General features: G+C 60.7%; 95 protein-coding genes, 8 tRNA genes and 2 pseudogenes (1 of these 105 running past the window's edge). 24 read left to right on the top strand and 81 right to left on the bottom strand.

Annotation, left to right across the window (positions count from 1 at the left end; all coding sequences use genetic code 11):
• The 4 genes from ligA to moaA all read right to left on the bottom strand — a co-directional run.
• Positions 1 to 824 carry the beginning of an NAD-dependent DNA ligase LigA gene (ligA, locus tag ACFOJE_RS04580; RefSeq protein WP_377813089.1) on the bottom strand. Its footprint begins 1,522 nt before the window's first position, so 824 of the gene's 2,346 nt are visible here — the first part of the coding sequence; the start codon lies at positions 822 to 824; its stop codon lies off the left edge, out of view.
• A gap of 168 nt (positions 825 to 992) precedes the next feature.
• The gene (gene zipA / locus ACFOJE_RS04575) at positions 993 to 1,814 is read right to left on the bottom strand and encodes a cell division protein ZipA (protein ID WP_377813088.1); all 822 of its coding nucleotides are present in this window, start codon (positions 1,812 to 1,814) and stop codon (positions 993 to 995) included.
• A 248-nt stretch (positions 1,815 to 2,062) separates the two neighbouring features.
• A complete protein-coding gene (smc, locus tag ACFOJE_RS04570; protein WP_377813087.1) occupies positions 2,063 to 5,551 on the bottom strand; it encodes a chromosome segregation protein SMC in 3,489 nt (1,162 codons plus the stop codon).
• A gap of 188 nt (positions 5,552 to 5,739) precedes the next feature.
• On the bottom strand, positions 5,740 to 6,735 hold the full coding sequence (gene moaA, locus ACFOJE_RS04565; RefSeq protein ID WP_377813086.1) for a GTP 3',8-cyclase MoaA: 996 nt from the start codon (positions 6,733 to 6,735) through the stop codon (positions 5,740 to 5,742).
• A 206-nt stretch (positions 6,736 to 6,941) separates the two neighbouring features.
• On the opposite strand from moaA, the gene ACFOJE_RS04560 reads away from it, so the two are divergent.
• The gene (locus ACFOJE_RS04560) at positions 6,942 to 7,796 is read left to right on the top strand and encodes an ion transporter (RefSeq protein ID WP_377813085.1); all 855 of its coding nucleotides are present in this window, start codon (positions 6,942 to 6,944) and stop codon (positions 7,794 to 7,796) included.
• Between the two features lie 35 nt (positions 7,797 to 7,831).
• Here ACFOJE_RS04560 and ACFOJE_RS04555 read toward each other — a convergent pair whose 3' ends face one another.
• From ACFOJE_RS04555 to ACFOJE_RS04505, 11 genes are all read right to left on the bottom strand, one after another.
• Positions 7,832 to 8,227 (bottom strand): hypothetical protein, encoded by a 396-nt coding sequence (locus tag ACFOJE_RS04555; RefSeq protein WP_377813186.1) that lies wholly within the window; start codon positions 8,225 to 8,227, stop codon positions 7,832 to 7,834.
• Positions 8,228 to 8,300: 73 nt separating this feature from the next.
• Positions 8,301 to 9,530, bottom strand: a complete 1,230-nt coding sequence (gene ccmI, locus ACFOJE_RS04550; RefSeq protein ID WP_377813084.1) for a c-type cytochrome biogenesis protein CcmI — start codon at positions 9,528 to 9,530, stop codon at positions 8,301 to 8,303.
• Complete coding sequence (locus ACFOJE_RS04545; protein WP_377813083.1) at positions 9,527 to 10,000, bottom strand: cytochrome c-type biogenesis protein; 474 nt, start codon at positions 9,998 to 10,000, stop codon at positions 9,527 to 9,529. Before ACFOJE_RS04545 ends, ccmI begins: the two co-directional genes overlap by 4 nt.
• Positions 9,997 to 10,527, bottom strand: coding sequence for a DsbE family thiol:disulfide interchange protein (locus tag ACFOJE_RS04540; protein ID WP_377813082.1), 531 nt, complete (start codon positions 10,525 to 10,527; stop codon positions 9,997 to 9,999). The genes ACFOJE_RS04545 and ACFOJE_RS04540 overlap by 4 nt, the downstream gene beginning before the upstream one ends.
• 3 nt (positions 10,528 to 10,530) lie before the next feature.
• Positions 10,531 to 12,504 carry a heme lyase CcmF/NrfE family subunit gene (locus tag ACFOJE_RS04535; RefSeq protein ID WP_377813081.1) on the bottom strand — a complete coding sequence of 658 codons (1,974 nt, stop codon included), beginning with the start codon at positions 12,502 to 12,504 and terminating at the stop codon, positions 10,531 to 10,533.
• The gene (gene ccmE / locus ACFOJE_RS04530) at positions 12,501 to 12,968 is read right to left on the bottom strand and encodes a cytochrome c maturation protein CcmE (RefSeq protein ID WP_377813080.1); all 468 of its coding nucleotides are present in this window, start codon (positions 12,966 to 12,968) and stop codon (positions 12,501 to 12,503) included. Before ccmE ends, ACFOJE_RS04535 begins: the two co-directional genes overlap by 4 nt.
• A complete protein-coding gene (gene ccmD, locus ACFOJE_RS04525; RefSeq protein ID WP_377813079.1) occupies positions 12,965 to 13,141 on the bottom strand; it encodes a heme exporter protein CcmD in 177 nt (58 codons plus the stop codon). Before ccmD ends, ccmE begins: the two co-directional genes overlap by 4 nt.
• Complete coding sequence (locus ACFOJE_RS04520) at positions 13,141 to 13,899, bottom strand: heme ABC transporter permease (protein ID WP_377813078.1); 759 nt, start codon at positions 13,897 to 13,899, stop codon at positions 13,141 to 13,143. The genes ccmD and ACFOJE_RS04520 overlap by 1 nt, the downstream gene beginning before the upstream one ends.
• An 83-nt stretch (positions 13,900 to 13,982) precedes the next feature.
• Positions 13,983 to 14,654: a heme exporter protein CcmB gene (ccmB, locus tag ACFOJE_RS04515; protein ID WP_377813077.1), complete on the bottom strand. Its 672-nt coding sequence runs from the start codon at positions 14,652 to 14,654 to the stop codon at positions 13,983 to 13,985.
• Positions 14,651 to 15,310 carry a cytochrome c biogenesis heme-transporting ATPase CcmA gene (ccmA, locus tag ACFOJE_RS04510; RefSeq protein WP_377813076.1) on the bottom strand — a complete coding sequence of 220 codons (660 nt, stop codon included), beginning with the start codon at positions 15,308 to 15,310 and terminating at the stop codon, positions 14,651 to 14,653. The genes ccmB and ccmA overlap by 4 nt, the downstream gene beginning before the upstream one ends.
• A 101-nt stretch (positions 15,311 to 15,411) precedes the next feature.
• On the bottom strand, positions 15,412 to 16,245 hold the full coding sequence (locus tag ACFOJE_RS04505) for a MinD/ParA family protein (RefSeq protein ID WP_377813075.1): 834 nt from the start codon (positions 16,243 to 16,245) through the stop codon (positions 15,412 to 15,414).
• 234 nt (positions 16,246 to 16,479) lie between these two features.
• Here ACFOJE_RS04505 and sodC point away from each other — a divergent pair, with 234 nt between their 5' ends.
• Positions 16,480 to 17,001, top strand: a complete 522-nt coding sequence (gene sodC / locus ACFOJE_RS04500) for a superoxide dismutase [Cu-Zn] SodC (protein ID WP_377813074.1) — start codon at positions 16,480 to 16,482, stop codon at positions 16,999 to 17,001.
• A 155-nt stretch (positions 17,002 to 17,156) separates the two neighbouring features.
• On the opposite strand, the gene ACFOJE_RS04495 is transcribed toward sodC, so the two are convergent.
• The 6 genes from ACFOJE_RS04495 to uvrB form a co-directional block, all read right to left on the bottom strand.
• Positions 17,157 to 17,232 (bottom strand) — tRNA-Glu (locus ACFOJE_RS04495).
• Positions 17,233 to 17,275: 43 nt separating this feature from the next.
• Positions 17,276 to 17,351 (bottom strand) — tRNA-Ala (locus ACFOJE_RS04490).
• 49 nt (positions 17,352 to 17,400) lie between these two features.
• Positions 17,401 to 17,476: transfer RNA gene (locus ACFOJE_RS04485), tRNA-Glu, on the bottom strand.
• A gap of 43 nt (positions 17,477 to 17,519) precedes the next feature.
• Positions 17,520 to 17,595: transfer RNA gene (locus ACFOJE_RS04480), tRNA-Ala, on the bottom strand.
• Between the two features lie 276 nt (positions 17,596 to 17,871).
• The gene (gltX, locus tag ACFOJE_RS04475; RefSeq protein ID WP_377813073.1) at positions 17,872 to 19,353 is read right to left on the bottom strand and encodes a glutamate--tRNA ligase; all 1,482 of its coding nucleotides are present in this window, start codon (positions 19,351 to 19,353) and stop codon (positions 17,872 to 17,874) included.
• A 135-nt stretch (positions 19,354 to 19,488) separates the two neighbouring features.
• Positions 19,489 to 21,504 carry an excinuclease ABC subunit UvrB gene (gene uvrB / locus ACFOJE_RS04470; protein ID WP_377813072.1) on the bottom strand — a complete coding sequence of 672 codons (2,016 nt, stop codon included), beginning with the start codon at positions 21,502 to 21,504 and terminating at the stop codon, positions 19,489 to 19,491.
• 293 nt (positions 21,505 to 21,797) lie between these two features.
• Here uvrB and ACFOJE_RS04465 point away from each other — a divergent pair, with 293 nt between their 5' ends.
• A complete protein-coding gene (locus tag ACFOJE_RS04465) occupies positions 21,798 to 22,994 on the top strand; it encodes an amino acid aminotransferase (RefSeq protein WP_377813070.1) in 1,197 nt (398 codons plus the stop codon).
• Positions 22,995 to 23,141: 147 nt separating this feature from the next.
• Here the strand turns inward: ACFOJE_RS04465 and ACFOJE_RS04460 are convergent.
• The 37 genes from ACFOJE_RS04460 to mtnA all read right to left on the bottom strand — a co-directional run bounded on the left by ACFOJE_RS04460 (position 23,142) and on the right by mtnA (position 73,049).
• Positions 23,142 to 23,217 (bottom strand) — tRNA-Asn (locus tag ACFOJE_RS04460).
• Positions 23,218 to 23,540: 323 nt separating this feature from the next.
• On the bottom strand, positions 23,541 to 23,870 hold the full coding sequence (locus tag ACFOJE_RS04455) for a ComEA family DNA-binding protein (protein WP_377813068.1): 330 nt from the start codon (positions 23,868 to 23,870) through the stop codon (positions 23,541 to 23,543).
• A gap of 132 nt (positions 23,871 to 24,002) precedes the next feature.
• A complete protein-coding gene (locus tag ACFOJE_RS04450; RefSeq protein WP_377813185.1) occupies positions 24,003 to 25,994 on the bottom strand; it encodes a polysaccharide biosynthesis protein in 1,992 nt (663 codons plus the stop codon).
• A gap of 55 nt (positions 25,995 to 26,049) precedes the next feature.
• Complete coding sequence (locus ACFOJE_RS04445; protein WP_377813067.1) at positions 26,050 to 27,102, bottom strand: MraY family glycosyltransferase; 1,053 nt, start codon at positions 27,100 to 27,102, stop codon at positions 26,050 to 26,052.
• Positions 27,099 to 28,058, bottom strand: coding sequence for a UDP-glucose 4-epimerase family protein (locus tag ACFOJE_RS04440; RefSeq protein ID WP_377813066.1), 960 nt, complete (start codon positions 28,056 to 28,058; stop codon positions 27,099 to 27,101). Before ACFOJE_RS04440 ends, ACFOJE_RS04445 begins: the two co-directional genes overlap by 4 nt.
• Positions 28,055 to 29,176 (bottom strand): glycosyltransferase family 4 protein, encoded by a 1,122-nt coding sequence (locus ACFOJE_RS04435; RefSeq protein ID WP_377813184.1) that lies wholly within the window; start codon positions 29,174 to 29,176, stop codon positions 28,055 to 28,057. Before ACFOJE_RS04435 ends, ACFOJE_RS04440 begins: the two co-directional genes overlap by 4 nt.
• The gene (locus ACFOJE_RS04430) at positions 29,176 to 30,321 is read right to left on the bottom strand and encodes a glycosyltransferase family 4 protein (protein ID WP_377813065.1); all 1,146 of its coding nucleotides are present in this window, start codon (positions 30,319 to 30,321) and stop codon (positions 29,176 to 29,178) included. The genes ACFOJE_RS04435 and ACFOJE_RS04430 overlap by 1 nt, the downstream gene beginning before the upstream one ends.
• A gap of 1 nt (position 30,322) precedes the next feature.
• Positions 30,323 to 31,219: a GDP-mannose 4,6-dehydratase gene (locus tag ACFOJE_RS04425; RefSeq protein ID WP_377813064.1), complete on the bottom strand. Its 897-nt coding sequence runs from the start codon at positions 31,217 to 31,219 to the stop codon at positions 30,323 to 30,325.
• Positions 31,219 to 32,250, bottom strand: a complete 1,032-nt coding sequence (gene gmd, locus ACFOJE_RS04420) for a GDP-mannose 4,6-dehydratase (protein WP_377813183.1) — start codon at positions 32,248 to 32,250, stop codon at positions 31,219 to 31,221. The genes ACFOJE_RS04425 and gmd overlap by 1 nt, the downstream gene beginning before the upstream one ends.
• A 208-nt stretch (positions 32,251 to 32,458) precedes the next feature.
• Complete coding sequence (locus ACFOJE_RS04415) at positions 32,459 to 36,220, bottom strand: glycosyltransferase (RefSeq protein ID WP_377813063.1); 3,762 nt, start codon at positions 36,218 to 36,220, stop codon at positions 32,459 to 32,461.
• Positions 36,220 to 37,731, bottom strand: a complete 1,512-nt coding sequence (locus ACFOJE_RS04410) for a class I SAM-dependent methyltransferase (protein WP_377813062.1) — start codon at positions 37,729 to 37,731, stop codon at positions 36,220 to 36,222. Before ACFOJE_RS04410 ends, ACFOJE_RS04415 begins: the two co-directional genes overlap by 1 nt.
• Positions 37,732 to 37,842: 111 nt before the next feature.
• Positions 37,843 to 40,332 carry a glycosyltransferase family 4 protein gene (locus ACFOJE_RS04405; RefSeq protein ID WP_377813061.1) on the bottom strand — a complete coding sequence of 830 codons (2,490 nt, stop codon included), beginning with the start codon at positions 40,330 to 40,332 and terminating at the stop codon, positions 37,843 to 37,845.
• A 120-nt stretch (positions 40,333 to 40,452) separates the two neighbouring features.
• Positions 40,453 to 41,670, bottom strand: a complete 1,218-nt coding sequence (locus tag ACFOJE_RS04400; RefSeq protein ID WP_377813060.1) for an ABC transporter ATP-binding protein — start codon at positions 41,668 to 41,670, stop codon at positions 40,453 to 40,455.
• Positions 41,667 to 42,461, bottom strand: coding sequence for an ABC transporter permease (locus ACFOJE_RS04395; protein WP_377813059.1), 795 nt, complete (start codon positions 42,459 to 42,461; stop codon positions 41,667 to 41,669). The genes ACFOJE_RS04400 and ACFOJE_RS04395 overlap by 4 nt, the downstream gene beginning before the upstream one ends.
• A gap of 630 nt (positions 42,462 to 43,091) precedes the next feature.
• Positions 43,092 to 44,105, bottom strand: a complete 1,014-nt coding sequence (locus tag ACFOJE_RS04390) for an acyltransferase family protein (protein ID WP_377813058.1) — start codon at positions 44,103 to 44,105, stop codon at positions 43,092 to 43,094.
• A gap of 351 nt (positions 44,106 to 44,456) precedes the next feature.
• The gene (locus ACFOJE_RS04385; protein ID WP_377813056.1) at positions 44,457 to 45,188 is read right to left on the bottom strand and encodes a hypothetical protein; all 732 of its coding nucleotides are present in this window, start codon (positions 45,186 to 45,188) and stop codon (positions 44,457 to 44,459) included.
• A 43-nt stretch (positions 45,189 to 45,231) separates the two neighbouring features.
• The gene (locus ACFOJE_RS04380; protein WP_377813055.1) at positions 45,232 to 46,284 is read right to left on the bottom strand and encodes an HAD family hydrolase; all 1,053 of its coding nucleotides are present in this window, start codon (positions 46,282 to 46,284) and stop codon (positions 45,232 to 45,234) included.
• 8 nt (positions 46,285 to 46,292) lie between these two features.
• Complete coding sequence (locus ACFOJE_RS04375) at positions 46,293 to 46,652, bottom strand: glycosyltransferase family 2 protein (RefSeq protein ID WP_377813054.1); 360 nt, start codon at positions 46,650 to 46,652, stop codon at positions 46,293 to 46,295.
• Between the two features lie 303 nt (positions 46,653 to 46,955).
• A complete protein-coding gene (locus ACFOJE_RS04370; RefSeq protein WP_377813053.1) occupies positions 46,956 to 49,793 on the bottom strand; it encodes a glycosyltransferase in 2,838 nt (945 codons plus the stop codon).
• 11 nt (positions 49,794 to 49,804) lie between these two features.
• Positions 49,805 to 51,160: an ABC transporter ATP-binding protein gene (locus ACFOJE_RS04365; protein WP_377813052.1), complete on the bottom strand. Its 1,356-nt coding sequence runs from the start codon at positions 51,158 to 51,160 to the stop codon at positions 49,805 to 49,807.
• On the bottom strand, positions 51,150 to 51,989 hold the full coding sequence (locus ACFOJE_RS04360; protein ID WP_377813051.1) for an ABC transporter permease: 840 nt from the start codon (positions 51,987 to 51,989) through the stop codon (positions 51,150 to 51,152). Before ACFOJE_RS04360 ends, ACFOJE_RS04365 begins: the two co-directional genes overlap by 11 nt.
• Complete coding sequence (locus ACFOJE_RS04355; RefSeq protein ID WP_377813049.1) at positions 51,986 to 52,183, bottom strand: hypothetical protein; 198 nt, start codon at positions 52,181 to 52,183, stop codon at positions 51,986 to 51,988. The genes ACFOJE_RS04360 and ACFOJE_RS04355 overlap by 4 nt, the downstream gene beginning before the upstream one ends.
• Before the next feature lie 5 nt (positions 52,184 to 52,188).
• On the bottom strand, positions 52,189 to 53,181 hold the full coding sequence (locus tag ACFOJE_RS04350; protein ID WP_377813182.1) for a glycosyltransferase family 2 protein: 993 nt from the start codon (positions 53,179 to 53,181) through the stop codon (positions 52,189 to 52,191).
• An 872-nt stretch (positions 53,182 to 54,053) separates the two neighbouring features.
• A complete protein-coding gene (locus tag ACFOJE_RS04345) occupies positions 54,054 to 55,412 on the bottom strand; it encodes a TolC family outer membrane protein (RefSeq protein ID WP_377813181.1) in 1,359 nt (452 codons plus the stop codon).
• A 24-nt stretch (positions 55,413 to 55,436) separates the two neighbouring features.
• Positions 55,437 to 56,759, bottom strand: coding sequence for an HlyD family type I secretion periplasmic adaptor subunit (locus tag ACFOJE_RS04340; RefSeq protein ID WP_377813048.1), 1,323 nt, complete (start codon positions 56,757 to 56,759; stop codon positions 55,437 to 55,439).
• A gap of 21 nt (positions 56,760 to 56,780) precedes the next feature.
• On the bottom strand, positions 56,781 to 58,529 hold the full coding sequence (locus tag ACFOJE_RS04335; RefSeq protein ID WP_377813047.1) for a type I secretion system permease/ATPase: 1,749 nt from the start codon (positions 58,527 to 58,529) through the stop codon (positions 56,781 to 56,783).
• 311 nt (positions 58,530 to 58,840) lie between these two features.
• Positions 58,841 to 59,362 (bottom strand): transcription/translation regulatory transformer protein RfaH, encoded by a 522-nt coding sequence (gene rfaH / locus ACFOJE_RS04330; RefSeq protein ID WP_377813046.1) that lies wholly within the window; start codon positions 59,360 to 59,362, stop codon positions 58,841 to 58,843.
• A gap of 321 nt (positions 59,363 to 59,683) precedes the next feature.
• The gene (locus tag ACFOJE_RS04325) at positions 59,684 to 59,992 is read right to left on the bottom strand and encodes a lipopolysaccharide assembly protein LapA domain-containing protein (RefSeq protein ID WP_377813045.1); all 309 of its coding nucleotides are present in this window, start codon (positions 59,990 to 59,992) and stop codon (positions 59,684 to 59,686) included.
• Positions 59,993 to 60,004: 12 nt separating this feature from the next.
• A complete protein-coding gene (ihfB, locus tag ACFOJE_RS04320; RefSeq protein ID WP_377813044.1) occupies positions 60,005 to 60,298 on the bottom strand; it encodes an integration host factor subunit beta in 294 nt (97 codons plus the stop codon).
• Between the two features lie 319 nt (positions 60,299 to 60,617).
• Complete coding sequence (rpsA, locus tag ACFOJE_RS04315) at positions 60,618 to 62,300, bottom strand: 30S ribosomal protein S1 (protein WP_377813043.1); 1,683 nt, start codon at positions 62,298 to 62,300, stop codon at positions 60,618 to 60,620.
• 121 nt (positions 62,301 to 62,421) lie between these two features.
• Entirely contained in the window at positions 62,422 to 63,111 is a 690-nt protein-coding gene (gene cmk / locus ACFOJE_RS04310; protein WP_377813042.1) for a (d)CMP kinase, read from the bottom strand.
• A complete protein-coding gene (locus ACFOJE_RS04305; RefSeq protein WP_377813041.1) occupies positions 63,108 to 65,312 on the bottom strand; it encodes a bifunctional prephenate dehydrogenase/3-phosphoshikimate 1-carboxyvinyltransferase in 2,205 nt (734 codons plus the stop codon). The genes cmk and ACFOJE_RS04305 overlap by 4 nt, the downstream gene beginning before the upstream one ends.
• Positions 65,313 to 65,355: 43 nt before the next feature.
• Positions 65,356 to 66,468, bottom strand: coding sequence for a histidinol-phosphate transaminase (gene hisC / locus ACFOJE_RS04300; RefSeq protein ID WP_377813040.1), 1,113 nt, complete (start codon positions 66,466 to 66,468; stop codon positions 65,356 to 65,358).
• A gap of 161 nt (positions 66,469 to 66,629) precedes the next feature.
• Positions 66,630 to 67,724 (bottom strand): prephenate dehydratase, encoded by a 1,095-nt coding sequence (gene pheA / locus ACFOJE_RS04295; RefSeq protein WP_377813039.1) that lies wholly within the window; start codon positions 67,722 to 67,724, stop codon positions 66,630 to 66,632.
• Positions 67,724 to 68,809, bottom strand: coding sequence for a 3-phosphoserine/phosphohydroxythreonine transaminase (serC, locus tag ACFOJE_RS04290; RefSeq protein ID WP_377813038.1), 1,086 nt, complete (start codon positions 68,807 to 68,809; stop codon positions 67,724 to 67,726). Before serC ends, pheA begins: the two co-directional genes overlap by 1 nt.
• Before the next feature lie 165 nt (positions 68,810 to 68,974).
• On the bottom strand, positions 68,975 to 71,788 hold the full coding sequence (gyrA, locus tag ACFOJE_RS04285; RefSeq protein ID WP_377813037.1) for a DNA gyrase subunit A: 2,814 nt from the start codon (positions 71,786 to 71,788) through the stop codon (positions 68,975 to 68,977).
• A gap of 184 nt (positions 71,789 to 71,972) precedes the next feature.
• The gene (gene mtnA / locus ACFOJE_RS04280; RefSeq protein ID WP_377813036.1) at positions 71,973 to 73,049 is read right to left on the bottom strand and encodes an S-methyl-5-thioribose-1-phosphate isomerase; all 1,077 of its coding nucleotides are present in this window, start codon (positions 73,047 to 73,049) and stop codon (positions 71,973 to 71,975) included.
• Between the two features lie 119 nt (positions 73,050 to 73,168).
• Between mtnA and ACFOJE_RS04275 the strand changes: the two genes are divergently transcribed.
• The 4 genes from ACFOJE_RS04275 to ACFOJE_RS04260 all read left to right on the top strand — a co-directional run bounded on the left by ACFOJE_RS04275 (position 73,169) and on the right by ACFOJE_RS04260 (position 76,811).
• Positions 73,169 to 74,506, top strand: coding sequence for a TRZ/ATZ family hydrolase (locus ACFOJE_RS04275; RefSeq protein ID WP_377813035.1), 1,338 nt, complete (start codon positions 73,169 to 73,171; stop codon positions 74,504 to 74,506).
• A gap of 105 nt (positions 74,507 to 74,611) precedes the next feature.
• Complete coding sequence (gene ubiG / locus ACFOJE_RS04270; RefSeq protein WP_377813034.1) at positions 74,612 to 75,310, top strand: bifunctional 2-polyprenyl-6-hydroxyphenol methylase/3-demethylubiquinol 3-O-methyltransferase UbiG; 699 nt, start codon at positions 74,612 to 74,614, stop codon at positions 75,308 to 75,310.
• 6 nt (positions 75,311 to 75,316) lie between these two features.
• Positions 75,317 to 75,988, top strand: coding sequence for an N-acetylmuramic acid 6-phosphate phosphatase MupP (gene mupP / locus ACFOJE_RS04265; protein ID WP_377813033.1), 672 nt, complete (start codon positions 75,317 to 75,319; stop codon positions 75,986 to 75,988).
• An 82-nt stretch (positions 75,989 to 76,070) separates the two neighbouring features.
• Positions 76,071 to 76,811: a YciK family oxidoreductase gene (locus tag ACFOJE_RS04260; protein ID WP_377813032.1), complete on the top strand. Its 741-nt coding sequence runs from the start codon at positions 76,071 to 76,073 to the stop codon at positions 76,809 to 76,811.
• A gap of 43 nt (positions 76,812 to 76,854) precedes the next feature.
• Here the strand turns inward: ACFOJE_RS04260 and rluB are convergent, their stop codons facing one another.
• Entirely contained in the window at positions 76,855 to 78,084 is a 1,230-nt protein-coding gene (gene rluB / locus ACFOJE_RS04255; protein ID WP_377813031.1) for a 23S rRNA pseudouridine(2605) synthase RluB, read from the bottom strand.
• Between the two features lie 145 nt (positions 78,085 to 78,229).
• Positions 78,230 to 78,946: a 6-phosphogluconolactonase gene (pgl, locus tag ACFOJE_RS04250; protein WP_377813030.1), complete on the bottom strand. Its 717-nt coding sequence runs from the start codon at positions 78,944 to 78,946 to the stop codon at positions 78,230 to 78,232.
• 174 nt (positions 78,947 to 79,120) lie between these two features.
• Between pgl and ACFOJE_RS04245 the strand changes: the two genes are divergently transcribed.
• The gene (locus ACFOJE_RS04245; protein ID WP_377813029.1) at positions 79,121 to 79,996 is read left to right on the top strand and encodes a MurR/RpiR family transcriptional regulator; all 876 of its coding nucleotides are present in this window, start codon (positions 79,121 to 79,123) and stop codon (positions 79,994 to 79,996) included.
• Positions 79,997 to 80,003: 7 nt separating this feature from the next.
• Here ACFOJE_RS04245 and ACFOJE_RS04240 read toward each other — a convergent pair whose 3' ends face one another.
• From ACFOJE_RS04240 to ACFOJE_RS04215, 6 genes are all read right to left on the bottom strand, one after another.
• A complete protein-coding gene (locus ACFOJE_RS04240) occupies positions 80,004 to 80,960 on the bottom strand; it encodes a glucokinase (protein WP_377813028.1) in 957 nt (318 codons plus the stop codon).
• Positions 80,957 to 82,783, bottom strand: a complete 1,827-nt coding sequence (gene edd / locus ACFOJE_RS04235; RefSeq protein ID WP_377813027.1) for a phosphogluconate dehydratase — start codon at positions 82,781 to 82,783, stop codon at positions 80,957 to 80,959. Before edd ends, ACFOJE_RS04240 begins: the two co-directional genes overlap by 4 nt.
• Before the next feature lie 136 nt (positions 82,784 to 82,919).
• Complete coding sequence (gene scpB / locus ACFOJE_RS04230) at positions 82,920 to 83,699, bottom strand: SMC-Scp complex subunit ScpB (RefSeq protein ID WP_377813026.1); 780 nt, start codon at positions 83,697 to 83,699, stop codon at positions 82,920 to 82,922.
• Positions 83,696 to 84,541, bottom strand: a complete 846-nt coding sequence (locus ACFOJE_RS04225) for a segregation and condensation protein A (RefSeq protein ID WP_377813025.1) — start codon at positions 84,539 to 84,541, stop codon at positions 83,696 to 83,698. Before ACFOJE_RS04225 ends, scpB begins: the two co-directional genes overlap by 4 nt.
• A 47-nt stretch (positions 84,542 to 84,588) precedes the next feature.
• A complete protein-coding gene (locus ACFOJE_RS04220; protein ID WP_377813024.1) occupies positions 84,589 to 85,218 on the bottom strand; it encodes an L-threonylcarbamoyladenylate synthase in 630 nt (209 codons plus the stop codon).
• 13 nt (positions 85,219 to 85,231) lie between these two features.
• Entirely contained in the window at positions 85,232 to 86,098 is an 867-nt protein-coding gene (locus ACFOJE_RS04215) for a PHP domain-containing protein (RefSeq protein ID WP_377813023.1), read from the bottom strand.
• Between the two features lie 66 nt (positions 86,099 to 86,164).
• Here ACFOJE_RS04215 and ACFOJE_RS04210 point away from each other — a divergent pair, with 66 nt between their 5' ends.
• The 5 genes from ACFOJE_RS04210 (at position 86,165) to ACFOJE_RS04190 (ending at position 89,761) form a co-directional block, all read left to right on the top strand.
• Positions 86,165 to 86,767 (top strand): septation protein A, encoded by a 603-nt coding sequence (locus ACFOJE_RS04210; RefSeq protein ID WP_377813022.1) that lies wholly within the window; start codon positions 86,165 to 86,167, stop codon positions 86,765 to 86,767.
• A 1-nt stretch (position 86,768) separates the two neighbouring features.
• Positions 86,769 to 87,068, top strand: coding sequence for a YciI family protein (locus ACFOJE_RS04205; RefSeq protein ID WP_377813021.1), 300 nt, complete (start codon positions 86,769 to 86,771; stop codon positions 87,066 to 87,068).
• Positions 87,069 to 87,074: 6 nt separating this feature from the next.
• Positions 87,075 to 87,752 carry a response regulator transcription factor gene (locus ACFOJE_RS04200; protein WP_377813020.1) on the top strand — a complete coding sequence of 226 codons (678 nt, stop codon included), beginning with the start codon at positions 87,075 to 87,077 and terminating at the stop codon, positions 87,750 to 87,752.
• A gap of 117 nt (positions 87,753 to 87,869) precedes the next feature.
• A complete protein-coding gene (locus tag ACFOJE_RS04195; RefSeq protein WP_377813019.1) occupies positions 87,870 to 88,304 on the top strand; it encodes a hypothetical protein in 435 nt (144 codons plus the stop codon).
• A gap of 116 nt (positions 88,305 to 88,420) precedes the next feature.
• Complete coding sequence (locus ACFOJE_RS04190; RefSeq protein ID WP_377813018.1) at positions 88,421 to 89,761, top strand: sensor histidine kinase; 1,341 nt, start codon at positions 88,421 to 88,423, stop codon at positions 89,759 to 89,761.
• Between the two features lie 12 nt (positions 89,762 to 89,773).
• Here the strand turns inward: ACFOJE_RS04190 and ACFOJE_RS04185 are convergent, their stop codons facing one another.
• Both ACFOJE_RS04185 and ACFOJE_RS04180 read right to left on the bottom strand, forming a co-directional pair.
• Positions 89,774 to 90,334 carry a nitroreductase family protein gene (locus ACFOJE_RS04185; RefSeq protein ID WP_377813017.1) on the bottom strand — a complete coding sequence of 187 codons (561 nt, stop codon included), beginning with the start codon at positions 90,332 to 90,334 and terminating at the stop codon, positions 89,774 to 89,776.
• 100 nt (positions 90,335 to 90,434) lie between these two features.
• Positions 90,435 to 90,807: pseudogene (locus ACFOJE_RS04180) on the bottom strand (YkgJ family cysteine cluster protein).
• Between the two features lie 257 nt (positions 90,808 to 91,064).
• Here ACFOJE_RS04180 and ACFOJE_RS04175 point away from each other — a divergent pair.
• On the top strand, positions 91,065 to 92,516 hold the full coding sequence (locus ACFOJE_RS04175) for a TrkH family potassium uptake protein (RefSeq protein ID WP_377813016.1): 1,452 nt from the start codon (positions 91,065 to 91,067) through the stop codon (positions 92,514 to 92,516).
• Positions 92,517 to 92,555: 39 nt separating this feature from the next.
• Here ACFOJE_RS04175 and queF read toward each other — a convergent pair whose 3' ends face one another.
• The 3 genes from queF to ACFOJE_RS04160 form a co-directional block, all read right to left on the bottom strand.
• On the bottom strand, positions 92,556 to 93,386 hold the full coding sequence (gene queF, locus ACFOJE_RS04170; protein ID WP_377813015.1) for an NADPH-dependent 7-cyano-7-deazaguanine reductase QueF: 831 nt from the start codon (positions 93,384 to 93,386) through the stop codon (positions 92,556 to 92,558).
• 95 nt (positions 93,387 to 93,481) lie between these two features.
• A complete protein-coding gene (locus ACFOJE_RS04165) occupies positions 93,482 to 94,261 on the bottom strand; it encodes an ABC transporter permease (protein WP_377813014.1) in 780 nt (259 codons plus the stop codon).
• The gene (locus tag ACFOJE_RS04160; RefSeq protein WP_377813013.1) at positions 94,258 to 95,190 is read right to left on the bottom strand and encodes an ABC transporter ATP-binding protein; all 933 of its coding nucleotides are present in this window, start codon (positions 95,188 to 95,190) and stop codon (positions 94,258 to 94,260) included. Before ACFOJE_RS04160 ends, ACFOJE_RS04165 begins: the two co-directional genes overlap by 4 nt.
• Before the next feature lie 176 nt (positions 95,191 to 95,366).
• Between ACFOJE_RS04160 and ACFOJE_RS04155 the strand changes: the two genes are divergently transcribed.
• Both ACFOJE_RS04155 and ACFOJE_RS04150 read left to right on the top strand, forming a co-directional pair.
• Entirely contained in the window at positions 95,367 to 97,814 is a 2,448-nt protein-coding gene (locus ACFOJE_RS04155) for an acyl-CoA dehydrogenase (RefSeq protein WP_377813012.1), read from the top strand.
• 101 nt (positions 97,815 to 97,915) lie between these two features.
• A complete protein-coding gene (locus tag ACFOJE_RS04150) occupies positions 97,916 to 98,323 on the top strand; it encodes a PA2817 family protein (protein WP_377813011.1) in 408 nt (135 codons plus the stop codon).
• A 128-nt stretch (positions 98,324 to 98,451) separates the two neighbouring features.
• Here the strand turns inward: ACFOJE_RS04150 and ACFOJE_RS04145 are convergent.
• The 4 genes from ACFOJE_RS04145 to ACFOJE_RS04130 all read right to left on the bottom strand — a co-directional run bounded on the left by ACFOJE_RS04145 (position 98,452) and on the right by ACFOJE_RS04130 (position 99,897).
• A tRNA-Gly gene (locus ACFOJE_RS04145) sits at positions 98,452 to 98,527 on the bottom strand.
• A gap of 103 nt (positions 98,528 to 98,630) precedes the next feature.
• Positions 98,631 to 98,706, bottom strand: a tRNA-Gly gene (locus ACFOJE_RS04140).
• 2 nt (positions 98,707 to 98,708) lie between these two features.
• Positions 98,709 to 98,784: transfer RNA gene (locus ACFOJE_RS04135), tRNA-Glu, on the bottom strand.
• Positions 98,785 to 99,000: 216 nt separating this feature from the next.
• Complete coding sequence (locus tag ACFOJE_RS04130) at positions 99,001 to 99,897, bottom strand: ATP-binding protein (RefSeq protein ID WP_377813009.1); 897 nt, start codon at positions 99,895 to 99,897, stop codon at positions 99,001 to 99,003.
• Between the two features lie 110 nt (positions 99,898 to 100,007).
• On the opposite strand from ACFOJE_RS04130, the gene ACFOJE_RS04125 reads away from it, so the two are divergent.
• A complete protein-coding gene (locus ACFOJE_RS04125) occupies positions 100,008 to 102,326 on the top strand; it encodes a hybrid sensor histidine kinase/response regulator (RefSeq protein ID WP_377813008.1) in 2,319 nt (772 codons plus the stop codon).
• 89 nt (positions 102,327 to 102,415) lie between these two features.
• On the opposite strand, the gene ACFOJE_RS04120 is transcribed toward ACFOJE_RS04125, so the two are convergent.
• Positions 102,416 to 102,901, bottom strand: a complete 486-nt coding sequence (locus tag ACFOJE_RS04120; protein WP_377813006.1) for a glutathione peroxidase — start codon at positions 102,899 to 102,901, stop codon at positions 102,416 to 102,418.
• A gap of 76 nt (positions 102,902 to 102,977) precedes the next feature.
• A complete protein-coding gene (gene msrB, locus ACFOJE_RS04115; RefSeq protein ID WP_377813004.1) occupies positions 102,978 to 103,376 on the bottom strand; it encodes a peptide-methionine (R)-S-oxide reductase MsrB in 399 nt (132 codons plus the stop codon).
• Between the two features lie 319 nt (positions 103,377 to 103,695).
• Between msrB and ACFOJE_RS04110 the strand changes: the two genes are divergently transcribed.
• From ACFOJE_RS04110 to ACFOJE_RS04095, 4 genes are all read left to right on the top strand, one after another.
• The gene (locus ACFOJE_RS04110) at positions 103,696 to 104,907 is read left to right on the top strand and encodes a pyridoxal phosphate-dependent aminotransferase (RefSeq protein WP_377813003.1); all 1,212 of its coding nucleotides are present in this window, start codon (positions 103,696 to 103,698) and stop codon (positions 104,905 to 104,907) included.
• Positions 104,908 to 104,914: 7 nt separating this feature from the next.
• Positions 104,915 to 105,358, top strand: coding sequence for a hypothetical protein (locus tag ACFOJE_RS04105; RefSeq protein ID WP_377813002.1), 444 nt, complete (start codon positions 104,915 to 104,917; stop codon positions 105,356 to 105,358).
• A 104-nt stretch (positions 105,359 to 105,462) separates the two neighbouring features.
• Complete coding sequence (htpX, locus tag ACFOJE_RS04100) at positions 105,463 to 106,335, top strand: protease HtpX (protein WP_377813001.1); 873 nt, start codon at positions 105,463 to 105,465, stop codon at positions 106,333 to 106,335.
• Between the two features lie 77 nt (positions 106,336 to 106,412).
• A complete protein-coding gene (locus tag ACFOJE_RS04095) occupies positions 106,413 to 107,060 on the top strand; it encodes a DUF2959 domain-containing protein (protein ID WP_377813000.1) in 648 nt (215 codons plus the stop codon).
• 4 nt (positions 107,061 to 107,064) lie between these two features.
• Here the strand turns inward: ACFOJE_RS04095 and ACFOJE_RS04090 are convergent, their stop codons facing one another.
• The 3 genes from ACFOJE_RS04090 to ACFOJE_RS04080 all read right to left on the bottom strand — a co-directional run bounded on the left by ACFOJE_RS04090 (position 107,065) and on the right by ACFOJE_RS04080 (position 110,626).
• Complete coding sequence (locus ACFOJE_RS04090) at positions 107,065 to 107,718, bottom strand: thiopurine S-methyltransferase (protein WP_377812999.1); 654 nt, start codon at positions 107,716 to 107,718, stop codon at positions 107,065 to 107,067.
• A gap of 172 nt (positions 107,719 to 107,890) precedes the next feature.
• On the bottom strand, positions 107,891 to 109,564 hold the full coding sequence (locus tag ACFOJE_RS04085) for a DEAD/DEAH box helicase (RefSeq protein ID WP_377812998.1): 1,674 nt from the start codon (positions 109,562 to 109,564) through the stop codon (positions 107,891 to 107,893).
• 312 nt (positions 109,565 to 109,876) lie between these two features.
• Complete coding sequence (locus ACFOJE_RS04080; RefSeq protein WP_377812997.1) at positions 109,877 to 110,626, bottom strand: spermidine synthase; 750 nt, start codon at positions 110,624 to 110,626, stop codon at positions 109,877 to 109,879.
• A 114-nt stretch (positions 110,627 to 110,740) separates the two neighbouring features.
• Between ACFOJE_RS04080 and ACFOJE_RS04075 the strand changes: the two genes are divergently transcribed.
• The 3 genes from ACFOJE_RS04075 (at position 110,741) to ACFOJE_RS04065 (ending at position 114,792) form a co-directional block, all read left to right on the top strand.
• A complete protein-coding gene (locus tag ACFOJE_RS04075) occupies positions 110,741 to 112,087 on the top strand; it encodes a class II 3-deoxy-7-phosphoheptulonate synthase (protein ID WP_377812996.1) in 1,347 nt (448 codons plus the stop codon).
• Between the two features lie 248 nt (positions 112,088 to 112,335).
• Positions 112,336 to 112,590, top strand: coding sequence for a DUF2790 domain-containing protein (locus tag ACFOJE_RS04070; RefSeq protein WP_377812995.1), 255 nt, complete (start codon positions 112,336 to 112,338; stop codon positions 112,588 to 112,590).
• Between the two features lie 669 nt (positions 112,591 to 113,259).
• Positions 113,260 to 114,792 carry a J domain-containing protein gene (locus ACFOJE_RS04065; protein WP_377812994.1) on the top strand — a complete coding sequence of 511 codons (1,533 nt, stop codon included), beginning with the start codon at positions 113,260 to 113,262 and terminating at the stop codon, positions 114,790 to 114,792.
• Positions 114,793 to 115,095: 303 nt separating this feature from the next.
• Here ACFOJE_RS04065 and ACFOJE_RS04060 read toward each other — a convergent pair.
• Positions 115,096 to 115,343, bottom strand: a pseudogene (locus ACFOJE_RS04060) (hypothetical protein); the annotation flags it as partial.

The raw sequence follows: 115,343 nt of genomic DNA, 5'->3' as shown, positions 1-115,343 counted from the left end.
TCCTGGTAGTAGGCCCGGCACTCTTCCACGCCGCGAGCCGGCTTCAGCTCGCGACTGATCGGCAGGCCCCAACCTTTGAACGCCTCCAGAATGCCAATATGGGTATCCGGCAGCACGCCATCGGTCTTACCTATACCGTAGGCACAGAGCTCCAGCGGGCGACTGGCGGTGATCCTCGGATCCAGCTGGCGCAGACTCCCGGCAGCGGCGTTGCGCGGATTGGCGAAGGTCTTGCCGCCCTGCTCCAGCGCCTTGGCGTTGAGCGCCTCGAAGCCTGCCTTGGGCATATAGATCTCGCCGCGCACCTCCAGTAGCGCCGGCCAGCCATGACCATGCAGACGCAACGGGATGTTGCGCACGGTGCGCACGTTGGCAGTGATGTTCTCGCCGGTCGTACCGTCGCCGCGGGTAGCACCGCGCACCAGCTGACCGTTCTCGTACAGCAGGCTGACGGCGAGGCCATCCAACTTGGGCTCGCAGCTGTACTCGACGACTCCGCCATCCAGCCCCAGTCCGTCGCGCACCCGCCGGTCGAAGTCCGTCAGATCCTGCTCCTCGAAGGCATTGCCAAGGCTCAGCATGGGCACTTCATGGCGCACTTGGCCGAAGGCGGTCAGCGCCTCGCCACCGACGCGCTGGGTCGGCGACTCGGGAGTGACCAGCTCCGGATGCTCAGCCTCGAGCGCCTTGAGCTCGCGGAACAGGCGGTCGTATTCGGCGTCCGGCACGCTGGGCTCATCGAGCACGTAGTAGCGGTAATTGTGTTCGTCGATCTCGCTGCGCAGCTGGGCGATGCGTTCGACGGCGGTCTGGGCGTCGGTCATGGCGATGGGGTTCCGAAAAACGAAAAAAGCAGCCAGGGCTGCTCGTAGACGTGATCAAAAGAGGTTGGGAGAAAAATGGGCGGGAAACGGCCTTGGCAGTGCCCGGGGTCGAGGGAGATGGCTATTGCGCCCCCACATGCAACGGCCATCCCCGATCCTGGCGGCAGCTCAGCGCTTGTGCGTCAGCTGTCGGCGCTCGAACTCCACGATACGCTGGCGATAATGCTCGATGGTCTGCGCGGTCATCACGCTGCGCTGATCGTCCTTCAGCTCGCCGTTGAGCTCCTGGGCCAGCTTGCGTGCCGCCGCCACCATGATGTCGAAGGCCTGCTTCGGATGGCGCGGCCCGGGCAGGCTGAGGAAGAAGCTCACGGCACGGGTACTGAAATGGTCGATGTCATCCAGATCGAAGGTACCGGGCTTGACGGCATTGGCCATGGAGAACAGGACTTCGCCGTTGCCGGCCATGCTCTCGTGCCGGTGGAAGATATCCATTTCGCCGAAGCGCAGCCCGCTCTCGAGGATGCTCTGCAGCAACGCCGGCCCCTTGAAGCCGTCGGCCTCGCGGGCGACCACGTTGATGATGAGTACTTCCTCGACGGGCGGCAGATCCCGGCTGATGTTTTTCTCCTCAGACTTGCTCCCCTTGGTCTCGGCCTTGCGCTTCTTCGGCGCAGCAGGCGTCTCGTCGAGATTCAGGTCCAGGTCGTCCTCCATCTGCTCGGCGCGGCGACGGCTATTCAGCTCGCGGGCACTGAGGGAAGGCAGATCCTCTTCGTCCAGCGTCGTTTCCGGTTCACGAGGGGCGACTCGGGCGGGCCCGAGCAGTTCGTTGTTTTCGTCGGCATCCGGCACGCTGGCGTAACTGTGATCGAGCTTGAACTTGAGCTTGCCCTTGCTGCCACGCATACGCCGCCATCCATCGAAAAGGATGCCGCCGATGACGATGATACCGATGACGATCAGCCACTCACGCAGACCGATTTCCATGAAATCCATAACCCCTGAAACAGATTGAAAAAAGGGCTTCCCAGCCTCAAAAAGCGGCAACTGTATGTTTTTACAGGTGTTTCCGCATCTATAGAAAAATTGTGCACTAAGCTAGCACGACGATAGGCCAGTTTGAACTGCCGAATAGGGCATTACATGGGCCAGAAACCCCATATTTGTAACCCTGGTGTGGTTGTACCGCCTTCACCGCCCCGTACAGGCGCGACCCGGACACAGCACCGGCCCGGTCAGGCTTCGGCCAGAGCTACCGCCTCTTCCACGTCCACTGCCACCAGACGGGAACAGCCCGGCTCGTGCATCGTCACCCCCATCAACTGGTCGGCCATCTCCATGGCGATCTTGTTGTGGGTGATGTAAATGAACTGCACCTTTTCCGACATTTCCTTCACCAGCCGCGCATAGCGCCCCACGTTGGCGTCGTCCAGCGGCGCATCGACCTCGTCCAGCATGCAGAACGGCGCCGGGTTGAGCTGGAAGATGGCGAATACCAGCGCCAGTGCGGTCAGCGCCTTCTCGCCGCCGGAGAGCAGATGGATGGTGCTGTTCTTCTTGCCCGGCGGTCGCGCCATGATGGCCACCCCGGTATCGAGTAGATCTTCGCCGGTTAGTTCCAAATAGGCATGGCCGCCGCCGAAAACTTTCGGGAATAGGGCCTGCAAGCCGTCGTTGATCTGGTCGAAGGTTTCCTTGAAGCGATTGCGGGTTTCCCGGTCGATCTTGCGGATGACGTTCTCCAACGTATCCAGGGCCTCCACCAGGTCGTCGTTCTGCGCATCCAGATAGCGCTTGCGTTCGGACTGCTGGCGGTATTCGTCGATGGCCGCCAGGTTGATCGCACCGAGTCGCTGGATGCGTCCGGCAAGACGCTCGAGCTCAGCGTCCCACTCGGCCTCGCCGGCCTCGGCCGGCAAGCTGGCGAGCACACCGTGCAACTCGTAACCGTCCTCCTGCAGCTGATCCTGCAGGGCCTTGCGTCGTACGCTGAGTGCCTGCCAGTCCAGGCGCTGCTGTTCCAGCTGGGTGCGCAGCAGCTGCGCCTGCTGTTCGGCCTGGCTGCGGCGCCGCTCCGCCTCGCGCAGTTCGCGGTCGGCCTCCTCCAAGGCCAGGCCGGCCTGTCTGAGCTCCTCCTCGACGCCCAGACGCCGCTCGAGCAATTCCTCGAGCTTCATGCGCAACTCTTCCAGCGGTGCGGCGCCCTCTTCCAGATTGAGACTGAGCTGCTCCCGTCGCTCCACGCTGCGCTCGAACTGCCGCTCCAGACGTTCGAGGGACTGGCGGGTGGACTCATGCTGAGCCCTGAGGGAGCCGATGCGGACCGCCAATTGGTGGGCCCGGTCTTTATGCATCCGGGCCTCCTGACGCATGAGCTCCAGACGCTCGCGCAGGGACTCGCGCCCGGCCAGCAGTTGCTCGCGGCGCTCGCTGTCGGTGGCCATGGCATCCAGCGCCTCCTGCAGTTCGAGACGCGACTCGCCCAGCTGCTCGGTTTCCAGCGCACGCTGCTCATCGAGTTCGGCCAGCTCCTCATCGAGGCGGCGCCGGCGCAGGGTCAACTGTTCGCCTCTGGCCTGACGTGCCGACAGCTGGGCCTTCAGCTCGCCCTGCTGACGAGCGTGTTCCTGCAGGCGTCGGCGCAGCTCTTCCCGGGCCTGCTCCTGGCGCTGCTGCTCCTCGCGCAGCTGCAACAGGCGCTCCTCGTGCCCTTCCACCGTGGCCTCGCCTGCAGCCCGCTCGGCTTGCAGATGCTCCAGCTCCAACCCGCGGGCGAGCAACCCGGACTCGGCCTCGCTGGCCCGACGCACGCGCAGGAAGTGGCGGCCGACCCAATAGCCGTCGCGGCTGACCAGACTCTCCCCCTCGTGCAGGGCGCCGCGCCGGGCCAAAGCATCGTCCAGGCTGTCGACCGGCAGCACCCGGCCCAGCCAGGGAGCCAGATCGGCGGCGCTTTCCACCTTGTCGAGCAGGCTGCCGGCACTGCGCCCGGCGCCCGGTGCCGAAACCAGCAGATTCAATTCGCCCTGGGAGAACCCCGCCAAGTCGAGCCCGGCGAAATCATCCAGCAGCACCGCCTGCAGATCGGCGCCCAGCACGGTTTCCACCGCCAGCTCCCAGCCCGGCTCGACTCGCAGCCCTTCGGCCAGGCGCGGACGCTGCTCCAGCCGCTGTTCGCGCAGCCAGTCGGCAACGCTGGCGCCCGGATCCAGCGCGGCCTGCTGCAGGGCCTCCAGCGAAGCGATACGACCACTCAGGCGCTGCAATTCGCCTTGGGCCTGCTGTTGGGCCTGGGTCGCCTGTTGCAGCTCGCCGCGCAACTGATCCAGGCGCTCGGAAAGACCGAGCTCGGAGCCCTGCAGCTCCTCCAGGTTCAGCTCGCCGACCGCCAGTTGTTCCTCCAGCTCGGCGATGGCGGCGTCTTCCGGGTCGGCAGCCAACTGCGTGCGCTCCTCGTCGAGACGCCGCTGACGCTCGCGCAGCCGCTCGAGGCTCTGCTCCAGCTGCTGGATGCGTGCCTGCCGGACCTCGGCGCGACGACGGGGCTCGGCAGAGTGCTGGTTGAAGAGGTCCCACTGCTCCTGCCAGGCGTGCATGGCGCCCTCCGCTTCCTCCAGCCGCACGGCAGCTTCCTCCGCAGCCGCGACGCTGACTTCCTGCTCCGGTTCGAGCATGGTCAGCTCTTCGTCCAGGCCGGCCAGGAGGGTACGGTCGTGGCCGAGGTGGGACTCGGTCTCCTGGCGGGCCCTCTCCGCCTCGCGCAGGTCTTCCTGCAACTGGCGCAGACGCTGCTGGCCATGCTGGATGCTCTGCTCGACCCGGCCGATGTCCGCGCCCTGGGAGTAGAAGCGCCCCTGCACCTGATGGAAGCGCTCGGAGAGCTCGTGGTGGCCGTCGCGCAGGCGCTCGATGCTGGCGTCGGCATTGCGTTGCTCGGCGATCAGAGCCTCCAGAGCGACTTCCTGATCGCCGATGACCTGCTCGCGCTGACCGACCTGCGCATTCAGCGCCTGCCAGCGCAGAGCGGCGAGCTGGGCCTTGAGCTGGCGCTCCTCGGCCTTGTATTCCTGATACTTCTCCGCCGCCTGGGCCTGGCGCTGCAGGCGCTCCAGCTGGCGATCCAGTTCCTCGCGCAGGTCGGAGAGGCGGGCCAGGTTCTCCTGGGTGCGGCGAATGCGGTTTTCCGTCTCGCGGCGGCGCTCCTTGTACTTGGAGATGCCCGCCGCCTCCTCGATGAAATTGCGCAGGTCCTCGGGCCGCGCCTCGATCAGCTTGGAAATCATGCCCTGCTCGATGATCGAGTAGCTGCGCGGCCCGAGGCCGGTGCCGAGGAAGATATCGGTGATATCGCGGCGCCGGCACTTAACCCCGTTGAGGAAATAGGCGTTCTGCCCGTCGCGGGTGACCCGGCGGCGGATGGAGATTTCTGCGTAGTGCCCGTATTCGCCGGTGAGACTACCGTCGGAGTTGTCGAAGATCAGCTCGATGGCAGCCTGGGTCACCGGCTTGCGGCTGTTCGAACCGTTGAAGATGACGTCGGTCATCGACTCGCCGCGTAGGTTCTTCGCCGAGCTCTCGCCCATCACCCAGCGCACGGCATCGATGATGTTGGACTTGCCGCAACCGTTCGGCCCGACCACCGCGGCCATGTTGCTGGGGAAGTGGACGGTGGTCGGATCGACGAAGGACTTGAAGCCGGCCAGCTTGATGCACTTAAGACGCATGGCGACGCTCGGTCGGCATCGGCTGGCCGGGAAGCTGCGCGGCGATTAGGCTGGCGGGAGCCTGGAACGTCATGATTGGCCCTGAATGTCGTCGATCCTGCGGACGGCGCAGTCTAGCACAGGGGCTCGGCAGGCCAATGGGAGGGCTGGCACGCTGCCTGCCGGGACTGCTCCATGCCCCGAATCGGTCAACCGCCCGTGACGCTCATGAAGCGGACCACCTGGACCTGGGCGTCGGCCTCGAACCGATGCCGCTCGGGCTTCAGGCGCAGCGCCTCCGCCAGCTCCGCGCGGAGCCGCTCGCCATCGCCGGGGTGGCGGCGCATCAGGGTCTTCAGATCCAGCGCCCCCTCATGGCCCAGGCATAGAATCAGCTTACCCTCGGCGGTGACCCGCACGCGGTTGCAGCTGGAGCAGAAATTGTGGCTGTGTGGCGAGATGAAGCCCACTTGGGTCCGACTGCCGACCACTTGCCAGTATCGGGAAGGCCCGCCGGTGACGTGGCTGCTGCGCACCAAGGCGAAGCGCTCCTCGATGCGCTGGCGCACCTCGTCGCTGGAGCAGAGGGTTTCCTCGCGGCGATGGCTGGAGATGCTGCCGAGCGGCATCTCTTCGATGAAACTGATATCCAGGCCTCGCTCGACGGCGAACTCGACCAGCTCCAGCACTTCGTCGTCGTTGCGCCCTTTCTGGATCACGCTGTTCAGCTTGACCCTGGCGAAGCCGGCCGCACGGGCCGCCTCGATGCCGGCCAGGACCTGCTCGAGCAGGTCGCGGCGGGTGAAGGCGGCGAAGCGCTCTCGCCGCAGCGAGTCCAGACTGATGTTCAGGCGCTTGACGCCGGCAGCACGCAGCTGCTCGGCCATGACCGGCAACTGGGAGCCGTTGGTGGTCATGGCCAGGTCTTCGAGCTCGCCGCGCTCGCCCAGTCGCTCCAGTAGGCCGAGCAGCCCCTTGCGCACCAGCGGCTCGCCGCCGGTGATGCGGATACGCTTGCCCCCCAGACCGATGAAGGCATCGGCGACGGCGTACAACTCCTCCAGACTGAGGATCTGCTCCCGGGGGGCGAAGACCATGTGCTCGCTCATGCAGTAGGTGCAGCGAAAATCGCATCGATCGGTCACCGACAGCCGCAGGTAGGTGATGCGGCGACCGAAAGGATCTACCAGTTCAGTGCTGGACATGGTGCTGACGACTCCTGATAGCCTTTCGTTGGGGCGAAGTTACGATCGATCCTCGGGAAAGAATAGGCTTTCCCGAGGATCGGCTTGACGGTTGGTGGACATCGGACATCTGTACAAGCAGGATCTGCGCCATATCCACCATCCATTCATCAGGCAGGCTCCGCCTTGGGCTGCTCCTAGGCGCCGGATCGAGGCAGAACGCAATCATGGACAAACCGGGCTGGCGCGAGCGCCTCTACATCGTCGTCTTCTTCGCCAGCACACCGGCTGGCAGGCGTTTCGACGCCTGGCTGCTGTTGATCATCTTCGCCAGCCTGGTGGTGGTGATGCTGGACAGCGTGCAGCTCTACCACATCCGCCATGGTGAACTCCTCGCCCTGCTGGAGTGGTGCTTCACGGCGATCTTCGCCGCAGAGTACCTGCTGCGGATCTGCATTCATCCGAAGCCCACGGAATACGTCTTCAGTTTCTACGGCGCAATCGACCTGCTGGCCATACTGCCGGCCTTCCTCGCCCTGTTGTTTCCCGCGGCCCAGTATCTGCTGGTGATCCGGGTCACTCGCATGCTGCGGGTGTTCCGGGTGCTGAAACTCATGCCCTATCTCAGCCAGGCCAACTTCCTCCTGATCGCGCTGCGCGGCAGTCGTCAGAAGATCATCGTCTTCCTGCTCAGCATCACGACCATGGTGATCGTCTTCGGCACCCTGCTCTACGTGATCGAAGGGCCGCAGCACGGCTTCACCAGCATTCCGACCAGCATCTACTGGGCGGTGGTGACCATGACCACGGTCGGCTACGGGGATATCGCGCCGAAGACCCCGCTCGGCCAGGCAGTCGCCACCTTGGTGATGATCGCCGGCTATTCGGTCATCGCCGTACCGACCGGCATCTTCACCGCCGAACTGGCGACCGCCATGCAGCCACGGCGCCTGCATCGGACCTGCCCGACCTGCCGGAAAAGCCTCCATGAACCGGATGCCGCCTATTGCAGCCGCTGCGGCAACGCCCTGTTCCCCCACCAGCCTCCAACGGGCAAGGACGAAGAAAAACGGCAGGACTGAGAGTCCGCCGTGCGGCCCATCCAGGGGTTGGCGACTCAGGGATGAAGGTTACGCAACCCCGGGGGCACGCTCGTGCCATCCAGAGGCTCCCAGGGGCCGCTCGGACGGCCCGAGCCGTACCAGCCGTCGCTCCAGCGGTAGTACAGGCGCTCGCGGTAATAGAGCGGCTGCCCTTCGACCACGTAGACGCCCAAGCGGTTGTCCCAGTGCGCCGCCACATCAGGGGGCGGCGCATAGCGAGGATGGGTCTTGGACGTGGCCTGCCGCTGCGGGGACTTGATCGGCTGCGCCTGGATGGCCGGCCGCCGCACGGGAGGCGATACCTTGGCCGGGGCCGTCTTCGCCGGCGCCCGTTCAGGTTGCGGCTGGGGATGCTGCACGGCGCAGGCATTGAGCAGAAGAGCCATGCCCAACGGGCCGAACAGCCGCATCTGGCGCAGCAGCCCGACGGACAGTGACGGCGTCAGGCGTGACAGGAAAAGCGCATTCATCCTCACCTCCGGCTCAGGGCATCGGTCTGACCTTCGCGGTATCCGGCCGATCGATGGTCACCTCGTACGCACCGGACGCCGCCGTCTTCACCGCCGGCAGGCTGCCCAGCCAATCGCCGGAAACGGCATTGCCGGCACGGGAAATCCGGGCGACCAGCTCGACTTCCGGGAAATTGGTCAGCTTGAGCTGGGGCATCATCGCATCCGCATCGCTGAGCGCCACCTGGGCCGGCAGGTCCGCCACGCGCAGGCGCTCGACCGCCAACGGCATCGGCGGGCCGGAAGCCGCGCGAGCGAAGACGAACACCGTATCGTCCGGCTGCACCTTGTCGCGCAGAGACGGATCGAGGGCCACGGTCACCTTCAGCTCGACCTCGCCCTGCGCCGCAACGGCATCGGCCGACGGAGCCGGCGCGGGCGGCAAGCCGCCTTGGGCGCGGGCACGGGCGATACCGCCCTCGATCGCCGCACGGGATGGTTCGTCCTTGGGCAGCAATGCCACCAGACGCTCCCAGTAGCGGACGGCATCGGCGTAGCGCTTTTCCTCGAAGGCCGCGATGCCGAGCAGCCCGAGGCTGGTGACATCGCTCGGATCGGACTTGAGCGCTTCGTCGGTGAGAGCCTGCAGTTGCGGGCTCCACTGCTTGTTGCCGGCGAAATAGAGGGCCTGGGCCCACTGCCCGAGGATTTCCGCCGGGCGTCCGGCGAGATTGGCGGCCTGCTCGAAGGCGCCTGCGGCGTCGGCCGGGCGCGATTGGGCCATGTAGGCGCGACCGAGGAAATACCAGCCTTCGGCCGAGTCCGGCTGGACCTTGACGGCCTGCTCCAGGCGCGCGGTCATCTCTTCCAGTGTCTTCGGCTCCTGGGCGAACCGGCGAGCCACCTCCAGCTTGTCGCTGGCGCCCCAGCTCAGATACAGGCCGTAGCCGAGCAACGGCACCAGCAACGCGACGATCAGTGGCACCGCCCTGCCCAGGGTGGTGCGACGGCTTTCCTCGCCACCCGAGGTATCGGCCAGCAGCTCGCGCGCCGCTTCGGCTCGCCCGGCCTCCAACTGTTCGGCAGTCAGGGTGCCAGCGGCGCACTGGGCGTCCAGCTCGGCCAGACGTTCTTCATAGAGGGCGACGTTGAGCGCCGTGCGGTCCTCCTCGGCCTGGGCACGGCGGCCGCGTAGGATGGGAACCAGCAGGAAAGCCAGTGCCGCCAGCAGCAGCAGGCCGGCGGCGATCCAGAAATCGATCATGAGTCTTTTTTATCCAACAGCGTGGCGAGGCGTTCGCGCTCGGCGGGAGAAAGGGTGTTCGCGGCCGGACCGGCGGCGCTGCGCCGGCGACGGACCAGGACGACTGCCAGCACGCCGAAGCCCACCACCAGCAGGGTGGCCGGGCCGAACCAGAGCAGTGCGGTGCGGGCATCGACCGGCGGCTTGTAGCGGACGAAATCGCCATAGCGCGACACCAGAAAGTCGACGATCTGCTCGTTGCTCCGCCCCTCGCCGAGCATGCGGTAGATCTCGCGGCGCAGGTCCATGGCGATGGGCGCGTCGGAGTCGGCGATGTTCTGGTTCTGGCACTTGGGACAACGCAGCTCCTCGGTCAGGCTGCGATAGCGCTCGCGCTCGGCATCGCTCTTGAAGTCGTAGGTGTCGATGGCGGCATGCGCCGTCGTGCTCAGCGCGAGACCGAGCAGCGCCGCGCGGATCAGTTTTTTCATTCGTCCACCAACTCCTGGTAGCGCGCGGCGAGCTGCTCGCGCCAGACCCGCTCGTCGATCACGCCAACGAACTTGTGGCGGATGATCCCGTGCTTGTCGATGAGGAAGGTTTCAGGCGCGCCGTAGACGCCGAGATCCAGGCCGAGCGTGCCCTGCTCGTCGCGAATGTCGAGCTGGTAAGGATTGTGGAACTCGCTCAGCCACTTCTGGGCGGCGGCATTGTCGTCCTTGTAGTTGATCCCGTGGATCAGCACACCCTGTTCGGCCAGCTGGTTGAGAACCGGATGCTCAGCCTTGCAGGACACGCACCAGGTGGCCCAGACGTTGACCAACGCCGGCTTGCCCTTGAGGTCGGCTTCGCTGATCAGCTTCTGAGCATCCACCACCGACTGCAACGAGAAGGACGGGAACGGCTTGTCGATCAGCGCCGAAGGCAGCTCGGCGGGGTTGAGGAACAACCCCCGGTAGAGGAACACCGCGACGCCCAGGAAGATCAGCAGCGGCAGCAGCAGGATGGCTCTTTTCATCGATCAGGCTCCTTGTCCGGCCAGGCCCAGGGCCTCGCGCACGCGGGTCTTCACCTTGACCCGATAACGACGGTCGCTCGCCGCCAGTACCCCGCCGAGGGCGGTCAGCAGGCCGCCCAGCCAGATCCAGCGGACGAACGGCTTGATATGCAACCGCACAGCCCAGGCGCCGTTCTCCAGCGGCTCGCCCAGGGCGACGTAGATGTCACGGGTGAATCCGGCGTCGATTCCGGCCTCGGTCATGGGCATGCCGCGCACGGTGTAGATGCGCTTCTCCGGATGCAGCACGGCGACCTCGTCGCCGTCCTCGAAGACCCGAATGGTGCCCCGGTCACCCTCGTAGTTGGGTCCGCGGTGATGCCGGGTTCCCTCGAAGACGAAGCGGTAGCCGCTCAGCTCCAGGGTATCGTTCGGCGCCATGCGCAGGTCGCGTTCGACGCTCTCCTGGCTGGTCAGCACGATACCCAGGGCACACACGGCGAGCCCGGCATGGGCCAGTTGCATGCCCCAGTAGCTCGGCGACAGACTCAGCATGCCCTTGAGCAGCCCCTTGTGGCGGGTCTTGTCGAGCAGATCGCGAACGCCGGTGAGGACCACCCAGGCCGCCAGGAAACAGGTGGCCAGCACTGCCCAGGCGAAATCGCCGAGCAGGAAAGAGGCAGCCGCGGCGAGCACCACGCTGGCCAGCAGAACCGGGGTGAGCATGCCGATCAGCCATTTCTGCGGCGTATCCTTCCAGCGCACCAGAACGCCCACTCCGAGGGTCAGCATCAGCAAGCCCATCAGCGGCAGGAACAGAGCATTGAAGTACGGCGGGCCGACCGACAACTTGGCGCCGGACAGCGCGTCCAGCAGCAGCGGATAGAGGGTGCCGAGCAGAATGGTCGAGGCCGCCACCATCAGCACCAGGTTGTTCACCAGCAGCAGCATCTCCCGCGACCACAGGGCGAAGCCCACCTGGCTCTTGACCACCGGGGCGCGGATGGCGAACAGGGTCAGCGAGCTGCCCACCACCACCAGCAGGAAGCCAAGGACGAAGATGCCGCGCTCGGGATCGTTGGCGAAGGCATGCACGGAGGTCAGCACGCCGGAACGGACCAGGAAGGTACCGAGCAGACTCAGGGAGAAGGCAGCGATGGCCAGCAGCACCGTCCAGCTCTTGAACACCCCGCGCTTCTCCGTCACCGCCAGCGAGTGCAGCAGCGCCGTACCCAGCAGCCAGGGCATGAAGGAGGCGTTCTCCACCGGGTCCCAGAACCACCAGCCGCCCCAGCCCAATTCGTAGTAGGCCCACCAGGAACCGAGCACGATGCCGAAGCCGAGGAAGGACCAGGCGACCAGGGTCCAGGGCCGCGACCAGCGGGCCCAGGCGGCATCCAGACGTCCGCCCAGCAGTGCGGCGATGGCGAAGGCGAAGGCCACCGAGAAGCCCACGTAGCCCATGTAGAGCATCGGCGGATGGACGATGAGGCCGAAGTCCTGCAGCAGCGGGTTGAGATCTCGCCCATCGGTCGGCATCTGCGGCAACAGGCGCCCGAAGGGGTTGGAGGTGATCAGCAGGAACAGCAGGAAACCGCAGCTGATGATGCCCATCACGCCGAGCACGCGGGCCAGCATCTCCTCCGGCAGCTGACGGGAGAAGACCGACACGGCGAAAGTCCAGCCGCCGAGGATCAGCGCCCAAAGCAGCAGCGACCCCTCATGGGCGCCCCACACGGCGCTGAGCTTGTAGTACCAGGGCAAGGCACTGTTGGAGTTGCTGGCGACATAGGCGACCGAGAAGTCGTCGACCAGGAAGGCATGGGCCAGGCAGGCAAACGAGAACAGCAGGAAGGCGAACTGTCCCCAGGCAGCCGGCTGGGCCAGGCTCATCCACTGCCGATCGCCACGCCAGGCGCCGATCATCGGCAGCGTGGCCTGTACCAGCGCCAGGCACAGAGCGAGAATCAGCGCCAGATGACCAAGCTCCGGAATCATTGCTTGACCTCCTGCTTGGCGCCTTCGTAGTGCTTCAGCTTGCCGCTCTGCTCCAGGGCCTGGGTGACCTCCGGCGGCATGTAGTTCTCGTCGTGCTTGGCCAGCACTTCATCGGCGACCAGCACCCCATCGCCATTGACCTTGCCCAGGGCGACGATGCCCTGCCCTTCACGGAACAGGTCGGGCAGGATGCCCTGGTAGCGGATGGTCACGGTTTCCTTGCCGTCGGTGACGCGGAAGGTCACGGTCAGCGAGTCCTCACTGCGCTGCAGCGAGCCCACCTCCACCAGGCCGCCAGCGCGGATGCGTGCACCCTCGGGCGCCTCGCCGTTGACGATCTGGGTCGGCGTATAGAACAGGTTGATGTTCTGCTGCAGCGCGGACAAGGCCAGGGCCACGGCTATCCCTACGCCAGCGAGGAGTCCCAGGATGATGAACAGGCGTTTCTTGCGAACCGGATTCACTTGGCTTCCTCCCGGCGCAAACGACGCGCCGTGTCTTGCAGATAACGTCGACGTGCCACGATGGGCAGCACGACATTGAGAACCAGCACCGCCAGGCCGATGCCATAGGCGGACCACACGTAGACGCCATGCTTGCCCATGGCGAGCAGATCGGCGAAGGACTCGAAATACATCAGCACACCTCCCCTGCCTGGCGCAGCACCTCGGCCCGGACCCAGCTGCTGCGGGCTTCGCGCCGGAGCACTTCGAGGCGCATGCGCATCAGCAGCACGACGCCGAAGAAACAGTAAAAAGCGATGACCATGATCAGCAGCGGCAGCCACATCTCGGACGGCATGGAGGCCTTCCCGGCAATCGTGAAGCTGGCCGGCTGGTGCAGGCTGGTCCACCACTCCACCGAGTACTTGATGATGGGGATGTTCACCACGCCAACGATGGCCAGCACCGCACAGGCCTTGGCCGAACTCTCGCGGTTGGTGATGGCATGCCCCAGGGCGATGACGCCGAAATAGAGGAACAGCAGGATCAGCATTGAGGTCAAGCGGGCATCCCACACCCACCAGGAACCCCAGGTCGGCTTACCCCAGATGGCACCGGTGATCAGCGCTATCACCGTCATCCAGGCACCGACGGGGGCTGCCTGCTGCAGGGCGATATCGGCCACCTTCATCTTCCAGACCAGGCTCACCAAGCCGGCGACGGCCAGCATCAGATAGCAGCTCTGGGCCAGGAAGGCAGCCGGCACATGGATGAAGATGATCCGGTAGCTGTTGCCCTGATAGCGCTCCGGCGGAGCGAAGGCCAGCCCCCAGACGCTGCCGACAACCAGCAGCAACACGGCAGCCGCGGCCAACCAGGGCAGCCAGCGCCCGCTGATTTCGTAGAACCATTTGGGCGAGCCCAGTTTGTGAAACCAAGTCCAGTTCATCAAGACATCCACACTCTCTCGAAACCAGTCAAACCCGCCCCGGGGCCAGGCCTTTTCCGGAGCACAGCCTTGCGGATGAGCACCCGTCACTCACCGACGCTGATGGTCAGACCGGCGGCAATCGCGAAGGGACTCAAGGTGGCCGCCAAAGCGGTCAGGCTGGCCATCCACAACAGATAGCCGGCTGTCGGCAGTCCTTGCAGGGCCGCCTGCAGAGTTCCGGTGCCCAGAATCAGCACCGGGATATACAGTGGCAGGATCAACAGCGCGAACAACAGGCCACCGCGCTTCAACCCGACGGTGAGCGCGGCGCCGACGGCTCCCAGCAGACTCAGCACGGGAGTGCCCAGCAGCAGCGAGAGCAGCAACTCGGGCAGGCAATCGGCCGGCAAGCCGAGCATCAACGCCAACAGGGGCGACAGCAGAACCAGGGCCAGCCCACTGAACAGCCAGTGCGCCAGCACCTTGGCCAGCACCAGAAGCGGCAACGGATGCGGCGAAACGACCCACTGCTCCAGCGAGCCGTCCTCGAAATCGCTGCGGAACAGGCCGTCCAACGACAAGAGTACCGCCAACAGGGCCGCTACCCACAGCAAACCGGGCGACAGATTCCTCAGTTGCTCGCTTTCCGGACCGACGGCCAGAGGAAACAGCGCGATGACGATCGCGAAGAAGACCAGCGGATTGGCCAGTTCGGCCGGGCGCCGGCACAACAAGCGCGCCTCGCGGGACAGCAATAAGGTGAATACGTTACTCATGCGGCGCGTTGCCCCAGATCCAGCTCGCGGAACGTGTCGGGCTTGTCGAGCAAGTGGTGGTGGGTGGTCAGAACCACCATTCCACCCCGTTCGCAATGCTCGCGCAGGTGTCTTTCCAGTTGTGCCACGCCGGACTTGTCGAGGGCCGTGAACGGCTCGTCGAGGATCCACAGAGGCGCCGGATCCAAATAGAGGCGCGCAAGGGCTACGCGGCGCTGCTGGCCTGCGGAGAGGGTATGACAGGGGACGTCTTCGAAACCACGCAGCCCAACCGACGCCAGGGACTGCCAGATCTCATCCCGTCCGGCAGGACGATGTAGAGCGCAGAGCCAGGTCAGGTTCTCTTCGGCGGTGAGCAGTCCCTTGATTCCGGCGGCATGGCCGATCCACAACAGGTGACGCGCCAGTTCGCCGCGCTGACGCTCGAGACTCCGCCCCTTGAGGCGCACCTCGCCGGCGGTCGGCTGCATCAGCCCGGCCAGCAAACGTAGCAGGCTGGTTTTACCGCTGCCGTTGGGACCGACCACCTGGAGCATGTCGCCGGGCGATAGACTGAAGTCCAGGCCGTCGAAGAGCATGCGCCAATCCCGCTCACAGGCGAGCGCCACGGCTTCGAGGAAGGGATTGGTCACGATAAGGCTATCCATCGGCTGCATAATTCGGCAGAACCCGCCCCGATGAATCAGGCACCGGTCAGAACGGGCCAGCCATTATACATACCGGACAGCCGACCGAAGCAGGCAATTTCGACAGGGCATTACCCGGCAGCAGCAGCCCTTGTCGACCGAATCAGCCGCTCCACGAAGAACTCGAGATGCCCCCTCGGATTGGCCGGCAACGGCCACTCATCGATCCGGGCAGCGAGTGCACGAAACGCCTGAGCGCTTTTCGCACGAGGAAAGGCTTCGTACACGGCACGCTGCTTCTGCACGGCCTTGCGCAGACTTTCGTCGTAAGGTACTGCCCCCGCGTACTGGAGCGTCACGGCGAGAAAGTGGTCCGTCAGCCCCACCAGCCTGGCAAAAAGATTGCGCCCCTCCTGCGATCCCGCAACCATGTTCGCCAAGACACGGAAGCGACTCACACCATAGTCTCGCCCCAGCAGCTTGATCAACTCATAAGCATCCATGATCGACGTCGGCTCGTCGCACAGAACGACTAGCACCTCCTGAGCCGCCCGGGCGAAGCAGACCATGTCCTCGCCGAGCCCGGAGGCAGTATCCACCACCAGCACGTCGACATCCTCGCCAATATCGCTGAAGGCCTGGATCAGCCCGGCATATTCACCCACCGTAAAACGTCGAATCCCCTGCACACCCAAGGCAGACGGAACGATCCGCACCCCCCCGGGACCGACCAGCAGCACGTCCTTCAACTCGCAACGCCCCACAAGGACATCGGCCAGAGTCCGCTCGACCGTCAACCCGAGAAGCAGATCCACATTGGCCATTTCCAGAGCCGCATCGAACAGTACCACACGCCGCCTGAGGTCGTTCAGGGCCAAGGCCAAATTCACGGCCACCGTGCTTTTGCCGACCCCGCCCTTTCCGCTGGTGACAGCGACCACCTGTACTGGATGGATGCTTTGCATGGACTTTACCTGTCTCGCCCGCAGCACTCCCCGGATTGGAAAAGCACCGCTCGTCGCAACCGGAGGCGCCGACCGCTATGCTAACGCGGCCGACCGGGCAACTCGGATCCCGGTCAACCGCACCTGATGTCGCCACACCACAAACCATCAGGCTAGCGGACGAGGGCAGCCTCGGGCTTGGCAACCCAGCCAAACAGCCCATATGGCGAAATATCCCGACCAAAGGAGATTTGCATGAAGAAATGGCTGATCGCAGCGCTTACCAGCAGCTGCGCTTTTTCCCTCCAGGCCGCGCCGCTCAGCGTCCCGATGAATGCCGTGACCAGCGAAGGTATCGGCAAGCAACTCGGCACCGTGAGCATCGAAAAGAGCGAGTACGGCCTGGTCTTCACCCCCGAACTCAGCGGACTGCAACCCGGCGTCCACGGTTTCCACTTGCACGCCCAAGGTAGCTGCGAGCCCGCCGAGAAGGATGGCAAGAAAGTTGCCGCAGGGGCAGCCGGCGGCCATTGGGACCCTCAAAACAGCGGCAAGCACGACCACCCCTGGGGCAATGGCCATATGGGCGACCTGCCGGCGATTTACGTCAACACCGAAGGTAAGGCCAACCAGCCTGTCCTAGCACCACGCCTGAAAAATTTGGATGAGATCAAAGGCCACGCCTTAATGATTCACGCCGGCGGCGACAATCATGCTGACAGTCCAGCCCCCTTGGGCGGCGGCGGGGAGCGAGTGGCCTGCGGGGTAATCAAGTAACCGGATAGTCGGCGACATCACCCGCGAAGGAGGAGTTCATTCAGGCTTGTTTGGCGAGTGAACTCCGCCACACTACCTAGCGGAGTTTTTCCGGCGCAAAAACAAAAGGGTTATCTCAATTGAGATAACCCTGGAACCCCATTTAGGGTAAAAATTGGCGTCCCCTAGGGGACTCGAACCCCTGTTACCGCCGTGAAAGGGCGGTGTCCTAGGCCACTAGACGAAGGGGACTTAACCTTCGTACAAACCGCCCATACGGCGGATTGCTGGAAATTGGTGGAGCTAGACGGGATCGAACCGTCGACCTCTTGCATGCCATGCAAGCGCTCTCCCAGCTGAGCTATAGCCCCAAAAACACTCTAGGCCGCATCAATTATAAAAACCGATGCACTGGAATAGTGGCGTCCCCTAGGGGACTCGAACCCCTGTTACCGCCGTGAAAGGGCGGTGTCCTAGGCCACTAGACGAAGGGGACGTAACCTTCGCACAAACCGCCCATACGGCGGGCTGCTGGAAATTGGTGGAGCTAGACGGGATCGAACCGTCGACCTCTTGCATGCCATGCAAGCGCTCTCCCAGCTGAGCTATAGCCCCAAACTATCGATTATCCACACACCCGATCAGGTCGTCGTGAAGACGGGGCGCATATTATGGATGACTCGAACGCCTGTCAACACTATTTTTCCTTACCCCTTAATTTTTTTTGCCTTAAGAACAAACACTTAGTGGAAGGACTGAAAATTGGACGGCAAATCCACGCCATCATTGGGCAGAAAACCAGCAAGCCCAGCAGATAAACCTGAGCCGACCACCAGCCCATGAAGGCGAAAGCCCCGACCTCACAACGGAATCGGGGCTTTATCGACAGCGTCAGCCAATCGCCGTCAGTAGCTTCTCCCACTCCTTGGTTTCCTTCTTCGACACGCCGCCGAGCAATTCAACGGCCTGACGCATACGGAATCGAGTCAAATCCGGCCCGAGGATTTCCATGGCATCCAGCACCGACACAGAGCTGGCCTGCCCGGTGACAGCCGGAAAGATCAGAGGCATGGCGTCGCGCAGCTTGAGACCGAGGTGCTCGGCGACCCTCTGGATGATCGCCGTGATGTTCTCTTTGTTCCAGTGGCGTAAAGCCTCGAGCTTCCAGAGGATCAGCTGCAGCAGTTGGCGAACCTGTTCCGGCGATAGTTTCTTGTGCTCGAACAGCTTGGCATCTGGTGCCACGCCACCCATGAAGAAGAAACTGGCTAGCGGGGCGATCTGACTGAAAGTTTCCACCCTACCCTGCACGTGCGGCGCGATCTTCATGAGGTAGTCGGGATTGAGCGCCCATTTCTGCACTTCGGCAGCGAAGGCCTCCACGGAAAGCTCGCGCAGCCACTGGCCGTTCAGCCAGGAGAGCTTCTCCAGATCGAAGATCGGACCACCCAGGGAGATACGATTGATATCGAAATGCTCAATCATTTCGGGCAACGAGAACTTCTCGCGCTCGTCCGGCATCGACCACCCCATACGCCCTAGGTAGTTCAGCATCGCCTCGGGTAGGAAGCCCATGCGCCGATAGAAGGTGATGGAGGTCGGATTCTTGCGCTTTGACAGCTTGCTCTTGTCCGGATTGCGCAATAGCGGCATGTAGCACAGCACCGGCTGCTTCCAGCCGAAATACTCGTAAAGCTTTATCAACTTCGGCGCCGAGGGCAGCCACTCCTCGCCCCGCAGAACGTGGGTAATCCCCATCAGGTGATCATCGACGACGTTGGCGAGGAAATAGGTGGGCAGACCATCGGCCTTCATCAGCACCTGCATGTCCATGCGGTCCCAGGGGATTTCCACGGTCCCGCGCAGCATATCCGGCACTTCGCAGACCCCCTCGCTCGGCACCTTCATCCGAATGACATGGGATTCACCTTCGGCGATACGCCGCTGCGCTTCCTCGGGCGCGACGTGCATGCAGTAGCCGTCATAACGCGGGGTTTCCTTGTTGGCCATCTGCTCGGCGCGGACCTGATCCAGACGCTCTGCGGAGCAGAAACAGGGAAACGCATGCCCCTTGGCGACCAGCTCGTCCGAATACTTCTTGTAGATCTCGCCACGCTCGCTCTGCCGGTACGGCCCGTGCGGACCACCGACGTCAGGCCCCTCATCCCATTCGATACCCAGCCAGCGCAGGGCATCGTAGATCTGCTGCTCGGATTCGCGAGTCGAGCGCAGCTGGTCGGTATCCTCGATGCGCAGGATGAACTGGCCGCCGTGCTGGCGAGCGAAGCAGAGGTTGAACAGGGCGATATAGGCGGTGCCGACGTGCGGATCGCCGGTCGGCGACGGCGCGATGCGGGTACGGACGGTGGTCATGGAGACTCCCGGACAATGGGACGAACGAAAGAATGAAAGGCGCGAATGTTAGCAGGCGCAGCGTCGGGGGCTCCAGCCAAAGCAGGCTCGGCCGGAAGATACTGCCGCCCCCAACATGACGGCACCACCACCGAGTCAAACCTGCAGCAGCTTGTCCCGCAGCGATTGGATCTCGTCTCGCACCTGCGCTGCGGCCTCGAACTCCAGGTCGCGGGCCAGCGCGTACATCTTTTCCTCCAACTGCCGGATCCGCTTGTTGATCTCGCTGGGTGAACGCAACTCGCTCTCGTAGCGCCCCCCCTCCTCCGCCGCCTTCGCCAAACCACGGCGCTTACCACTGCGCGCACCGGGCACGACAGCCCCCTCGAGGATGTCCTTGACGTCCTTCTTCACTCCGCGCGGGACGATGCCATGAGCCTCGTTAAAAGCGATCTGCTTGGCCCGGCGCCGCTCGGTCTCGTCGATCGCACGCTGCATCGAGCCGGTAACGGTATCGGCATAGAGGATCGCCTTGCCATGCAGGTTACGGGCCGCTCGACCGATGGTCTGGATCAGCGAACGCTCGGAGCGCAGAAAGCCCTCCTTATCCGCATCCAGGATCGCCACCAGAGAAACCTCTGGCATATCCAGCCCCTCGCGCAACAGGTTGATGCCGACCAACACATCGAAAGCGCCCGTTCGCAAATCGCGAATGATCTCGACCCGCTCCACCGTATCGATATCCGAATGCAGGTAACGCACCCGAACATTGTGGTCGGCCAGGTAATCGGTGAGATCCTCCGCCATACGCTTGGTCAGGGTAGTGACCAGCACCCGCTCCTCGACCGCGACGCGCTTGTTGATCTCCGAGAGCAAATCATCGACCTGCGTAATGGCCGGGCGCACCTCCAGCTCGGGGTCGACCAAACCGGTAGGCCGCACCACCTGCTCGATCACCCGCCCGGCATGTTCGGCCTCGTAGGGGCCGGGCGTGGCCGAGACGAAGATCGTCTGCGGCGCGATACGCTCCCACTCGTCGAAACGCATCGGCCGGTTATCCAGTGCCGAAGGCAGACGAAAGCCGTATTCGACCAGGGTTTCCTTGCGCGAGCGGTCGCCCTTGTACATGGCACCGACCTGCGGCACCGAGACATGGGACTCGTCGATGACCATCAGCGCATTGGCCGGCAGGTAGTCGTACAGGGTCGGAGGCGCCTCACCCGGTGCGCGACCAGAGAGGTAGCGCGAGTAGTTCTCGATGCCGTTGCAGTAACCCAGCTCCAGGATCATTTCCAGATCGAAGCGGGTGCGCTGCTCCAGGCGCTGGGCCTCCACCAGCTTGCCCTGCTCACGCAGGTATTCCAGGCGATCCTTGAGCTCGACCTTGATCTGCTCCACCGCCTTCAGCAGGGTTTCCCGCGGCGTGACGTAGTGACTCTTCGGGTAGAAGGTGAAGCGCGGCAACTTGCGGATCACCTCACCGGTCAAGGGATCGAAAGCGGCCAGGCTCTCCACCTCGTCATCGAACAGTTCGACACGTATGGCCTCCAGCTCGGACTCGGCGGGAAAGATGTCGATCACGTCACCCCGCACACGGAAGGTGGCGCGAGCGAAGTCCAAGTCGTTGCGGGTGTACTGCAAGTCCGCCAAGCGGCGCAGCAGGGAGCGCTGATCGATTTTGTCGCCACGATCGATGTGCAACACCATCTTCAGGTAGCTGGCCGGATCGCCCAGACCGTAGATCGACGACACGGTGGCGACGATGATCGCGTCAGGTCGCTCCAGCAGCGCCTTGGTCGCCGACAGTCGCATCTGCTCGATATGGTCGTTGATCGAGGCATCCTTCTCGATATACGTATCTGAGGAAGGAACATAAGCTTCCGGCTGATAGTAGTCGTAGTAGGAAACGAAATACTCCACCGCGTTATTCGGGAAAAAGCTCTTGAATTCGCCATAGAGTTGCGCTGCAAGGGTCTTGTTCGGCGCCAGCACGAGGGTCGGTCGCTGCACCTTCGCGATCACATTGGCGATGCTGAAGGTCTTGCCCGAACCGGTCACACCGAGCAGGGTCTGGTGAGCCAATCCCGCCTCCAACCCCTCCACCATCTGGCGAATGGCTTCCGGTTGATCGCCGGCAGGCTCGAAGCGGGTGACCAGTTGGAAATGGGACATAGATACCTCCTTCAACGAATGGCGCCGAGAGTCTCAGCCGAGCAAAGCCAATTCACCCAGACAGCGCAAGGAGGCTGAGAAACCCGCCCCGGCACAAAAAGAAGATGGACTGACATGAATGGCGAAACCCTTGACAGCATATCGCAGCCAGCCAGCATGCTCGCTATACTACTACCCCGTTTGCGCGCCCCTTTGGCAATCCGCTGGAAATCCTCATTTCCTCATACGGACTGCTACGCCAACGTAGGGGTGTCGCCTGGACCTCCACCCTCTTCTTTCGAGCTTCCCCGCCCATGAGTTTGTTCTCTGCCGTAGAAATGGCACCGCGCGACCCGATCCTTGGCCTCAACGAGGCGTTCAATGCCGACACCCGCCCGACCAAGGTCAATCTCGGCGTTGGGGTCTACTACAACGAAGAAGGCCGGATTCCATTGCTGCGCGCCGTCCAGGAGGCTGAAAAAGCCCGCCTCGCAGCCAACTCGCCGCGCGGCTATCTGCCGATCGAAGGCATCGCCGCCTATGACACCGCTGTACAGAAGATGCTGTTCGGGGACGGCTCCGCGCTGATCGCCGAGGGCCGTGTGGTGACGACTCAGGCACTGGGCGGCACCGGTGCACTCAAGATCGGCGCCGACTTCCTCAAGCGTCTGCTACCGGACGCAGTGGTCGCCATCAGCGACCCGAGCTGGGAGAACCACCGCGCCCTGTTTCAGTCCGCCGGCTTCCCGGTACAGAACTATCGCTACTATGAGGCAGCGAGCCATGGCGTCAACCGTGCAGGCATGCTGGAAGACCTAAGGGCCCTGCCTCCCCGCTCCATCGTCGTTCTACATGCTTGCTGCCACAACCCGACCGGGGTCGATCTGGACATCGTCGACTGGAAAGCCATCTTGGAAGTCCTGCGCGAGCGCGAACACGTACCCTTCCTCGACATCGCCTACCAAGGCTTCGGTGATGGCATCGAGCAGGATGCCGAAGCGGTGCGTCTATTCGCCGAGTCGGGCCTTGAATTCTTCGTTTCCAGCTCCTTCTCCAAGTCCTTCTCCCTATACGGTGAACGCGTTGGCGCACTGTCCATTGTCACCTCCTCGAAGGACGAGGCTGCCCGGGTTCTTTCCCAGGTCAAACGGGTCATTCGCACCAACTACTCCAACCCGCCCACTCATGGCGCCAGCATCGTCTCCAGCGTTCTCAACAGCCCAGAACTGCGTGCCATGTGGGAAACCGAGCTGGGAGAAATGCGCGAGCGCATCCGCAGCATGCGCTTGGCCATGGTCGAGCAGTTGGCCACCCTGGGGGCCAAACGCGACTTCGGTTTCGTCGCCCGTCAGCGCGGCATGTTCTCTTATTCGGGCCTTTCCGCCGACCAAGTGGAACGCCTGAGAAACGAGTTCGGTATCTACGCCGTCAGTACTGGTCGGATCTGCGTAGCCGCACTGAACAACCACAACATCGGCAGCGTCACCCAGGCCATCGCCCAGGTACTCTAAGAAGCCACCCGTGACGAGGCTCGCCACCACAAGGGCGCGCAGCCTCGTCAGCCCCTCTGAAAATCGACTGCTCCGCGACTATCGGCGCCCAGTCAGAAACCCTGAAATGCAAAAAGGCCTGATCTCTCGATCAGGCCTTTTTCGATCTGGCTCCGCGACCTGGACTCGAACCAGGGACCCAATGATTAACAGTCATTTGCTCTACCGACTGAGCTATCGCGGAACAACGAAACGTATCTTACTGATTCAAAAAGGGAAGTCAAGCTCGCTAAAGTCCGATCCAACGAGGAGCTAGCGTCATAGCCTCACCCGTTTACAGAAAACGATACGAAGCGTCCGATCTGTTGTTTATCTAATATAGCCTGCTTATCGAACATGAAGGATGTGGCTAACAAACCAGTCACAGTTCCCTCACAAACAGTAGCAGCAATGCCGAACGGGTGATCCCATCTATTGTTAGCGGCGCTAAGTGCCAGTCCTGCACTTGGCTCTTTTAAAGAGAAAAGAAAAGGCCGGTCATGTGACCGGCCCAGTACAGCAATCGAGTCAGTCGATGCTCAACTTATCCCGATTCTTTTCCAATGTCGCATTTCCGATACCTTTGACCTCCAGCAGCTCATCTACCGAAGCGAACGGGCCGTTGGCTTCACGGTAATCAACAATAGCCTTGGCCTTGACGGCCCCGATTCCCAGCAGTTCCCGCTCGAGCGTTGCCGCATCGGCGGTATTGAGGTTGACCTTGGCCATCTCTGCCTTGGCAACCTGTACTACGACTGGCGATGTAACTTCGGCCTTCGGTGCTTCTACCGCGGAAACGGCAACAGAGGCACTGGTGAGAAGGGCAAACAGGAGGGAAGAAAACGGATTCTTACGCATGGGATGCACTCCTTGTGTCGTTAGGCGCGAGTTCCATGACCGCGCGACACAAGAATAACCACACAGACCAAATGGGCAATTTGCGTAGACCGGAAATTGTAAGCCGCTCACATATTTGGAAGCCATAAGGCTTTATTGCAGAGAACGGGCGAATGAATTGGCTTCTGTGCGCTGCACATGCAACCAGTCGACAATATCACCCTGCGGAGCATAGCCATCCACCGTGGTGCGAAGGATCTTGCGCACTCGCTGCAGATCTTCACTGTCTAGCGCTTCCTTCAGTCCGCTCAACACCCGCTTGAATTGCTCCCAGCCCAGATGACTCTCGTTTGCTCGCATGATCATTGGATGCTCGGTCGGACTCACATTGTCGCCGATCAGCAACTCCTCGTAGAGCTTCTCGCCGGGACGCAAGCCGGTGAACTCAATGGGGATGTCGCCATTGGGGTTCTTCTCGCTGCGCACCGAAAGGCCGGAAAGATTGATCATTTTCTCAGCCAGCGCCGCGATTCGCACCGGCTCCCCCATATCCAGAACGAACACATCGCCGCCCTGCCCCATTGCCCCGGCCTGTATAACCAGTTGCGCAGCCTCCGGAATGGTCATGAAGTAACGCGTAATGTTCGGATGGGTCACGGTAACAGGACCGCCCCGACGGATCTGCTCGCGAAACAACGGAATAACCGATCCCGACGAGCCGAGCACATTGCCGAAGCGAACCATGGTAAAGCGAGTCTTGTTGACCTGATGGACCCCGCCTTGATCATCGAACAGCAACGGCGCGGGCTCTTGGCTGAGCGCTTGCAGGACCATTTCAGCAAGACGTTTGGTGCACCCCATCACATTGGTAGGCCGCACCGCCTTATCGGTCGAGATCAACACGAAATGCTCGACCCCCGTCTGGATCGCCGCCTGTGCCGTATTGAGGGTGCCCAGCACGTTGTTCAGCACCCCCTCAGCCACATTGTGCTCGACCAACGGCACATGCTTGTAGGCAGCCGCATGATAAACGGTGTCGACCTCCCAGGCGCGCAATACATCGAGCAATCGCTCCGAATCACGCACTGAACCAAGGATGGGCACTAACCGAAGGCTCAGGGATTCACGCTTGGTCCGGCGCTCGAGTTCCTGGTGGATGCTGTACAGATTGAACTCGGAATGATCGAACAGGATGAGCATGCTCGGCGACTGGGTGAGAATCTGCCTGCACAACTCCGAACCGATCGAGCCGCCCGCTCCAGTCACCATCACCGTTTTGCCGCGGATACAGCGTTCGAAGAGCTCGCGTCGGGGCGCAACGGCATCCCGCCCGAGCAGGTCGGCAATATCGACCTCCTGAATATCTTCGACCCGGACACGTCCGCTGGCCAGATCGATGAATCCCGGGACGCTGCGCACATGCAGCGCATAAGGCTCCAGCGCCGCCAGGATCTCGCGCCGCCGACTGCGGGAGGCCGATGGAATCGCCAGCAGTATCTCGGTGGCCTTGGTTTCCTCCAGCATCTGGGGAATATGCTTTGGCTTAAATACCTTCAAGCCGGCAATCACTCGGTTGGCAATATTACCATCGTCATCGATGAAGGCCACGGGCTGCATCGCCCGCCCTGCGCGCAAAGCGGCGACCAATTGGTTGCCCGCCGATCCTGCTCCATAGACCGCCACTCGGGGCAAGCCCTCAGCCTGATGGAGCCGCCAAGTGAACTCCGACGAATACCATCCACCCACGAAGAATTGACGCATCGCGAGGCGCAACCCGCCGATGAGAAATAGGCTCAACCACCAATAGTTGAAGATCATCGAGCGTGGAATGAACGCCGCAACCTCTCGGCGCCAATACACCGCCAGGGCTAGCAGCAGCGTGGAAAGGGTGACGGCCTTGAAGATCGCGATCAGCGCATCGTTGCCGAGGTACCGCATGACGGCACGATACATGCCGATACGAACGAAGAGAGGAATGGCGATAACCGGTGCAAGAAGGAACAGCCAGGCATGACCACCGAAGGGATAAATATCTTCCACCCCCCCCAGGCGCACCACGAAAGCCAGCCATAACGCCAGCCAAACCAGCAAAATATCGATAACAACCTGTAGCAACCGCTTGGCACGCCTGGGCATGGCGACCATCAGTTCACGAAGCCTCTCGGCAATCCCTAGCATTCTCACAACTCCTGACAGTCGGCTAAACGCCCTGACCTTCCGCAGCAGGATAGGATGAGTCGGAGACCTCCTGCTTCCCTGCCTTGTATTTCACCGCCAAGATGAGCAGAGGTAGATATGCCAATATCAGACCTAAAACTCCATCCAGATCACCGAGCCCCACCCAGAGCGCGATCGGCATCAACCAGGCCAGATTCATTACCAGCACAGCGACGGTAACCGGCCAATGGCGACCCAAATGCCGCGATGCGTACTGATAGGCATGGCTACGATGAGCCTCATATATTTTCTCGCCGCGAAAAAAACGACGCAGTAAGGTCCAGGTGGCATCCACGATGAAAACCCCAAGCAGGATCATCCAGCTCCACAACAGCTTCGGGTTGGACCAGGCCGCCTGAAGAAGAAGTAAACCCAAGGCCATGCCCAGAAAGCCGCTGCCAGCATCGCCCATGAAGATTCTCGCGAAGGGAAAATTCCAGGCCACGAACCCCAACACAGCAGCCACCAGCAACAGGGGTAGGACCGCTCTCTCCATCTGGCCAAGCAGGAGATATAGCAGTGCGCCACCCAGGCAGACGCAGATGGCCTCGACACTGGCGATCCCATCGATGCCATCCATGAAGTTGTACAGATTGAGCAGCCAGACCAAAAAGAAAGCGGCCAGCACATGACCGAACCAGCCAAGCTCCAGAGAGAAACCGAGTACCTCAAGTCCAGGGAGCCCCTTCAGCCAGTACAAACCCCAGAAGGCCCCAGAAAAATGCCCCAGCAGGCGCCAACGGGCCGCGATATGAGAGTGGTCATCGATGAACCCTATCAGCGCCACACCGCCGCAGGCTCCCAACACCCCCCACATCATTGACCAGCCAATCCCACCCTCGGCGACCAGTAGAGGCATTGCAGCGAGAAAGCTTAGAACGATGGCCACTCCGCCTCCCCGGGGAGTGGGAAGCGAGTGAGAGCTTCGAGCGTTGGGAATATCCATCAGACTGCGAGCCAAGGCATAACGGCGTAATTGCCAAGTCAACAGAAAGGAAAATCCTGCTACAGCCGCCAGTAACCAGAGCACCGTCATAGATTTGTATGTTTCAGATAATGTCGGGCAGTTTGCGCCAGCGCTTCGCTAACCGCAACGGGCGGCGACCAGCCCAACAGAGCCCGGGTCTTGGCGATATCCACCTGCAAGGACCCACATAGCCGCTGGGCAAATCCCGAACGACCGATCAAGGCAGCCCCCCGTTCAAGCCACGTACTAGGTATCGGTAGCAATCGAGCTGGTTTGCCAAGTGCCATGCCCATACGAAGCAACAGCTCAGTTGTGGAAAGATCCTCGCCGTCGCTGGCGAGAAATACCTGATTGGCCGCAACCGGATGGGAGATGCAGGTAACGATCAGATCCACCAGATTATCTAATGCCACCAGGCTGCGGAGATTGTCGATTGCTCCTAATGGCAACGGAATACCACGATCCAACCAGCGCATCATGCTCAAAAAGTTGGCTTTGACTCCTGGGCCGTACACCAGAGGAGGACGGATAATCACGACCTCCATGCCGGTTTCAGCGGCCAGGGCCTGGAGACCTTGCTCGGCCTCCAGTTTGGACATGCCGTAAGCATCTCTTGGGGCAGGTTCGGAGTCAGCTCGAAACGGGGCGCCAGCACCTGTTTGCTCACCATTTACCTTGATCGAACTGATGAATATCAGACGCCTCACGCCAGCCTCTGCAGCCTGGCGAGCGAGCCGCAGAGAACCATCGACATTCACCTTTCGATATTCTTTCAAGGGTTCGACGCTGACGTCCTGCATGATGTGCGCACGCGCAGCAGCATGGACGACCGTATCGATATTATCCAATGCCGCACGCCAGTCCGTACCTGCTTCAATGTCAGTAATCGGACAACAGCGCACCTTGTCTGGCAGATTATTTGTTTGTCGGCGCACGGCAGCAATCGCCTCATAACCTCGCACCTGCAACATCCGCACGGAAGCACTGCCGATAAATCCGGATGCCCCCGTCACTAACACTCTCATTGATCAGCTCCAAAGCAGCAATTGCGGTACAGCTTCGTATAAGAAGTGATCATTGCTTCTGCAGTAAATAGTGCTTCGAAGCGGGATGCTGCCTCATGCCCCATACGCTCTGCCAGTTGAGGCTGCTCCCAAAGGGTTTGCATCGCGTACCGGAGGGCTAATGAGTCACTCGGCGGCACAACCAAACCGGTCTTCCCGGCAATATTGATATAAGTTGTACCCGTGCCGATCTCACACGAGATCATGGGCCTGCCGTACATTGCCGCTTCCAACAAAGATATACCAAACGCCTCGGAGCGCAGATGGGAAGGAAAAACAAAAGCATAACAAAGGGTTAGCAGCGCAGCCTTATCTTCATCCGGAAGAATTCCGAGAAAATGGATATTACTCAACCCCAGATCATTAGCCAGGGCATGTAATTCCGCCTTGAGTGGACCGCAACCAACAATGGCAACCGGCATCTCGCCCCCCCGAGCAGCCTGCAGCAGGAATGTCAGCCCCTTGTAATAGCGAAGAGCGCCTACGAACAGAAAAAAACGCTCTCCCAAACGCGCACGCCAATAGGCCAAACGTTCCGGAGAAGGTATCGGATAAGTCTTTTTATCCAGTCCAAAAGGAATAATGCTGACCTTGTCCCGAAAGAGCCCGAGTACGGGGCTAGTCGCCACATAATTGGGCGAAGCAGCAACGATATGGTCGACGGTGCCGAGAAAACGGTGCATCAAGGGCTGGTACAGTTTGAGAAGACGCTTCTGCTTGATGATATCGGAGTGATAGCTCAAGACAGTCGGCTTGCGTAGACGAGTCGCAAAATGCACCAGATCCATGTATGGCCAGGGGAAGTGGTAGTGAATCAGATCCGCTTCGCTGGCCAGTTCGGTAAAGTCGCGAAATGCAGAAAGTGAAAATCCGGTAGATGCCACATGCAAACTCAGCTTGGAGCGATGACTGAGATGATGGGCTACCCGTTCACTTCGGGCTGAACCTCGACGGCTCAGATAAAGAACTTCCGACTGGATACCAAGAGGGATGCCTCCTTCGGCCAACTGAAAGATGACCTGCTCAATCCCTCCCATGGTTTCCGGATAATAGGTTTTGAAGAAATGAAGAACCTTTATCAAGTCGCCCCCAAAACCGAACGATAGACTTGTAAGGTACGACTTGCGCAAAGATCCCACGAGAACTCACTCGCTTGCCGTAGTCCTGCTTGGCGAGCACGAGCTCGCCAAGTGTCATCCTGCAAGCCCCGCTGGATCAGGAGACTCAATGCATCCACATCGAGCGCCTCGCACACCAAGGCCGCATTGCCGGCCACTTCTGGCAAGGAGGAGGAATTGGAGCAGATCACGGGTACCCCTGAAGCCATTGCCTCGAGCACTGGCAGCCCGAACCCCTCGTAGAGCGACGGGAACGCAAACAAACGGGCACCGGAAAATAACCTTGGCAGATGTCCGGCAGGTACGAATCCGAGATATCGCGCCCACCCCTCGGCTTGCGCCTGAGCGATTCGCCTATGAATCGCCTCATTACGCCAGCCTCGATATCCGATAAGAACCAGCGGCCACTTCAGGCGCACCGGCAACGGCAAACGACTGTAGGCATCGAGCAAGGTCCCGATGTTCTTGCGCGGCTCGACAGTACCAACGAACAGGCTGTAACCGCCTGCCACCAGTCCGTAGCAGGCCAGAAGGCCCCGCAGTTCATCCTCATGCCGGGGATGGAACTCAGCAGAGCTGGCCAACGGAACGGTATGGATACGCTCAAGCGGCCAGGCGAAATACTTAGCCAGTTCACGTCGAGTAAACTCCGAATCCGTGATCAGGGCATCCGCTCTCTCAAGGGCTTTTCTCATCTCTTTCTGCCAGTAGCGAATGCGCTGCGGTGTGTGGCATTGCGTCCAGATGAAGGGAGAAAGGTCATGGAAGGTAGCGACACAGCGCCCAGGGAAGGGAGGAATGAAGAAATTCGGACCGTGATACAGATAATCATCCAAGCCCTTTAGAGTCCGGCGCCGAAGCAGGGGCATCAACAAGCGAAAAGCCTCCATTGCCAGAGCGCTCTTTTGCACTGTCCGCTTCAGACCATAAACGCCATCCGATTGGTCGGATGCGACCGGCAGAGCAGGTAAAAACCGCGAACCGGCAAAGAAGCGCAGCTCGCTGAGCTCCCTATGGACCTGCAGCCTTAACGCCAACTCGTAGGTATAACGACCGATTCCCGTTAGTGGAAAACGGACCGGATCGACTGAAATGATGAGTTTCATTTCAATCCGCCATCAACATCCAGCGGAGCGTTTCCTCCAGCGGCGGAGTATCCCAGGTCCCGAGCAATGCACGAAGGTGGGAATTATCCCCACATAAGGTCTTGACCTCGTTGGCCCGTACGAAAGCGGAATTCACCTCGATTTGCAGCTCATACCCCGTTATGGCCTGGCATATAGCCAAGATTTCCCGTAACGAATAGCTCTTCCCAGAGCAGACATTCACCGTCTGACCGAGCGGTCGAATATCGAGCAGCGCACGATAAGCCTGCACCACTGAACGCACATCGCTAAAGTCGCGCCATACATCCAGATTGCCCAGCTCGACCTTATCCGCCCTGCGTCGGAAATGCGACACGATTTTCGGTAACAGGAAGCTTTCCGACTGTCCGACCCCCGTGTAGTTGAATGGCCGAGCGATCACTATCGGCAAACGGTCGTGCCATAGACTAGCCATACACTCCATCGCCAGCTTGCTCACGGCATAATCATTGGCAGGTGCGGGAGTCGTGGCCTCATCCAGAATCCCCACCGAAGCATTGCCATATACATTGGCGCTACTGGTGAGCAAAACGCACTCCGGCGATTTATCGGAGGCAGCGATCGCCTCCAGCAAATTGCGCGTTCCGATCAGGTTGACCTCGTAAAAAGCATTGGCATTCCCGTGCCCGACAAAAGCCAAGGCAGCCAGATGAACCACCACATCTGGCTGGATCTCGGCAAGCAAAGCACGTAGAGCCTCTGAATCGAGGAGGTCGGCCTGTCTATAGCCTGGTTTGCTCCCTGGCCGACTCCCCAAACCAGTTACCTGGTAGCCATAAGCCTCAAGCTCGGCCGCCATGTAGCGGCCTGTAAAGCCATGGATCCCCGTAATCAAAGCGCGCTTGCCGGCCGTATTCATCAGAAAGAGAATCCCTGTTCGTTACGATGCAGATCTGCTTCGACCATCATCCGGCACAGCTCTTCCAGCTTGGTTTTGGGCTCCCAACCTAGCGTTTCCCGGGCCTTAGCGGCATTACCGATCAACAGATCGACTTCCGCGGGACGATAGAATTTCGGATTGACCGCCACGATCACCTTGCCAGTCGCACTGTCGATCCCCTGCTCCTCCTCTCCTGCCCCTTTCCATTTCAAGTCGATATCCACTGCCTTGCAGGCCAAAGAGACGAAATCGCGGACGGTCTCGGTACGATTGGTGGCTAGAACGAAGGTATCCGGCTCGTCAGCCTGCAGCATGCGCCACATGCCCTCGACGTACTCCTTGGCAAAGCCCCAGTCACGCTTGGCATCCAAATTGCCCAACTCCAACCGGTCCAATCTACCAAGTTTGATTTTGGCAATGGAATCAGTGATCTTGCGGGTTACGAACTCACGCCCACGAAGCGGCGACTCATGATTGAAGAGAATGCCACTGGCACCGAAGATGCCATAAGACTCTCGATAGTTGATGGTCATCCAGTGGGCGTAGAGCTTGGCCACCCCATAAGGACTGCGCGGATAGAAAGACGTAGTCTCAGTTTGCGGAATCGCCTGTACCTTCCCGAACATTTCGGAGGTCGATGCTTGATAAAAACGCACCTTCGGGTTGACGATACGAATCGCCTCCAGAAGGTTCACTGCCCCAAGCCCCGTAATCTCAGCCGTAGTCAAAGGCTGCTCGAAAGACACCCCCACAAAACTCTGTGCCGCCAAGTTATAAACTTCGCTGGCCTCCGTGCTCTGCAAAAGGCGAATACTCGCAGAAAGATCGGTCAGGTCATACTCGACCAGATGAAGATCCGGATGCCGATCAATCCCTAACTCCTGAATCCGCCAGAAGTTCACCGAACTGGTACGGCGAAAAGTGCCGTAGACGGTGTACCCCTTGCTGAGCAACAACTGAGCCAGATAAGCACCATCTTGGCCAGTGATGCCGGTAACTATAGCTTTCATATTCATTCCCTGAATGCTTCGCCATCAATGCCACCGATTATCGGCAGTCTACAAATCGCTCCACGATGGGACTGCCATATAATCAGGCCTTGATCTATTGGAGGGCTAAAGACCTTTAAAACCATTCCGCTCGACAGATGACAACCTAATCAGCCTCAAGTTCGGTGGATAAGCACTTAAAAAGCCGCTGACTCTTGGCCTCCAGCACCTATACACATTGAAAGCTCTCTCCTACCTGCTCAGGTACCGTATGATTTATCAATAGCACACGCTCGAGCTGTTCTGCACTCTCCCTCCAAGTCAACCAAGGCATGAAATCCGAGACAGGATGTCGCCCCTCTTGGTAAAGCTGAAGCCATTCCTGGATAGAAAGTGCGAGGTCATCTGCATTTAGACCTTGGAAGTAATAAGCATGCTTGCCGGCGATCTCTCGAAAAACTTGTAAGTCTCTGGCGATAATAGGCAACTTGTACTGGGCCGCCTCGATCAGGGGCAAACCGAAGCCCTCTCCTTCGGAGGCAGCAATCAAGCAGTTCGAAGCTGCATAAACATTCTCCAAGTATTCGTCACTGATGCCTTCAAGCCAAAAAAGGCGCTTGCTATGCTCAGGGTGGCTACGCAATTTATCGATCAACGCCTCCACCATCCAACCCTGCTTGCCTACGATAGCCAGATTCACATTCGCACCTTGCGCCCACAAAAGCTCAAAAGCCGCCAGAGCCTGGCCGTATCCCTTGCGCGGTTCGATAGTACCGACCATCAGAAAAGTCGGCTTGCCATGCAAAGCCTCAAGCACCATAGAGGCCTCACTAAGCAAACCTGTCGTCGGCACAGAATGTTCAATATCTGCACCTAGGTGAAACCAGCTCAGCCTGAAGCCCCGGTCATTTGTTCTATCGTTATCTTTCAACCAAATTGCAAGCTCTTCCATTACAGCTTTCGAGATACAAATAGCACCATCCGCCTCTGCAACTATCTCTAGCCAATATTGCAAAAACTGGGAAACCCCCTCTGGGAAACAATTCGGAAGTTGAAGCGGAAGCAAGTCGTATACGATGAACTGTACTTTCACCCCTTTACGGCGCATAGCCTGATATGTATCCCGCTGAGAGCTAATTTCAGGCTGCAAGTCGAGACCAAGGAACACATCTCCAGCATAGAAAATCACCGGCTCGTCATCCAGGACGCTATCAGGACATTGCAGAAAGCGCAGGGTGAACTGACGGGCGTAGCGATAACCCGGCCGTTCCCTATTGGCATATACCGGCTCGACTCTGTAGCCCTCGGGGGGGGTCAGCAGCCATTGTTGCAAAATGCTCCGCACAACACGCTGGATGCCGCTCTTCGCGTCGCATTGCACCAATACGGAAACATCAACCAGCAATTGTCGCAATCGGATTCGCGGGGCAATAGAGTTGTCAATCGCTTCGGCCAAGAGCTGACATTTCTGCGGATCACTGGATGCATCTGCAAGTTTGGCTAATTCACCAGCTAGTCCATGAATGCTAGTGGCCGCCTTGCTCTGAAAGTGCTCAATTACTTCAAAATATCTATCAGCACAAACACGGGGCGCATGCTGAGAACGGATAATACTCCTCGCCTGCCCACCAAGTCGCCGCCGAGCCTCGCTGTCCTGCCACAAAGACTGCAGCGCATAAGCTAATTGTGCATCCGTGAATTCGTCAGGTAGCTTCCAGACACCCTCATCCGAGATATTGGCCATACTGCCATTGGCATTCACTATCGTGGCCAAACCATAATTCATGCAATCAAGAACGGCAGCGGATGTCTCACCACGTGAGTGCGTACGCAGTTGTACGCCGACGTCAGCCGCGATCAGGTAGCGCCGGAAAAGGCCAGGATCGGCCCACCCCGTTATCCTAATTCGAACCTTACAGGAACTTGCAGAAATCGCCCTAAGCAGCTTTTGACCGTATTCGCCTGCCGCATTCTCACCGACGAACACAAGCACACATCGCCCATCTCTGGCCATCGAAGAGCGCAGCCATACATCCAGAAGTCGATGATTTAGCTTGGTTGGACCCAGCAGACCGAAGCTGCAGACGAGAAAATCATCTGCCCGTAGCCCTAGCGCTTCACGCGCCTGGAGACGCTCCCACTCCGTGGAAAAATTCGGCACTCGAAGGAGGGGGATCAGTGCCCAGTCATTGCCTACTTCGCTGCCATACCATTGCCGCGCCAGCCAACGCGAGTTTTCCGAATGGACGATCATGCCTTGCGCCTGCTCTAGCACCCGCTGATTGCACGGATAGCGCCAGATAACCTCGGCAACATCCCTGTCATGGAAACGGTGTCGCAATGCTGCATAGCCATGTGCTGCATACAGTGCCTGCCCCCAGAAATTCTCTTTTCCTGCATGCGATTCCATATGCGCAACGATGCTGGAAAGAAAGAAGTCATGAAGCACGACGACACCAGGAATTTCTTCCAAGAGCCCGAACATGTGCTGATGGAAGATAGAGTTTCCAAAGTGATATAGCACTCGGTCGTATGAGCCTGCGTGGGCACGAAACCATTCGGTTGTGCGGATTGGGCAATTCGCCTTTATCCAAGTCGACTCGACAGAAGCCTGGGTCACTATGACCTCGATGTCATAATGACGGGCCAGTTCGGGCAACAACTCAGCGCTATAGTCACTGATACCGCTGCGCTCTGCGGGAAGGGGTGACACATAGGCGAGTCGCGGACGACGAAACGGTTGATTCGGCAAGCAAACCTGCTTTCCCTGTTCGGCGACGAAAGCCTCGAGCGCAGCGATAGTCCGCGTAGCACTTTTATTCCATGAAAAATGTTTTGCCTGCTCGAGACCATGCTGTTCGAGCACCAAACGGAACCCATCGTCGGTGAGCACCTGCTCCAGCTTCCGGGCTATGGAGTTGTCGTCCAGTGGGTCGAACAATGCGTCAGCGCATCCAATGACTTCTGGCAGACTGGAAGTATTGGCACCAATCACAGCTCGGCCACAGGCCATGGCCTCCAGAGCGGGAAGCCCAAAGCCTTCGTGCAATGACGGGAAAACGAAAACCTTACACAGGTTATACAGTGCGACCAGGTCTTCTTCGGGGACGAAGCCCGTCAACGCAACCTCGCCGGGCGCTAGTCCATGCTGCCTCGCCAGGCTCTCGAGCGGGGGGCGATCCTCCGGCCTGATGAAACAGACTATAGCCAGTTGATGGAGCTGTCTCGTTGAGACCGATAACTTGGCATAAGCTCGAATCAGTCCCTCAATATTCTTACGATGATCGATCCCCCCCGTATACATGACAAACGGTCTCTCCAGACCGTATCGATGGAGTACGGCAGCTTCCAGCTCTGGTGTGATCGATTGCTTGCAAAAGTGCTTATCCGCTGCAGTAGAGATATTGACTATCTGCTCTTCTGAAAAGCCAAGACATTGTATGCCTTCCTGACGGGACGACTCCGAAATGGCAAGCAACAAGCCTGCACGGCGAAGATGACCTAGCTTGCTCTCATACCACTTGGCTACTGAAGGATTATCCAGGTAAGGACTGCGATTGATCAGAGGAATCAGGTCATACAGGATGACGGCCGTAGGGATCGACTGACACAAACTACCGATGCTCGTAACCGCATCATCTACAAATCCTTCGAACAAGCTGGTGACCAACACCACCGAGGGATCGAGGCTAGCCAGAAAAGCTTCGCGCAAATACTCAGCGGCCTGACGCGCCCCGGCATTGCTATGGTCCCGATCAGCCACCGGCCCTGGAGCGTGCCAGACACGGATATTTTCCTGTGGGAGGACTCCCTGAAAAGAAGCGCGTATGGGCTCGATGGTGTCCGGAAAAAGCCCACTGAGCACCAGGAAGATTTCATGCTCTCCGCGATTCCTGATGATCGCCTCAACCAAAGAAGAAGTGTAACGACCAATACCTCGATTGCGAGAACCGGTCGATTGAGCACCTTGTAGATCAATGGCGATACGCATCAGTGTGCTCCATTTTTCTGTCTGCTTTGTTCAATCCGTATGAAAATCTGGCGAGCCCTGGGCGTCATCGAAACGAGATCTTCAATCTTTCCTCCTGAGCTTGAGAAGATCGAGGCATGGGCTGGGGGCATCTGAGCCCCCAGCAAACCGTGATTCAGGGCAAACAGCCTGAGATGCTGAAAAAGGGTCTGATGCCGCTTCAGCCGGTCGACTAGTCGCTGCCTCAACAATGGTCTTCCCATGACCCACCGCATGGCCCGAGACAGAACAGAACACAGCAAACGTCTTATCGTCTGCGAGGGGACTCCTTTTAGCTGCCGCAAGCAGACCATCAGCAGGCGTAGCGGTTTGGTGATGCGCCAAGAGGTACTGTTGAGGACATCTTTAGTCTGTGCCTCATAGGCATTGGCCCGTAGATACCAGTGATGGGAGTTGTGCTGCACCTCGCTGAGCTGCTGGCGAGCCTGCTGCAGCTGCTGCTCAAGCTGCCGAGCCTCTTCTCGCAGAACATTCGACTCAGTGGCGGCCTGCTGCACTTGCTGGCGCAGCGTTTCGTTGAGAGTTTCCACGGCAGCCTGCTTTATCTCTGCCTGGATGGTCCGAGCGATATTTTCCCTAAGGGCAGCTTCGATGCTTCTACCACGGCTTTCTGACTTCTCGAGACGCGCGTTGGTCTCTTCGAGCGACAGCTTGAGCCGGTCTAGGGCAGCGCCCGTATTACCGACTACCTCCTGCAGCGCCTCTTTCAACTCACCGAACTGCCGTTGCAGGCCACCATCGTAGCGCTGAGCAAGCATATCGAGAGTAAGGCCACAGTCCTTATTGAATGCATGGTCAAAAAGCTCCATTTGCCCAGCCGGGGCCCACTTTTGCGCCACTATCGCGTAGTCAGGGCTGACCCCGGCCAGCACATTCATCAGGGCGATTCGCTCGGCCTTTGCCAGCTCTGGAGGCTCTTGCAACCTCAACAGCTTGAACCGAGCAAAACCAACATGCTCGATGAGAAAGCTCAACAAAAGATGGGGAATTGGCCGCGCATGGCTGGGATCAAGGTAAAAGTTATTGGTGCCGACTATGAGATTTTCCGCGTTGGGCGATTCGAGAATCAGCAAGCCTGCTGGCTTCAGCACCCTCAACGATTCGGCTACCAGTTCCTGAAGACACTCGAAAGGCATGTGCTCGACGATATGAAAACCGGAGATTAACGCCAGACTCTCATCGGCCAGAAGCTTGAGAGTTTCCAAGGCTTCGCCCTGCTCTGCTGGCAGGCTCAAGGCGTAGCAAGCCTCTAGCATTCCAGGATCGACATCGACCCCCCGCGCCTGGAGCCCATTCTCACTCAAGATCTCCAACCATTCGCCACGGCCACAACCAAGATCCAGAGCAGGACAATTGGTATAAAGCGTTTTTAGTGGCTTTACAAAGGACAGATAGAATGCCTGGCGCTCCTTTACCAGCTCTCTTGAACCGCGAAGACGCCCCTCAAATGCGCGATAAAAGTGTTCCTTCACAGGGATGCTCCATATTCAAAGAAACCCTAGCCATATCAGCGATATGTTTTCTTTAAAACATCTTTAATGAGGAGCCTCCTCCTTATCCAACTGCCCCTAGCCGATACAAGTTCAGAAATCTTGGGCGACATTGGCTTCCCCCAAAAGACAACATGCATCCTCGACAACATCAGCCGATTTGGGAGTCATCGTGCCGAGCCTGAAGCCAAGCAATATACTCTTTAGTTGTTCCGCACTTTTTTCCCAAGTCAGCCAGGGCATATCATCCGAAATAGGATGTTTTCCCTCCTTGTACAAGCACAGCCAATCGTTGACCGCATATACCAAGTCTTCAGCTGCCTGCCCGCTGAAGTAATAGACATGTTTGCCAGCAACTTCGCGGAATATCGGAATATCACGGGCAATGATGGGAAGTTTGTGCTGGGCCGCTTCGATCAGGGGTAAACCGAAGCCCTCCCCTTCGGAGGCAGCGATAAGACAGGTCGAAGCATCATAAGCCCTTTCCAAGCACTCATCGCTGATACCATCGAGCCATAGAAGACGCCGGCCATACTCAGGGTGGCAGGTCAATTCCTTACAGAAGTCGGACATCATCCAACCTTCCTTTCCCGCCATGACCAAAGTCAAGTCAGCTCCGGCTTTCCACAAAATTTCAAACGCTGATAAGACTTGCCTATATCCTTTACGGGGCTCAATGGTGCCTACAGTCAAGAAACATGGCCGATCATGCATCACACTGGTTATTTCTTCCCAGTTATCTGAAAAGCCACGAGTAGGAGAGGAATTTATTATGTCAGCACCCAGATGAAACGATGCAATCTTGAATTTTGTCGACTTAAGGGCAGCAGGCAACATTTCGAACCAACGATGATAATCAGCTGCAACTGCCCGAGAGATACAGAGGACACCGTCGCCTTCTGCCGTAACACCAAGCCAATCGAGAAAGCAAGCAACATCCGCTTCTTCAAAATATTCCCGTAGTCTGACCGGCAATAAATCATAAACGACAAAATATACTTTAGCTCCCTTCCCTCTGATCGAGGAAAATAAACCCTGTCGCGAGGCTGGCACTACATAGCCGCCTGCCAAATCCAGACAGAGCAATGTATCGCCGCTTGCAGGTTCTATCTCGGGCGAGAAGGCAGCACTATCTGCGACCAGCGTCCTATCTCGCTCGAAGATGTTAGCCTTCCTGTAGCACCATTTTCCTTTATCCAAATCTACATCCAAATAGACGGGAACTATTTCGAGAGAGCTATCCTGATCGTTCAGCAGGGCATTCAGAATCGCTCGAACAACCCGCTGTATGCCAGTCTTATGATCGCACCTATAAGTGACCGATATATCTACAAAAACCCTCACCCTCTCTCTCATGGCCAACGCATCAGCCGCAATACTATCAGTCATATTCCCCTCATAAGACTGCATGATGCCGGCAACGATATTTTTTGCACACTCCTTCCAAGTAATCCATCTAATGCTTGCAGACAGCGGATGAGCACTCCTACGATATAATCTCAACCATTTTATAACTGCGCACTCCAACCCAGCTGGATCTACACCCTGAAAGTAGTAAGCACTATCAGCAGCGACCTCCCTGAAAACCGGGATATCCCGAGCGATAACAGGGAGCCCATGCTGAGCAGCCTCTATAAGTGGTAGACCGAACCCCTCCCCTTCAGAAGCGGCGATTAGACAGGTAGAGACTCCATATATTTTTTCCAAATACTCATCACTTATGCCCTCAAGCCAGAAGAGTCGTTTTCCTCGTTCGGGGTGTGTACGAAGACAATCAATAATATATGGAATCGTCCTTCGCATTTCGTCAGGGAGCCCGACCCAGCCCTCTTTTCCGACAATTATCAGGTTGACATCCACACCAGCAGTCCAAAGCTTTGCGAACGCCTGCAGAGTAAACAAGTAGCCTTTTCTTGGCTCAATCGTTCCGACCATGAGAAATGTTGGTCGCGCCTTACATTCACTCAAAATGTGGCATGCGTTATCTGGAAGCCCACTGGTTGGAGCGGAATTCTCTATATCCGCCCCTAGATGGGAAACCACTATATGAAACGCATGCTCGCTTCTTGCAGCATTTTGCGAATACCAGGCATGCAAGTCAGCAGCCACCGACTGCGTTATACATAGGGCACCGTCCATTCTGGTGACGGCGGATAACCAGCGAGCATGGCTCTTATCTGCGCCAAAGGGAAAGGTATGCGGAAGAGATAAAGGCAGAAGATCATACACAATGAAATAAACACGAACGCCACTGGTACGCAAGCTAGCGAAAAATCCCTCCTCAGAGGCATGAGCAAGCATATCTCCCGATATATCGAGCCCCAACACGATATCGCCATCAGCAGGTCGAGCAATGTTATCCCTAAGTAGCTCTGAAGCAATACCAAGCATCCCAGCCGTATAGCGCCTTGCAAAGAAATAGTTCCAATCGTAATCATCCTTACCTAGATAAACAGGCTCGACCCTATATCCGTCCGGAGGATTTTCTATTAAGGCAATAGTCAGTGCCCGAGCAACGCGTTCGATACCGGTTCTTAAACCATTACGGCACGTAGCCGAAACATCCAAATAAAGGACTTTCATGGAGCCTTCACTTTTCCTGTATCCAACTTCCCTTTAAATACCTGAAATCACCGCAGCCACACACCGTATCCTTTTCGAGAATCCGGCCACCAAATCGGCATCTCATTGCATCAACTATCGTTACCGACAGCACTCCACACTCGGCGGTATCCAGGCCAAACCGACAAACTCCTCCCGTGAAATATTAATTACATTGAAAAGCAGCGCCAGATCCCGCCATTCATAATTGCGCGCGATATGACTATGAGTAGCATGCAAAGCAACTGCCACGGAATAAGAACCCACGCCTAGATTGGCGGGAAAACCGAAGCGATATTCCACTACCTCTCCAGCCCACAGAGCCTCAAGCTTACAATCCAAATAATGAGTATTAGTACCGAAAACCGACTGCCCCAGGCGATCCTTGATCATGTATCCCATAACCAACTCGGGAATATCACGATTGATTTTAGCCCTTATGCGTAATGAAACCGGCTCACCTACAGGAATGAATTCGACGAGTTCTCCTGCGGCATTGTGAAGACTGACCGACTCTATGCTGGCCTCACCGCTGCCGGAGCAAGTCTGAACGCTACCATCCTCGATTTTTCGAATTTTTACAGTAGTATTTTCCTTTTCAGCGATTATGGCGTTGTAGAAATCCATAACCTCTTCAGGCTTTCCATCCTTGATCACCGTACCGCCCTCCAAGAGGATGGCTCGATTGCATAGTGACTGGATTGCACCTCGGTCATGAGAGACGATCAACAATGTGGTCCCCTGCTTCTGGAATTCACGAATGCGATCGAAACTCTTGTGCTGAAAGTAACTATCGCCTACCGAGAGAGCCTCATCAATGATAAGAATTTCTGGGCGGAAAGCGGTTGCTACAGAAAAAGCCACACGCATTTGCATCCCGCTCGAATACATACGTACAGGCTCGTCGAAGTAATCACCGATCTCGGCGAACGCTTCGATTTCACCCATCGCCTGTTTGATTTCATCGGTATTGAATCCCATCAATCCAGCCGCGTGATAAACGTTCTGTCGTCCGGTCAACTCGGGATTGAACCCCATTCCCAATTCAAGAATGGCAGCGACTCGACCATTGATCTGTATAGCGCCTTCCGTAGGATGCAAAGTGCCAGTGATCATCTTTAACAGAGTCGATTTGCCGGCACCGTTCTGGCCGACGATACCAATAGCCTCGCCGGGCAAGACGGAAAAGCTGATGTGTTTGAGCACCCAATGCTCTTCGCTCGGCTTTACCGGCAGAAAAAACCAGCGGGCAATACGCTGCCATTCGGAGCGATAGGTCCGGTAGGACTTGCCCAAGTTGTCTATGACAAGCAGGCTCATAGGGCATCCACCATTTCCGGAGTCGATCGACGAAACATGAACAGACCGATCAACATCAGACCGATCGCCAAAGCCACAGTGATCAACACTTGCTGCAGATCCGGCGCTTTACCGTAGACAAGAATGTCGTGGTAGGCAGTGACGATGGGGTACATGGGGTTGGCACCCACAGTACCTTTGAGTTCTTCGGGAATGATACTCACCGGGTAAACGACCGGGGTGAACCAGAACCACACCTGAAGCAGGATGGGAATCACCTGGCCAATATCGCGCACGAAGACATTGAGCACACCAAGAATCAGGCCTATGCCGGCTGCCAAAGCCACTACTGCGAGGGTGAGAAGGATCAGCCAGAACATCTGAAAGTTAGGGGTCTGTCCAAGCACAGCGAATACAACCAGCATGGCAATGAACAGCAACAGGTTATTCAGCAGGCTGGAGCCAACCACGATCACCGGCAATGTGATGCGTGGGAAGCGCATTTTCTTCATTAAATTGCCCTGATCGATGAACAGCGTCAGACAGCGGCCGATGATTTCGGCGAAGAGGCTCCAGGCCAGCATGCCCGCCATCAGATAGAGGGCATAGGCATACTTGCTCTCGATCCCAGGCAGTTTGGCTGCCAGCACGTTGGAAAGGATCAGGGCGTAGATCGCCACCTGGGCGAGCGGATTGATGATCATCCATAGCCCGCCAAGACGACTGCGGACGAAGCGAGCAATCAAGTCGTTGCGTATGGATGAAACAACAAAGCCTCTGTACTGCCAGAGACTGCTTAAGATACCGAGCATTGCTTACTCCTTCCTTGGGTACTCAGCAGCAAGGTCATAGCAATCAGACAGGGTTTCTGAGCGAGAGTTCTATACCAACAATTTAAAAGCTTGCCCGAAGCGCAGCCCGGTAATAGACACGGCTAAGTTTTTTATGGCGATGAGTGCTCTGGGAATTCTCGCATTGTATGCGCTGCCTGAATCTTCACTCTCAGAGAGAACCTAACAAAACCTATCGCCGTCACTTTGAACGAAAGGGGTGGAAGGTCGCTTGTCTGACGTTTTGTTAGCAGCCTAGGCCAATCGAGCAGGACTGAAACTTTACTCCCAATTCATTTTTAGCTTAAGAGCGATTATCCATACGCAACTCAGCCGTCTATAACCGAAACTGCCTATACAAATGAGCAATAGCTCTGTGTCTGCAGTGCATTATCGCACATTTGCTGCACACCAAGATTGCTTATCAACCCCCCCTCTCACAGATAGTGCCTGCGAGGCTTAACAGGCGGTCCTACCTCATTAGGTTAGCGACATGTACATCGAATAAATAGCGCCAAACAATCTGAACCTTTACTACTTTGAAATTACTCGCCAATCATAGCTCTCGCCGAGTGCATAGACCTGGAAGTAAGCGATAGCTTTATGGGCTACTTACAATGGCCGTATCTTTATCTGAATACTATGCCTGAGCCTCTCTAATGGCGCCTCGACAGCATAGTAAAGGAGTCCACCGAAGATAATAGAACTGAAAAAACCGACAATCATCCAAAAATAACTATCTGGATACTTGTTTGCAAGCGAAACATAGAAATACCAATGAACAAGGTATACTGAATAGCTGAACATCCCCATCTTCACCATAATTTTGCTTTTCAATAAGCATCCCAAAAATCCTTTTCCATCAACCAAAGCAACAACGAAAAGCCCCCACACAGCGCTAATAAAAACATGTTTATCCTGAGTCCATTTATCCAGAGGCATATCAAATACGATATTTCTCACAACAGGACTTACACAGACCATTGCAAAAATAACAAAAATACCAATCACGCTTGCCATTCTTGCAGAAATATATCCTCTAAAAAAATCGATTGATACAGCACAATAGCAACCAATGGTAAAGCTGGATAGATACCAGGATGTAGATATGCTATTCTCGGGTGTATCGTAATATGGTCGCACGCACTGCTGAACCAAGACAAAGGTAAAAGAGAAGACGAATACAGCAAAATTACCGTATTTATTTCTAATAAAAACAAAAAGAAACGCAATAAAAGGGAGAATCAAGTAAAACTTGAACTCCACTGGAATCGTCCATAGGTGCGCATAACCATAACTTAGAGTTATTGCATCCAAGAGATCTTTTGCATTACTCACCCCAGCAGTCCCGAGAAGATAATAGAGACAGAGGACGAGAGCAAACAGAGGAATAATTCTTAAACACCTTCCAAGGGCATAACTAAAAATCTGGAAGGAATCAAAGCCGAACTTATCAAACTTACTTGTCAACAGGAAAGCACTGAGAACAAAGAAAAGCCAAACACCTACCTTGCCCATGCCAGCCAATGCCATATATGTAGAATTAAAAAACATGGCAACAGCATGGGTACATAGTACTATCAGGCAAGCTAGCCCTCTAATACCATCTGCTCCCTCGAATCGCATACTACATTCCACCTTTATCAAGAGACGGCGACTGTACCATTTCACCGGTAAGGGCTCCAGAAGCCCATGACTGCCAAGTGCGTCGATGGCGTATCACTCGTTTCTTTGCCTGTACAACCCTTGATGGCTTGGATGTACGAGAACATCAACGGCAATAGTCCTAAAGGCATGGACAGCCAGCAGCCGTTGGATGCGATGGCCGACAAGCCAAACATCCAGTCTCACTAGTTCTTCTGCCTCAAATTCCCCTTAAAGTCATGAGTGAGCGGATGCTCAAGTATCATGAAACACCCGCTGCACTTTAGTAACTGTGTTGCCCTCAGCTCTTGTAACCACTAATGGTCACGCTGCCTATCCTTGTAGATAATTCAACAAAACCAACTCATGATTAGATGAACTGCCCCAGGCATCGAAATTTCTGATTCGTCCCAGCTTCTTATAGGCACTACCCTTTTCAGCCATGACCAACTCAATCAAAGGCCAAGCAATCTGTAACGGGGATGCTTGCAAAGCTAAGCGCTTTTTCAGTTCGGAATAATGCTCAGAGAAATGCATAATCCCCCGACATATTTCATTACTAATCACCATTAATTCGTCGGTATTACCCCTGCCCGCATCTAAAACAGGCTCGACCTTGCCCTTGGCAAACTGCAAACCGATCACAGAGTGATGCGGCGCAGAAAAGAACAGTTCTACAGCCACCCGATTGGCATAAATGCTCGCAATGGTCGACTCAGAGGTGTTGGCAGCCGTCACCATGGCCGACATGCGCTGAGTCTTCTCACGTCGCAGACGTTCGGGCGTATCCGCCAGACAGAAGTAATAACCGAATACCTCTAGGTCCATCAGCGGACGAACCGCTTGTTCGAATGCTTCCTGAGTTGTACCGCTCCATCCCACATCGACCAGCGCCACCCGGCTTCCCGGCTTCAGTCCAACCTGCTTGAGATATTGGTACAACGCACGGCGGTTGCGCTGACAGGCTTTCAGGATTTCCCAGCGGTAGGCGTACAAGAAGCTGCAAATTTTCTCGTATAGAGCGGGGCTGACACGCACATCGGCACCCAATCCCAGATCCGCCATGATCCTCGGTGATGGCGGCTGTACACCTATACGCTCCAGGAGTTCATAGGGCGCCAGCCCATCCCCCCCCCGAGAGCAGAAATGGGAAAAACTGGCTGAAATTATCGGTAGTGATAGCGGCTAACGTATAAGCCGTACGTGAGCCAAGGAAATAACAAAAGTCCGGTAGCTCGCAATTTCCTTGCGCTCGGGCTATGCGTTCAAGCGCATAGCCGTCGCGAGAGAGGAAGAGTACATGGTCAATGCCATCCTGACGGGCGCGTTCCTTTATCCACTCGAGGAATCCCAGATTCGCAGCGCCCCCATAAAGGAAGCCAAGTTCCTCATAGGAATTCGGCTCGATATCTCGAGCTTTCGTCTGCAGCAAGCCATGCCCGATGGAAGTTGCGAGGGAAACATCTTTCTTGACGTCACGTAAACGACTAGCTCGATAATGAAAAGTCATCAGCCCTTTCTCGCGAGGGCGCTTTACATCGGCCAGTTCGTTATCTCCGATATGAAGAATTTCCCTTGGCTGCATTTCCAAACTGCCGGCGAGAATATCGAATATTTCACCGGCATCTCGTTTGGTCGCATTGCAATCTGCAGATATGAACAGAGGGACACAATCCAATCCGTAAGGCCGGAGCGCCTCTTTGAAGAAATCAGCCGTCAGGTACATATCCGAGGTGATGACTACTGGCTTGCCACTGTCGAGCAGCGTACGGAACAGCGTGAAAAGCTCCGGGTTCGGCTCTATCAGGGCCAGCTCCAGTTCATATTCGGCACGCATCAACACATCGGCGGGAATGCCCGTTTCTGTGAGACAGGCGTAAATGTTCTCCAGCGTGATTTCCTTGCGTCCCGAGTCCAGCATACGGCGAAAGGCCTCTGCCTGCGCAGCGCGCCGCTTGTTGCGGAAGTCGGGTATGTCGAACTGACGACCGAGGATGTCGAAAACATCCTCGGGATATGCCAGCGGACGAACGAAAAGCGTATCGAAAAAATCGAAGGAAATCGCCGCGGCGCTTTCAATCAAGCTTTGAAGATCATCGCTATGACGAAAAGGAGCTCTTACAACAGGTACTTCAAGCACTTCACTGTCGTTCCTGGTCATCCCCTCCATCATGCGGGCACCTCGAAATTGATTCCGTTAGGGTGCAGGTTCGGATTATGGAAGGGGTCGTATTGGAAAAAGGTCGGATGCATATTGTAGAGACGCCGAAGTTCGCTCTGCAGGCGCGCCAGCTTGACCGGGTCGACATGGTCGAGGCCCCGGCTGACCGATTCATGGTGAATCAGCGTCACGGCCTGGCACACCACGTTGTAGTACCCCTCTTCGACGCTGCGCATGCATAGCTCGATGTCGTTGTAGGCCACCGGCAGGGTCTCATCGAAACCACCCAGTGCCTTGAACTTTTCGGCTTCAATCATCAGGCAGGCCCCGGTGACGGCTAGCCAGTTGTACTCCAGCAGATTGCGCATGAAGTAACCAGGGTGATAGCTTGGAAGACGAAGGAAGGCATGACCTGGACCATTCTCAAGATTTAGAACACCTGCATGTTGGACTTCAGAGCCACCAGGATAAAGCAGCTTGGCCCCTACCGCACCGATATGTGGGAGTTGAGCATACCCCCCAAGACGCTGCAGCCAATCACTACAAAGCACTTCGGTGTCATCGTTGAGGAATAGCAGCAATTCGCCCTTTGCATTCCTGACACCGATATTGTTCAGCTCGGAAAAGTTGAAAGGGGCATCATGCCGGATAACCGTCGCCAGTCCCTCTTCCTACAGTTCCTTGAAATAGGCAACAGTTGAGGGTTCAACGGAACCATTATCTAGAACAATTATTTCTAAATCACGATAACTACTCTTTTCCTGAATAGAATCAATGCAACGACGCAAAACGGAACCATTATCCCGAGTTGGGACGATGATGGAGACCAACGGCGAACCTTGCAGGTGATAATTAACGCGATAATATCCCGGAGCCTGAGAGAGTGGCTCCAAGCTAGCTTTCAAACCACGACGTGCCAAAGCCTCCATTCGAGCACGGCGAGAAGCGTCAATTACATAAGGTTTGGCGGCAAGATCCGACGCAACCGAGGCAGGAATAATGCGCCAGTGGTAAAGCACCTTGGGAATATGACTGATACGGTCGGTGTGCTCGGCCACGCGCAGGACGAAATCCCAATCCTGACAACCATCGAACTCAGAACGCAGCCCCCCCACCTTGCCCAGCAGACTGCGGCGAACACAGGACACGTGGCAGGTGTACATGGTGCTCATCATGGTATCCGGGGACCAGTCCGGCTTGAAATGCGGCTGGATATACTCGCCTTGCTCGGTGAGCTTGTCTTCATCGCTATAGATGAAGTCCGGATTTTCCCGATTGATGCACAAGGCCAGCTCATACAGGCAGTCCACGGTCAATTCATCATCATGATCCATGAAAACGATGAATTCGCCCTGTGCAGCCTCAAGGCCCACATTGGTCGCACCGGAGATCCCTTTATTGCTGTCCAGACGTAATACCTTGATTTTCGGATGGTCTATCTGGGCTAACGCCTTACGTGTTTCTTCGGCAGGACTGGCATCGTCAGCCAGAATCAACTCCCAGTGTGGATACCACTGGGCTTGTACAGATGAAAGAACGGCATTCAGCAACTCGGGCGTTGTGTTGTAGACCGGAACCACAATGGAAAACAAAGGCGCGGAATCCAGGGCAGCAAGTTGGGCATCTAAATCAGCAGGGCGTTGCGGCTCGATATATGTGTAACCTCTGGATGCAGGGGCGAGCTCATAGCCCCCCTGTGGATGGCGCACCAGAGCGGCCGGCATAAAAGAACTCACTACTCCGGGCGAGACGGGGGCAGCGGTGGGAGCGGCAGGGACTGAAGGGGCAGAGAACGTTGGAACCACTAACGGCGTGGGCACCGAAAGAGTTGCCAGATAGTGTTGATAGCGTACCCGCGCCCTTAAACCATTCACCCCTTCTCGACGCCAGACCCTCAGCACCTTTTTCGCCAAAGCAAACCAGGACTCGTTCTGTAGTTGACGGCGGGCAATAATCTGTATGTCTTTGGCTTTGCGCTTAATACGGCCTATGTAGCGCAGGTGAGAAGTCATGCGCCAACTAGTGGACATGTAGAGTGCCTGCAGCGTTGCCTGCATGGCCGCGACCTGTCTATCTCGATCCTCGACCACAAGCTTTAGGGAATGAGCCTGTTCGCAGTGCCAGGCCATTTCCTTATTCAACTTGTCAATTTGCCCACCTTGGGCTGACACCGTCTGGCTTAGGCCTTGAATCTGATTATCGCGCTGGACTATGCCGGCGTTGAGGCTTGCGATCTGCTCTTCTTGAGCAACTACCACCTGATTCAAGCCCTGAATCTGTTTGCCGCAGTCAGCTATGTCTGCGTTCAGGCTTACGATCTGCTCTTCTTGTGCAGCCACCGCCAGATTCAAGCTCTGAATCTGGTTGTCCCGATCGGCTATACCAGCGCTCAGACTTACGATCTGTACTTCTTGGGAGACTACCGTCTGATTCAATCCCTGAACTTGAACATCACGATGAGCGATGGCCTCATTCAGGCCATTAATTTGCCCCGTCTGAGCAGCCACTGTCTGGCTCAAATCCCTGATCTGGTTATCACGCTCAGCAACAACAACGCTCAGGCCATCGATCTGAGTGCCCCTGCTCGCGATTTCCTCTTCTTGGGCCGCAATCTGATTAGTGCATTCGTTAACACGAGCCTCGCATTGACCGGCGTAATGCAAAATCGTGTAGTTCTGTCTGAGTCCTTCTTGCAACCTTGTTAGCAATGCATCCAATTCCGGCGAATCAAGTTCCACCTGGTCAGTAGCCATTTGTAACAAAGCACTATAAAGCTCCTCCACATGTGGGGAGACCGCTTTATCCAGGCGCAAATCAGCGGCTTCAAAACGGGTATGCCGAAGCCCCTCTTCCAGAAACTCCTCTCTGTATTCGGCAAACGCTTGGCTCTCCGCATCGAATGGCAACCCTAAAGCCTGGGCAATACGCTGCAACTGGGTGGCCGGCTCCTCCATAAGCAAGTCATAACTTACTACGATGCGAGGTTGATTTTGCGTCCCCGATAAGCTTGCCAGCGTGTGCTCTAGCCACAACTGATAAGCCTTCTCCAAAGCGAAACCATCCCGCTTTGCTAAAGAGCGAGCCACACTCATAGGGTGGCGACAGGCAATTACATAGCTGACGTGAATATCCAGATGATCGAAAACACTGAGCCAGAAAGGTAGCAGCCTTGCTATTCGAGGATCTTTCAACCCGAAGCAATCGATAGCCGATAACTTCTCCCTCAATAATTGCACCGCACGCAGCTTGAATGCATCAACGAGTGGAAGATTGAAGTCGCCAGGCAATACGGGAGTCAAACTATGCCAGTCATGACCTAGCGCATCAAGCAACTCAATATTGAGTGCATTAACATCAGCATCTTCCCAAAAGCCTTTTGCATTGACATTTAGGTTGGGAGGAATCAAATCCCCCCCAAGCTCAACCCCCAAAACCTGCAAGCTTCGGGTGATTGCGCTAGTACCGCTTCGATGCATACCCAGCACCACAACAATAGTTTTTCGTCCCATATGCGTAATCTTTAATTAGTTGAAATAATGAAGTCTGGGACACACTTGAAATCCACCACACCGGTAGCCGTCTGATCTGCTGTAGGTAGTACACGGAACAAACAGGCATCCAATAAACGGTGCAAATACGTCTCGCCTTGCCCAGTCGAGCCCAAGACTCCCGCATTAAGAAAATAAGTACCCGGATTCAGGTTGCACTGAAAAGCAAACTCGACCTGCATGGTCGATCCTTTATCCACGTAAGGAACGGCATCTTGAAGACTCACAGCGCTGGTTGCACCGCCGAGTTCAACGCCAGCCAATGTCTTGATCATCATGCCAAACCGTACGCCGGTCGCACCTATGGCAAAGCTTACTTGATAGGTGTAACGGTATGTCTGGCCGCGCTTCAGACAGTTGACGACTTTACCAGCGAGATTGAGGATTTTCGGGCTCTCGATGAGCACGCCATGGGACTCATACGCCAGCACGCTCTGCGATTGCAAATTAGGATCATAAAACTCCTCCAGCTCGGGGGTCACATCTTTGGCTACCTTACTTTCCATCAGCAAGGCTGGAGAGTCGGTTTCAATAATTTCTCTATGGCTATCCCCACTAATCGCTGCACGAATAGCCTCGACCTTGTCGGCAGGCGCATATAGTAGTTTCTGATACTTGCCGATGATTGATTTGGGTGCTCCCTCTGCCAGTTTATCGCCCCCATCCATCAAAATAGCGCGATCACATAATTCAATGACTGTACTACCAGCATGAGATACAAAAAGAATGGTAGCCCCACTCGCCTTGATTGCTTCGATACGCGCAAAGCATTTACGCTGAAACAACTCGTCGCCAACCGATAGCGCTTCATCGACTATCAATATCTGTGGATCGACATTAATAGCCACGGCAAAGGCCAAGCGAACCATCATCCCACTGGAATAGGTCTTGACCGGTTGATCGATGAAATCTCCAATTTCGGCAAAAGCCTCTATTTCAGCGAAACGCGCGTCGGTTTCCTCTTTCGATAGCCCGAGCACAGCGGCATTCATGTAGACATTCTCACGTCCGCTGAAATCTGGATTAAAACCCGAGCCTAACTCCAGGAGGGCAGCTATCCGCCCATTGGTTCGTACCTCCCCCGCAGAAGGCGTCAATGTGCCACAAATGATTTGTAGCAATGTGGATTTGCCGCTGCCGTTACGCCCGACTATCCCGACTGTTTCACCCTTTTCTATGCTGAACGACACATCACGCAAGGCCAAAAATTCTCTATAAAACTTCCGACCACTGCAGCTAAGCATCTGTAGCAAGCGATCTCGGGGCTTATCATAGATATGGAAAGATTTACTGAGATTCTTTACCACAATTGCCACATCAGAGCACATCGGAAAATCCTTTGCGGGTCTTTTGGAACCAAGCAAATCCAGCCCAGAATACAATCAGTGCTACAGCCGTGTAGCATAATAGCCCCTGAAAGTCAGGAGCCCGCCCCCATATTAGAACATCCCGAGCTTGCTCAATGATGAAAGTCAATGGATTCGCCATAATCAGCGGTTGAATTTCTTCCGGCAAGCTTTTCATCGGAAAAAACACAGGCGATAGAAACATCATGACCATGGTTATAATGGATATAGCTGGGCCTATGTCCCGCATGAAAACGCCGAACGAAGCCAAGAACCAGGCAACTCCCAACCCCAACAACAAAAGAGGCAGCATGACTACTGGAAACAACAATATATTCCAATGTGGCACGTCAATAAAAACAATATAAGCCAACAACCACACAACCAAACTAGCCAGAGCATGAAACAAGGCTACATTCGCCGTGACCACAGGAAGTATTTCCAAGGGAAACACCACTTTTTTCACATAGTTCACGTTACCAGTGATCAAGTTTGGCGCACGATTCAGAATCTCAGCAAAAACCCCATGTACGATCATGCCCACGAAAAGCACGATAGCAAACATAGCTTTGCTTTCCTCTCCCCCTTCAGGGGAACCGCCCCAACGCGCTTTGAATACTACCGAAAAAACGAAGGTATAAACGCAAAGCATTAACAGCGGATTAAGGAAAGACCACCCTAACCCCAAAAATGAACCTTTATAACGACCAATCACTTCACGCTTGGTCATTTGCCCTAATAACTGGCGGTGTTTCCACAGACTGTGCACTAAAGTAAGCAATGATATTGATTGCGCAGCATGTGGATTCATGCAAACACCCCGGCATTAGCACTCTCTTTGATAAAGAACCTCTGCTTATAGCCTTCGAGCCCTTGCAGATTCTCCAAACTGCCTGCATAAAGCAAATCATCTCGACTCATAATCGGCTTATCATTAGTCGCCGGCCAATCCAAAACAAGACACACCCTAAAGTATCCAGCGCCACCTGCAGGCAAGATGGACATATTCTTTAAATCCTCCTAATGCTAACGGCAACGACTAAACCGATATTACCCAACAGGGTTTGCCGATATAAGCCCGCTTTCTTCAACGAATAGATACGCCTTAACAACAAACCACTTTCACGGACCTGCATGAACAGTCTGAGTGCAGTTCGATTATTACTCGTTAGCCACTGGTGACTATTGCTTAGTGCATACAGATTATGCCGATTCCACTCTCTGAATGTACCAGCAAGCATTTTTCGGATGCGCACCAATCTATCAGCTAGTCGGGTATTAGAGCCAATCAGATTCGCCCCATGTTGCCGGTAATCGAGCGTAGGCTTCGGGTCATAGAGAACTGCTCCCCCGCAACCGCTTACCAGCAAATAAGCTAACCAGTCATGAGAAACGATATATGTGTCATTCGGTATTTGAGTTAGCAATATCCGAGCTGCATTGTTCAGCATCATGGTATTGGCCCCAGCCAAACTTTGGACCAAAGCGTTACGGAAGCTCGGTTTCCTAGTAAACAAGGGCGAATAACCTATAACCTGCCCCAACGCATTGATCAAGCGTGTTCTTGAGCAATACAGGGCAGGCATATTCAATGGTATATTCGATATGTTCTTCAGACTTCTAGCTAGCTTATCGGCAAACCAGACATCGTCCTGATCGCAAAAAGCAAAATAATCTGCTTGAATTTCCGAATTATTAATCAAAGACATGAAATTCTTGGCAAAGCCTTGCTGAGGGCCAGCATAAATGACCAAACGATCTTGGCCGAACCGCTTTCGGTAGCTTTGCAAGACCTCTAAAGTTTCATCATTTGAACCATCATCCGAGGCATGAATAATCCAGTTCGTATGGGTCTGCCGCTCAATAGAATTCAGCTGTGCACTCAAGAACTCTGCACCATTATACGTACAGAGCAAAATTGCCACTTGGGCAGATGAAAAGCTGCTTTCTGCTGGCGCCATACTTTGGCGGCCTAGCGCATCCGACTTTAGTTGCTTGGTCACATAACTCAAGACGATTGGTCCTACTGCTAGCCACCGTAAACCATGATCATACTCTTGTTGACGAGATGACCTTGCAAGCCATAACGCTCAACCGAGCTCGTTTCATTAGCAAGTAATAGCCTCTCATTTATGCTCCAGCACACAACCCTCACTTCCCCTCATTAATAAAATCATATACAACACTGCAAGCGCCTGCGTAGGCTCTTCCCTAACTGCAGAATTTCGTATAGATCGCAAGCTTTTTCTAAAACTGAGCGATTGAGCAAACCACCAAGCAAATAGGATGTCCTGATTCTTGTGAGTACAGAGCCATCAATTGTCATTGAGGGCCTGTGTGAGCGCCTAGGAAGCAGGGATTAGGAAGGACTAACTTCATAAGTTTTTTACTCTGGCACTGCTGCCGAGAGGGCCAAATCCTACTGCAACCAAGATATTTTTCTTATCCCTCTAACAAGACTTACTCTGCATACAGAGACAAGCCTTCTGTTCGGGCACATCTAACTCACTGCAGGAACTAAACTGTATTCCAGAATTTTCTCCGCATTTTATACTGAAAAATTCTCTACTTCCGATGATATGCAGCACTTTCTTTCCAGCCTAAATCAGCTCCATGGCCATATACGTCCGCATGTATGCCTTCAGGGCCTAGGAAAACACACTAGCTAGATACTCCTTCAGCTGTTCGCTTGACAGATGCTCATAATACTACCTCCTCAGATTACGCACCTGAGAAGGATTCAGTTCGACCAGTGCTTCTTATGAGAAAGCCAAACCCGACAGGGGAATGCCAAGGGGCGTCATTACAAAACTGCCTGACCCCTTCTTTCACGAGAAGCGCTACAAGGTCCGAACATGTTTGGACCATACCGCCATCATTCCGGAGCATTACGCCTGAATGCGCGAGACTCTTCGCTGCGGGCCAGCCATACGTTGACGCTTTCTATCGTTCTCTCCGACAGGGCTCCAGCCCAACGGTTTAGCACCAACAGATTGGTCATGAAATCATACTGGGCCTTGAGCAGATTACGCCTCGCCTCGTATTCGTTCTTTACACTGGTCAGCACGTCGACTGAGTTCACCACTCCAAACTGGAAGCCTCGTTCGGAAGCGATAGTAGCCTTTTCCGCTGACTCGAGCGCATTGCGTGAGGCGCGGACTTTTTCCACGCTGGATTGAGCAGTGAGGTATGCGTTGGTCGTTTCCTTGACTACTTGGCGCCGCATGGCCTCCAGTTCCTGCTCCGCGGTGATCTGGTCGCCATGCAATGCACGAACTCTCGCCGAGGTAGAACCACCGCTGTAGATCGGCACCTGTACGCCTAAGCTGGCCACGTAGTTATCGTAGCGAGGGGTCATGCTGTTGTCATAGCCAACGTTGCTGCGCAGGCCGCTGAGATTGAGGCTAAGAGAAGGATAATGACCTCCCTTGCCCTCTCGTAGGGCTGCATTGGCTGCCAGCAGGGCACTCTCTCGCGCTTTGAGAGCCGGGTTACTGGCGAGGGCACGATCAACCCACGCCTCCAAGCTCTCCGCAGGAACCTGCAACTCGATATCTTCACGCACGCGACCGAGCCTTTCACTCACCGGCCGGCCGATCAGCTCGGTCAGCTCCTGGCGACTGAGTCGCACCTGATTTCGTGCTTCCACTTCCGATGCTGCCAGCGTATCGACACGCGCCTGTAGATCAAGGACATCGGTGATCATTGCCATCTGCTTCTTGTACAGGGCGTTGACCTGATCCAGGTTTTTCTGCGTGGCACGGCGTTCGGCCATGACCAGCTCCAATTCATCATCCGCTGCCAAGGCGGCGAAGTAGCGCTGGGCAAGATCGACAGTCGCTTCGGAAAGAGCATCTTCGGCCTCGGATACCCCCTGACTGGCTCGCTCCTTGAACTTCTGATAATTCTCCCAGGCCGCCTTGTTGTAGAGGTGCTGGCTCAAGGAAATGTTGTAGCGCTCATTGTTGTAGTACTCGAGGGGCAAGCCCTTGGAGTCCCGCCGGTTACGGTTGAGAGAGGCACCGGCATTGATCTGCGGCAGCAACGCCCCCAAGGCCTCGCGCTGGCGATCCTTGCCAGCCTGGGCCTGGGCGTAGGCAGACAATATGCGAGGGTCCTCAAGACGAGACTCCCGATAGAGCTGCATCAGATCAGATACATAATTAGAAGCTTGCACCCCAGTATCAGTACCTGAAGGCTCAGCGTGAGCCTGCTGAACCAACAAACCCAGCATTAAACCGAGGATCAGGAGCACGGCTCAGTCCTCTATCATGGACTTGGCGACCAGATTGCTCGCTGGCTGCAGCAGGTACTGCAACATTGTCCTTTCACCGGTACTGATCAGTACTTCAGCCGGCATCCCCGGCAGCAACTTGAGCCCACCTAGCATCTTCAAACCCTCCTTGGTCAAGCCGACTCGAGCCAGGTAGTAAGGCATTCCCGTCTCTTGGTTTATCAGGCGGTCGGCGGACACCTGGGAGACCACGCCTTTGATAACAGGAGTGGTAGCACTATTAAAACCATTGAAACGAATATCAGCTGATTTGCCCACTTCTACGCGATCGATATCCATAGGTGAGACCTGGGCTTCAATCACCAGGTCGGATATAGACGGCACCACATCCAGCAACGGCGTTGCCGGACTGATCACCCCACCAATGGTATGCACAGTCATGCCGAGGATCATGCCATCCACAGGTGCACGGATCACCACGCGACTCAGGCGGTCATCCAGTGCGGACAGTTTTTCTCGCAGGTCAAATACCTGCGTCTGGACCTCAGCCAGCTGATTGACGACCTTGGAGTTGAAATCCTTGTTGAGCTGCAAAATCTGCAATTGGGTTTCGCTGATCTGCAGTTTGGTCTTGGTGATCTCGGATTGGTGATCCGCAACTTCCGATTTGAGTTTGTCCAGGTTGCGCTCCTGCTCGATCAGCCGCTGCTTACCGACGAAGCCTTCTGCAAGCAGCTCGGTCAACTCACCGATTTCCTTTCGATAAGATCTATCAAGACTGTTTTTAGTGCCGATCATGGTTTTCAATCCGTTGATTTGCTCGCTCAACTGCCCGATACGCTGCTCCAGTACAGCAATTTCGCCCAGGCGCGCACCGCGACGAGCATTGAATACTTGAATTTCGCCATTCCGAGCCTCACGGGCTCGTGGGCTATCCAATTCGAGCATGCCGGAGAAATCGATCTCAGCTAGGTCGTCGCGTTCAGCCCTTAGTCTCGCCTGAATCGCTTGAGCAGCGATAAGCTGGCTTTTGATCATTTCGTACTCAGCGTGGATCTGGGTATCATCCAAGACGATCAACGGGTCGCCGACCTTGACTATATCGCCATCACGCACAAGCAGGTCTTTGACAATTCCCCCCTCGAGATGCTGCACGGTCTTGCGATATGTTTTCACTGTCACCACACCGGGAGCTAGAGCAGCACTATCCAACGGCGCAAAGATGGCCCATGTACCGAATAGGCCGAATGTCACAAGTACAATGATGAACCCAAGGAGCCGCGTCCGATGATCGGAAACAGGGATGCCTGCAAAAGTAGTATCGAGTTTGTCGGTAGCAGAACTCATCACAATTCCCTTTTTCTAGCTCTAGGCCGTCTTATCAGTGGCGGCTTGGATAGCCTTGAGCTCAACTGCCTGTTGCTGCGCCGTCGCCTGGTGTTGGGCACTGATTTCAGCCAGAACCTTTTCTCTCGCCCCCCAAAGAGCGATCACGCCATTGCGCATCACCAGCAGGCGATCCAGTTGGGTCAGGATATTGGTCCGATGAGTGATGATGAAGATGGTCGCACCACTGGCCTTGATCTGGGCAATGGCGGCTGCCAGAGCACGCTCACCGACATCATCGAGGTTGGAGTTGGGCTCATCGAGAACGATCAGCCTGGGTTGGCCATAGAGGGCTCGTGCCAAACCGATACGCTGGCGTTGCCCTCCGGAAAGATTGACCCCGTCACTTCCGATGACGGTGTCATATCCTTTAGGCAGTTGCAGGATCATTTCATGCACGCCAGCAGCCTTGGCGGCCTGGATGACCTTATCTGGCTCTACCTTGCCAAAGCGGGCGATATTTTCGCTGATGCTGCCTTCGAATAGTTCAACGTCCTGCGGCAAATACCCTACGTGCGCACCGAGCTCTTGCTTATTCCAGTTGTTGATATCGGCTCCATCAAGGCGTACTACGCCATGCTGAGGAAGCCAGACCCCGAGCAAAGCCCTGGCGAGAGTTGATTTTCCCGAAGCGCTAGGGCCGATAACGCCCACGACCGTGCCGGCACAGACGGCAAAGCTGATGTTTTTGATGATCGGGGTACTAGAGCCTGGAGCGGAGACGACTAGGTTCTCCACTGTGATGTTTCCCTCCGGCGCGGGCAATGACATGCGCTCTGGCTCGGCCAACTGCCGCGTGAGAATTTCGCTGAGACGGGCATATTGAGATCGAGCAGAGATAAACCCCTTCCAACTGCCAATCATCAAGTCGATCGGCGCCAGAGCCCGCCCCAGAAGCAGAGAGCCGGCGATCATGGATCCCGGATTGATCTCCTGCCTGATCGCCAGATAAGCCCCAACCCCGAGGATCAGCGATTGGACCAGCAAACGAAAGGTCTTTGAGATAGAAGTTATCAGCCCCCCTCTATCACTGGCCTGCGACTGTAGCAACAGCACTTTCTTCTGACGCAACGCCCAGCGCTCCATGAGGGATTGCAGCATCCCCATCGACTCGATCACCTCGGCGTTGCGCAGATTCTTTGCGGTATAAAGGCTTGCAGAGATGTTCTGCTTATTGGCTTCAGCCAAAGCTGCGCCAGTGAGCTTCTCGTTCACAATAGCCAGACACAGCAGGACTATCGCGCTGGCAACGGCAACCCATCCATACCAGGAGTGAAAGAAAAACATGACGCCGACATAGACCGGCAACCAAGGGGCATCGAAGAAAGCGAAAAGACCGTTCCCGGTCAAAAACTGACGCAACCCGGTCAGGTCGCTGAGAGGCTGGGCAGAAGCATCCATCCCTCCGCTGGCTAATGCTCGCTTGAAACTCGCCCGATACACATCCCGACTAAGCGAGATTTCCAGCTTGGCACTGACCCGGACCATGATACGTGAGCGTATCAACTCCAGTGCCCCCATGGTCAGCATCAGCATGACCATGATCAGTGTAAGCATCACAAGCGTAATCGTGCTGCCGCTCGTCACTACTCGACCATACACCTGAAGCATGTAGAAGGACGGAACCAGCATTAGCGCGTTGATAAAAAAGCTGAAGAAGCCCACTGAAAAGAAACTGCTCTTGCAGGCCTTGAGGGCGGCATGCAGGCTGTTGTCATGGGCACCGCGCATAAAATCATTCCATTTGATGGAGTTAAGCGAAACGCGCGGCACGTTAGCACAGGTTGCCCAGACGAAAAACTGCAGTCCCCCATCACCCGATGAAATTGAGAGGTTTCAATCAGTTCTATTCCACTGGGGTTCCAGTCCCCTCACGCAATGGGATGGAGTGGTGCGAGCCAATAAGATAGGAACAAAGCCTTTCCTCAAGTCGAGTCCTCCTATTCGGCTGTGCCCGCTATCCGGGAGCAAGGCAGCGTTTTCACACGCAAAAGTTATTTGAGGAGAGGGAAATCAGACTAGGGGCTAGTGATACAGCTTCATCACTCTTTACGTACACTCGTCAATGGTAGGCTCAGCCGATGCTCGCGATTCAGCATGGTCATCAACAAGGTCACACGCTCTTCCCCATCCATCGCCAGGAAGATCGCATCCAGCTCAGCAAAGCTCCCTTCGGTTATACGGACCCTGTCTCCGGCCTCCAGCAGGGGATGAGGAGCAGTCTCGGTACGCTGGCGTAGTTGGACGATGAGCTCATCGCTGACAGGCAAGGGAAAGCCGCCGAAGCCAACCAGGCGATTGACTCCGCGAGTCGAGCGCAAAGGTGCCCAGTTGTCGCTCTGGGCTAGCTGGATAAAGAGGTAGCCGGGAAACAGGGACTCAACGAGAACATGGCGCCGCCCACGGACCATCCGCTCGCGCTGATATTGCGGCCGAAAACAGCTGAAACCCTGTCGGGCGAGGTGTTCTTCGGCTCTCACATCCTGACGGGGCTTGCACTGTAGGAGGTACCACGCCCTCCCCTCATACTGGCCATCCGAACCTTTCGTTACAGGAATTTCCATAATCCTTATCACCTAGCCTTGGCCTTGCCCATCCCGACCGCAAAAGGGATCTCAGCAGCCGAAATATCTCATCGAATGATCATTAGATAACGTGCATGTGTCTCACAATGTCGCTCGCCCCAGTAAGTCTAGTAGCCCCGAAACCCTAGGTAGCAACACGCCCTTTCTGCTTGAGGGCCTAAGGATAGGAGTCAACGATGCCAGCATATAAAAGCTCCGGACGGAAGAAGAGCTCCGGGCCACTCGGTTTGGCGTGATACATGGAGCGAGGAGGTATGCTTTTAGCCAGGATTCTGCGTATTCAGACAAAAGCGTGGACTGTCATTTAGCCCGTTCTGCCACATTCTGCTCCGAGCGCATAGCCAGTTCTTTCCGACACTCGGCAAGCTGCCTCTGACGAGAGACCAATTGCATCCTCATCCGCCCATAGAGCATCAAGCCCAAAACTGGCGAGACCACCATTCCCAGCAACAAAGACAGCATGACAAAAACCGAGATAGGCAACTCAGGCGTTGACCAACCGAACACGATGAGACTGGCCGCTTGGCGATTCTCCAGTATGAACACCAACGTGCCCACAGCCACCAGAAAGAGAATCAGCCCTGCCAGAACGCGCTTGATACCGCGCATAAAACCACCTTCTTAAATTACCGACTCGTCTTCATTAACACGATCACGCAATTCCTTCCCTGGCTTGAAATGAGGAACGAACTTGCCATCTAGACGAACGGTTTGTCCGGTTTTCGGGTTTCTCCCGACGCGAGGCGCGCGGTAGTGCAAGGAGAAACTACCGAATCCACGAATTTCGATACGATCGCCAGTAGCCAACGCCTGGGCCATCTGCTCCAGCATGGTCTTGATAGCCAGCTCCACATCCTTTGCGGAGAGCTGCCCCTGATGAGTGACGATGCGCTCGATCAACTCCGACTTGGTCATAGTTTTCCCTTCTTTTTCAAGCGGCTAGATCAACTGAGTTGCCTGGTTTTAGCATGCTGAACAGCTTTTGAACAGCCTGAACGGTATCACCGCAATTATTAGCAGCAAAAACAGGCAGGCGCTCACACCGAACAAAACTATCCCAGAGCCAGGAAGAGAAATCAGACCTTACAGCGGGTATCACGAACTCAACCACCTCATACAAGGCAGACTCATACAAAGCAGATCGCGACTCGAAAAGAATTGCTGACGATTAATGGACGAACAATGAAAAAGGGCGACCGAAGTCGCCCTTTTCTTTTTCTGCATGGATCCAGGCTTAGCCCTGGTTTTCCATCTGAGCACGGATCAGATCACCGATGGTGGTCGGACCAGTGGTCTCAGCTTCCTGCTTGCTACGCAGTTCCTTGATAGCGTCCTTCTCTTCTTCAACATCTTTCGATTTGACGGAGAGACTGATCACACGGCTCTTGCGGTCGATGCTGATGATCTTGGCTTCGACTTCATCGCCTTCTTTCAGAACATTGCGAGCATCTTCGACGCGATCGCGGCTGATTTCAGAGGCCTTCAGTACGCCTTCGATGTCGTTGCCGAGATTGATGATTGCACCCTTGGCGTCAACTTCCTTCACGGTGCCGCGCACGATGCTACCTTTTTCATTGAGCGAGGCGTAGTTGGAGAACGGATCGTCCGCCAGCTGCTTGATGCCCAGAGAAATGCGCTCACGCTCCGGATCGACGGAAAGGATGACGGTATCCAGCTCGTCGCCTTTCTTGAAGCGACGCACGGCTTCTTCACCCGGCTCGTTCCAAGAGATGTCGGACAGGTGGACTAGACCGTCGATGCCGCCTTCCAGACCAATGAAGATACCGAAATCGGTGATCGACTTGATGGTGCCGGAGATGCGGTCGCCCTTGTTGTAGCTAGCGGAGAAGTCTTCCCACGGGTTGGACTTGCACTGCTTGATACCCAGGGAGATACGACGACGCTCTTCGTCGATGTCCAGAACCATGACTTCCACTTCATCGCCGACCTGGACGACCTTGGACGGGTGGATGTTCTTGTTGGTCCAGTCCATTTCGGACACGTGCACCAGACCTTCTACGCCTTCTTCCAGCTCGGCGAAGCAGCCGTAGTCAGTCAGGTTGGTGACGCGGGCCTGCACACGGGTGCCTTCCGGGTAGCGCGCCTTGATGGCGACCCACGGATCTTCGCCCAGCTGCTTCAGACCCAGGGAAACGCGATTGCGCTCGCGGTCGAACTTCAGCACCTTAACATCGATCTCGTCACCAACGTTGACGATCTCGGACGGATGCTTAATGCGCTTCCAGGCCATGTCGGTGATGTGCAGCAGGCCATCCACGCCACCCAAGTCGACGAACGCGCCGTAGTCGGTGAGGTTCTTGACGATACCCTTGACCTGCTGGCCTTCCTGCAGGGACTCCAGCAGAGCCTCGCGCTCGGCGCTGTTCTCGGCTTCCAGCACGCTGCGGCGGGAAACGACAACGTTGTTGCGCTTCTGGTCCAGCTTGATGACCTTGAACTCGAGCTCTTTACCTTCCAGGTGGGTAGTGTCGCGCACCGGACGCACATCGACCAGGGAACCCGGCAGGAACGCGCGAATACCGTTGATATCGACGGTAAAGCCACCCTTGACTTTGCCGTTGATGACACCCTTGACGACTTCTTCTGCCGCGAAAGCCGCTTCCAGAACGATCCAGCACTCGGCACGCTTAGCTTTTTCGCGGGATAGCTTGGTCTCACCGAAGCCATCTTCCACCGCGTCCAGCGCGACGTGGACCTCGTCACCCACCTTGATGGTCAGTTCGCCCTGCTCGTTGTAGAACTGCTCAACCGGGATGACGCCCTCGGACTTCAGACCGGCATGCACGGTGACCCAGTCACCGTCGATGTCGACCACGGTACCGGTGATGATCGCACCCGGCTGCATGTCGAGGGATTTCAGGCTTTCTTCAAAAAGTTCTGCAAAGCTTTCGCTCATGTTGATTCCTGTAAATTAGGGCGGGAAGGCGCCCATCTCCACACTCCAGACAATGTGGGGTCGTTCTCTTAGAAAGAATGCACGGGGAACAAGGCCTGGTTTCCCGCGGGCATTCTATTCATCATCCGACGAGGTCGCGCCTGGCGACTTCGCTCATGATGTGTTCCAGCACCTGCTCGACCGAGAGTTCCGTAGAGTCCAACTGAATCGCGTCGGGCGCCGGCTTGAGCGGGGCTACGGCACGCTTGCTGTCGCGCTCGTCACGCTCGCTGATCTCATCTAGCAGACTGGACAGATTAGCATCATGCCCCTTTCCCTTCAACTGCAGATAGCGCCGCCGGGCGCGCTCCTGAGCCGTAGCGGTGAGAAAGATCTTCAACGGCGCCTCCGGGAAGACCACCGTTCCCATGTCGCGACCGTCGGCCACCAGTCCCGGGGCTTCGAGGAAGGCACGTTGACGCTGCAGCAAGGCTTCGCGCACCGCCGGCAGCGCCGCGACCTGGGAAGCCCCAGCACCGACCTGTTCGTTGCGGATCGCATCGGTCACATCCTCGCCTTCGAGGATGATCTGCTGCGCGTTATGCGAGGGAGCGGTGATGAACTGCACATCTAGATGGGCCGCCAGGACCTTGAGGGCCTCCTCATTGGTCAGGTCGACGCCATGATTGCGCGCAGCAAAGGCGAGCAGACGGTACAAAGCCCCCGAATCGAGCAGCTTCCACCCTAGCTTTGTGGCTAACAGCCCGGCAACGGTCCCCTTTCCTGAACCGCTGGGGCCGTCGATGGTGATCACTGTCGGGCGAACTCTCATACCCCACCCTCCTCACCGACGCGAATACCGACATGCCAGGCCAGCTCGACGAAGTTCGGGAAGGAGGTAGCGACGTTGGCGCAATCATGGATGCGAATAGGCGCCATTGCCCGTAGCGAGGCGATGCTGAAGGACATGGCGATGCGATGGTCGCCATGGCTGTAGACTTCGCCGCCGCCGATCGGACCGCCCTCGATAACGATGCCATCGGCAGTCGGCTCCGCCTTGACACCGAGCGTCTGCAGCCCGTCTGCCATTACCTGGATACGGTCCGACTCCTTGACCCTCAATTCCTCGGCGCCACGCAGCACGGTGCGACCTTCGGCACAGGCGGCGGCGATGAACAGCACGGGGAATTCATCGATCGCGAGCGGCACCAGATCTTCGGGAATCTCAATACCCTTGAGCTTGGCACTGCGTACGCGAATATCGGCTACCGGTTCGCCACCGACCTCCCGGGTGTTTTCCAGGGCGATATCGGCCCCCATCAGCTTGAGTATGTCGATCACCCCGGTACGGGTCGGGTTGATGCCGACATGCTCCAGCAGCAGCTCGGAATCCTCGGCAATGCTTCCCGCCACCAGGAAGAACGCCGCCGAGGAAATGTCCGCCGGCACCTCGATCCGGGTGGCACTGAGCTTGTGGCCGCCTTCGACGATGGCGCTCCGCCCTTCGACGCGCACCGGATAGCCGAAACCGCGCAGCATGCGCTCGGTGTGGTCGCGCGTTGGCGCCGGCTCGGTTACCGAGGTTTCGCCGGCGGCATACAGCCCGGCCAGCAGCAGACAGGACTTCACCTGGGCGCTGGCCATTGGCATGTCGTAGTTCATGCCGGTCAGTTTCCGTCCCCCGCGAATGGTCAGCGGCGGCCGGCCGTCCGGGCCGGTCTCGATCACGGCACCCATTTCCCGCAGGGGCTTGGCCACGCGATTCATCGGCCGCTTGGAGAGCGAAGCGTCGCCCGTCAGGACGGTATCGAACGGCTGGGCGGCAAGCAGGCCGGACAGCAGGCGCATGGAGGTGCCGGAGTTGCCCAGATAGAGCGGTCCGGGCGGAGCCTGCAGGCCATGCAGACCGACCCCATGGATGGTCACGCGACCATGATGCGGCCCCTCGATGACCACCCCCATGTCTCGGAACGCCTGGATGGTGGCCAGCGCGTCCTCGCCCTCGAGAAAACCTTCCACCTCGGTCACGCCCTCGGCCAGCGAGCCGAGCATGATCGAGCGGTGGGAAATGGATTTGTCACCCGGTACACGGATGTGTCCACTGGCATGACCGCCCGGCTGGGCCAGGTAAATCAGGTCGTTGTCTTGCATGGCATCCACATAGGCCCGACGGGCCAGTATCTTGCTGAAATGCTCACGGGCAGCACGGGCGCGGGTGAACACGCCAAGCAATTGATGCCCGTCCCCTGCATCGACCGCGGCCCGCAGGGCGTCGAGGTCGCTGCGAAATGCATCGAGAGTGCGCAGCACGGCCTCGCGGTTGGCGAGGAAGATGTCGTGCCACATCACCGGATCGCTGCCGGCGATTCGCGTGAAATCGCGGAAACCGCCGGCGGCGTAACGGAATATCTCCAGGTTTTCGCTGCGCTTGGCCAGCGAATCCACCAGTCCGAAGGCCAGCAGGTGCGGCAGGTGGCTGGTGGCGGCGAGCACCTCGTCGTGGTGCTCGACCTGCATGTGCTCGACATCCGCATCGAGCGCCCGCCACAGGCGGTCGACCCGCTCGAGCGCCTCGGGTTCAGTTTCCTCCAACGGGGTCAGGATCACCTTGTGGCGGCGGAACAGATCGCCATTGGCCGCCTCCACGCCGCTCCGTTCGGAGCCGGCGATGGGATGTCCGGGCACGAAGCGCTGTACCCGGCCGGCGAAGGCGCGGCGAGCCGCACGCACCACACTGCCCTTGGCGCTCCCCACATCGGTGCACACTGCCTCTCCCAGGTCGAGCCCGGCGAGCACGCCGAGCAGTTTTTCCATGGCCAGAATGGGGACTGCCAACTGGATCACGTCCGCACCTCGACAGGCCGTCGCCAGATCTTCGCAGCGGTCGACCACGCCCTGCTCGACCGCCAGGGAGCGGGTCTGCGGGTCGAGATCCACACCGACTACCTCGCGACACAGGCCGCGCTCGCGCACGCCCTTGGCGAAAGAGCCGCCGATCAGGCCCAGCCCCACCACCACCAGGCGACCGATCATGGGCGTGCCCCGTCGCGTCGAAGCGACAGGCCGAATGAGGTCTTCAGACACTTGCGAGAACCTTCTTCAATGCGACGAGGAAGCGGGCGTTCTCTTCCGGCAGGCCGATGGATACACGCAGGAAGGTCGGCAATCCATAACCGCCGATCGGTCGCACGATCACCCCTTCGCGCAGCAAGGCCGCATTGATCGGCGCCGCATCCCGGCCGAAATCCACCGCGATGAAATTGCCCTTGCTGGGGATCCAGGTCAGCCCCAGTTCGCGAAACCCCGCTTCCAGCTGGAGCATTCCGGCATCGTTGATCCGCCGCCCTTCCGCCAGGTAGGCGGCATCCTCCAGCGCGACGCAGGCGGCAGCCAAGGCCAGACTGTTGACGTTGAACGGCTGGCGCACACGATTGAGCACGTCGGCCACCTGCGGACTCGACAGGGCGTAGCCGACGCGCAGGGAGGCCAGACCGTAGGCCTTGGAGAAGGTCCGCGAAACCAGCAGGTTCGGGTAGCGACTCAGGTAGTTGAGGCCGTTCGGCAGTTCGTCGCCTTCTGCATACTCGATATAGGCCTCGTCCAGCACGACCAGCACATTGCTCGGCACGCGGGCGAGGAACTGCTCCAAGGCCTGCGGCCCGAACCAGGTGCCGGTCGGGTTGTTCGGGTTGGCGATGAACATCACGCGGGTGTTCTCGTCAATGGCCTCGAGCATGCCTTCGAGGTCATAGCCGTAGTCGATGGCGGGAACCACATGGCTCTGTGCACCGACCGCCTGCGTACAGATGGGATAGGCCGCGAAGGCGTGGGCGCTGTAAACCGCATTCAGCCCGGGCGCCAGGTAGGCGCGGGCGACCAGATCGATGATGTCGTTGGAGCCGTTGCCCAGGGTCACCTGAGCCATCTCGACCCCGCACTGACGTGCCAGGCGGCTCTTCAGCTCATAGCCGGCACCGTCGGGATAGCGGGTCAGCTCAGCCAGCTCGGAACGGATCGCCTCCAGCACCCTGGGACTCGGCCCCATGGGATTCTCGTTGCTGGCCAGCTTGGTGATGTCGGCCGGCGCGATACCCAGCTCGCGGGCCAGTTCGTCGATTGGCTTGCCGGTCACGTAAGGGGACAGTTTCTGCACGCCCGGAACGGCCAGGGCGAGGAAATCGCAACTCATGGTGAACCTCTGTGATCCTAATTCTTGCGCCCTGACGGCGATCCTCTCCTCCGGGAGGGAGGACCGGGCAAGGCCATGTCTGGGAACCGGCGGCGCCGCACGCTTCCGACGAGTCAAGGCGGCCGGCGTGGAGCAGCACCCCGGCCGCAACGAAGCCCTGCTTACAGCACCGCCCGCGGATAAGAGCCCAGCACCTTCAGCGCCACGGCCTCTTCCCTGATTTTCTCCAGCACGGCCTTGACCAGCGGGTCCTGCTGATGGCCCATGAAGTCGATGAAGAACACGTAGGTCCACTTGCCGCTGCGCGAAGGGCGAGTCTCGATGCGCGTCAGATCGATGCCGTTCTCGTGGAACGGCACCAGCAGCTCGTGCAGCGCGCCCGGCTTGTTGCTCATGGAAACGATGATCGAGGTCTTGTCATCGCCGGTCGGCGGTACCTGCTGGTTGCCGATGACGAGAAAGCGCGTGGAGTTGTCCGGATGGTCCTCAATCTTCTCCGCCAGGCGGGTCAGTCCATAGAGGCTCGCCGCCATGTCGCCGGCGATGGCAGCCGAATTCCACTCGTTCTTCACCCGCCGGGCCGCTTCGGCGTTGCTCGACACCGCCACCCGCTCGACGTTCGGGTAATGGGCGTCCAGCCACTTGCGGCACTGCGCCAGAGACTGGGCGTGGGAGTAGATCCGGGTGATGCTGTTGGTCCGGGTGGTGTCGCCCACCAGCAGATGATGGTGAATGCGCAGCTCGACCTCGCCGCAGATGACGATGTCATGCTCGAGGAAGCAGTCGAGGGTATGGCTGACCGCACCTTCGGTGGAGTTCTCCACCGGCACCACGCCGAAATTCACCGCGCCGGCGACCACCTCGCGGAACACCTCGTCGATGGCCGCCATCGGCTGGCTGATAACGGCATGGCCGAAGTGCTTGAGCGCCGCCGCCTGGGAGAAGGTGCCCTCCGGCCCCAGGTAGGCAACTTTCAGCGGCTGCTCCAGGGCCAGGCAGGTGGACATGATCTCGCGGAACAACCGCGCCATCTCCTCGTTGCCCAGAGGCCCCGGGTTGCGCTCCATGATCCGCTTGAGGATCCAGGCCTCGCGCTCGGGCCGGTAGAACACCGGTTGCTCGCCTTCGACCAGCTCCTTCATCTTGACCCGAGCGACTTCCTGGGCACAGCGGGCACGCTCGCTGATCAGTTCGAGGAGCTTCTCGTCGATACTGTCGATGCGTACCCGCAGCGCCTTGAGCTCCTGCTCGGACATCAGCCGCGCTCCTTCTCGAATTCGGCCATGTAGGTCACCAGGGCCTGCACCGCATCGAGACCGACGGCGTTGTAGATGGAGGCGCGCATGCCGCCGACCGAACGGTGTCCCTTGAGGTTGAGCAGGCCGCGCTCTTCGGCGCCGGCCAGGAAGGCCTTGTCCAGCTTCTCGTCGGCCAGACGGAAGGGGATGTTCATCCAGGAGCGGGCGGCGGGAGCGACCGGGTTGGAATAGAAGTCGCTGCCGTCGATGAAGCGGTAGAGCAGCTCCTGCTTGGCCCGGTTGCGCCGCTCCATCTCCGCCACGCCACCCTGCTCCTTGACCCACTCGAAGATCAGCCCGGAGAGGTACCAGGAGAAGGTCGCCGGAGTGTTGTACATGGAGGCGTGTTCGGCGGCGACCTTGTAGTCGAGCATGGTCGGACAGGCCGCGCGGGCGTGCCCGATCAGATCCTCGCGGACGATCACCACCACCAAGCCGCTCGGACCGATGTTCTTCTGCGCGCCGGCATAGATCAGGCCGTAACGGGAGACGTCGATGGGCCGCGACAGGATGTCGGAGGACATGTCCACCACCAGCGGCACCTCGGCCGACTCGGGCACCCAGTCGAACTGCACGCCGCCGATGGTCTCGTTGGAGGCATAGTGCAGGTAGGCGGCGCCCTTGGTGAGCTGCCACTCGCTCTGCGCGGGAATATCGAAATAGTTGCAGACCTTGCCGCTGGCGGCGAGGTTGACGTTGCCGAAGCGGCGCGCCTCCTCGAGGCTCTTGCGCGACCAGATGCCGGTGTCGACGTAGTCCGCGACGCCGCCTTCCGGCAACAGGTTCAGCGGGATCTGGGCGAACTGCTGGCTGGCGCCACCCTGCAGGAACAGCACCTTGTAGTTGGAGGGGATCGCCAGCAGATCGCGCAGGTCCTGCTCGGCCTTCTCGGCGATGGCCACATACTCGTCGCTGCGATGGCTCATCTCCATCACCGACAGGCCCTTGCCATGCCAGTCGAGGAGTTCCGCCTGGGCGCGGAGCAGGACAGCTTCGGGAAGCGCGGCCGGGCCGGCGCAGAAGTTATAGGCGCGTTTGCTCACGTCGTTATCTCTCACACTCTTTTTTCAGATCGCTCCCACGCCAGGCGTGGAAACGCAGTCTTGACGCTCCCGCGTATCGCCGCGAGGGCGCGCCTCCTACAGGCAAAACCGAACCCGCTGGCGTGGGAGCCCGACCTCGGGGCGATGCGCTCCCACCCGCGACCGTCAATCCTCGCTGTCGGTCGGCACCACGTCCGACGGCACGTCGCCGCCACCGCCGAGCAGTTCGTCCTTGCTCGGCTCGGTGCTCACCACCGGCAGCTCCTTTTCCAGGGACGCTTCGTCGATGCCGGCCACCACCTCGTCCTGGACGTCCTCTTCGGAAGGCTCCTGCACCCGCTCCAGGCCCACCAGTTTCTCGTCGCTGGCCAGCTTGATCAGGGTGACGCCCTGGGTATTGCGGCTCAGCGAGGAGACTTCGTCCACCCGGGTGCGCACCAGGGTGCCCTGGTCGGAGATCAGCATGATCTCCTCGCCTTCTTGTACCTGGATGGCACCGATCAGCTTGCCGTTGCGCTCGTTGGTGACCATGGCGATCACCCCCTGGCCGCCACGACCGCGGCGCGGGAACTTGGAGAGCGGGGTGCGCTTGCCGTAACCGCGCTCGGAGGCGGTGAGGATCTGCGCGCCCGACTCGGGAATCAGCATGGAGATCAGCTGCTGGCCATTGCCCAGCTTCATGCCGCGCACACCGCGGGCATTGCGCCCCATGGTGCGCACCACGCTCTCGGCGAAGCGAATCACCTTGCCAGCATCGGAGAACAGCATGACCTCCTTGGCGCCATCGGTGATGGCGGCTGCAATCAGGGTGTCGCCCTCGACCAGATCCAAGGCGATCAGACCGGCCTTGCGCGGACGGCTGAACTGCACCAGCGGCACCTTCTTCACCGTACCGAAGGCGGTGGCCATGAAGATGTAGGCGCCGGTCGGCTCGGCGACGAGCTCGGCGGTTTCGCCCTCGGCCTCCTCGGTGGCCTCGACAGCCTCGACCACCTCGCCTTCGATCACCAGGGCTTCGTTGTCGAGGTCGTCCTCGCCGCCCGACTGCTGCAGGGCTTCCAGATCGACCTGCAGCATGGCGGTGATGCGCTCGCCCTCGTCGAGCGGCAGCAGGTTGATCAGCGGCCGGCCGCGCGCGGTGCGCGAGGCCTCGGGAATCTCGAAGGTACGCAGCCAGTAGACCTTGCCCTTGCTGGAGAACAGCAGCAGAGTGGCGTGACTGTTGGCGACCAGCAGGTGCTCGACATAATCCTCGTCCTTCACGCCGGTGGCCGAACGGCCCTTGCCGCCGCGGCGTTGGGCCTGGTAGGCGGCCAGCGGCTGGCTCTTGGCGTAGCCGCCGTGGGAGATGGTCACCACGCGCTCTTCTTCGGTGATCAGGTCGGCGATGGTCAGATCCTGCTGGGAGGCGACGATCTCGGTGCGCCGCGCATCGCCGAACTCGGCCTTGACCTTTTCCAGCTCCTCGCGGATCACTTCCATCAGACGCTGGGGGCTGGTCAGGATACGAATCAGCTCGCCGATCTGGACGAGGATTTCCTGATACTCGGCCAGGAGCTTCTCGTGCTCCAGGCCGGTCAGGCGGTGCAGGCGCAGGTCGAGGATGGCCTGGGCCTGCTCCGGCGACAGGTAGTACCTGCCCTCGCGCAAGCCATACTGCGGATCGAGGTCCTCGGGACGGCAGGTGTCGGCGCCGGCGCGCTCGACCATCGCCTGCACGGCGCTGGACTCCCAGGCGGTGGCGACCAGGCGCTCCTTGGCTTCGGCCGGGGTCGGCGAGGTCTTGATCAGCTCGATCACCGGGTCGATGTTGGACAGCGCGACCGCCTGGCCCTCAAGGATGTGCCCACGCTCGCGGGCCTTGCGCAGCTCGAACACGGTGCGACGGGTCACCACTTCGCGGCGGTGACGGACGAACACTTCGAGCATGTCCTTGAGGTTCAGCGTGCGCGGCTGGCCGTCGACCAGGGCCACCACGTTGATGCCGAACACGCTCTGCAGCTGGGTCTGGGCGTAGAGGTTGTTGAGGATCACCTCCGGCACCTCGCCGCGTCGCAGCTCGATGACCACGCGCATGCCGTCCTTGTCGGACTCGTCGCGCAGCTCGGTGATGCCCTCGATCTTCTTCTCTTTGACCAGCTCGGCGATCTTCTCGATCAGTCGCGCCTTGTTCAGCTGGTAGGGCAGCTCGGTGATGACGATCTGCTGGCGGTTGCCCGACTTGTCGATGTCCTCGATCTCGGCGCGGGCGCGGATGTAGATGCGGCCGCGACCGGTACGGTAGGCTTCGATGATCCCGGCGCGACCATTGATGATGCCTGCGGTCGGGAAATCCGGACCGGGAATGTACTGCATCAGATCGTCGACGGAGAGCTCGGGGTTGTCGATCAGTGCCAGGCAGCCGTCGATCACCTCGCCCAGGTTGTGCGGCGGGATGTTGGTGGCCATGCCCACGGCGATGCCGCTTGAGCCGTTGACCAGCAGGTTGGGAATCTTGGTCGGCATGACCGCCGGGATCTGCTCGGTGCCGTCGTAGTTGGGCACCCAGTCGACGGTTTCCTTGTCCAGATCGGCCAGCAGCTCGTGGGCCAGCTTGGCCATGCGTACTTCGGTGTAACGCATGGCCGCGGCGTTGTCGCCGTCCACCGAACCGAAGTTGCCCTGGCCGTCGACCAGCATGTAGCGCAGGGAGAAGGGCTGGGCCATGCGCACGATGGTGTCGTACACCGCGGTGTCGCCGTGGGGGTGGTACTTACCGATCACGTCACCGACCACACGGGCGGATTTCTTGTACGGCTTGTTCCAGTCGTTGCCCAGCTCGCTCATGGCGAACAGCACGCGCCGGTGCACAGGCTTGAGACCATCGCGGGCATCCGGCAGGGCTCGCCCGACGATCACGCTCATCGCATAATCGAGGTAAGACTGTTTCAGCTCGTCTTCGATATTGACCGGTAGGATTTCTTTGGCCAGTTCGCCCATGGAAGCCGGATTCCTTTTATCGTCAGCGTGGTCCCGCAATTAAGCGCGGGATAGTAACACAGACCGGCGCCGGAAGCGCCGGAGCGGCGAGGTGCCGCCAGATAATCGCACCAAGGTACCAGCACCAGCCGGCAGCGAAAGCGGCCGCCGGACGCACGAGCGGCAGGCGGCCCCACCCCGTCACTCAGTGCAGGCGCTTGCGGCTCATGAGTTCCGCCAGCTTCTCCGCGGTGGGCCGCTCGACCACCCCGCGTTCGGTGACGATGGCGTCGATCAGGTCGGCCGGGGTGACGTCGAACACCGGATTGACCGCCTCCACCTCCGCCGCCACGCGCCGACCACCGACCTCCAGCAGCTCGCGGCCGTCGCGCTCCTCGATGGGGATGTCCTCGCCGCTTTCCAGCGACATGTCGATGGTCGAGCTGGGCGCCACGACCATGAAGCGCACGCCATGGTGCATGGCAACCACCGCCAACTGGTAAGTGCCGATCTTGTTGGCCACGTCGCCGTTGGCGGTAATGCGGTCGGCACCGACGATGACCCAGGTGATGCCCCGGGTCTTCATCAGATGGGCCGCGGCGGCATCGGCGTTGAGGGTCACCGGCACGCACTCCTCCGCTAGCTCCCAGGCGGTCAGCCGCGCGCCCTGCAGCCAGGGACGGGTCTCGTCGGCGTAGACCCGCTCGACCAACCCATCGAGATGAGCCGCGCGGATCACCCCGAGGGCGGTGCCGAAGCCACCGGTCGCCAGGGCGCCGGTGTTGCAGTGGGTCAGCAGGGCCTGAGGGCTGCCCTGGTGCTTGCGGATCAGATCGACGCCGAGCTGGGCCATGGTCAGATTGGCCTCGCGATCGCTCTCGTGGATGCCGATGGCTTCGGCTTCCAGTGCCGCCAGGGCGTCTTCGCCCTCCCTCAGGCGCTCCAGTCGCTCGCGCATGCGATTCAGCGCCCAGAACAGGTTGACCGCGGTCGGCCGGGAAGCGGCCAGCAGCTGGCAGTCCTCTTCCAGGCCCGCACGCCAGTCGCCGCCTGAAGCGCGACGGGTACGTGCGCCGAGCACCACGCCATAGGCCGCGGCGATGCCGATCGCCGGGGCGCCGCGCACCACCATGTCACGGATCGCCTGGGCCACACCCGCAGCCGAGTCGTAGGCCAGCCACCTTTCCTCCAGCGGCAGCAGACGCTGGTCGAGCAAGTGCAAAGTGTCGCCCCGCCAATCTATGGCCTTGATTTTCTCCGCCGCCAGCAAACGCTCGCGCATGGCATACACCTCACATCACGTTTAATAAACGAAAAAGCGGGGGATTATAACGAGCGACCGAGAACAACGCTCCGGTATACTGCCGCCGTTTTTGAAATAGCCGATATAAGGACCCGATCATGCCTGACGCCAACGAACCGCTCGACCTCCTGCTCCTGCCGACCTGGCTGGTGCCGGTCGAGCCCGCCGGCGTTGTGCTCGAAAATCACGCTTTGGGCATCAGGGACGGACGCATCGCCCTGATCGCGTCCCGCGAGACCGCCCTACGTCATCCGAGCCGGGAAGTCCGCGAACTGCCCGGCATGCTGCTGGCACCCGGCCTGGTCAACGCCCACGGCCACGCGGCCATGACCCTGTTCCGCGGCCTGGCCGACGACCTGCCACTGATGACCTGGCTGCAGAACCACATCTGGCCGGCGGAGTCGCGCTGGGTGGACGAGATCTTCGTCCGGGACGGCACCGAACTGGCCATCGCCGAACAACTCAAGAGCGGCATCAGTTGCTTCTCCGACATGTACTTCTACCCGGAGGTGGCGAGCGAGCGGATCCACACGAGCGGCATCCGCGCCCAGCTCTGCGTGCCGGTGCTGGACTTCCCCACCCCGGGCACCCGCGACAGCGACGAGTCGCTGCGCAAGGGCGTCGCCCTGTTCGACGACCTCAAGCTCCATCCGCGGATCAAGGTCGCCTTCGGCCCCCATGCGCCCTATTCTGTGAACGACGACACCCTGGAGAAGATCCGCGTGCTGGCCGAAGAGCTCGACGCCAACATCCAGATGCACGTTCAGGAAACCGCCTGCGAGGTCGAACAGGCCCTCGAGCGCCACGGCGAGCGCCCCCTCGCCCGCCTGTCCCGGCTCGGCCTGCTCGGCCCGGGCTTCCAGGCCGTGCACATGACCCAAGTGAGCGACGAGGACCTCGCCCTGCTGGTGGAGAGCAACAGCAGCGTCATCCACTGTCCGGAGTCCAACCTCAAGCTGGCCAGCGGCTTCTGCCCGGTCGAGCGCCTCTGGCAAGCGGGCGTCAACGTAGCGATAGGCACCGACGGTGCCGCCAGCAACAACGATCTCGACCTGCTCGGCGAAACCCGTACCGCTGCCCTGCTGGCCAAGGCGGTCGCCGGCTCGGCCACCGCCCTGGACGCACACCGGGCGCTGCGCATGGCCACCCTCAACGGCGCCCGAGCTCTCGGCTTGGACGCCGAGATCGGCTCGCTGGAGCCGGGCAAGTCGGCCGACCTGGTCGCCTTCGACATTTCCGGCCTGCACCAGCTGCCGATCTACGATCCGGTATCGCAGCTGATCTACGCCAGCAGCCGGGATTGCGTCAAACACCTCTGGGTCGGCGGCAAGCAGTTGCTCGAGGACGGCCGGCTGACGCGCATGGACGAAGAGGAACTGAAGGACAGGGCTCGCGGCTGGAGCAGGAAGATCAGCGGCCTCGACGCTGGACAGTGATTCGCGGGATGCAGCAAAGCGCCACAGGGCGGATGATTCGCAGCAGCGGCCGAACTGGCAACATGCGATCATCCAGAGTTTGAGTTCGAAACCGATGGAACCAACATGAGCAACGTCGACCACGCCGAAATCGCCAAATTCGAAGCCCTGGCCTACCGCTGGTGGGACAGGGAAAGCGAGTTCAAGCCCCTGCACGACATCAATCCGTTGCGCGTCAACTGGATCGAGGAACACGTCAGGCTGGCCGGCAAGAAGGTGCTCGACGTCGGCTGCGGCGGCGGCATCCTCAGCGAGGGCATGGCCCAGCGCGGCGCCACGGTGACCGGCATCGACATGGGCGAGGCGCCGCTGTCCGTGGCTCGCCTGCACCAGCTGGAATCCGGGGTCTCGGTGGATTACCGGCAGATCACCGTGGAGGATCTGGCGGCAGAGATGCCCGGCCAGTTCGATGTGGTCACCTGCCTAGAGATGCTCGAGCACGTGCCCGATCCGGCGTCGGTGATCCGCGCCTGCCATACCCTGGTCAAACCGGGCGGCCAGGTGTTCTTCTCGACCATCAACCGCAACCCCAAGGCCTACCTGCTGGCGATCGTCGGCGCGGAGTACCTGCTCAAGCTGCTGCCGCGCGGTACCCACGACTTCAAGAAATTCATCCGCCCCTCCGAGCTGGGCGCCTGGTGCCGCTCCGCCGGCCTCGCGGTCAAGGACATCGTCGGCATGACCTACAACCCGCTGACCAAGCAGTACAAGCTGGGATCGGACGTCGACGTCAACTACATGATCCAGACCCTGCGCGAGGAATGACCGCCCATGAGGTTGAGAGCAGTACTTTTCGACATGGACGGCACCCTGCTCGACACGGCGCCGGACTTCATCGCCGTGATCCAGGCCATGCGCGCCGATCGCGACCTGCCGCCGGCCGATGAGGTCCTGGTGCGCAACGTCGTCTCCGGCGGTGCGCAGGCGATGATCATGACCGCCTTCGGCATCGATCCTTCTGCCCGCGATTTCGAGCCGTTGCGCCTGGAATTCCTCGAACGCTACCAGGAGCACTGCGCGGTCCTCACCCGCCCCTACGAGGGCATGGCCGAACTGCTCGCCGACATCGAGCGGGCCCGCCTGCTCTGGGGAGTGGTGACCAACAAGCCGCTGCGCTTCGCCGAGCCGATCATGCAGCGCCTGGGTTTCGCGGAACGCTCGTCGATCCTGATCTGCCCCGACCACGTCAAGCGCAGCAAGCCCGATCCCGAGCCCATGCTGCTGGCCTGCAGCCGCCTCGACCTGGAGCCGGCCAGCGTGCTGTTCGTCGGCGACGACCTGCGCGACATCGAATCCGGCCGTGCTGCCGGCACCCGCACCGCCGCGGTGCGCTACGGATACATCCACCCGGACGACAACCCCGGTCACTGGGGCGCCGACGTGGTGGTGGAGCATCCGCTGGAACTGCGCCAGGTGCTCGAACGGGCGCTGTGCTCCTGCTGAGCCGCCCCACAGAATCCGTACCGCCACCTTTGCGGGTTCCCGGACTGCTGCCTGGAACCCTCGACGAACAGAGAGGTTAGCGATGTTTGACTATTCCGCCCGTCCCGACCTGTTGAAAGACCGGGTCATCCTAGTCACCGGCGCCGGACGCGGCATCGGTGCCGCCGCCGCCAGGACCTTCGCCGCCCACGGCGCCACCGTGCTGCTGCTGGGCAAGACCGAGGAGAACCTCAACCGGGTCTACGACGAGATCGAGGCCGCCGGCCATCCGCAGCCGGTGGTGATTCCCTTCAACCTGGAAACCGCCCTGCCGCACCAGTACGACGAACTGGCGGCGACCATCGAGACCGAGTTCGGCCGCCTCGACGGCCTGCTGCATAACGCCTCCATCCTAGGCCCGCGCACGCCGCTGGAGCAGCTCTCGGGCGACAACTTCATGCGGGTCATGCAGGTCAACGTGAACGCCATGTTCATGCTCACCAGTACCCTGCTGCCGCTGCTCAAGCTGTCCGAGGACGCCTCGGTGGTGTTCACCTCCAGCAGCGTCGGCCGCAAGGGCCGCGCCTACTGGGGCGCCTACGCGGTGTCGAAGTTCGCCACCGAAGGGCTGATGCAGGTACTCGCCGACGAGGTCGACGGTACCTGCTCGGTGCGCGCCAACAGCGTCAACCCCGGCGCCACCCGCACCGACATGCGCGCCCAGGCCTATCCCGGCGAGAACCCGAGCAGCCGTCCGGCGCCGGAGAAGATCATGCCGGTCTATCTGTATCTGATGGGGCCTGACAGCAAGGGCGTGAACGGCAAGGCCTTCGACGCCCAGTGAGCGAGAGGGGCGAGACGCCAAGGCGGCTCGCCCCTTTCCGTTCTCAGGGTCGCGTGCGTCCGAAGCCCGGGCGCTGGCCTTCGCCGGCAGGAGCGCTGCGATGCTTGGCCGGGGCGGGCTTGCGGGCCGGACGTTCGCTCCGCTCGTTTTCCGCCCGCTCGCCGCGGGGCTTGCCCGGACGCGGCTTGCGGTTCACATCGCTCGGCCGCTCGGCGACCGGCGTGCCCTTGCCCCGCCCGCCGCGTGCGCCGCTCTCTTCCCGCGGCTGACGCGAACCGCCGCGCTTATCGGAAGGACGGCCATCGGTCGAGCGGCGCTCCGTCGGACGGCGATCCGCGGGGCGGCCATCCGCCGGGCGGCGTTCCGCAGGCGCCTCGTCGAGGGCCGGCCGCAGCACCCGCGCCGGCCGTTCGCTTCGGCTCAGCGGCTTGGACGCCTTGCGCTGCAGACGCTCGATCTTTTCGCGGAACTTCTCCTTCATCGCCGGCAACTGCACGGGCTCCAGCCCCACCTCGCGGCTGAGGATGTCCACCTCGGCCTGGGACATTTCGCGCCAGCGGCCCATGGGCAGGTCGGAAGTGATGAACACCGGCCCGAAGCGCACCCGCTTCAGCCGGCTCACCACTACGCCCTGGGTCTCCCACAGACGGCGCACCTCGCGGTTGCGGCCTTCCATCACCACGCAGTGGAACCAGTGGTTCAGACCCTCGCCGCCGGGCGCTTCCTTGATGTCGGTGAAGCGTGCCGGGCCATCTTCCAGCATCACCCCGTTCTTCAGGGTTTCCAGCATGTCCTCAGTGACCTCGCCGCGCACGCGCACGGCGTACTCGCGATCCATTTCGAACGAGGGATGCATCAGCCGGTTGGCCAGCTCGCCGTCGGTGGTGAACAGCAGCAGTCCGGTGGTATTGATGTCGAGGCGGCCGATGTTGATCCAGCGGCCTTCCTTCAGGCGCGGCAGGCGGTCGAAGATGGTCGGCCGTCCCTCCGGATCGTTGCGGGTGCAGATTTCGCCTTCCGGCTTGTTGTAGATCAGCACCCGGCGCACCGTCTCGGCGGCCGCCTCGCGCTTGAGCAGACGGCCGTCGAGGGCGATGGCATCGGCCGGCTCGACGCGCTGACCGAGGGTGGCGACCACGCCGTTGACCTTGACCCGGCCCTCGCCGATCCAGCTCTCGACTTCACGCCGCGAGCCGACGCCCATGCGCGCCAGCACCTTCTGCAGCTTCTCGCCATGGGCGATGTGTGGAGTGTTTTCTTCGTGTTCGGTCATCTGGGCACCTCCCGGTGTGACAGTTCCGATTGAATGGGGCGCGCATCATACGCGCATCGCCGAGCCGGCGCACGAACCGGTTGGCCCCCTGCCGGCCCCATCGGGCAGCCGGCAGGAAGCGGACGCCTGCGGACCGGCACGCTGCTCAGGGACGCCAGTAGATCTCCAGCGGGGAATGCAGAAAGGCGCGGATCGGCATCTGCATGGCGTCGTTGCCGGCCAGCGCCGCGCGCAGGGTCGCCAGCTTGGCCTCGCCCTCGATCGGCAGCAGCACCAGGCGCGCCGAGTCGAGCAGCGGCAGGGTCATGCTCAGGCGCTGGCTGGGCTCGCTCGGCGCCAGCATCGGCAAGCAGCGGCGCGGGCAGTCGTGGTCCAGGGCGGCGGCCAGGTTCGGGCTGCCGGGGAACAGCGACGCGGTGTGGCCATCCTCGCCCATGCCCAGCACCAGCACGTCGATCGGCATCGGCAGCAGTGCCAGTGCCTCGTTGGCCATGTGCGCCGCGGCCTCGAGGGAAACGGCCGGCTGGTACAGACCGATGAACTTCGCCCTGACCGCCTGCTCGCGCAGCAGGTGGCGGTGCACCAGGCCGGCGTTGCTCTGCGGATCGTCGGTCGGCACCCAGCGCTCGTCGGCCAGGCTGATCAGCACCTTGTCCCAGTCCAGCTCCTGCTCCGACAGGCGCTCGAAGAAGCGCGCCGGGCTGCGCCCGCCGGACACTACCAGGGTCGCCGTCCCGCGGGTGGAGATGGCCGCACGCAGGGCCTGGGCCACGTGCTCGGCCATCGCCAGGGCATGGCGCTCGGCATCCGCCAGACTGTGGGCGATCACGCCGGAAGGCATTTCGATTTCATAGATCGCCATATCGGACTCCATTCTCCGTCATTGGGTCTTGCAGGCTTTACATTTGGTTTTCACGTCATAAAAGAACAGATAGGGGTTCCATCCCACGCATTCAAGAAGAAATGTTGTTATATGACTACATGGTAGTCCGGCGTCGGTTGTCGCCGTGCTCGCAGGCCCCTCTTCTAAAGAGACATGGACGACATGAGAAATCTCCTTGAGCAGATCCGCCAGCGCCTCGACGACCTGAACAAGGCCGAGCGCAAGGTGGCCGAGATCATCCTGCAGGACCCGCAGCAGGCGACCGGCTGCAGCATCGCGGCCCTGGCCCAGGCGGCCGGAGTCAGCGAGCCGACCGTCAATCGCTTCTGCCGCACCCTCAACGTCAGCGGCTATCCGGCCCTGAAACTGCAGCTGGCGCAGAGCCTGGTCGGCGGCGCCGCCTACGTGAGCCAAGCGGTGGAGGCCGACGACCGGCCCGAGGCCTATGTGCGCAAGATCTTCGGCAGCACCATCGCCTCGCTGGAGAGCACCTGCAAGACGCTCGATCCGCAGCTCATCGACAAGGCCGTCGACCTGCTGACCCAGGCCCGGCAGATCCACTTCTTCGGCCTCGGCGCCTCCGCCTCGGTGGCCCTGGACGCGCAGTACAAGTTCTTCCGCTTCAACTTGGCGGTGGCCGCCCAGAGCGACGTGCTGATGCAGCGCATGCTCGCCTCGGTGGCCCACACCGGCGATCTGTTCGTGATCATCTCCTACACCGGGCGCACCCGCGAGCTGGTGGAGGTGGCGCGCCTCGCCCGCGGCAACGGCGCTTCGGTGCTCGGTCTGACCGCCGCCGACTCGCCGCTGGCCCGCGCCTGCACCCTCAGCCTGAACCTGCCGCTGCGCGAGGACACCGACATCTACATGCCGATGACCTCGCGGATCATCCAGTTGGCCGTGCTCGACGTGCTGGCCGCCGGGGTCACCCTGCGCCGCGGCGTGGACTTCCGGCCGCACCTGCGCAAGATCAAGGAAAGCCTGGCGCAGACCCGCTACCCGGCCGACGACGACGTGGCCGAGGAATGAGCTCCGCCTAGCGCAGGCCCATCTCCAGGGCCAGGCCGGCGCCGAGCAGGCCGGGCTGCTCGGCCGTCACCAGCCACACCGGGATGCCGTCCAGATAGCGGCTCATCACCCCCTTGTCGGCGAAGCAGCGGGCAAAGCCGCTGGCCTGCAGAAAACCGGGAAAGCACGGCAGCATGCCACCGGCGAGATAGACCCCGCCGCGCGCGCCTAGGGTCAGCAGGTGGTTGCCGGCGACCCGCCCGAGCCAGCAGCAGAACTGCTCCAGCGCGGCCGCCGCCGGGGCGTCCCCGGCCAGCGCCGCCCGGCTGACCGCAGCGGCCGACTCCAGCTCCGGCGCCAGTCCGTCGAGCCGGCAGCCGACCCGGTAGAGCCGCAGCAGCCCGGCGCCGCTGAGCACGCTCTCGGCGCTGACGTGGCCGAGCTCGCGGCGCATCTCCTGCCACAGCGCCACCTCGCGGTCCGTGCCGAGCGGCAGATCGACGTGGCCGCCCTCGCCCGGCAGGGCACGCCAGCCCCCCGCTCCGTCCGGCAACAGGGCGCTGACGCCGAGCCCGGTGCCCGGGCCGATCACCAGGCAGGGCCGCCCAGCCTCGCCCTGACCCGCGCAGACCGGCAGCAGTTCGCTCTCCGGCAGACGGGTCACGCCCAGGGCCATGGCCACGAAGTCGTTGATCAGCAGCAGCTGGCGCAGCCCCAGCCGGCTCAGAAAGGCCGCCCGGCTGATCTGCCAGCGATTGTTGGTGAAGCGGAACGGATCGCTCTCGACCGGACCGGCGCAGGCCAGGCAGACCTGCTCCAGCGCCAGGGGCTCCAGTCCCTGGCCGACCAGATAGTCCAGGATCGCCTCTTCCGGCCCGGCGAAGCGGGCGGTCTCGAGCACCTGCGGCATCTCCAGGCGGCCGTCGCGCCAGAGGGCGAAGCGGGCATGGGTGCCGCCGATGTCGCCAACCAGCGCCAGGCTCATTTCAGCGACTTGAGATGGTCGGTGAACACGCAGGCGCCTTCTTCCGCCGAGCTGAACGCCTCGCGCATGAAGGCGAAGAGTTCCCGCCCGGTGCCCAGGCCGCCCTCTCCCGGCGCCGGCTCATTGTCCCGCGCCGCCCACTCGATGGGGTCGACCAGCACCTGCAGCTCGCCGCGCTCGCCGTCGACGCGGACCGGGTCGCCGTCGCGCACCAGCGCCAGCGGGCCGCCCTCGTGGGCCTCGGGACAGACGTGGATGGCCGCGGGAATCTTGCCGGAGGCCCCGGACATGCGCCCGTCGGTGACCAGCGCGACCTTGTAGCCGCGGTCCTGCAGCAGGCCCAGATAGGGGGTGAGCTTGTGCAGCTCCGGCATGCCGTTGGCCTTGGGTCCCTGGAAGCGCACCACCGCCACGAAGTCGCGCTCCAGCTCGCCGGCCTGGAAGGCGGCGGCCAGCTCGGCCTGGCTGGCGAACACCCGGGCCGGCGCCTCCACCACCCGGTGCTCCGGCGCCACGGCCGAAACCTTCATCACCCCGCGCCCGAGATTGCCCTTCATCATGCGCAGGCCGCCCTCCGCCGAGAACGGCCGGGCCAGCGGCCGCAGGACGCTCTCGTCGAGGCTCTCGCGCACGCCCTCGCGCCAGACCAGCCGGCCGTCCTCAAGGAAGGGCTCCTGGGTGTAGCGCGACAGCCCCCGGCCCATCACGGTGTTCACGTCCTCGTGCAGCAGCCCCCCGGCGAGCAGCTCGCGGATCAGGAAGGAGGTGCCGCCGGCGGCATGGAAGCGGTTCACGTCGTCCTGTCCGTTGGGGTAGACCCTGGCGATCAGCGGCACCACCTCGGACAGGTCGGCCATGTCCTGCCAGGTCAGGCGGATACCGGCGGCCTGGGCCATGGCCGGCAGGTGCAGGGTGTGGTTGGTCGAGCCGCCGGTGGCGAGCAGCGCCACCACCGAATTGATCACCGCCTTCTCGTCGAACAGCTCGCACAGCGGCCGGTACTCACCTGCCTGGCGGGTCAGCCGGGTGACCTGCTTCGCCGCCTCGCGGGTCAGGGCGTCGCGCAGCGGCGTGTAGGGGTTGACGAAGGAGGCGCCGGGCAGGTGCAGGCCGATCACCTCCATCAGCATCTGGTTGGTGTTGGCGGTGCCGTAGAAGGTGCAGGTACCGGGCGCGTGGTAGGACTTCATCTCCGAGTCGAGCAGTTCCTCGCGGCTGGCCTTGCCTTCGGCGTAGCGCTGGCGGGTCTCGGCCTTCTCCTTGTTGGAAATGCCCGAGGGCATCGGCCCGCCCGGCACGAAGACGAACGGCAGATGGCCGAAGCGCAGCGCACCGATCACCAGGCCGGGGACGATCTTGTCGCAGATCCCCAGGCACAACGCGGCGTCGAACATGTTGTGGGACAGCGCCACCGCCGTGGCCATGGCGATCACGTCGCGGCTGGCCAGGCTCAGTTCCATGCCCGCCTCTCCCTGGGTGACGCCGTCGCACATGGCCGGCACCCCGCCGGCGAACTGGCCGACCGAGCCGACCTCGTGCAGCGCCTCCTTGATGATCGGCGGGAAGTGCTGGTACGGCTGGTGCGCCGAGAGCATGTCGTTGTAGGCCGAGACGATGGCCACATCGGCCTGGTTCGGCAGGCGCAGGCTCTGCTTGTCGCCGGCCTCGCAGCCGGCCACGCCGTGGGCGAAGTTGGCGCAGGGCAGCTTGCTGCGCTGCGGGCCCTGGCTGGCCGAGCCGCGCATCAGCCGCAGGTAGTGCTCACGGGTGGGACGGCTGCGCTCGATCAGCCGCTGGGTGACTTCTAGAACACGGGGATGCATCGCGGACTCCTGGCGGGTCGATGGGCAACCGGCGCGTCCTCGCCAGGGGCCGAAGCCGCTCTGCGCACGGACGCGGGTCGCGAACGAATTCGCTTCTACAAGGATATTACAGCCACAGCCGAAGGCGACCCGCACCTCAGGGTTCGCGCTCGTCCCCTTCGTCGCCGGACGGCTCGTCGGATTCGGCTTCCGCCTCGCGCAGGAGGTCGTCGAAGTCGGTCTTGAGCCCCTGCTCCATGGCGTCCAGCTCCGCCAGCAGGGTACGGAAGCTGGTCTGCTCGGCCGGCTCGGCGGCCGCCTCCTCCAGCCCGGCGGCATCGGCGCGGGCCTGCAGGTCGGCCGGCACCGGGCGGTCGTCGTCGAGCGGCGCCGGCTCGGGCTCCATCTCGCGCAGGACGGCCAGAGGCGGCAGCTCGTCGAGGCTCTTCAGATTGAAGTGGTCGAGGAAGGTCCGGGTGGTGGCGAGCATCGCCGGCCGTCCGGGCACCTCGCGATAGCCGACCACGCGGACCCACTCGCGCTCCTGCAGGGTACGGATGATGTTGCTGTTCACCGCCACCCCGCGCACCTCCTCGATCTCGCCGCGGGTGATCGGCTGGCGGTAGGCGATCAGCGCCAGGGTCTCCAGCAGGGCCCGCGAGTAGCGCTGCGGCCGCTCCTCCCAGAGCCGCCCGACCCAGGGGGCGAAGCGCTCGCGCACCTGCAGGCGGTAGCCGGAGGCGACCTCCTTCAGCTCGAAGGCGCGTCCCTGGCAGGAGCGCCCGAGGATCGCCAGGGCATCGCGCAGTTGCCCCGGTTCCGGCCGCCCGTCCTCCTCGAACAGCTCAGCCAGGCGCTCCAGGGACAGCGGCCGACCGGCAGCGAGCAGATAGGCCTCCAGCAGTACGGCCAGCTCGGCCGGATCGTTCAGGTTCATGGGCTCGTCTCTTCCAGGGACTCACTCGTGCGGATGCGGACGTGGATGGGAGCGAAGGGCTCGGTCTGGACCAGCTCGACCAGCGACTCCTTGATCAGCTCGAGCACCGCCATGAAGGTGACCACCACGCCGAGGCGCCCTTCCTCCACCGAGAAGAGCACGACGAAGGGCACGAAGGCGCCTCCCTTGAGGCGCTCCAGCACCTCGCTCATGCGCTCGCGGGTGGACAGCGCCTCGCGGGTTACCTGGTGGCTCTCGAACAGGTCGGCGCGGCGCAGCACCTCGGCCATGGACAGCAGCAGCTCCTCCAGACTGACCTCCGGCAGCAGCCTGCGCGCCCGCGCCGCCGGCGCTTCCAGGCAGGGCACGGTCAGCTCGCGGCCGATCCGCGGCAACCCGTCGAGGTCCTCGGCGGCGGCCTTGAACCGCTCGTACTCCTGCAGCCGGCGGATCAGCTCGGCGCGCGGGTCATCCTCCTCGGTCTCCGCCTCGCCCGAACGCGGCAGCAGCATGCGCGACTTGATCTCGGCGAGCATCGCGGCCATCACCAGGTACTCGGCCGCCAGCTCCAGGCGGGCGACCTTCATCAGCTCGACGTAGCCCATGTACTGGCGAGTGATCTCGGCCACCGGGATATCGAGGATGTCGATGTTCTGCTTGCGGATCAGATAGAGCAGCAGGTCGAGCGGCCCCTCGAAGGCCTCGAGGAACACCTCCAGCGCGTCCGGGGGGATGTACAGATCCTGCGGCAGCTCGGTCAGGGCCTCGCCGTAGACCAGGGCGAACGACAGTTGCCGGGGTTCGCCGGCTGCGTCGGAAGGGGCGGCTTGCTCGTCCTGCATGGGGCCTCTGCGCCTTTGGGAAGGTGTCCGTCGCTACGCCGGCCGGCTCAGGCGGGCTCGGTGAAGGGGGCCGGATCGCCGCAACCGATGCGCAGGATCCGCGGCTCGCCGTCGGCCAGGTTGATCACGGTCGAGGCCTCCAGGCCGCCGCCACCGCCATCGACGATCAGATCCACCTGGCGCTCGAAGTGCCGGCGCATCTCCTCGGGATCGCTCATCGGCAGCTTCTCGCCGGGCAGGATCAGGCTCGAGCTCAGCAGCGGCTCGCCCAGCTCGGCCAGCAGGGCCTGGGCGATGGGATGCGCGGGAATGCGCAGGCCGACCGTGCGGCGCTTGGGATGCATCATGATCCGCGGCACTTCGCGGGTGGCGTTGAGGATGAAGGTGTAGGGGCCGGGGGTCCAGGTCTTGAGCAGGCGGAAGGCCGCGGTGTCGACCTTGGCGAACAGGCTGAGCTGGGACAGGCCGCAGCAGGCCAGGGTGAAGTTGTGCTTGTCGTCCAGCTGGCGCAGGCGGCGGATGCGCTCCAGCGCCGCCTTGTCGCCCAGCCGGCAGCCGAGGGCGTAGGAGGAATCGGTCGGGTAGATGATCACCCCGCCGCTGCGGACGATCTCCGCCGCCTGCTTGATCAGGCGCGGCTGCGGATTTTCCGGATGGATCTGGAAGAACTGGCTCACGGTGACTCCCTGTTCAGATGGCGGCAGCGTGCCGGCCATGATCGAAGCGCGCCCAAAGGTAGGGCAGGTCGGCCGGCGGCTCCCGGTAGAGGCCGAGCTCGGACCAGTCGCCGGGGCCGTGGAAATCGCTGCCGGCGGTGACCAGCAGACCGAACTCGCGGGCCAGGACGACCAGGCTGCCGACCTGCTCGGCCGGCTGCATGCCGTTGCTGACCTCAAGCGCGTGCCCGCCGGCGCGGATGAAGTCGGCGATCAGCCGGCGGCGCTTGCTGCGGGTGAATTCGTATTGCAGGGGATGCGCCAGGCTGATCCAGGCTCCCGCCGCGCGCAGGGTCGACACTGCCTGCTCGAGACTCGGCCAGTGCTGCTTGACGTCGCCCAGCTTGCCGTTGCCCAGCCACTTGCGGAAAGCCTCGGCGCGGTCGCGGACATGCCCGGCGCGCACCAGGAATTCGGCGAAATGTGGCCGCGCGGGCGCGTTCTCGCCGCTGCCGCCCAGCTCCAGCTGCACCGCCCGGGCACCCTCCAGGGCGCCTGCCATACCCTTGCGCGCCAGCTTGTCGGCGATCTCCCCGGCGCGCCGCCAGCGCCCGTCGTGCAGCTCGGCGATGGCCTGGAGCAGGGCCGGCGCATCGGTGGTGAAGGCGTAGCCGAGCACATGCACGGTGGCGCCGTTCCACAGCGCGGACAGCTCGATGCCGTTGATCAGCTCGAGCCCCAGGCCGGTGGCCGCTGCCCGCGCCTCATCGAGGCCCTCGAGGGTGTCGTGGTCGGTCAGCGCCAGCAGCCGGACCCCCTGCCCGGCGGCGCGCGCCACCACTCCGGCGGGAGTCAGCGCACCGTCGGAAGCGGTACTGTGGCAATGCAGATCGACCTTCATGCGCCCGGCTTTCCCCATCATTCAGGTTTGTTATTATGCCGGCACATCCCGCTTCTGGCTGCCAAAGTGAAACAATTCATCGATTTCATTCCGCTGATCCTGTTTTTCATCGTCTACAAGCTGGAACCCAGGGCCATGGAGCTGGCCGGCCAGACCTTCATCCTCGGCGGGATCTTCAGCGCCACCGCGGTGCTGATCCTCGCTTCCCTGGTGGTCTACGGCGCCCTGTTCCTGGCCCAGCGCAGACTGGAGAAGGGCCAGTGGCTGACGCTGATCGCCTGCCTGGTGTTCGGCGGCATGACCCTGACCTTCCACAGCGAGACCTTCCTCAAGTGGAAGGCGCCGGTGGTCAACTGGCTGTTCGCCCTGGGTTTCGCGGCCAGCCATTTCGTCGGCGACCGTCCGCTGATCCAGCGCATCATGGGCCATGCTGTCACGCTGCCACAACCGCTCTGGACCCGCCTGAACCTGGCCTGGATCGCCTTCTTCATCTTCAGCGGCTGCGCCAACCTGTTCGTCGCCTTCACCTTCCACAAGTTCTGGGTCGACTTCAAAGTCTTCGGCAGCCTCGGCATGACCGTGCTGTTCCTGATCGGCCAGGGCCTGTTCCTCGCCCGCCACATGCGCGACGCCGATCCCCAACCGTCTTCCGCCAAACCCAAGGACTGAAATGTTCTACGCCATCATCGCCACCGATACGGAAAATTCCCTGGAAAAACGCCTGGCCGCCCGCCCGGCCCATCTGCAGCGCCTGCAGCAGCTGAAAGACGAAGGCCGTCTGCTGCTGGCCGGCCCGCACCCTGCCGTGGACAGCCCGGATCCCGGTCCGGCCGGCTTCTCCGGCAGCCTGATCGTCGCCGAATTCGAATCCCTGGCCGCCGCCCGCAGCTGGGCCGAGGCCGACCCCTATCGCGCCGCTGGCGTGTACGCCGACGTCCATGTCAAGCCGTTCAACAAGACCCTGCCCTGACGACCGATGAGCGATCTTCTGCTGATCGACGACGACCGGGAGCTGTGCGAGCTGCTCGGCAGCTGGCTGACCCAGGAAGGCTTCCAGGTCCGCGCCTGCCATGACGGCCACAGCGCTCTCGCCGCTCTGGCCGAGCACACGCCCGGCGCAGTGGTGCTCGACGTCATGCTGCCCGACGGCAGCGGCCTGGAACTGCTCAAGCAGCTGCGCAGCGACTATCCGGAACTGCCGGTGCTGATGCTCTCGGCCCGAGGCGAGCCGCTGGATCGCATCCTCGGCCTGGAACTCGGCGCCGACGACTATCTGGCCAAGCCCTGCGACCCCCGGGAGCTGACCGCCCGCCTGCGTGCCGTGCTGCGCCGCAGCCAGACGCCGAACACCTCCGGCCAGCTGGAACTGGGCGATCTGTGCTTCAGCACGGCGCGCGGCGTGGTCAGCATCGGCGACCACGAGATCGCCCTGACCGTCTCCGAGAGCCGACTGCTCGAAGCCCTGCTGCGCCAGCCGGGGGAACCGCTGGACAAGCAGACCCTGGCCCAGTTGGCCCTCGGCCGCAAGCTGACCCTCTACGACCGCAGCCTGGACATGCACGTCAGCAACCTGCGCAAGAAGCTGGGCCCGCATCCGGACGGCAGTCCGCGCATCCTCGCCCTGCGCGGCCGCGGCTACTACTACAGCGCCTGAATAGCGTACCCGGCTGCCTTTACCATGCCTTTACTTTGCCCTGACTACAGCTGACATTAGTCTTCCCTAGAATGTACTCATCCGGCACACAGCCGGTTCCCTGCTAGGAGATACATCATGCGCAAGACCCTTTCCATGCTGTTGCTGGCCGCTACCCTGCCCGTCGCGGCTTTCGCCGGGCCGCAGTCCCCTTCGGGCGAGATGCCCATGGAATGCCATCACGGCGACATGGGTGCCGGACACGGCGGCATGGGCGAATTCAAGCTGAGCCCCGAGCAGCGCAAGGCGATCGGCGAAGCCCGGCGCACCGCGATGCAGGAACGGCGCGAGATCAACCAGCGCTATCTGGACAAGCTGTCCGAATCGGACAAGAAAGCCATGCAGGCGGAACTCAAGGCCAGCACCGACAAGGCGGAAAAGGTCTTCCAGGACCAGCTGACCCCGGAGCAGCGCAAGTCCTTCGAGGAGTTCCGCAAGCAGCGTGAAGAGCGCCGCACCGAATGGCAGGAATTCCAGAAGTGGAAGGCCGACAAGGAAGCGAAGGGCCAGTAACCCCCGCGGGCTCCGCAGGCCGATCCGCGCAGCACGGCGATCGGCCCGCGCCCTGAGGCACCGGCAGCCTCCACGGCCTGTATCATGCGCCGCCCGACTCCTGCGACGAAAACACCATGCGCTCACTCTTCTGGCGAGTCCTGGCGGCGTTCTGGCTGGCCCTGGCGATGGTTGCCGGCCTTTCCCTGCTGCTCGGCCACGCCCTCAACAACGATGCCTGGATCATCGCCCGTCATCCGGGCATGAGGCACCTGGCGGCACACTGGACCGAGCTCCATGAGTCGGGCCAGGACGAGGCCGCCCAGGCCCTGCTCGACAGGCAGCGCCACGACTACCATCTCTTCGTCCAAGTTCAGGACGAAAACGGTCAGCGACTGTCGGAGAGCACCGTCAAGCCCCATCGGCCGCCGTCAGAGCCCCCACCGCACTTCGACAGACACCCGCCGCGCTTTCCCGGACGCCAGTTGAGCCAGGAGTACCACAGCCCCGGCAGCGACCAGAACTACCTGTTCATCTACCGCATCCCCCATGGCGAGCTGCTGAAATGGCGGCAGGACAGCCTGCTCTGGCCGATCAGCGCCCTGCTCATCGCCCTGGTGGTGCTGACCCTGTTCAGCCTGCTGCTGACCCTGTCGATCACCCGCCCGCTGAATCGCCTGCGCAGTGCCGTGCACGACCTGGGACGCACCCGCTACCAGCGCGACAGCCTGGCCCGTCTGAGCAACCGGCGAGACGAACTGGGTACCTTGGCGCGCGACTTCAACCGCATGGGCGCGCGCCTGCAGGATCTGATCGACAGCCAGCGACAGCTGCTGCGCGACGTTTCCCACGAGCTGCGCTCGCCGCTGGCACGCCTGCGCATCGCCCTGGCCCTCGCCGAACGCGCCGACGCCAGCGAGCGCGCCCGGCTGTGGCCGCGGCTGACCCTGGAGTGCGATCGTCTGGAGGCCCTGATCGGTGAGATCCTCGCCCTGGCGCGCCTGGACAACGAGCCGGGCGCCGCCCGTCCGGTGGACCTGGGCGAACTGATCGAACGGCTGCGCCGCGACAGCGCCCTGAGCGCACCGGGCCAGGAGATCGACTGCGACGTGCAGCCGGGACTGACGCTGTCCGGCTGGCCGGACATGCTGGAGCGGGCGCTGGACAACCTACTGCGCAATGCCCTGCGCTTCAGCCCACCCGGCCAGCCGGTGGAGGTCCGCGCCAGAAGCGACGGCCAGCGACTGCGGCTCAGCGTCCGCGACCATGGCCCAGGGGTGGCGTCGGAGCATCTGGCCCGCCTCGGCGAACCCTTCTACCGGGCTCCCGACCAGAGCACCCAGGGACATGGACTGGGCCTGGCCATCGCCAGGCGTGCGGCGGAACGCCATGGCGGCCGGCTGGAGCTGGCCAATCCCCCGGACGGCGGTTTCGTCGCCACCCTGGATCTGCCGCTGGCCCGTCCGCTCTCCGCCTGAGGCCCCGGAGGCTCAGGCGCCCCAGGCGCCGACGAAATCCTGCAGATCCGGCCGCGGCGGCGTCCGCGGCTCACCTGCGGGAGCCCCCAGATAGAGGAAACCGACGATCCGCTCGTTCTCCCCCAGGCCGAGACCGGCCTTGATCAGCGGATGATAGGCCAGGTCTCCGGTACGCCAGATCGCCCCGATCCCCTGAGCATGGGCGGCCAGCAGGATGGCGTGGGCGGCGCAGCCGGCGCTCAGCAGCTGCTCCTCTTCCGGAACCTTGGGCTGGGCCCTCAGACTGGCGATCACCACCACCAGCAGGGGCGCCCGCAGCGGCATGGCGCGGGCCTTTTCCAGGGCTTCCGGGCGGGCCTTCGGGTGATCGGCCGCCACCGCCCGGGCGAACAATTCGCCGAGCCGCTCCCGAGCCGCTCCCTCCACCGTCAGAAAGCGCCAGGGGCGCAGCTGGGCATGATCCGGCGCGCGCAGGGCTGCGACGAACAGCCGCTCGCGCTGCTCCGGAGTCGGTGCGGGCTCCTGGAGACGGGGGACGGAAACACGGTTGAGCAGAGCGTCGAGCGCCTCCATGGGCACCTCCTGGACGGAAAAAGCGCATTCTACGCCGGAGACGCCGGCCACAGGTCCAACGCGAGCCGGCCATCTTCCTCGCCCGATGCTCCAGCGAAGCTCAGGCCACCCGCTCCGGTGCCAGATCGGGCTGCAACGGCGGCGTCAGCGGCGGCAGGCCGTAGGCGGCGCATGCCGCATCGCAGTGGGAATTGGCCTCGCCGTTGTGCCAGGAAGCCTCGAATTCGCGACAGGTGCTGGAGCGTTGCGCATAGAGCGTGCAACGCACGCCACAACCCACCTCCCCCAGCAGGCCGACGCAACGCACCGGACGGCTGTCGGTAACGCGCATGGCCACCAGATGCGGGCTGACCTGCACGACCAGATCGTCCGGCACCCGCCCCGCCGGAGGAGGTGCACTCGCCCCAGAAGAAAGACACACGAAAATGCGCGCAGCAGGCACCGCACGTCATACGAGGATTCTGATTGGACATGATCCGAGAACTACCGAGAAACCGGCACGGGCTGGCACCCAGGCCGCGAAAACGCCGGCAGGAAAGCCGGAAGACCGGATTCGCATCGCCTCCCCAGGCAAGCCGCAACACTCTATTCGCCCTATTCGCCGCCAAGGCCTTGTAAAGGGGTATCGACAACCTATTCAGCGGATTTCCAACAATTTGCCGTTCCGTTTCGCCGCGCTGGCGAGGCGGGTAGAATGGCCCGCCCGAGTCTTCAGTCCGAGTTGGTTTCCATGGCTTTGCCGACCCTGCGCATCATCGGTTTCATCATCGGCATCTTCCTCATCACCCTCGCCTGCGGCATGCTCCTGCCCATCCTGACCCTGGTGATCTACGGACGCATCAACGAAATCGACTCCTTCATCTGGGCCGGTACCATCACCCTCTGCGCCGGACTCGCCCTGGTCCTGCCCGGGCGCCCGGAGCACGTGCACCTGCGCCCTCGCGACATGTACATGCTGACCACCGCCAGCTGGCTGGTGGTCTGCGTCTTCGCCGCCCTGCCGCTGAACTTCCTGCAGGACCTGAGCTATACCGACGCCTTCTTCGAGACCATGTCCGGCATCACCACCACCGGCTCGACCGTGGTCTCCGGCCTGGATCGCGCCTCGCCCGGCGTCCTCATGTGGCGCTCGATGCTGCACTGGCTGGGCGGCATCGGCTTCATCGGCATGGCCGTGGCGATCCTGCCGCTGCTGCGCGTCGGCGGCATGCGCCTGTTCCAGACCGAATCCTCCGACTGGTCGGAGAAGGTGATGCCGCGCTCACACATGGTGGCCAAATACATCGTCGGCATCTATATCGGCTTCACCCTGCTCGGCATCCTCGCCTTTCACATGGCCGGCATGAACTGGTTCGACGCCATCAACCACTCGATGTCGGCCATTTCCACCGGCGGCTTTTCCACCTCGGATGCCTCGCTGGGCAAGTTCAGCGAGTCCTCGCACTGGGTCGCGGTGGTTCTGATGCTGCTCGGCGGCCTGCCCTTCACCCTCTACGTCGCCACTCTGCGCGGCGACCGCATGGCCCTGTTCAAGGACCACCAAGTCCATGGCTTCCTGCTGATGCTGGCGGTGGTCTGCCTGCTGTTCAGCGTCTGGCTCTGGATGAGCTCCAAGCACGACTACCTCGACGCCCTGCGTCTGGTCACGGTCAACGTGGTCTCGGTGGTCACCACCACCGGGCTGGTGGTGAGCGACTACAGCCTGTGGGGCGGCTTCGCGGTGATGGTGTTCTTCTACCTGACCTTCGTCGGCGGCTGCTCGGGCTCGACCTCCGGCGGCCTGAAGATCTTCCGCTTCCAGATCGCCTACGTGCTGCTCAAGGCCAACCTGAACCAGCTTATCCACCCCCGTGCGGTGATCAAGCAGCAGTACAACGGCTATCCCCTCGACGAAGAGATCGTCCGCTCGATCCTCACCTTCTCGTTCTTCTACACCATCACCATCGGCGTGATCGCCCTCGGGCTCAGCATGCTCGGCCTGGACCTGATCACCGCGCTGAGCGGGGCCGCCACAGCCGTGTGCAACGTCGGCGTCGGACTCGGTCCGATCATCGGCCCGGCCGGCAACTTCGCTCCACTGCCGGATGCCGCCAAATGGATGCTGTCGATCGGCATGCTGCTCGGCCGACTAGAGATCATCACCGTGCTGGTACTGCTGACTCCGGCGTTCTGGAAGCATTGAGGCGTCGGGGCGCCGATCCCGCCCCTGTCCGCCGGCGGGTCACTGACGCGCCAGGCGCCGGTTCTCCGGGACGAGCGCTTCGGTGCTGCGGTAGGGATTGATGTCCAGGCCGCCGCGGCGCACGTAGCGGGCGTAGACCGTCAGGCGCTCGGGCCGCAGCAGGTTCTGCAGATCGAGGAAGATGCGCTCGACGCACTGCTCGTGGAAATCCGCGTGCTGGCGGAAGCTCACCAGATAGGCCAGCAGACTGGCGTGATCCAGCGCCGGACCTCGGTAGTCCACCACCACGCTGCCCCAGTCCGGCTGGCCGGTCACCGGGCAGTTGGACTTGAGCAGATGGCTGTGCAGCACCTCCTCCACCCTGCGCCGCTCGTCGCAGCGCAGCAGCTCGGGCGTCGGATGGGCATAGCGCTCGATGCTCACGTCCAGCTCGTCGATGCACTGTCCCGGCAGGCCGGCGACGCCCTCGGCCTGCGCCTCGGCCATGCTGCGCAGACGCACCGCCACCGGCGCTCCGGCGGCCGCCGACAGATCACGCACCAGGATTTCCTGCAGTGCCTCGCGGCTTTCGAACGCGGTCTGGTTGAGCGAGTTGAGGTAGAGCTTGAACGACTTGGACTCGATGATGTTCGGCGAGTCGGCCGGAATGGCGAACTCGCCGATGGCCACCACCGGCTTGCCAGAGGGCAGCAGCCAGGACAGCTCGAAGCAGTTCCACACGTCCACCCCGCGATACGGCAGGCTCCCGGCAGTCAGCCCCAGCTCTGCCCATTTCGGCGCGCGCGGGATGGGGAACAGCAGGGACGGGGTGTAGGTGTCGAGGTATTCGCTGGCCTTGCCCAGCGGGGAATGTTCGGCGGCGGGATGCATGGACGGGACCTGGCTGATCGAAAACCCGGCGATTGTATCGGGTTCGGCGCCCGGTTTCAGCGCCGATCCGGCAACCCCCGGACCGGTGCCATGTCCTACTGGCGCATGCCGCGCCCGGATACCAGCAAGCGCAGGCAGTAGAGATAGAGCAGCGCGGTCGCCAGCAGCATGAAGGCGATCGCCACGCCGATGCGGATATCCGACACGCCGAGGATGCCGTAACGGAAGGCGTTGACCATGTGCAGAATCGGATTGACCAGCGACAGCTTCTGCCAGAACGGCGGCAGCAGGTTGATCGAGTAGAACACCCCGCCCAGATAGGTCAGCGGCGTGAGAACGAAGGTCGGGATGATGGAGATGTCGTCGAAGTTGCGCGCGAACACCGCATTGATGAAGCCGCCGAGGGAGAAGATGGTGGCGGTCAGCAGCACCACCAGCACGATCACCCCCAGGTGGTGCACCTGCAGCCGGGTGAAGAATAGCGACAGCAGGGTGACGATCACCGCCACCGCCAGGCCGCGCAGCACGCCGCCGATGACGTAGCCGAGCAGGATGGTGTGCGGCGACAGCGGCGCCACCATCAGCTCCTCCACCGAACGGTGGAACTTGCTGCCGAAGAAGCTCGACACCACGTTGCCGTAGGAGTTGGTGATCACCGACATCATGATCAGGCCCGGGACTATGTACTCCATGTAGGAGAAGCCGCCCATCTCGCCGATGCGCTGGCCGATCAGATTGCCGAAGATGACGAAGTACAGGACCATGGTGATCGCCGGCGGCAGCAGGGTCTGCGGCCAGATGCGCATGAAGCGGCGCACTTCGCGGATGACGATGGTCTGCAGGGCGACCCAGTTAGCGCGCAGTTCCGAACTCATACGGCCACCTTGGACAGGTTCATTTCCACCAGCGACACGAACAGCTCCTCCAGGCGGTTGGTCTTGTTGCGCAGGCTGAGCACCTCGATGCCCTGATCCTGCAGCTGCTTGAACAGCGAAGTCATGCCCTGGCTCTTCTCCACCTGCACCTCCAGGGTACGGTCGTCCACCAGCCGCGAGTTATAGCCCTCGAGCAACGGCGCCAGCAGCTGGGACTCCTTCAGATCGAGCAGGAAGGTCTCCACGTGCAGCTTGTTCAACAGCTCGCGCATGCTGGTGTTCTCGACGATCCGCCCGTGATCGATGATGCCGATGTGGCGGCAGAGCTGCTCGGCTTCCTCGAGATAATGGGTGGTCAGGATGATGGTCATGCCCTGCCGGTTCAGGTCGCTGAGAAAGCTCCACATGGAGCGGCGCAGCTCGATGTCCACCCCGGCGGTCGGCTCGTCGAGGATCAGCAGGCGCGGCTGGTGGATCAGCGCCCGGGCGATCATCAGGCGCCGCTTCATGCCGCCCGAGAGCATCCGCGACGGCACATCGCGCTTGTCCCACAGGCCCAGCTGGGTCAGGTACTGCTCGGCGCGGGCCTTGGCGATGCGCGCCGGAATGCCGTAATAGCCGGCCTGGGTGATGAGGATGTCGGAGGTCTTCTCGAACTGGTTGAAGTTGAACTCCTGCGGCACCACGCCCAGACAGCGCTTGAGCCCGGCCGGATCGGTGTCGAGGTCGTGGCCGAACACGTTGACCGTGCCGCCGGTCTTGTTCACCAGGGTGGAGAGGATGCCGATGGTGGTGGACTTGCCGGCGCCGTTGGGGCCGAGCAAGGCGAAGAAGTCGCCTTCGGCCACGTCCAGGTCGATGCCCTTGAGGGCCTGGAAGCCGTTGCCATAGGTCTTGGTCAGCTGTCGGATGGACAGGGCAGAACTCATGGATTGCACGCCGCAGATCAGAGGATGAGCCGATGATATCGGGGCGAAGCACGATGCATGCAACTGACCGACGGGTCAAGCGCGGGCATGTCCGGCACGGTCGCGGCGGGCCGTTTCCGACGGCGGAACTCGACTATCCTCAGGAATGCCGTCGAGCCCCTTCACGGAGGAACCCCATGCTGCTGGTCTGGCTATTGCTCCTGGTGCTGGGCGTATCCGCTCTCGCCCACCTGCGGCTGCACGCTCTACCCTCGCTGACACTGGTCGCCGCCTACCTGATCGGCATGGGAATCTCCGGCGACGTTTCCGGCTGGCTGCTCCTGCTGCTCTGGCTACTCTGGCTGGCGGTGGCCCTCACGCTCGCCCTGCCCGAGACGCGTCGGCGCTTCGTTAGCGCCCCGCTGCTCGCCTGGCTGCGCCGGGCGCTTCCGCCGCTCTCGGCCACCGAGCGCGAGGCCATCGACGCCGGCACGGTCTGGTGGGACGGGGAGCTGTTCAGCGGACGGCCCGACTGGCAGCGTCTGCTGGGCTACCCCAAAGCCATCCTCACGCCCGAGGAACAGGCCTTTCTCGACGGTCCCACGGAGGAACTCTGCGCCATGGTCAGCGACTGGCGGATCGGCCAGCAGCTGGATCTGCCGCCGCCGGCCTGGGACTTCATCAAGCGCCAGGGCTTCTTCGCCCTGATCATCCCCAAGGAATACGGAGGCAAGGGCTTCTCCGCCTACGCCCACTCGCAGATCGTCATGAAGCTGTCCACCCGCAGCGGCGACCTGGCCTCGACCGTGATGGTGCCGAATTCCCTGGGCCCGGCCGAACTGCTGCTGCAGTACGGCACCGAGACCCAGCGCAGCCACTACCTGCCGCGACTGGCCGATGGCAGCGAGATCCCCTGCTTCGCCCTGACCGGCCCCCAGGCCGGCTCCGATGCAGGCGCCATGCCGGATAGCGGCGTCGTCTGCCGGGGGCAGTGGCAGGGCGAGGAGGTGCTCGGCCTGCGCCTGAACTGGGAGAAGCGCTACATCACCCTGGCCCCGGTCGCCACGCTGCTCGGTGTGGCCTTCAAAGCCTACGATCCCGAGCATCTGCTCGGCGAACAGGAAGAGCTGAGCATCACCCTGGCGCTGATTCCCGCCGACACTCCGGGCATCGCCATCGGCCGCCGCCACCTGCCGCTCGGCGCCGCCTTCCTCAACGGCCCGACCACGGGCAAGGATGTCTTCGTGCCGCTGGACAGCGTGATCGGCGGACGCGCGATGATCGGCAAGGGCTGGATGATGCTGATGAACTGCTTGTCGGTCGGCCGCGCGATCTCCCTGCCGGCGCTCGGCACCGGCATGGCCAAGCACTGCAGCTACGTGAGCGGCCGCTATGCCCGGGTGCGCGAACAATTCGACCTGCCTCTGGCCGCCTTCGAAGGCGTCCAGGAGGCCCTGGCGCGCATCGGCGGCAACACCTGGCTGATGGATAGCGCCCGCATTCTCACCGCCCATGCCGTGGACCAGGGCGAGAAGCCCTCGGTGCTGTCCGCCGTGCTCAAGCTGCACCTGACCGAGCGCGCCCGCGAGTGCATCGCCCTGGCCATGGACATCCACGGCGGCAAGGGCATCATCCTCGGACCGAACAACTATCTCGCCCGCACCTGGCAGAGCGCACCGATCTTCATCACCGTGGAGGGGGCCAATATCCTGACCCGTAACCTGATGGTCTTCGGCCAGGGCGCCGTGCGCTGCCATCCCTACCTGCTGCAGGAAATGGCCCTGGCCCGGCGCGAGGCACGGCACCGCACGCTGGCCGAATTCGACCGGGTCCTGCTCCGGCATCTGGGCTACGCCTTCGGCAACGCCGGCAGCACCCTGCTGCTCGGTCTGGGCGGCGGGTGGTTCGACAAGGTCCCGGGCGACGCCCTGAGCCGCCCCTACTTCCGCGCCCTCAACCGCCTGGCCGCCGCCTTCGCCCTGCTGTCCGATTTCAGCCTGCTGCTGCTCGGCGGCGAGCTAAAACGTCGCGAGCGGCTGTCGGCGCGCCTGGGGGATGCACTGAGCCACCTCTATCTGGGCTCGGCCGCGCTCAAGCGCTACCACGACCTCGGCTGTCCGGCAGGGCTGCGCGTCCTGCTCGGCTGGGCCATGGAGGAATCTCTGGCCAAGGCCGAGGAGGCACTGAGCAGTACCCTGGCAAACTTCCCCAATCACAGTCTCGGCCTGCTCCTGCGTCTTCTGGTCTTTCCGCTCGGTCGCCGCCACAAGGCCCCCTCGGATCGGCTGGAGGCAGAGGTCGCCGCCATTCTGTGCCGTGCCGAAGGAGATCCGGCCCTGGAGCAAATCCTCGCAGGCAGCTACCGGCCACAATCCCCGGACGATCCGCTGGAGGCACTGAAGCAGGCATTCGAGCGGCTTGCGGGCAGCGAAGCCACTGCCAGAAAGTTGCGAGCGGCCCTCCGGGACGGCCGCGTCCGCCCGGCGCCCGGAAGCGACCCCATCGAAGCGGCACTGGCGGCAGGGGCGCTGGACGCCGACGAGGCCGCGGCCCTGCAGGCGGCGGAACAGGCCCGACGGCGCGTAATCCAGGTGGACGATTTCGCCTGGGAAGAGATCAGACAGGAAGAAGGCAGGATTCGCTGAGGAAGCGAACCGGAAGTTCATGCACGCGGAGCGGCGGGCCGGAGCGGGATGCTCGGCAGCGGCCTGCTATAATCCCGCGCCACATTGAGCACAGGTATCCCATGGCCACCTCCTACCTAGACCACAATCTCGCCCTGCTCGCCCACCTGCGCGGCATCCTCGTCGCCCTCGGCGAAGCCGAACAGGTTTCCGATGAAAGCCATACGCTGTTCATGGAGCGCTTCGACGATTTGCTGAAATCCCTGCCGCACATCCCGGAAGACCGCCACCTGGGACAAGACATGATCTGTCAGGTGTTCCACCGCTACCCGCAAGTGGCCCACTTGGTTCCCCGCGACCTGCTCTGGTTCTTCGGTGGGGACTGCCTGCACTTCATGCCCGACGAGGAAATCGCCCTGTATCAGGAACTGGACGAGCGTCGTTTCGAAGCCGAGGTCAACGGCGAGTTCTTCGATTGGAGCCAGGAAAAGCAGTTGCTCGCGCTGCCGGAAGAAAGCAGCAAGCATTGAGCATCCACATTAGGGGGCGATTTCATCCGCCCCCGCTGTACATCGGGCGGACGTGCCGGAGTGACGGGGTCGAAGAATAAGGCACGCAAACGAAAACGCCGCTCTTGCGAGCGGCGTTCTCTTTAAACTGGAGCGGGAAACGAGACTCGAACTCGCGACCCCGACCTTGGCAAGGTCGTGCTCTACCAACTGAGCTATTCCCGCATTACTGCCTCACCGGCAGCTACAAGCTGCTTTTGGCAACTTGTTGCGCTCTGCTCTATCAAGCGTTGCGCCACGACCATCCAGAGATGATCACCACATAAATTGGAGCGGGAAACGAGACTCGAACTCGCGACCCCGACCTTGGCAAGGTCGTGCTCTACCAACTGAGCTATTCCCGCATTGGCGTCCCCTAGGGGACTCGAACCCCTGTTACCGCCGTGAAAGGGCGGTGTCCTAGGCCACTAGACGAAGGGGACGCGGCCCGGAACTTACAACAGACTTTATTTCCGGCTTCCTGCGTTTCGATTTTGCCTCTGCGCTGGAAGTGGGGCGCATTCTAGGGAGCCTTTCGAAAGTCGTCAACACCCGGATAAATATTTTTTTAAATCAATGACGTAGCGCTGGCCGGGACTATCGGGCAAGCGGGTCTACCACCCTCTCGCCCAAGCCGAACGCAATCGCCTCGCCTCCCATCAGAGCCCCTGCGGGACTTCCAGCAACTGCAGACCCACCCAGTTCCGGGCGAACTGATAGGCACAGCGACCATTGCGGTTGCCGCGCCCCTGCGCCCAGCGGATGGCGGCCTTCTCCAGAGACTCATCCCAGTTCCAGGGCAACCGGGTCGGCTCGGCCAGCACCGAAATCCAGTGGCGCACCACTTCCAGATAATGGTCCTGGGTGAAAGGATAGAAAGACAGCCAGAGGCCGAAGCGATCCGACAGCGCGATTTTATCCTCCACGGCCTCGCTCGGATGGACCTCTCCCTCGACCAGTTGCCAGTTGTCGTTGTCGGCCTGCTTCTCCGGCACCAGGTGGCGGCGGTTGGATGTGGCGTAGAGCAGCACGTTGTCCGGGGCTCGCTCCAGAGAGCCGTCCAGAACGCTCTTCAGCACCCGGTAATCGCCCTCCCCGGCCTCGAAGGAAAGATCGTCGCAGAACAGCACGAAGCGCTGGGGCAACCCGACCAGTTGCTCCACCACCCGCGGCAGGTCGGCCAAGTGATCCCGCTCGATCTCGATCAGGCGCAGCCCCGCCTGGGCATGTTCCGCCAACAGCGCACGGACCAGGGAGGACTTTCCGGTACCACGCGCGCCCCACAGCAGGGCGTGGTTGGCCGGCAGACCGGCGACGAACTGTCGGGTATTGCGCGCCAGCTGCTCGCGCTGACCATCCACGCCGATCAGATCCGATAGCCGCATGTCCAGGCTGACTTGCAACGGGATCAACATCCCGTGGCGTCCCTCGCGCTGCCAGCGCGCCGCCAGAGCGCTCTCCCAATCCACCGACTGGGCCGGCGCCGGCAGCAGCGGCTCCAGACGAACCAGAAGAGCCTGCGCCTGATCCAGAAAATCATTCAATCGAGCACTCACAATCATTCCTTTCTAATCTGGTAAAGAAGTGCAGTTTAGGCCTGCCAGCATGGCCCCGGTATGCGCTATCTTACGCCGCTCGCCGTTCGCCACTCGATCCTCGGATTCCGATGAATATAGCGCCGACCAACCGCCTCTCTTATAAACAGGCCTACCTGGCGGTGCTGGCGGCTTTCTCTCTCGGCATGCTGCTGAGCCTGGTGAAGATCGGCATCGATTACGCCACCGAGAACGAAGCCATCGACCGGCAGATGAACAGCCTGCTGGAGATCAGCCACAATCCGGCGGCCCGCATCGCCTACAACATCGACGCCGAACTGGCCCAGGAACTGCTGAGAGGGCTGCTCCGCTCCCCCGCCGTCATTCGCGCGGAAATCACCGGCAGCGACAACCGCCCCCTGGCCAGCGTCAGCCGTCCGGCCATGACCAGCGATTACCGCGTACTCAGCGATATCCTGTTCAAGCCGCGCAGGCTTTTCTCGGCACCGCTGGTGGTCGCCCACGATCCCTACGAGGCCCTAGGCTTCCTGCGCCTGGAGGTGGACACCTACGCCTTCGGCAGTGCCTTTCTCGAACGCTCCGCCCTCACCCTACTGACCAGCGTCGCCACCAGCCTGCTGCTGGCGCTGGTGCTGTTGGTGCTCTTCAACCGGATGCTGACCAAGCCCCTGGTCGAACTGATACGCATGCTGACTGGCCATCAGCCCCATGAGGACAAATCGCTGCTCTGCCCGCCCGGCCACGAGAGCGACGAGATCGGAATCCTGGTAGAGGCCATCAACCAGTTGCTGCGCAAGACCAGCCAGGAGATCGACCAGCGGCGCGAGGCCGAAAGCCGTCTGACCCAGTATCTCGGCGAACTGGAAAACATCGTCACGACCCGCACCGCCGAACTGAAGGCAGCGAACACCCGCCTGACCCAGAGCAATCGGGACCTGGAGCTGGCCCGGCGAACCGCGCTGGAAATGGCCCAGGCCCGCTCGGATTTCCTCGCCAACATGAGCCATGAAATCCGCACTCCCCTCAACGGACTGCTGGGCATGCTGTCCCTCTCCCTCGACGGACCGCTCAGCAACGAGCAACGCCAGCAGCTTTCCGTGGCCTATGCGTCCGGCAAGGTGCTGGTGAGGTTGCTGAACGACGTGCTCGACCTGTCCAAGTTCGAATCGGGCCAGATGGAACTGGAACAGATCCCCTTCGATCTAGGCGCCCTGGTCGAGGATGCCGCCACGCTGCTGTCGCAGAGCGCAGCACCGGGCGTCGAGCTGACCTGCCTGATCGATCCGGAGCTGCCGGCACAGGTGATCGGCGACCCGACCCGGGTCCGCCAGATCGTCAGCAACCTGCTGTCGAACGCCCTGAAGTTCACCCGTTTCGGCCGAGTCGACGTACAGGTCTGCCCCAAGGACGACTGCATGCAGATCCTCATCCGGGACACCGGTATCGGCATTTCCAAGGAAGCCCAGAAGCGCCTTTTCCAGCCCTTCGCCCAGGCGACCGCCGACATCACGCGCCAATACGGCGGAACCGGTCTCGGCCTGGCGCTGACCCGCAAACTGTGTCAGGCCATGAACGGGCAGCTGACGCTGACCTCCAGAGAGGGGCTGGGCAGCACCTTCTGCGTCGAGCTGCCGCTACCCCGTCACGCCCCGCCACTCTCGCTCGCCCGCCTGCATGGCCGGACCATCGCCATGACCCCGAGCAACAGCGGCCTCGAGCAACTGCTCAGCACCTGGCTGCCGCATTGGGGATTGGAGTATCAACGGCTGGACATCGACGCCGGACTGGCAGGGGTCAATGCCGACCTGCTGATCACCGATTGCCCGCAATGCCTGCTGGGCCTGCGCCCGGCCGTGAAGATTCCCTTCCTGGTGGTCACCCCCTATGGCAGCTTCCTGCCCAGGAGCGAGGCGACCGCCCTCGCCCCCCTGCAACAGCTGGCTCGCCCGCTGACGCGCTCGGCCCTGTACCAGGCGCTGGATCGGGCCCTGCAAGCCAATGGCACGATCCAGTCCAAAACCGAGCCCCGCGAGCAGATCGAACCCCGGCCGTACCACGTGCTGCTGGTCGAGGACAACCCGGTCAACCAGATGGTCGCCAAGGGCATGCTGACCAAACTCGGCTACGACGTGGCCATCGCCGCTCATGGCGGCGAGGCCCTCGACTATCTGGAACAGGCATCGGTGGATCTCATCCTGATGGATTGCAACATGCCGGTCATGGATGGCTACGAGGCCAGCCGGCGCATCCGCCAGAGTGGTCGCTGGCCCGACCTGCCGATCATCGCGCTGACCGCCAATGTGTTGCCGGACGACCGCGAGCGCTGCCGCTCCGCAGGCATGAACGACTACCTGGCCAAACCGCTGCGCCGTGAAGACCTTGCCCACCTGCTGCAGAACTGGTTGCCGAGCAGGGCTCCCGCTTCATGAGTCACCCCGAGGACGCGTCAGAGCAGTCCGACGCGGATGTCGATGAAGCCTTTCTCGAAGCCTGCCTGGTCCTGTCCGCCGGTCAGGTTCTATTCCAGCAGGGCTTCGATTTTGCGGCCGAGCTTGCTCGGAGCGGTCGAGGGGGCGAAACGCTTGACCAACCGGCCGTCCCGACCGATGAGGAACTTGGTGAAGTTCCATTTCACTCGCCGGCTGCCGAACAGGCCTGGCGCACGCTGCTTCAGCTCCGCGAACAGGGGGTGAGCCTGAGGGCCGTTGACCTCGATCTTCTGAAACAGCGGAAAACTGACACCATAGTTCAGCTGGCAGAACTCGGCGATTTCGAGTTCATTGCCTGGCTCCTGCTCACCGAACTGATTGCAGGGAAAGCCCAGCACCACCAGCCCACAATCCCGGTAGCGCTTCCAGAGCTCCTCCAGCCCCTGGTACTGGGGCGTGAAGCCGCAACGGCTCGCCGTGTTGACCACCAGCCAGGCGCGTCCCGGAAAGTCCCCCAGCGTCTTTCGCTCGCCGTTGATGGTCGTACAGGCAATGCCGAACAACGGATCGCTCATGGATTCTCCTCCGTGCGTTCCCGGCAGGCACAGGCATTGGCGCTGACGCACCAGAGAGCGGATTGACTGACCGTTTTCATGCCTGCCGCGGCTCCAGCTGGAGGGAAGCCGAGTTGATGCAGTAACGCAATCCGGTCGGCTGCGGCCCGTCCGGGAAGACGTGGCCGAGATGCGCATCGCAGCGGGCGCAGCGAACCTCGATACGGTGCATGCCGTGACTGAAATCGTCCCGACTGGCGATGGCGTCCGGCGCGGCCGGCTGGAAGTAGCTCGGCCAGCCGCTACCGGAATCGTACTTGGCGTCGGAGTCGAACAGCGGCGCGGAGCAGCAGGCGCAGCGATAGAGGCCGGGCGTCTTGGTGGCGTAATACTCGCCGGTGAAAGCCCGCTCCGTACCGCCCAGGCGGCAGATATGGAACTGCTCGTCGGAGAGTTCCTCGCGCCAGGCTTCAAGGGGTTTATCGAGCTTGTCCATGGGGCACCTCAAAATGGAAAAAAGCCCACCGGTACCTTTCCCCGGATCGGGCCGCGACGTATGATTCGCCCCCAGTTTGTCACCCGCGTCATCTACAGCCAAGGCCGAAAGGCTCGAATCGGTCCCGCTGTGAGAGACGGCTGCGTTCGCTGACCCAGTGCGGCTGTACCGTGTGCCCCGCGGCGGCTTGTTCCGGCAAGTCGCGATCGGTGCTCCGCGCTGGATGCGCGGCACCGCCCCGGCTGCCAGCGCCTTCGCTTGCCCATCCCACAACCTGACCCTGGCTTCGTTGCGCGCCAATTTCTTTGGGGTCACACACATGCAGGTCAGTAAATCGAACAAGCTCGCCAACGTCTGCTACGACATCCGCGGGCCGGTGCTCAAGCACGCCAAACGCCTGGAAGAGGAAGGCCACCGCATCCTCAAGCTGAACATCGGCAACCCGGCGCCGTTCGGTTTCGAAGCCCCTGAGGAAATCCTCCAGGACGTGATCCGCAACCTGCCCACCGCCCAGGGTTACAGCGACTCCAAAGGGCTGTTCAGTGCGCGCAAGGCGGTGATGCAGTACTACCAGCAGAAGAAGGTGGAAGGCGTCGGCATCGAGGACATCTACCTCGGCAACGGCGTCTCCGAGCTGATCGTCATGGTCCTGCAGGCCCTGCTCAACAACGGCGACGAGGTGCTGATCCCGGCTCCCGACTATCCGCTGTGGACCGCAGCCACCAGCCTGGCCGGCGGCAAGGCGGTGCATTACCTGTGCGACGAGCAGTCGAACTGGTATCCCGACATCGACGACATGCGCGCCAAGATCACCCCCAGGACCAGAGCGCTGCTGCTGATCAACCCGAACAACCCCACCGGCGCCGTCTATCCGAAGGAAGTGCTCGAGCAGGTGGTCGAGGTCGCCCGGCAGAACAACCTGGTGATCTTCTCCGATGAGATCTACGACAAGATCCTCTACGACGACGCCCAGCACATCTCCACTGCCTCGTTGGCCCCGGACGTGCTCTGCCTGACCTTCAACGGGCTGTCCAAGGCCTACCGGGTGGCCGGTTTCCGCTCCGGCTGGGTCGCCATCTCCGGTCCCAAGCACAAGGCGCAGAGCTACATCGAGGGCCTCGACATCCTCGCCAACATGCGCCTATGCGCCAACGTACCGGCCCAGCACGCTATCCAGACCGCCCTGGGCGGCTACCAGAGCATCAACGACCTGATCCTGCCCGGCGGTCGCCTGCTGGATCAGCGCAACCGCGCCTGGGAACTGCTCAACGACATTCCGGGCGTCAGCTGCGTCAAGCCCATGGGCGCGCTCTACGCCTTCCCGCGGATCGACCCCAAGGTCTGTCCGATCCACAACGACGAGAAGTTCGTCCTCGATCTGCTGCTCCAGGAAAAGCTGCTGATCGTCCAGGGCACCGCCTTCAATTGGCCGTGGCCGGATCATTTCCGGGTGGTCACCCTGCCCCGACTGGACGACTTGGAGCAGGCCATCGGCCGCATCGGCAACTTCCTCAAGACCTATCGTCAATGACCCGCCGATGGATCTGCATATCGACGACTTCCACAAGGACGTTGCAGCCGGTCTGCTGAGGCTCTACCAGGCCTTTCCGCGCAAGACCGCGCTGTACGTGGCGGACCTGATCGGCTTCGAGGAACCGGACGAGTTCGGCCTGCCCAGCCCGCGCCACCAGAGCTGCCTCGGCGCGCTGCTCTGGCTCGCCGAGGAAGGCTATCTGCGATTCGAATCGACCATCAGCCATGAGGCGCTGGATCAGGCCATCCTCAGCGAACAGGGCTTCCTGCGCCTATCCCGCACGGTTCCCGATCAGACGCCGGAGCAGGAGCTGCCAAGCAGCGTCCGCCGGGTGCGCAGCACGCTCGCCTGGCAGCTGCGCGAAGCGCTGGCGCAGCGCGATGCCGAGCGCCTGGTACTCCTGACCCGCCTGATCTTCGAAGATCCGCCGCTCCCGGGAGCGACATAGTTTGAAATAGTAGATCGGTTGAAGAGTCCGCTGGCGCCCCCTTATATAGCCCGGCAAGACCCTCAGTATCTTTATGCATGCCTCTACGAGGAGAAGTTTCATCCATGATGCGCATCTTGCTGTTCCTGGCGACGAACCTGGCGGTGCTGATCATCGCCAGCATCACCCTGAAATTGCTCGGGGTCGACCGCTTCACCGGCCAGAACTACAACAGCCTGCTGATCTTCTGTGCGGTATTCGGCTTCGCCGGCTCGCTGGTGTCGCTGTTCATCTCCAAATGGATGGCGAAGATGAGCACCGGCACCGAGATCATCAGTCAGCCGCGTACCCGTCATGAGCAGTGGCTGCTGCAGACCGTGGAAGAGCTGTCCCGCGAGGCGGGCATCAGAATGCCGGAAGTAGGCATCTTCCCGGCCTACGAGGCCAACGCCTTCGCCACCGGCTGGAACAGGAACGACGCCCTGGTCGCCGTCAGCCAGGGCCTGCTCGAGCGTTTCTCCCCCGACGAAGTGCGCGCCGTGCTGGCCCACGAGATCGGTCACGTGGCCAATGGCGACATGGTGACCCTGGCCCTGATCCAGGGCGTGGTGAACACCTTCGTGATGTTCTTCGCGCGGATCTTCGGCAACTTCATCGACAAGGCCATTCTCAAGAACGAGGAGGGCCAGGGTATCGGCTATTTCGTAGCGACCCTCTTCGCCGAACTGGTACTCGGCATCCTGGCCAGCATCATCGTCATGTGGTTCTCGCGCCAGCGCGAGTTCCGGGCCGACGCCGCCGGCGCGCAACTGGCCGGGCAAGGCGCCATGATCGGCGCCCTGCAGCGCCTGCAGGCAGAACAGGAGGTGCCGGTGCACATGCCGGACAGCCTGACCGCGTTCGGCATCAACGCCGCGAAGAAAGCCAGCTTCGCCGGCCTGTTCATGAGCCATCCGCCGCTGGAAGTTCGCATCGAGGCGCTGCGCCAACTGCGCTAAGCGCTAAGCTTTGGCGAAGGGAAAAGGCGACCACGAGGTCGCCTTTTTTATTGCCCACTCGCCAAACGGGAGATCCCATGCGCCGCCTGATCATCGCCTGCTGCGCCCTACTCGTCCTCGGCGGCTGCCAGAGCGCCTACTACGCCACCATGGAGAAGGTCGGCGTGCACAAGCGCGACATCCTGGTCGACCGGGTCGAAGCGGCGCGCGACAGCCAGCAGAACGCCAAGGAGCAGTTCAAGGATGCCCTCGAGCGCTATCGCAGCGTGGTGGCAGTCCAGGGCGGCGAGCTGGAAGAGCGCTACGAGGCGCTCAATCGCGAATATGAATCCAGTGAAGCCAGCGCCCGGGCCGTTCACGAGCGGATCGCCGCAGTCGAGGATGTCGCCGGCGCGCTGTTCGACGAATGGGAAGGAGAACTGGACCAGTACAGCAACGCCAGCCTGCGGCGGACCAGCGCGCAGGAGCTGGAACGCACGAGACGGGAGTACAGGATCCTACTGCAGCACATGAAGGCCGCGGAAAAGCGCATCCAGCCGGTGCTGAGCGTGCTGCACGACCAGGTGCTGTTTCTCAAGCACAACCTGAATGCCCGCGCCATTGGCTCCCTGCAGGGCGAATACCGCACCCTGCAGGGCAATGTGGATCAGTTGATACGCGATATGCAGCTCTCCATCGACGAGGCTGACACTTTCATCCGCAAAATGCAGGCCTCTGCCGACTGAAGGATCAGCGACGAACCAGTCGATAGACACGCTCGTCCAACCGATTCAGCCCGTGCAGGTGAAACTTGCCGGTGATCGACAGATCCTGCTCCTCCAGCACCTCCAGCGACCAGTCTGCAGACAGCAGGCGACGCACCTCGACATCGGGAACGGCGAATGGCGGCCCCTTCCTCTGCGACTGGTCGTAATCCAGGGTGACCAGCAGCCCCTGACAAGCCGACGGCAGAATACCGGACAGGTGGGCGGCATAGCGCTCGCGCATTTCCGACGGGAAGGCGATCAGCGCGGCGCGGTCGTAGACCGCCTGGCAATCGGCGACATCGGCCGGACTCAGGGCGAAGATATCGCCACAGAAGATCTGCAGATTGCCGGACGAGTACACCTTGAACGGCCCACTGGCGGAAACCTGCGGCTGCAAGTCCTGCTCGGCGAAAAAATCCTCTACCGCCCTCTCCACCAACTCGACACCCAGCACTCTCAGCCCCTGCCCGGCCAGCCAGACCAGATCGAGACTCTTGCCGCACAGCGGCACCAGCACCCGAGCGCCCGGGGTCAGTCCCAGCGCCGGCCAGTGGCGGCGCAGGTAGGGATTGATCTCATCCTGATGGAACCCTATCTCGTTGCGCGTCCAGCGCGCTATCCAAAAGTCCTCGTGCACCGCTCTCTCCTTCGTCCGACGGTTATGCTGCGACCATCATCTATACCGATTGGAGGCGAATCGCGCCAGCCGCACCTCGCTCCGGACCGAGGAAACAGACGGGAATGCCGTCCGGAGGCGGAAAGCAAAGAGCCCTGCACAAGGCAGGGCTCTCTGGAGGACGCGAAGCGGATCAGTCTTCGCGATAACGCCGCAGCTTCAGTTGCTTGCCGGCAACACGAGTGTCCTTCAGCTTACCGAGCAGCCGGTCGATGCCGTCTTCGGGCAGTTCGATCAGGCTGAAGCTGTCGCGGATCTGGATGCGGCCGATGGCATCGCGGGCCAGACCGCCTTCGTTGAGGATGGCACCGAGCAAGTTCTTCGCCGCGATCCCGTCGCGCGCGCCGAGTGCGGTACGGCAACGGACGCGCCCCTCGGCCAGCGGCATGGGCGCTCGGCGCTCGCGGTATTCGCTGCGCTCGCTGCTGCGTTCGCCACTGCGCTCGCGGCGCTCGCGCGGAGCGGCCGGCACCAGCGGCTGCTCGCGCTCGACTTCCGCGAGGTTCAGCGCCTGCCCGTTGGTCGCCTTTCGCAGCAGGGCCGCCGCCAGGGCACGCTGGCTACAGCCAATGTCGGCGATCAGGCGGTCGAGCAGCTCGCCATGGGTGGCTTCGGCATCGGCCACCAGAGGCGCCAGGCTGGCGGTCAGCTTCTTGATCCGCGCATCGAGCACCTGCTGGGCATTGGGCAGGCGCACCTCGGCGACCTTCTGCCCAGTAACGCGCTCGATCACCTGCAGCATGCGCCGCTCGCGCGGGGTCACCAACAGCAGGGCGCGACCGTCACGACCGGCACGACCGGTACGACCGATGCGGTGCACGTAGGATTCGGGGTCGTAGGGCATGTCCACGTTGAACACGTGGGTGATGCGCGGTACGTCGATGCCTCGGGCCGCCACATCGGTAGCGACGACGATGTCCAGACGGCCGTCCTTCAGCGACTCGATCACCCGCTCGCGCTGGTTCTGGGCGATGTCGCCGTTCAGCGCGGCGGCCTTGTAGCCCTTGGCTTCCAGGGCGCTGGCCAGGTCCAGGGTGGCCTGCTTGGTGCGCACGAAGGCGATCAGCGCGTCGAACTCTTCGACCTCGAGCAGGCGCAGTACGGCGGCGGTCTTCTGGTCGGCATGGACCATCAGGTGGGCCTGGTCGATGCGCGCCACGGTCTGGGTCTTGGCCGCAATCTTGACGTGCTGCGGGTTGCGCAGGTGCTTTTCGGCGATCTCCCGGATCGAATGCGGCAGAGTGGCGGAGAACAGCACCGTCTGGCGGCTTTCCGGCAGGGCCGAGAAGATCACCTCGAGGTCATCCATGAAGCCGAGCTTAAGCATCTCGTCGGCCTCGTCCAGCACCAGGTGCTTGACGGTGGAGAGCAGGTGCTCGTCGCGGCGCAGGTGATCGCACAGGCGGCCCGGGGTGGCCACCAGAACCTGCGCGCCCTGGCGCAGGGCGCGCAACTGCGGGCTCATGGGCGCACCGCCGTAGACGGCCACGACGCCGACGCCGGGCAGTTGCTTGGCATAGGTCTCGAATGCGGTCGCCACCTGCAGGGCCAGCTCGCGGGTCGGCGCCAGGATCAGCACCTGGGGCTCGCGCTTGGCCGGGTCGATGCGCGACAGCAGCGGCAGGGCGAAGGCCGCGGTCTTGCCGGTGCCGGTCTGGGCCTGGCCGATCATGTCGTGGCCGGCGAGGATCACCGGAATGGACTGGGCCTGAATGGGGGACGGTTCCTCGTAGCCCACCGCGGTGATCGCAGCGAGTACAGCGGGATGAATGCCGAGTGCGGCGAAGCCGCCGGTTTCCTGGGTCATGGGATCTGCCTCATGTGCATCCGCAAACCCAGGGTCCAAAGCCGCGCATGCCGTGTAAGACCCATAGGGTCGCCCTGGCAGCCTGGTCGACAAGAATTTGCGAGAACGCGTGATGAAAATGGATGAATCGTCAAGGATGGTCCGGCGGGCGGACCAGCAGCCGAAGGCGAGGCTTCGGGAAAGTTGCCACTTGAACGCGGCCGTTTGAAGGCCGGCGCAAACTATACAGGAAAAACTCGGCCTGCGCGCATTTCCCGTGCTTTCTTCCGGCGAGCCGGCGAACGGTCACCACCGCGCCGGCTTACTGCGGGATCAGCTCGCCGGCCGTAGGCTGCGCATCAGCCCGGCGAGGGAATACCCCAGCCGCGGCGCCAGGGCCTCGATTCTGGACTGCAAGCGCTGGAAATCGAGTTCCTGCTCGAGGTCGGCGGGAACCAGCAACACCACGTTGCCCTCTTTCACCGGGCACTCCCAGTAATGGCGATGATAGAGCCCGCGCAGCAGGGCCGCACCGAGAGGCTTGCCGTCGTCGCCGGCCCACTGATTGATGATCAGCCAGCCACCCGGGTTGAGGCGCCGCTGGCAATCGGCGAGGAAGTTCCACGCCAGATGGCCGACGGCCGGCCCGGTGTCGGTGTACAGATCGACGAAGATCAGATCGGCGCTCTCGGCGCTGTCCAGCAGCTCGACGGCATCCCCGATGCGGATGGTCAGTCGTGGATCGTCCGCCAGTCCCAGAAATTCCATCGCCAGACGCGGAACCTCGGGACGCAGTTCGATGATTTCCACATCGTCCAGAGGCAGGAACTCGAGGCAGGCCTGGGTCAGATTGCCAGCCCCCAGGCCGAGGAACAGGGCGCTTTCCGGCGCCTCGTGGCAGAGTCCGCCGAGCAGCATTGCCCGGCTGTAGTCGTATTCCAGCCAGGCCGGGTCGGCCATGAACACGCAGCTCTGCTCCACCGCCTCGCCGAACTCGAGGAAACGGTAGTCACCGACCTCCAACACCCGGATCAGGCCGAAATCGTCACGCACCTCGGCGAGCAGCCGTTCCTCTTTTTCCATTCCGATCCCCTTTGGACGATGGTGCATATTAACAGCCGCCCATCCGTTCGTTGATCACTTCGCACCAGGGGGATCGGTAAAATGATGGCCACGAACCATTCCACAGAGCAGGCGATGAAGCAGAACTGGAGCCCCACGAGCTGGAGGGCGAAACCCATCCAGCAACAACCCGAGTACCCGGATGCCGGAGCGCTCGCCCAGGTCGAGGGAACCCTCGCGGGCTATCCGCCGCTGGTGTTCGCCGGCGAGGCACGCGAGCTGCGCCGCCAGTTCGCCGAAGTCACCCAGGGCCGCGCCTTCCTGCTGCAAGGTGGCGACTGCGCCGAAAGCTTCGCCGAGTTTTCCGCGACCAAGATCCGCGACACCTTCAAGGTCCTGCTGCAGATGGCCATTGCCATGACCTTCGCCGCCGGCTGTCCGGTGGTGAAGGTCGGCCGCATGGCCGGACAGTTCGCCAAGCCGCGCTCCTCAGGCAACGAGACGGTCGACGGCGTCACCCTGCCTGCCTACCGCGGCGACATCGTCAATGGCATCGACTTCGACGAGAAGAGCCGTGTTCCCGACCCGCAGCGTCTGCTGCAGGCCTACCACCAGTCCACCGCCAGCCTCAACCTGCTGCGCGCCTTCGCCCAGGGCGGCTTCGCCGACCTGCATCAGGTCCACCAGTGGAATCTGGATTTCATCGCCGACGCCGCGCTGACCGAGAAATACAGCCAGTTGGCCGATCGCATCGACGAGACGCTCGCCTTCATGCGCGCCTGCGGCCTGGAGAATGCGCCGCAGCTGCGCGAGACCAGTTTCTTCACCGCCCACGAGGCGCTGCTGCTGAACTACGAACAGGCGCTCACTCGCTGTGACAGCCTCACCGGCGACTGGTACGACTGTTCCGCCCACATGCTCTGGATCGGTGACCGCACCCGTCAGCTGGATGGTGCCCACGTGGAATTCCTGCGCGGAGTCTGCAACCCCATCGGGGTCAAGGTCGGCCCGAGCATGGACCCGGACGAGCTGATCCGCCTGATCGACATTCTCAACCCGGACGACGATCCGGGCCGCCTCAACCTGATCGCCCGGATGGGCGCGGACAAGGTCGAGCAGCATCTGCCGCGCCTGGTGCAGGCGGTCCAGCGCGAAGGCCGCCAGGTGCTGTGGAGTTCCGACCCGATGCACGGCAATACCATCAAGGCCACCAGCGGCTACAAGACCCGCGACTTCGAACGCATCCTCGGCGAGGTCCGGCAATTCTTCGCCGTGCACCGGGCCGAAGGCAGTTACGCCGGCGGCATCCACATCGAAATGACCGGGCAGAACGTCACCGAGTGCATCGGCGGCAGCCGAGCGGTGACCGAGGAATCGCTTTCCGACCGCTATCACACCCACTGCGATCCGCGCATGAACGCCGACCAGTCCCTAGAGCTGGCCTTCCTCATCGCCGACACGCTGAAACAGGTGCGTCGCTGAAAGCGCCAAGGGGGGCACTCGGATGCCCCCTTCGCAACACCATTCTTTCTCAACGAAAGCCGCCCTTCCTGCCGCAAGCATCGATCATCACTATCGACGACAGCGATTTTTGTACGCTCATCCTTATCTTTAGAATCTGACCTAACCTTTCAGAAAACCCGAGCAGTCAAAACAAAATCCGGTTTGGAAGTTGCCGAGCCATTCGGCCCTGAGGGGGATTGGACCGATCTCTTTTCGAGGTGAGCGACATGAAACTCTCATATCTTCTACCGTTATCGCTCTGTGGCCTGGCGTTCGCCGCCCAAGCCGCGGAGACGCCGGAAATGGAGTCCTATCGTTACGGCATGAATCTGGATATCGCCAAGGTGATCGCCATCGACGATCCGCAAGATCCGTTCGTGTGCGAAGTGATCACCGCCAAGATGGTCTATCTGAATTCGGCCGGCGAAACCAAGACCGTCGCGTACCGCAAGTTGTCCAGAGCCTGCAGCCAGCAGAGCTGACAAAGCTCTCTTCTTGTGTCCTCAGGGACGAGGATGCGAGGGTTTCAAACCTACCCCCAGTTCCTGCCCCTCGTCAGCCCGCTCCCCGTCCTCGCCCAGCCCCACCTGCGCTCACCTCGCCTCCGACAGTACCCGCGCCAGCTCCTACGCCGAGCACGGCATCGATCCCCTCTAGGCTGGGGGACTTTGCGCCGCCGGTCGCCCGCTGCCGGTCGGCGCCTTTTTATGGCCGGACACAACAGCGGAACGCGCATGACGCCAGCAACCGGATACCGACCGGCAAGTCCGGTAGGTGCGCTGCGCTCTCCTGCATGTGCACCCCAGCCATCGCCCCGCCAGGCAAAGCGAGAGCCATATTGGATCACCCTCCACCACCGTCTCTTCTATCCTCGCCTCTGTGCCTTGCTCCGGTTTCACATCGAGCCACCTACCTGATCCGATTCGGCCACGGTTGTTCGGCTGAGCTGGAACGAGGCAGCCTTGGCGCACTTGGGTACCCAATTTGGCTATAAACGGCCAGGAGCAACCACTCAAGGGGCTACAAGCCAGGGGCGATTCAGTATTGTTCGGTCGTATCGAGCTAGCGGCTCTTTTGAATTGGACATTGAGACCACGAGGCCGCGGCAGGTTCTCGTTATAATTGATACTTTTTGTAGGGTCTAAAGGACTATGGCGCCTGTTCGCACGCACTACGACAACCTCAAGGTTTCGAGGTCTGCCCCCCAAGAGGTCATTCGAGCCGCATACAAGACCCTGACGCAGAAGTATCACCCGGATCGGAATCCGGACAATCCAGATGCCGTCCGGATTATGGCGTTGATCAACACCTCCTACGAGGTGCTTTCAGACCCTCAGAAGCGCCGCCAGCATGACGCCTGGATTGCTGCTCAAGAGCAGGGGGCACCCAGTAGTGCTGAGACGCAGAAACCTCAGGCTCGCCAGCCAGATGAGGCCGGTGATCAGGAGTTTGTCCTTCCCCGTGCTGGCTCCTTCGCGTATGCGAATCTGCCGGCCTCGGCCAGGGAGAGGCTTAAGAAACGAGTATCCGGAGAGAACAAGGACCAGTTGCTGATCAAGAATGGCGGCGTGGTAGGGAACTACATCTGGTCAATAGTTCTTCTGGGCTGGTTCGTTTATCTCTTCTTCGATGCTGGGCAGTGCAAGTGGGACCAAGACGGCATCCTATGGATGCTGGGCCTTACTGGGGCTGCAACTTTACTCCTCGCAATCAACCTCTCGCGGATTGTGCGCTGGCATGTGTCACCACTTCGCAGTTGGTTGATTGCATGCCCGCTCTACATCATCAAAACGGACTTTGACAGGGTGAGGTACTGGCCAATCTGGACGCTGACGAATATCAATGCGACTCACAACTACACAAACGGAATTTACAACGGGACCACGGTGAATATTGCCTTTGGTGAGTCCAGGGATACGTTCAGCATCAGTCCGAAGGCCATGTACGACACGCTGGTGAATCAGCTTAAAACCTATGATGGGGAGTTCAGGACTGCCGCCGCCAACGGCAATGTTGATTACTTCACCACCCACGATGACTTCGCTGACTGCCATTCCCTGCCTGTATGCAAGGCTAAGAGCCGACTGCTCGGCCTCGCGGTGGCATGCTACGCGGTCACATTCATCGTCGCCGCGCTGCTCTTCGTCGTCGCTTTCCTCTACAACAATCAGATGCAGTCGAAGCCGGCGCCGGCCATCAAACCACTCGAGCGGTCGGTACCGTACACGCAGGAACCCATGGCGCAGCCGATGGTTGTGACCAAGCTGGGATATGCCCGGCCGAAGACAGCTCCGAATGGGGCGCCCTGGCCGAAAATGGCTGGCTATGTGCCGGGCTTCAAGCAGCTAAACAAAGGCGGTTACTCCCAGGTCACTATCGACAACGCGAGAAACGACTCGGACGTTTTCGTGAAGCTTGTCGATATTGGCGGGCCTGAGGCTTTCCCTGTGCGGGTGTTCTTCATACCCAAGGGCGGCAAGTTCACTGTGTCAGACATCATGGTCGGTCGCTACGATGTTCGCTACCGAGACCTCGATACTGGTGGGCTCGCAAAATCTGAGCAGTTCCAAGTCGAGGAGAACCGGACATATAACGGAGTTGAGTACACCGACATGACGATGACCCTGTACAAAGTCAGGAACGGGAACATGCAGACATACTCGATCCCCGAAAGTGAGTTCTAACCAAGAAGGCGAAAATGCTTGTTGTATCGCCTTGGCCAGGCTCACCACTAAAAGCGCATTATTAAAGGATCGGAGAGAATTACTTGGCGGAAACTTAAAACTCACTCCCCCTTTAATTGCAGACGTCCGCTTTGGATCCAGGCTATGTGAAAACAGCGAAGTGCTAACACCAGAGCTACAGGCAGCCTTTGACCCGAGGTCGGGTGAGGTTTAGGCACGGCAGCTCGGAGCAGACCGCTACCTGAGCCGCCTGGCGCCATCTACGGCATCCTGAGGCGGGGGAACGAGTCAAAATGGGCCGCCTCAGGCCCGCAGGGCCTCTACCGCACCACGGATGCCAAAGATGTTCATCAGCCGTTTGAGGTTGTAGGCGAGCACATGGAGACTCATCTCCGTGCTCACCCGAGGCAGCGTTTTGGTCAGGAAGTGCGTCGCGCCCATCCAGTGCTTGAGCGCTTGCATCTGCTGCCGGAGCTTCTCGATTTTGTCCTGAAGGCGGCTGGTCTTGGCCTCAGCAACATCGGACTGCGTTCGGTCAGCGGTATCCATCG

The sequence above is a fragment of the Azotobacter bryophylli genome (assembly GCF_042643485.1).
Taxonomy (GTDB): domain Bacteria; phylum Pseudomonadota; class Gammaproteobacteria; order Pseudomonadales; family Pseudomonadaceae; genus Azotobacter; species Azotobacter bryophylli.
The sequence above is the reverse complement of the archived record's forward strand: the minus strand, read 5'-3'. Positions and strand labels throughout refer to the sequence as shown.

Coding starts and splice junctions, on each gene's coding strand:
- ACFOJE_RS04325 (WP_377813045.1), bottom strand. CDS start 59,992: ATGCGCGGTATCAAGCGCGTTCTGGCAGGGCTGATTCTCTTTCTGGTG.
- ACFOJE_RS04080 (WP_377812997.1), bottom strand. CDS start 110,626: ATGGAAAAAGAGGAACGGCTGCTCGCCGAGGTGCGTGACGATTTCGGC.
- gmd (WP_377813183.1), bottom strand. CDS start 32,250: ATGAAAGCTATAGTTACCGGCATCACTGGCCAAGATGGTGCTTATCTG.
- ACFOJE_RS04095 (WP_377813000.1), top strand. CDS start 106,413: ATGCGCCGCCTGATCATCGCCTGCTGCGCCCTACTCGTCCTCGGCGGC.
- ACFOJE_RS04340 (WP_377813048.1), bottom strand. CDS start 56,759: ATGAGTTCTGCTACCGACAAACTCGATACTACTTTTGCAGGCATCCCT.
- ACFOJE_RS04225 (WP_377813025.1), bottom strand. CDS start 84,541: ATGCAGGACGAGCAAGCCGCCCCTTCCGACGCAGCCGGCGAACCCCGG.
- mupP (WP_377813033.1), top strand. CDS start 75,317: ATGAGGTTGAGAGCAGTACTTTTCGACATGGACGGCACCCTGCTCGAC.
- ACFOJE_RS04110 (WP_377813003.1), top strand. CDS start 103,696: ATGCAGGTCAGTAAATCGAACAAGCTCGCCAACGTCTGCTACGACATC.
- ACFOJE_RS04445 (WP_377813067.1), bottom strand. CDS start 27,102: ATGACGGTGCTCTGGTTACTGGCGGCTGTAGCAGGATTTTCCTTTCTG.
- ACFOJE_RS04150 (WP_377813011.1), top strand. CDS start 97,916: ATGGCCACCTCCTACCTAGACCACAATCTCGCCCTGCTCGCCCACCTG.
- ACFOJE_RS04390 (WP_377813058.1), bottom strand. CDS start 44,105: ATGCGATTCGAGGGAGCAGATGGTATTAGAGGGCTAGCTTGCCTGATA.
- ACFOJE_RS04355 (WP_377813049.1), bottom strand. CDS start 52,183: ATGTCCATCTTGCCTGCAGGTGGCGCTGGATACTTTAGGGTGTGTCTT.
- moaA (WP_377813086.1), bottom strand. CDS start 6,735: ATGTCCAGCACTGAACTGGTAGATCCTTTCGGTCGCCGCATCACCTAC.
- ACFOJE_RS04205 (WP_377813021.1), top strand. CDS start 86,769: ATGTTCTACGCCATCATCGCCACCGATACGGAAAATTCCCTGGAAAAA.
- ACFOJE_RS04505 (WP_377813075.1), bottom strand. CDS start 16,245: ATGCAAAGCATCCATCCAGTACAGGTGGTCGCTGTCACCAGCGGAAAG.
- ACFOJE_RS04200 (WP_377813020.1), top strand. CDS start 87,075: ATGAGCGATCTTCTGCTGATCGACGACGACCGGGAGCTGTGCGAGCTG.
- mtnA (WP_377813036.1), bottom strand. CDS start 73,049: ATGCGCGAGCGTTTGCTGGCGGCGGAGAAAATCAAGGCCATAGATTGG.
- sodC (WP_377813074.1), top strand. CDS start 16,480: ATGAAGAAATGGCTGATCGCAGCGCTTACCAGCAGCTGCGCTTTTTCC.
- msrB (WP_377813004.1), bottom strand. CDS start 103,376: ATGGACAAGCTCGATAAACCCCTTGAAGCCTGGCGCGAGGAACTCTCC.
- ACFOJE_RS04275 (WP_377813035.1), top strand. CDS start 73,169: ATGCCTGACGCCAACGAACCGCTCGACCTCCTGCTCCTGCCGACCTGG.
- ACFOJE_RS04560 (WP_377813085.1), top strand. CDS start 6,942: ATGGACAAACCGGGCTGGCGCGAGCGCCTCTACATCGTCGTCTTCTTC.
- ACFOJE_RS04395 (WP_377813059.1), bottom strand. CDS start 42,461: ATGCTCGGTATCTTAAGCAGTCTCTGGCAGTACAGAGGCTTTGTTGTT.
- ACFOJE_RS04215 (WP_377813023.1), bottom strand. CDS start 86,098: ATGAAGGTCGATCTGCATTGCCACAGTACCGCTTCCGACGGTGCGCTG.
- ACFOJE_RS04405 (WP_377813061.1), bottom strand. CDS start 40,332: ATGAAAGTCCTTTATTTGGATGTTTCGGCTACGTGCCGTAATGGTTTA.
- ACFOJE_RS04260 (WP_377813032.1), top strand. CDS start 76,071: ATGTTTGACTATTCCGCCCGTCCCGACCTGTTGAAAGACCGGGTCATC.
- rfaH (WP_377813046.1), bottom strand. CDS start 59,362: ATGGAAATTCCTGTAACGAAAGGTTCGGATGGCCAGTATGAGGGGAGG.
- ubiG (WP_377813034.1), top strand. CDS start 74,612: ATGAGCAACGTCGACCACGCCGAAATCGCCAAATTCGAAGCCCTGGCC.
- ACFOJE_RS04075 (WP_377812996.1), top strand. CDS start 110,741: ATGAAGCAGAACTGGAGCCCCACGAGCTGGAGGGCGAAACCCATCCAG.
- ACFOJE_RS04175 (WP_377813016.1), top strand. CDS start 91,065: ATGGCTTTGCCGACCCTGCGCATCATCGGTTTCATCATCGGCATCTTC.
- ACFOJE_RS04380 (WP_377813055.1), bottom strand. CDS start 46,284: ATGACCAGGAACGACAGTGAAGTGCTTGAAGTACCTGTTGTAAGAGCT.
- ACFOJE_RS04305 (WP_377813041.1), bottom strand. CDS start 65,312: ATGATCGGTCGCCTGGTGGTGGTGGGGCTGGGCCTGATCGGCGGCTCT.
- ACFOJE_RS04545 (WP_377813083.1), bottom strand. CDS start 10,000: ATGAAAAAACTGATCCGCGCGGCGCTGCTCGGTCTCGCGCTGAGCACG.
- ACFOJE_RS04535 (WP_377813081.1), bottom strand. CDS start 12,504: ATGATTCCGGAGCTTGGTCATCTGGCGCTGATTCTCGCTCTGTGCCTG.
- ccmI (WP_377813084.1), bottom strand. CDS start 9,530: ATGATCGATTTCTGGATCGCCGCCGGCCTGCTGCTGCTGGCGGCACTG.
- rluB (WP_377813031.1), bottom strand. CDS start 78,084: ATGACCGAACACGAAGAAAACACTCCACACATCGCCCATGGCGAGAAG.
- ACFOJE_RS04105 (WP_377813002.1), top strand. CDS start 104,915: ATGGATCTGCATATCGACGACTTCCACAAGGACGTTGCAGCCGGTCTG.
- pheA (WP_377813039.1), bottom strand. CDS start 67,724: ATGTCCGAGCAGGAGCTCAAGGCGCTGCGGGTACGCATCGACAGTATC.
- gltX (WP_377813073.1), bottom strand. CDS start 19,353: ATGACCACCGTCCGTACCCGCATCGCGCCGTCGCCGACCGGCGATCCG.
- ACFOJE_RS04425 (WP_377813064.1), bottom strand. CDS start 31,219: ATGAATACGGCCGGCAAGCGCGCTTTGATTACGGGGATCCATGGCTTT.
- ACFOJE_RS04065 (WP_377812994.1), top strand. CDS start 113,260: ATGGCGCCTGTTCGCACGCACTACGACAACCTCAAGGTTTCGAGGTCT.
- ACFOJE_RS04455 (WP_377813068.1), bottom strand. CDS start 23,870: ATGCGTAAGAATCCGTTTTCTTCCCTCCTGTTTGCCCTTCTCACCAGT.
- ACFOJE_RS04465 (WP_377813070.1), top strand. CDS start 21,798: ATGAGTTTGTTCTCTGCCGTAGAAATGGCACCGCGCGACCCGATCCTT.
- ccmD (WP_377813079.1), bottom strand. CDS start 13,141: ATGTATTTCGAGTCCTTCGCCGATCTGCTCGCCATGGGCAAGCATGGC.
- ACFOJE_RS04120 (WP_377813006.1), bottom strand. CDS start 102,901: ATGAGCGATCCGTTGTTCGGCATTGCCTGTACGACCATCAACGGCGAG.
- ACFOJE_RS04415 (WP_377813063.1), bottom strand. CDS start 36,220: ATGCGTATCGCCATTGATCTACAAGGTGCTCAATCGACCGGTTCTCGC.
- edd (WP_377813027.1), bottom strand. CDS start 82,783: ATGCATCCCCGTGTTCTAGAAGTCACCCAGCGGCTGATCGAGCGCAGC.
- queF (WP_377813015.1), bottom strand. CDS start 93,386: ATGCATCCCGCCGCCGAACATTCCCCGCTGGGCAAGGCCAGCGAATAC.
- ACFOJE_RS04240 (WP_377813028.1), bottom strand. CDS start 80,960: ATGAGCCTGGCGCTGGTTGGCGACATCGGCGGCACCCATGCCCGCTTC.
- htpX (WP_377813001.1), top strand. CDS start 105,463: ATGATGCGCATCTTGCTGTTCCTGGCGACGAACCTGGCGGTGCTGATC.
- ACFOJE_RS04165 (WP_377813014.1), bottom strand. CDS start 94,261: ATGAGTTCGGAACTGCGCGCTAACTGGGTCGCCCTGCAGACCATCGTC.
- ACFOJE_RS04370 (WP_377813053.1), bottom strand. CDS start 49,793: ATGGGACGAAAAACTATTGTTGTGGTGCTGGGTATGCATCGAAGCGGT.
- ACFOJE_RS04190 (WP_377813018.1), top strand. CDS start 88,421: ATGCGCTCACTCTTCTGGCGAGTCCTGGCGGCGTTCTGGCTGGCCCTG.
- ACFOJE_RS04540 (WP_377813082.1), bottom strand. CDS start 10,527: ATGAAAAGAGCCATCCTGCTGCTGCCGCTGCTGATCTTCCTGGGCGTC.
- ACFOJE_RS04125 (WP_377813008.1), top strand. CDS start 100,008: ATGAATATAGCGCCGACCAACCGCCTCTCTTATAAACAGGCCTACCTG.
- uvrB (WP_377813072.1), bottom strand. CDS start 21,504: ATGTCCCATTTCCAACTGGTCACCCGCTTCGAGCCTGCCGGCGATCAA.
- gyrA (WP_377813037.1), bottom strand. CDS start 71,788: ATGGGCGAACTGGCCAAAGAAATCCTACCGGTCAATATCGAAGACGAG.
- ACFOJE_RS04345 (WP_377813181.1), bottom strand. CDS start 55,412: ATGCTGGGTTTGTTGGTTCAGCAGGCTCACGCTGAGCCTTCAGGTACT.
- ACFOJE_RS04360 (WP_377813051.1), bottom strand. CDS start 51,989: ATGAATCCACATGCTGCGCAATCAATATCATTGCTTACTTTAGTGCAC.
- smc (WP_377813087.1), bottom strand. CDS start 5,551: ATGCGTCTTAAGTGCATCAAGCTGGCCGGCTTCAAGTCCTTCGTCGAT.
- ACFOJE_RS04365 (WP_377813052.1), bottom strand. CDS start 51,160: ATGTGCTCTGATGTGGCAATTGTGGTAAAGAATCTCAGTAAATCTTTC.
- hisC (WP_377813040.1), bottom strand. CDS start 66,468: ATGAGTTGCGATTTCCTCGCCCTGGCCGTTCCGGGCGTGCAGAAACTG.
- ACFOJE_RS04085 (WP_377812998.1), bottom strand. CDS start 109,564: ATGACCCAGGAAACCGGCGGCTTCGCCGCACTCGGCATTCATCCCGCT.
- ACFOJE_RS04385 (WP_377813056.1), bottom strand. CDS start 45,188: ATGGCGGATCTGGGATTGGGTGCCGATGTGCGTGTCAGCCCCGCTCTA.
- cmk (WP_377813042.1), bottom strand. CDS start 63,111: ATGAGAGTTCGCCCGACAGTGATCACCATCGACGGCCCCAGCGGTTCA.
- zipA (WP_377813088.1), bottom strand. CDS start 1,814: ATGGAAATCGGTCTGCGTGAGTGGCTGATCGTCATCGGTATCATCGTC.
- ACFOJE_RS04160 (WP_377813013.1), bottom strand. CDS start 95,190: ATGAGTTCTGCCCTGTCCATCCGACAGCTGACCAAGACCTATGGCAAC.
- ihfB (WP_377813044.1), bottom strand. CDS start 60,298: ATGACCAAGTCGGAGTTGATCGAGCGCATCGTCACTCATCAGGGGCAG.
- ccmA (WP_377813076.1), bottom strand. CDS start 15,310: ATGCAGCCGATGGATAGCCTTATCGTGACCAATCCCTTCCTCGAAGCC.
- scpB (WP_377813026.1), bottom strand. CDS start 83,699: ATGAACCTGAACGATCCGGCCGAGCTGGCCGTACTGCTGGAGGCCTAT.
- ACFOJE_RS04185 (WP_377813017.1), bottom strand. CDS start 90,334: ATGGAGGCGCTCGACGCTCTGCTCAACCGTGTTTCCGTCCCCCGTCTC.
- ACFOJE_RS04555 (WP_377813186.1), bottom strand. CDS start 8,227: ATGCGGCTGTTCGGCCCGTTGGGCATGGCTCTTCTGCTCAATGCCTGC.
- ACFOJE_RS04245 (WP_377813029.1), top strand. CDS start 79,121: ATGGACGACATGAGAAATCTCCTTGAGCAGATCCGCCAGCGCCTCGAC.
- ACFOJE_RS04440 (WP_377813066.1), bottom strand. CDS start 28,058: ATGAGAGTGTTAGTGACGGGGGCATCCGGATTTATCGGCAGTGCTTCC.
- pgl (WP_377813030.1), bottom strand. CDS start 78,946: ATGGCGATCTATGAAATCGAAATGCCTTCCGGCGTGATCGCCCACAGT.
- rpsA (WP_377813043.1), bottom strand. CDS start 62,300: ATGAGCGAAAGCTTTGCAGAACTTTTTGAAGAAAGCCTGAAATCCCTC.
- ACFOJE_RS04195 (WP_377813019.1), top strand. CDS start 87,870: ATGCGCAAGACCCTTTCCATGCTGTTGCTGGCCGCTACCCTGCCCGTC.
- ACFOJE_RS04155 (WP_377813012.1), top strand. CDS start 95,367: ATGCTGCTGGTCTGGCTATTGCTCCTGGTGCTGGGCGTATCCGCTCTC.
- ACFOJE_RS04070 (WP_377812995.1), top strand. CDS start 112,336: ATGAAACTCTCATATCTTCTACCGTTATCGCTCTGTGGCCTGGCGTTC.
- ACFOJE_RS04335 (WP_377813047.1), bottom strand. CDS start 58,529: ATGCGCGGTGCCCATGACAACAGCCTGCATGCCGCCCTCAAGGCCTGC.
- ccmB (WP_377813077.1), bottom strand. CDS start 14,654: ATGAGTAACGTATTCACCTTATTGCTGTCCCGCGAGGCGCGCTTGTTG.
- ACFOJE_RS04375 (WP_377813054.1), bottom strand. CDS start 46,652: ATGCGCAATCTGCTGGAGTACAACTGGCTAGCCGTCACCGGGGCCTGC.
- ACFOJE_RS04400 (WP_377813060.1), bottom strand. CDS start 41,670: ATGAGCCTGCTTGTCATAGACAACTTGGGCAAGTCCTACCGGACCTAT.
- ACFOJE_RS04450 (WP_377813185.1), bottom strand. CDS start 25,994: ATGGTCGCCATGCCCAGGCGTGCCAAGCGGTTGCTACAGGTTGTTATC.
- ACFOJE_RS04430 (WP_377813065.1), bottom strand. CDS start 30,321: ATGAAACTCATCATTTCAGTCGATCCGGTCCGTTTTCCACTAACGGGA.